110 protein-coding genes, 4 tRNA genes and 1 pseudogene (1 of these 115 running past the window's edge) are annotated in these 115,343 nt (G+C 42.1%); 72 read left to right on the plus strand and 43 right to left on the minus strand.

The features are described from left to right. Positions 1–76, plus strand: a tRNA-Gly gene (locus tag SJ312_RS17920). A 686-nt stretch (positions 77–762) separates the two neighbouring features. On the opposite strand, the gene queG is transcribed toward SJ312_RS17920, so the two are convergent. Next, on the minus strand, positions 763–1,944 hold the full coding sequence (queG, locus tag SJ312_RS17925) for a tRNA epoxyqueuosine(34) reductase QueG (RefSeq protein WP_136134035.1): 1,182 nt from the start codon (positions 1,942–1,944) through the stop codon (positions 763–765). A 288-nt stretch (positions 1,945–2,232) separates the two neighbouring features. On the opposite strand from queG, the gene tsaE reads away from it, so the two are divergent. The 16 genes from tsaE to rplI all read left to right on the plus strand — a co-directional run bounded on the left by tsaE (position 2,233) and on the right by rplI (position 18,311). Further along, positions 2,233–2,697, plus strand: a complete 465-nt coding sequence (gene tsaE / locus SJ312_RS17930; protein WP_004906013.1) for a tRNA (adenosine(37)-N6)-threonylcarbamoyltransferase complex ATPase subunit type 1 TsaE — start codon at positions 2,233–2,235, stop codon at positions 2,695–2,697. A 14-nt stretch (positions 2,698–2,711) separates the two neighbouring features. After that, positions 2,712–3,998, plus strand: coding sequence for an N-acetylmuramoyl-L-alanine amidase AmiB (gene amiB, locus SJ312_RS17935; protein ID WP_110591044.1), 1,287 nt, complete (start codon positions 2,712–2,714; stop codon positions 3,996–3,998). A gap of 9 nt (positions 3,999–4,007) precedes the next feature. Continuing rightward, positions 4,008–5,978, plus strand: coding sequence for a DNA mismatch repair endonuclease MutL (gene mutL / locus SJ312_RS17940; protein ID WP_319868160.1), 1,971 nt, complete (start codon positions 4,008–4,010; stop codon positions 5,976–5,978). Further along, positions 5,971–6,912, plus strand: coding sequence for a tRNA (adenosine(37)-N6)-dimethylallyltransferase MiaA (miaA, locus tag SJ312_RS17945; RefSeq protein WP_004906008.1), 942 nt, complete (start codon positions 5,971–5,973; stop codon positions 6,910–6,912). Before mutL ends, miaA begins: the two co-directional genes overlap by 8 nt. 107 nt (positions 6,913–7,019) lie before the next feature. Further along, on the plus strand, positions 7,020–7,313 hold the full coding sequence (hfq, locus tag SJ312_RS17950) for an RNA chaperone Hfq (protein ID WP_004906005.1): 294 nt from the start codon (positions 7,020–7,022) through the stop codon (positions 7,311–7,313). Between the two features lie 92 nt (positions 7,314–7,405). Continuing rightward, positions 7,406–8,686 (plus strand): ribosome rescue GTPase HflX, encoded by a 1,281-nt coding sequence (hflX, locus tag SJ312_RS17955; RefSeq protein WP_004906004.1) that lies wholly within the window; start codon positions 7,406–7,408, stop codon positions 8,684–8,686. Positions 8,687–8,819: 133 nt separating this feature from the next. Beyond that, positions 8,820–10,025, plus strand: a complete 1,206-nt coding sequence (gene hflK / locus SJ312_RS17960) for an FtsH protease activity modulator HflK (RefSeq protein WP_094961668.1) — start codon at positions 8,820–8,822, stop codon at positions 10,023–10,025. A gap of 2 nt (positions 10,026–10,027) precedes the next feature. Beyond that, on the plus strand, positions 10,028–11,029 hold the full coding sequence (gene hflC, locus SJ312_RS17965) for a protease modulator HflC (protein WP_004905999.1): 1,002 nt from the start codon (positions 10,028–10,030) through the stop codon (positions 11,027–11,029). A gap of 280 nt (positions 11,030–11,309) precedes the next feature. After that, entirely contained in the window at positions 11,310–12,611 is a 1,302-nt protein-coding gene (locus tag SJ312_RS17970) for an adenylosuccinate synthase (RefSeq protein WP_004905994.1), read from the plus strand. A gap of 331 nt (positions 12,612–12,942) precedes the next feature. After that, positions 12,943–13,365 (plus strand): nitric oxide-sensing transcriptional repressor NsrR, encoded by a 423-nt coding sequence (nsrR, locus tag SJ312_RS17975; RefSeq protein ID WP_004907407.1) that lies wholly within the window; start codon positions 12,943–12,945, stop codon positions 13,363–13,365. Positions 13,366–13,407: 42 nt separating this feature from the next. Next, on the plus strand, positions 13,408–15,876 hold the full coding sequence (gene rnr, locus SJ312_RS17980; protein WP_036958793.1) for a ribonuclease R: 2,469 nt from the start codon (positions 13,408–13,410) through the stop codon (positions 15,874–15,876). Between the two features lie 88 nt (positions 15,877–15,964). Continuing rightward, positions 15,965–16,714, plus strand: a complete 750-nt coding sequence (gene rlmB / locus SJ312_RS17985; protein ID WP_004905989.1) for a 23S rRNA (guanosine(2251)-2'-O)-methyltransferase RlmB — start codon at positions 15,965–15,967, stop codon at positions 16,712–16,714. A 155-nt stretch (positions 16,715–16,869) separates the two neighbouring features. Next, positions 16,870–17,265 carry a 30S ribosomal protein S6 gene (gene rpsF / locus SJ312_RS17990; RefSeq protein WP_004905988.1) on the plus strand — a complete coding sequence of 132 codons (396 nt, stop codon included), beginning with the start codon at positions 16,870–16,872 and terminating at the stop codon, positions 17,263–17,265. An 8-nt stretch (positions 17,266–17,273) separates the two neighbouring features. Continuing rightward, entirely contained in the window at positions 17,274–17,591 is a 318-nt protein-coding gene (priB, locus tag SJ312_RS17995; protein ID WP_036958791.1) for a primosomal replication protein N, read from the plus strand. Between the two features lie 4 nt (positions 17,592–17,595). Beyond that, positions 17,596–17,823 (plus strand): 30S ribosomal protein S18, encoded by a 228-nt coding sequence (rpsR, locus tag SJ312_RS18000; protein WP_000135199.1) that lies wholly within the window; start codon positions 17,596–17,598, stop codon positions 17,821–17,823. Between the two features lie 38 nt (positions 17,824–17,861). Next, entirely contained in the window at positions 17,862–18,311 is a 450-nt protein-coding gene (gene rplI / locus SJ312_RS18005) for a 50S ribosomal protein L9 (RefSeq protein ID WP_004905983.1), read from the plus strand. A 98-nt stretch (positions 18,312–18,409) separates the two neighbouring features. Here the strand turns inward: rplI and SJ312_RS18010 are convergent, their stop codons facing one another. Together SJ312_RS18010 and SJ312_RS18015 are read right to left on the minus strand one after the other, a co-directional pair. Then, positions 18,410–19,159, minus strand: coding sequence for a CDP-diacylglycerol diphosphatase (locus SJ312_RS18010; RefSeq protein ID WP_319868161.1), 750 nt, complete (start codon positions 19,157–19,159; stop codon positions 18,410–18,412). Positions 19,160–19,308: 149 nt separating this feature from the next. Then, entirely contained in the window at positions 19,309–19,908 is a 600-nt protein-coding gene (locus SJ312_RS18015) for a LysM-like peptidoglycan-binding domain-containing protein (protein ID WP_165879437.1), read from the minus strand. Between the two features lie 218 nt (positions 19,909–20,126). On the opposite strand from SJ312_RS18015, the gene SJ312_RS18020 reads away from it, so the two are divergent. Together SJ312_RS18020 and cysQ are read left to right on the plus strand one after the other, a co-directional pair. After that, a complete protein-coding gene (locus SJ312_RS18020) occupies positions 20,127–20,747 on the plus strand; it encodes a peptidylprolyl isomerase (RefSeq protein WP_004907421.1) in 621 nt (206 codons plus the stop codon). A 124-nt stretch (positions 20,748–20,871) separates the two neighbouring features. Then, on the plus strand, positions 20,872–21,612 hold the full coding sequence (cysQ, locus tag SJ312_RS18025; protein ID WP_004905978.1) for a 3'(2'),5'-bisphosphate nucleotidase CysQ: 741 nt from the start codon (positions 20,872–20,874) through the stop codon (positions 21,610–21,612). 44 nt (positions 21,613–21,656) lie between these two features. Here the strand turns inward: cysQ and mqo are convergent, their stop codons facing one another. From mqo to SJ312_RS18045, 4 genes are all read right to left on the minus strand, one after another. Beyond that, positions 21,657–23,150, minus strand: coding sequence for a malate dehydrogenase (quinone) (gene mqo, locus SJ312_RS18030; protein WP_004905977.1), 1,494 nt, complete (start codon positions 23,148–23,150; stop codon positions 21,657–21,659). Between the two features lie 8 nt (positions 23,151–23,158). Next, the gene (locus SJ312_RS18035) at positions 23,159–23,548 is read right to left on the minus strand and encodes a cupin domain-containing protein (RefSeq protein ID WP_036958789.1); all 390 of its coding nucleotides are present in this window, start codon (positions 23,546–23,548) and stop codon (positions 23,159–23,161) included. A gap of 313 nt (positions 23,549–23,861) precedes the next feature. Next, a complete protein-coding gene (gene nudK / locus SJ312_RS18040; RefSeq protein ID WP_319868162.1) occupies positions 23,862–24,452 on the minus strand; it encodes a GDP-mannose pyrophosphatase NudK in 591 nt (196 codons plus the stop codon). A 114-nt stretch (positions 24,453–24,566) separates the two neighbouring features. After that, entirely contained in the window at positions 24,567–24,971 is a 405-nt protein-coding gene (locus SJ312_RS18045; protein WP_036958838.1) for a YgiW/YdeI family stress tolerance OB fold protein, read from the minus strand. A 179-nt stretch (positions 24,972–25,150) separates the two neighbouring features. On the opposite strand from SJ312_RS18045, the gene qseB reads away from it, so the two are divergent. Together qseB and qseC are read left to right on the plus strand one after the other, a co-directional pair. Then, on the plus strand, positions 25,151–25,813 hold the full coding sequence (gene qseB / locus SJ312_RS18050) for a quorum sensing response regulator transcription factor QseB (protein WP_004905970.1): 663 nt from the start codon (positions 25,151–25,153) through the stop codon (positions 25,811–25,813). Next, positions 25,813–27,174, plus strand: a complete 1,362-nt coding sequence (gene qseC / locus SJ312_RS18055) for a quorum sensing histidine kinase QseC (RefSeq protein WP_110592550.1) — start codon at positions 25,813–25,815, stop codon at positions 27,172–27,174. The genes qseB and qseC overlap by 1 nt, the downstream gene beginning before the upstream one ends. Before the next feature lie 195 nt (positions 27,175–27,369). Here qseC and SJ312_RS18060 read toward each other — a convergent pair whose 3' ends face one another. Then, positions 27,370–27,930, minus strand: coding sequence for a YtfJ family protein (locus tag SJ312_RS18060; protein WP_110591050.1), 561 nt, complete (start codon positions 27,928–27,930; stop codon positions 27,370–27,372). Between the two features lie 290 nt (positions 27,931–28,220). Between SJ312_RS18060 and SJ312_RS18065 the strand changes: the two genes are divergently transcribed. Next, entirely contained in the window at positions 28,221–28,427 is a 207-nt protein-coding gene (locus tag SJ312_RS18065; protein ID WP_004905964.1) for a DUF1107 domain-containing protein, read from the plus strand. Between the two features lie 74 nt (positions 28,428–28,501). Here SJ312_RS18065 and SJ312_RS18070 read toward each other — a convergent pair whose 3' ends face one another. Further along, positions 28,502–29,869: a hemolysin family protein gene (locus SJ312_RS18070; protein ID WP_004905961.1), complete on the minus strand. Its 1,368-nt coding sequence runs from the start codon at positions 29,867–29,869 to the stop codon at positions 28,502–28,504. Between the two features lie 253 nt (positions 29,870–30,122). Continuing rightward, a complete protein-coding gene (msrA, locus tag SJ312_RS18075) occupies positions 30,123–30,764 on the minus strand; it encodes a peptide-methionine (S)-S-oxide reductase MsrA (protein WP_110591051.1) in 642 nt (213 codons plus the stop codon). Positions 30,765–30,897: 133 nt separating this feature from the next. Between msrA and tamA the strand changes: the two genes are divergently transcribed. From tamA to SJ312_RS18090, 3 genes are read left to right on the plus strand one after another with little or no spacing between them, the layout of a single operon-like run. After that, positions 30,898–32,640 (plus strand): autotransporter assembly complex protein TamA, encoded by a 1,743-nt coding sequence (gene tamA, locus SJ312_RS18080; RefSeq protein ID WP_094961660.1) that lies wholly within the window; start codon positions 30,898–30,900, stop codon positions 32,638–32,640. Continuing rightward, the gene (tamB, locus tag SJ312_RS18085) at positions 32,637–36,413 is read left to right on the plus strand and encodes an autotransporter assembly complex protein TamB (RefSeq protein WP_319868163.1); all 3,777 of its coding nucleotides are present in this window, start codon (positions 32,637–32,639) and stop codon (positions 36,411–36,413) included. Before tamA ends, tamB begins: the two co-directional genes overlap by 4 nt. A 3-nt stretch (positions 36,414–36,416) precedes the next feature. Continuing rightward, positions 36,417–36,764, plus strand: a complete 348-nt coding sequence (locus tag SJ312_RS18090) for a gamma-glutamylcyclotransferase (RefSeq protein ID WP_004905952.1) — start codon at positions 36,417–36,419, stop codon at positions 36,762–36,764. A gap of 144 nt (positions 36,765–36,908) precedes the next feature. On the opposite strand, the gene ppa is transcribed toward SJ312_RS18090, so the two are convergent. Together ppa and fbp are read right to left on the minus strand one after the other, a co-directional pair. After that, complete coding sequence (gene ppa, locus SJ312_RS18095; RefSeq protein ID WP_004905951.1) at positions 36,909–37,439, minus strand: inorganic diphosphatase; 531 nt, start codon at positions 37,437–37,439, stop codon at positions 36,909–36,911. A 205-nt stretch (positions 37,440–37,644) separates the two neighbouring features. After that, positions 37,645–38,652, minus strand: a complete 1,008-nt coding sequence (gene fbp, locus SJ312_RS18100; protein WP_004905947.1) for a class 1 fructose-bisphosphatase — start codon at positions 38,650–38,652, stop codon at positions 37,645–37,647. A gap of 163 nt (positions 38,653–38,815) precedes the next feature. On the opposite strand from fbp, the gene mpl reads away from it, so the two are divergent. Then, positions 38,816–40,198: a UDP-N-acetylmuramate:L-alanyl-gamma-D-glutamyl-meso-diaminopimelate ligase gene (mpl, locus tag SJ312_RS18105; RefSeq protein WP_110591052.1), complete on the plus strand. Its 1,383-nt coding sequence runs from the start codon at positions 38,816–38,818 to the stop codon at positions 40,196–40,198. A gap of 43 nt (positions 40,199–40,241) precedes the next feature. On the opposite strand, the gene SJ312_RS18110 is transcribed toward mpl, so the two are convergent. After that, on the minus strand, positions 40,242–40,658 hold the full coding sequence (locus SJ312_RS18110; protein ID WP_036958784.1) for a DUF6122 family protein: 417 nt from the start codon (positions 40,656–40,658) through the stop codon (positions 40,242–40,244). 85 nt (positions 40,659–40,743) lie between these two features. Further along, on the minus strand, positions 40,744–41,214 hold the full coding sequence (gene argR / locus SJ312_RS18115; RefSeq protein WP_004907450.1) for a transcriptional regulator ArgR: 471 nt from the start codon (positions 41,212–41,214) through the stop codon (positions 40,744–40,746). A gap of 493 nt (positions 41,215–41,707) precedes the next feature. Here argR and mdh point away from each other — a divergent pair, with 493 nt between their 5' ends. Beyond that, on the plus strand, positions 41,708–42,646 hold the full coding sequence (gene mdh / locus SJ312_RS18120; RefSeq protein WP_004905937.1) for a malate dehydrogenase: 939 nt from the start codon (positions 41,708–41,710) through the stop codon (positions 42,644–42,646). A 79-nt stretch (positions 42,647–42,725) separates the two neighbouring features. Here mdh and SJ312_RS18125 read toward each other — a convergent pair whose 3' ends face one another. Further along, the gene (locus SJ312_RS18125; RefSeq protein ID WP_004905935.1) at positions 42,726–43,700 is read right to left on the minus strand and encodes a LysR family transcriptional regulator; all 975 of its coding nucleotides are present in this window, start codon (positions 43,698–43,700) and stop codon (positions 42,726–42,728) included. Positions 43,701–43,959: 259 nt separating this feature from the next. On the opposite strand from SJ312_RS18125, the gene SJ312_RS18130 reads away from it, so the two are divergent. Then, positions 43,960–45,147, plus strand: a complete 1,188-nt coding sequence (locus SJ312_RS18130; RefSeq protein WP_319868180.1) for an amino acid permease — start codon at positions 43,960–43,962, stop codon at positions 45,145–45,147. 25 nt (positions 45,148–45,172) lie between these two features. Further along, on the plus strand, positions 45,173–46,345 hold the full coding sequence (gene metC / locus SJ312_RS18135) for a cystathionine beta-lyase (RefSeq protein WP_094961656.1): 1,173 nt from the start codon (positions 45,173–45,175) through the stop codon (positions 46,343–46,345). A 94-nt stretch (positions 46,346–46,439) separates the two neighbouring features. On the opposite strand, the gene SJ312_RS18140 is transcribed toward metC, so the two are convergent. Further along, positions 46,440–46,712 carry a helix-turn-helix domain-containing protein gene (locus tag SJ312_RS18140; protein WP_004905930.1) on the minus strand — a complete coding sequence of 91 codons (273 nt, stop codon included), beginning with the start codon at positions 46,710–46,712 and terminating at the stop codon, positions 46,440–46,442. A 516-nt stretch (positions 46,713–47,228) separates the two neighbouring features. Here SJ312_RS18140 and SJ312_RS18145 point away from each other — a divergent pair. Both SJ312_RS18145 and SJ312_RS18150 read left to right on the plus strand, forming a co-directional pair. Next, positions 47,229–47,576: a DNA-binding protein gene (locus SJ312_RS18145; protein ID WP_004905929.1), complete on the plus strand. Its 348-nt coding sequence runs from the start codon at positions 47,229–47,231 to the stop codon at positions 47,574–47,576. Positions 47,577–47,708: 132 nt separating this feature from the next. Continuing rightward, positions 47,709–48,071, plus strand: coding sequence for a DNA-binding protein (locus SJ312_RS18150; RefSeq protein WP_004905928.1), 363 nt, complete (start codon positions 47,709–47,711; stop codon positions 48,069–48,071). Positions 48,072–48,111: 40 nt separating this feature from the next. Here SJ312_RS18150 and ispB read toward each other — a convergent pair whose 3' ends face one another. Continuing rightward, positions 48,112–49,083 carry an octaprenyl diphosphate synthase gene (gene ispB / locus SJ312_RS18155; protein WP_004905927.1) on the minus strand — a complete coding sequence of 324 codons (972 nt, stop codon included), beginning with the start codon at positions 49,081–49,083 and terminating at the stop codon, positions 48,112–48,114. A 334-nt stretch (positions 49,084–49,417) separates the two neighbouring features. On the opposite strand from ispB, the gene rplU reads away from it, so the two are divergent. From rplU to cgtA, 3 genes are all read left to right on the plus strand, one after another. Then, positions 49,418–49,726: a 50S ribosomal protein L21 gene (gene rplU, locus SJ312_RS18160; RefSeq protein WP_004905925.1), complete on the plus strand. Its 309-nt coding sequence runs from the start codon at positions 49,418–49,420 to the stop codon at positions 49,724–49,726. A 19-nt stretch (positions 49,727–49,745) separates the two neighbouring features. Then, positions 49,746–50,003, plus strand: a complete 258-nt coding sequence (rpmA, locus tag SJ312_RS18165; protein ID WP_004905922.1) for a 50S ribosomal protein L27 — start codon at positions 49,746–49,748, stop codon at positions 50,001–50,003. Between the two features lie 165 nt (positions 50,004–50,168). After that, the gene (gene cgtA / locus SJ312_RS18170) at positions 50,169–51,344 is read left to right on the plus strand and encodes an Obg family GTPase CgtA (protein WP_319868164.1); all 1,176 of its coding nucleotides are present in this window, start codon (positions 50,169–50,171) and stop codon (positions 51,342–51,344) included. A 60-nt stretch (positions 51,345–51,404) separates the two neighbouring features. Here the strand turns inward: cgtA and dacB are convergent, their stop codons facing one another. After that, on the minus strand, positions 51,405–52,853 hold the full coding sequence (gene dacB, locus SJ312_RS18175; protein ID WP_094961653.1) for a serine-type D-Ala-D-Ala carboxypeptidase: 1,449 nt from the start codon (positions 52,851–52,853) through the stop codon (positions 51,405–51,407). A gap of 245 nt (positions 52,854–53,098) precedes the next feature. On the opposite strand from dacB, the gene greA reads away from it, so the two are divergent. Then, positions 53,099–53,575 (plus strand): transcription elongation factor GreA, encoded by a 477-nt coding sequence (gene greA, locus SJ312_RS18180; RefSeq protein WP_004905916.1) that lies wholly within the window; start codon positions 53,099–53,101, stop codon positions 53,573–53,575. Between the two features lie 118 nt (positions 53,576–53,693). On the opposite strand, the gene yhbY is transcribed toward greA, so the two are convergent. Further along, positions 53,694–53,987, minus strand: coding sequence for a ribosome assembly RNA-binding protein YhbY (yhbY, locus tag SJ312_RS18185; protein WP_004905914.1), 294 nt, complete (start codon positions 53,985–53,987; stop codon positions 53,694–53,696). Positions 53,988–54,122: 135 nt separating this feature from the next. Here yhbY and rlmE point away from each other — a divergent pair, with 135 nt between their 5' ends. The 16 genes from rlmE to SJ312_RS18265 all read left to right on the plus strand — a co-directional run bounded on the left by rlmE (position 54,123) and on the right by SJ312_RS18265 (position 72,410). Then, positions 54,123–54,752 (plus strand): 23S rRNA (uridine(2552)-2'-O)-methyltransferase RlmE, encoded by a 630-nt coding sequence (gene rlmE, locus SJ312_RS18190; protein WP_004905912.1) that lies wholly within the window; start codon positions 54,123–54,125, stop codon positions 54,750–54,752. 57 nt (positions 54,753–54,809) lie between these two features. Continuing rightward, a complete protein-coding gene (gene ftsH, locus SJ312_RS18195; protein ID WP_319868165.1) occupies positions 54,810–56,789 on the plus strand; it encodes an ATP-dependent zinc metalloprotease FtsH in 1,980 nt (659 codons plus the stop codon). A 66-nt stretch (positions 56,790–56,855) separates the two neighbouring features. Then, entirely contained in the window at positions 56,856–57,692 is an 837-nt protein-coding gene (folP, locus tag SJ312_RS18200) for a dihydropteroate synthase (protein ID WP_110591056.1), read from the plus strand. A gap of 4 nt (positions 57,693–57,696) precedes the next feature. Continuing rightward, positions 57,697–59,034, plus strand: coding sequence for a phosphoglucosamine mutase (gene glmM, locus SJ312_RS18205; protein ID WP_004905906.1), 1,338 nt, complete (start codon positions 57,697–57,699; stop codon positions 59,032–59,034). A 220-nt stretch (positions 59,035–59,254) separates the two neighbouring features. Next, the gene (gene secG / locus SJ312_RS18210; RefSeq protein WP_004905902.1) at positions 59,255–59,599 is read left to right on the plus strand and encodes a preprotein translocase subunit SecG; all 345 of its coding nucleotides are present in this window, start codon (positions 59,255–59,257) and stop codon (positions 59,597–59,599) included. Between the two features lie 115 nt (positions 59,600–59,714). Continuing rightward, a tRNA-Leu gene (locus tag SJ312_RS18215) sits at positions 59,715–59,804 on the plus strand. Positions 59,805–59,862: 58 nt separating this feature from the next. Continuing rightward, positions 59,863–59,939 (plus strand) — tRNA-Met (locus SJ312_RS18220). 252 nt (positions 59,940–60,191) lie between these two features. Next, positions 60,192–60,644: a ribosome maturation factor RimP gene (gene rimP / locus SJ312_RS18225; RefSeq protein ID WP_036958775.1), complete on the plus strand. Its 453-nt coding sequence runs from the start codon at positions 60,192–60,194 to the stop codon at positions 60,642–60,644. Between the two features lie 23 nt (positions 60,645–60,667). Then, positions 60,668–62,176, plus strand: a complete 1,509-nt coding sequence (gene nusA / locus SJ312_RS18230) for a transcription termination factor NusA (RefSeq protein ID WP_004905898.1) — start codon at positions 60,668–60,670, stop codon at positions 62,174–62,176. Between the two features lie 23 nt (positions 62,177–62,199). After that, complete coding sequence (gene infB / locus SJ312_RS18235; RefSeq protein WP_094961650.1) at positions 62,200–64,938, plus strand: translation initiation factor IF-2; 2,739 nt, start codon at positions 62,200–62,202, stop codon at positions 64,936–64,938. Positions 64,939–65,024: 86 nt separating this feature from the next. Beyond that, positions 65,025–65,435, plus strand: a complete 411-nt coding sequence (gene rbfA, locus SJ312_RS18240; RefSeq protein WP_004905894.1) for a 30S ribosome-binding factor RbfA — start codon at positions 65,025–65,027, stop codon at positions 65,433–65,435. Further along, on the plus strand, positions 65,435–66,388 hold the full coding sequence (gene truB / locus SJ312_RS18245) for a tRNA pseudouridine(55) synthase TruB (RefSeq protein ID WP_144139682.1): 954 nt from the start codon (positions 65,435–65,437) through the stop codon (positions 66,386–66,388). The genes rbfA and truB overlap by 1 nt, the downstream gene beginning before the upstream one ends. Positions 66,389–66,500: 112 nt before the next feature. Further along, positions 66,501–66,770 (plus strand): 30S ribosomal protein S15, encoded by a 270-nt coding sequence (gene rpsO / locus SJ312_RS18250; protein ID WP_004905890.1) that lies wholly within the window; start codon positions 66,501–66,503, stop codon positions 66,768–66,770. Between the two features lie 403 nt (positions 66,771–67,173). Further along, complete coding sequence (gene pnp, locus SJ312_RS18255) at positions 67,174–69,297, plus strand: polyribonucleotide nucleotidyltransferase (RefSeq protein WP_094961648.1); 2,124 nt, start codon at positions 67,174–67,176, stop codon at positions 69,295–69,297. A gap of 93 nt (positions 69,298–69,390) precedes the next feature. Then, positions 69,391–70,308 carry a lipoprotein NlpI gene (gene nlpI / locus SJ312_RS18260; protein ID WP_243154726.1) on the plus strand — a complete coding sequence of 306 codons (918 nt, stop codon included), beginning with the start codon at positions 69,391–69,393 and terminating at the stop codon, positions 70,306–70,308. Between the two features lie 170 nt (positions 70,309–70,478). Then, positions 70,479–72,410, plus strand: a complete 1,932-nt coding sequence (locus tag SJ312_RS18265) for a DEAD/DEAH family ATP-dependent RNA helicase (RefSeq protein WP_110591058.1) — start codon at positions 70,479–70,481, stop codon at positions 72,408–72,410. An 81-nt stretch (positions 72,411–72,491) separates the two neighbouring features. Here SJ312_RS18265 and SJ312_RS18270 read toward each other — a convergent pair whose 3' ends face one another. The 4 genes from SJ312_RS18270 to SJ312_RS18285 form a co-directional block, all read right to left on the minus strand. Further along, the gene (locus SJ312_RS18270; protein WP_319868166.1) at positions 72,492–72,836 is read right to left on the minus strand and encodes a type II toxin-antitoxin system RelE/ParE family toxin; all 345 of its coding nucleotides are present in this window, start codon (positions 72,834–72,836) and stop codon (positions 72,492–72,494) included. Between the two features lie 15 nt (positions 72,837–72,851). Next, entirely contained in the window at positions 72,852–73,121 is a 270-nt protein-coding gene (locus tag SJ312_RS18275) for a hypothetical protein (RefSeq protein WP_110591059.1), read from the minus strand. 153 nt (positions 73,122–73,274) lie between these two features. Continuing rightward, a complete protein-coding gene (gene btsR, locus SJ312_RS18280; protein WP_004905884.1) occupies positions 73,275–73,991 on the minus strand; it encodes a two-component system response regulator BtsR in 717 nt (238 codons plus the stop codon). A gap of 19 nt (positions 73,992–74,010) precedes the next feature. Continuing rightward, entirely contained in the window at positions 74,011–75,696 is a 1,686-nt protein-coding gene (locus SJ312_RS18285; protein WP_094961673.1) for a sensor histidine kinase, read from the minus strand. A gap of 409 nt (positions 75,697–76,105) precedes the next feature. On the opposite strand from SJ312_RS18285, the gene SJ312_RS18290 reads away from it, so the two are divergent. The 5 genes from SJ312_RS18290 (at position 76,106) to SJ312_RS18310 (ending at position 80,104) form a co-directional block, all read left to right on the plus strand. Beyond that, the gene (locus SJ312_RS18290) at positions 76,106–77,077 is read left to right on the plus strand and encodes an HlyD family secretion protein (RefSeq protein ID WP_004905881.1); all 972 of its coding nucleotides are present in this window, start codon (positions 76,106–76,108) and stop codon (positions 77,075–77,077) included. A gap of 11 nt (positions 77,078–77,088) precedes the next feature. Beyond that, positions 77,089–78,234, plus strand: coding sequence for an ABC transporter permease (locus SJ312_RS18295; protein WP_004905879.1), 1,146 nt, complete (start codon positions 77,089–77,091; stop codon positions 78,232–78,234). Further along, the gene (locus tag SJ312_RS18300) at positions 78,234–79,388 is read left to right on the plus strand and encodes an ABC transporter permease (RefSeq protein WP_140171821.1); all 1,155 of its coding nucleotides are present in this window, start codon (positions 78,234–78,236) and stop codon (positions 79,386–79,388) included. Before SJ312_RS18295 ends, SJ312_RS18300 begins: the two co-directional genes overlap by 1 nt. Positions 79,389–79,518: 130 nt before the next feature. After that, positions 79,519–79,806 (plus strand): type II toxin-antitoxin system RelB/DinJ family antitoxin, encoded by a 288-nt coding sequence (locus SJ312_RS18305; protein WP_004905876.1) that lies wholly within the window; start codon positions 79,519–79,521, stop codon positions 79,804–79,806. After that, entirely contained in the window at positions 79,787–80,104 is a 318-nt protein-coding gene (locus SJ312_RS18310) for a type II toxin-antitoxin system YafQ family toxin (RefSeq protein WP_004905874.1), read from the plus strand. Before SJ312_RS18305 ends, SJ312_RS18310 begins: the two co-directional genes overlap by 20 nt. 39 nt (positions 80,105–80,143) lie before the next feature. Here the strand turns inward: SJ312_RS18310 and SJ312_RS18315 are convergent, their stop codons facing one another. Together SJ312_RS18315 and ubiU are read right to left on the minus strand one after the other, a co-directional pair. Next, positions 80,144–81,019, minus strand: coding sequence for a U32 family peptidase (locus SJ312_RS18315; RefSeq protein ID WP_272674193.1), 876 nt, complete (start codon positions 81,017–81,019; stop codon positions 80,144–80,146). Positions 81,020–81,036: 17 nt separating this feature from the next. Next, positions 81,037–82,032 (minus strand): ubiquinone anaerobic biosynthesis protein UbiU, encoded by a 996-nt coding sequence (gene ubiU, locus SJ312_RS18320; protein ID WP_094961644.1) that lies wholly within the window; start codon positions 82,030–82,032, stop codon positions 81,037–81,039. A gap of 514 nt (positions 82,033–82,546) precedes the next feature. On the opposite strand from ubiU, the gene ubiT reads away from it, so the two are divergent. Both ubiT and SJ312_RS18330 read left to right on the plus strand, forming a co-directional pair. Then, complete coding sequence (gene ubiT / locus SJ312_RS18325; protein WP_004905868.1) at positions 82,547–83,071, plus strand: ubiquinone anaerobic biosynthesis accessory factor UbiT; 525 nt, start codon at positions 82,547–82,549, stop codon at positions 83,069–83,071. Then, positions 83,065–83,568 (plus strand): GNAT family N-acetyltransferase, encoded by a 504-nt coding sequence (locus SJ312_RS18330; protein ID WP_004905865.1) that lies wholly within the window; start codon positions 83,065–83,067, stop codon positions 83,566–83,568. The genes ubiT and SJ312_RS18330 overlap by 7 nt, the downstream gene beginning before the upstream one ends. Here the strand turns inward: SJ312_RS18330 and SJ312_RS18335 are convergent. Beyond that, positions 83,541–83,879, minus strand: a complete 339-nt coding sequence (locus SJ312_RS18335; RefSeq protein WP_004905864.1) for a GIY-YIG nuclease family protein — start codon at positions 83,877–83,879, stop codon at positions 83,541–83,543. The genes SJ312_RS18330 and SJ312_RS18335 overlap by 28 nt on opposite strands. A 270-nt stretch (positions 83,880–84,149) precedes the next feature. On the opposite strand from SJ312_RS18335, the gene bhsA reads away from it, so the two are divergent. Together bhsA and SJ312_RS18345 are read left to right on the plus strand one after the other, a co-directional pair. Next, entirely contained in the window at positions 84,150–84,401 is a 252-nt protein-coding gene (gene bhsA, locus SJ312_RS18340; protein ID WP_110591062.1) for a multiple stress resistance protein BhsA, read from the plus strand. A gap of 319 nt (positions 84,402–84,720) precedes the next feature. Beyond that, on the plus strand, positions 84,721–85,158 hold the full coding sequence (locus tag SJ312_RS18345) for a YhbP family protein (protein ID WP_241098175.1): 438 nt from the start codon (positions 84,721–84,723) through the stop codon (positions 85,156–85,158). On the opposite strand, the gene nrdG is transcribed toward SJ312_RS18345, so the two are convergent. The 5 genes from nrdG to pyrB form a co-directional block, all read right to left on the minus strand. Further along, positions 85,155–85,619: an anaerobic ribonucleoside-triphosphate reductase-activating protein gene (nrdG, locus tag SJ312_RS18350; RefSeq protein WP_319868167.1), complete on the minus strand. Its 465-nt coding sequence runs from the start codon at positions 85,617–85,619 to the stop codon at positions 85,155–85,157. The two genes, SJ312_RS18345 and nrdG, sit on opposite strands and share 4 nt — an antisense overlap. A 4-nt stretch (positions 85,620–85,623) precedes the next feature. Next, the gene (gene nrdD / locus SJ312_RS18355) at positions 85,624–87,762 is read right to left on the minus strand and encodes an anaerobic ribonucleoside-triphosphate reductase (protein ID WP_110591064.1); all 2,139 of its coding nucleotides are present in this window, start codon (positions 87,760–87,762) and stop codon (positions 85,624–85,626) included. Positions 87,763–88,163: 401 nt separating this feature from the next. Then, entirely contained in the window at positions 88,164–88,550 is a 387-nt protein-coding gene (ridA, locus tag SJ312_RS18360; RefSeq protein WP_004907508.1) for a 2-iminobutanoate/2-iminopropanoate deaminase, read from the minus strand. 162 nt (positions 88,551–88,712) lie between these two features. After that, complete coding sequence (pyrI, locus tag SJ312_RS18365; protein WP_004905852.1) at positions 88,713–89,177, minus strand: aspartate carbamoyltransferase regulatory subunit; 465 nt, start codon at positions 89,175–89,177, stop codon at positions 88,713–88,715. A gap of 12 nt (positions 89,178–89,189) precedes the next feature. Next, entirely contained in the window at positions 89,190–90,125 is a 936-nt protein-coding gene (pyrB, locus tag SJ312_RS18370) for an aspartate carbamoyltransferase (protein WP_004907510.1), read from the minus strand. A 443-nt stretch (positions 90,126–90,568) separates the two neighbouring features. On the opposite strand from pyrB, the gene SJ312_RS18375 reads away from it, so the two are divergent. Continuing rightward, positions 90,569–90,925, plus strand: coding sequence for a hypothetical protein (locus tag SJ312_RS18375; RefSeq protein ID WP_036958764.1), 357 nt, complete (start codon positions 90,569–90,571; stop codon positions 90,923–90,925). A 61-nt stretch (positions 90,926–90,986) separates the two neighbouring features. Here SJ312_RS18375 and phnV read toward each other — a convergent pair whose 3' ends face one another. The 5 genes from phnV to phnR all read right to left on the minus strand — a co-directional run bounded on the left by phnV (position 90,987) and on the right by phnR (position 95,625). Continuing rightward, entirely contained in the window at positions 90,987–91,784 is a 798-nt protein-coding gene (gene phnV / locus SJ312_RS18380) for a 2-aminoethylphosphonate ABC transport system, membrane component PhnV (protein ID WP_094961639.1), read from the minus strand. Between the two features lie 2 nt (positions 91,785–91,786). Next, the gene (phnU, locus tag SJ312_RS18385) at positions 91,787–92,647 is read right to left on the minus strand and encodes a 2-aminoethylphosphonate ABC transporter permease subunit (RefSeq protein ID WP_112308095.1); all 861 of its coding nucleotides are present in this window, start codon (positions 92,645–92,647) and stop codon (positions 91,787–91,789) included. Position 92,648: 1 nt separating this feature from the next. Beyond that, positions 92,649–93,758, minus strand: a complete 1,110-nt coding sequence (gene phnT, locus SJ312_RS18390) for a 2-aminoethylphosphonate ABC transport system ATP-binding subunit PhnT (protein WP_153673822.1) — start codon at positions 93,756–93,758, stop codon at positions 92,649–92,651. Positions 93,759–93,764: 6 nt separating this feature from the next. Continuing rightward, positions 93,765–94,778, minus strand: a complete 1,014-nt coding sequence (locus SJ312_RS18395; protein WP_110591066.1) for a 2-aminoethylphosphonate ABC transporter substrate-binding protein — start codon at positions 94,776–94,778, stop codon at positions 93,765–93,767. 127 nt (positions 94,779–94,905) lie between these two features. After that, on the minus strand, positions 94,906–95,625 hold the full coding sequence (phnR, locus tag SJ312_RS18400; RefSeq protein ID WP_004905839.1) for a phosphonate utilization transcriptional regulator PhnR: 720 nt from the start codon (positions 95,623–95,625) through the stop codon (positions 94,906–94,908). A gap of 139 nt (positions 95,626–95,764) precedes the next feature. On the opposite strand from phnR, the gene phnW reads away from it, so the two are divergent. From phnW to SJ312_RS18420, 4 genes are all read left to right on the plus strand, one after another. Further along, a complete protein-coding gene (phnW, locus tag SJ312_RS18405) occupies positions 95,765–96,868 on the plus strand; it encodes a 2-aminoethylphosphonate--pyruvate transaminase (protein ID WP_165879418.1) in 1,104 nt (367 codons plus the stop codon). A gap of 9 nt (positions 96,869–96,877) precedes the next feature. Continuing rightward, the gene (gene phnX / locus SJ312_RS18410) at positions 96,878–97,687 is read left to right on the plus strand and encodes a phosphonoacetaldehyde hydrolase (RefSeq protein ID WP_110591068.1); all 810 of its coding nucleotides are present in this window, start codon (positions 96,878–96,880) and stop codon (positions 97,685–97,687) included. 151 nt (positions 97,688–97,838) lie between these two features. After that, on the plus strand, positions 97,839–98,378 hold the full coding sequence (locus tag SJ312_RS18415) for a hypothetical protein (protein ID WP_110591069.1): 540 nt from the start codon (positions 97,839–97,841) through the stop codon (positions 98,376–98,378). Between the two features lie 94 nt (positions 98,379–98,472). Further along, positions 98,473–98,625 carry a hypothetical protein gene (locus SJ312_RS18420; RefSeq protein ID WP_153673787.1) on the plus strand — a complete coding sequence of 51 codons (153 nt, stop codon included), beginning with the start codon at positions 98,473–98,475 and terminating at the stop codon, positions 98,623–98,625. 118 nt (positions 98,626–98,743) lie between these two features. On the opposite strand, the gene argF is transcribed toward SJ312_RS18420, so the two are convergent. Next, entirely contained in the window at positions 98,744–99,769 is a 1,026-nt protein-coding gene (gene argF / locus SJ312_RS18425) for an ornithine carbamoyltransferase (RefSeq protein WP_094961633.1), read from the minus strand. A 169-nt stretch (positions 99,770–99,938) separates the two neighbouring features. On the opposite strand from argF, the gene rraB reads away from it, so the two are divergent. After that, positions 99,939–100,352, plus strand: a complete 414-nt coding sequence (rraB, locus tag SJ312_RS18430) for a ribonuclease E inhibitor RraB (RefSeq protein ID WP_004907524.1) — start codon at positions 99,939–99,941, stop codon at positions 100,350–100,352. Positions 100,353–100,420: 68 nt separating this feature from the next. Here the strand turns inward: rraB and SJ312_RS18435 are convergent, their stop codons facing one another. The 4 genes from SJ312_RS18435 to pepA form a co-directional block, all read right to left on the minus strand. Beyond that, positions 100,421–100,915 carry a GNAT family N-acetyltransferase gene (locus tag SJ312_RS18435; RefSeq protein ID WP_004264338.1) on the minus strand — a complete coding sequence of 165 codons (495 nt, stop codon included), beginning with the start codon at positions 100,913–100,915 and terminating at the stop codon, positions 100,421–100,423. 158 nt (positions 100,916–101,073) lie between these two features. After that, the gene (locus tag SJ312_RS18440) at positions 101,074–103,944 is read right to left on the minus strand and encodes a valine--tRNA ligase (RefSeq protein WP_172974385.1); all 2,871 of its coding nucleotides are present in this window, start codon (positions 103,942–103,944) and stop codon (positions 101,074–101,076) included. 37 nt (positions 103,945–103,981) lie between these two features. Continuing rightward, the gene (locus SJ312_RS18445; protein ID WP_036958827.1) at positions 103,982–104,431 is read right to left on the minus strand and encodes a DNA polymerase III subunit chi; all 450 of its coding nucleotides are present in this window, start codon (positions 104,429–104,431) and stop codon (positions 103,982–103,984) included. A 257-nt stretch (positions 104,432–104,688) separates the two neighbouring features. After that, positions 104,689–106,200 (minus strand): leucyl aminopeptidase, encoded by a 1,512-nt coding sequence (gene pepA, locus SJ312_RS18450; protein WP_319868168.1) that lies wholly within the window; start codon positions 106,198–106,200, stop codon positions 104,689–104,691. Between the two features lie 339 nt (positions 106,201–106,539). Between pepA and lptF the strand changes: the two genes are divergently transcribed. Together lptF and lptG are read left to right on the plus strand one after the other, a co-directional pair. Further along, entirely contained in the window at positions 106,540–107,637 is a 1,098-nt protein-coding gene (gene lptF, locus SJ312_RS18455) for an LPS export ABC transporter permease LptF (RefSeq protein WP_036958756.1), read from the plus strand. Beyond that, positions 107,637–108,713, plus strand: a complete 1,077-nt coding sequence (gene lptG / locus SJ312_RS18460; RefSeq protein ID WP_187710734.1) for an LPS export ABC transporter permease LptG — start codon at positions 107,637–107,639, stop codon at positions 108,711–108,713. Before lptF ends, lptG begins: the two co-directional genes overlap by 1 nt. A 52-nt stretch (positions 108,714–108,765) precedes the next feature. On the opposite strand, the gene SJ312_RS18465 is transcribed toward lptG, so the two are convergent. Continuing rightward, positions 108,766–109,209 carry a hypothetical protein gene (locus SJ312_RS18465; RefSeq protein WP_153673789.1) on the minus strand — a complete coding sequence of 148 codons (444 nt, stop codon included), beginning with the start codon at positions 109,207–109,209 and terminating at the stop codon, positions 108,766–108,768. 202 nt (positions 109,210–109,411) lie between these two features. Further along, the gene (ampH, locus tag SJ312_RS18470; protein WP_319868169.1) at positions 109,412–110,635 is read right to left on the minus strand and encodes a D-alanyl-D-alanine-carboxypeptidase/endopeptidase AmpH; all 1,224 of its coding nucleotides are present in this window, start codon (positions 110,633–110,635) and stop codon (positions 109,412–109,414) included. 414 nt (positions 110,636–111,049) lie between these two features. Here ampH and SJ312_RS18475 point away from each other — a divergent pair. The 4 genes and pseudogenes from SJ312_RS18475 to SJ312_RS18490 all read left to right on the plus strand — a co-directional run. Further along, a tRNA-Leu gene (locus SJ312_RS18475) sits at positions 111,050–111,134 on the plus strand. Positions 111,135–111,322: 188 nt separating this feature from the next. After that, positions 111,323–112,570, plus strand: a complete 1,248-nt coding sequence (locus SJ312_RS18480) for a tyrosine-type recombinase/integrase (RefSeq protein WP_319868170.1) — start codon at positions 111,323–111,325, stop codon at positions 112,568–112,570. A 77-nt stretch (positions 112,571–112,647) separates the two neighbouring features. Then, positions 112,648–112,920, plus strand: a pseudogene (locus tag SJ312_RS18485) (integrase); the annotation flags it as partial. Between the two features lie 244 nt (positions 112,921–113,164). Then, on the plus strand, positions 113,165–115,343 hold the 5' portion of the coding sequence (locus tag SJ312_RS18490) for a hypothetical protein (RefSeq protein WP_196533523.1). Its footprint extends 1,604 nt past the window's final position; the window shows 2,179 of its 3,783 coding nt (coding positions 1–2,179); its start codon is at positions 113,165–113,167; the stop codon falls past the right edge of the window.

Raw genomic sequence — 115,343 nt, forward strand, 5'->3', positions numbered from 1 at the left:
GCGGGAATAGCTCAGTTGGTAGAGCACGACCTTGCCAAGGTCGGGGTCGCGAGTTCGAGTCTCGTTTCCCGCTCCAATATTTTCTTAGTCTCTTAACTTTTCTTCTTAATTAATTCTTACACAATACCTATTTAACTTAAGTAGAATCACCTAGTGTGCATATGAATTGCGCTTGTTCACTGTTTTTATCCTTTTATACCTTGAACACTAGGATCTACATGGGTTTTGCGATCTTTTTTGGATCAGATCCAGATTTCCTCTTGCATTCGTTTTCAGGTCGCCATAGAATAGCCACCCCTTAGCAATAGGGTGTTTTGCTTCCATCTCTAAGATGATGATTAGAAGTTTAAATAATAAACAAAAATATGCTTTTTTATTTACTTCGAGTCACTTTTCATTTTAGTCTTGTTTTTTGGTAACTTTTGTATTGCTAGTAAACGTAAAATCAGTATTTTTCTTTTCAATGTGCCATTAGAAAGTTATCCACAGCCCGCTCAATCAATCTGGGTTTTTATCGCGATTTGAAATAACTTATTACACAGAGTTATCCACAGGCTAATTAACAAATTTCTGTTGTGCTATTTAATTCTAGTATTTAAATAGCATTGTTGTAACTTATTGATTTATTTGTTAAGTGATTTATTTTGTCAAAATGCGGCTAGCACATCTTGCAAATTCTTTACCTATTGTCAGGTAAGCATTTTTTACTTTATTCACATCAATTTGACAATTCTTCATTTCAGATATATAGCTGACTTTTTTCTATGCATCTCTCGGTAAACCTTTGTTAATCGCACGTACAAGGCGTTTTTGCTGTGAAGTTTGAATTGTGACTTGGTTTGCATTACGTCGATTAAGCTGTTGTTGTATAGACCATTGGAAGTGCTCATCTAGCATTTCGTTAATTCCCAACCTATTTTGTAAAGCCAGTACAATACTGTCTTGATAAGGTGCGTTACCTAACGCCACACTGATATTTCGCAACCACTTAATATAACCAATGCGGCGGATTGCAGAGCCTTCGGTCACCTTTAAAAAGGTTTTTTCATCCCATGAGAACAAGTCGAGCAACTCTGGTGTATGTAAGTCCTTTCTTGGACTGAAATCATCTTCATCAGTTAGCTGGGAAAAACGGTTCCACGGGCAAATAAGCTGGCAGTCATCACAACCGTAGATCCGATTTCCCATTAGAGGGCGAAATTCTTCAGGGATAGCACTATCTAGCTCAATGGTAAGATAAGAAATACAGCGCCTAGCATCTACGGTGTAAGGTTCGACAATTGCACCTGTTGGGCAAGTTGTCATACAAGCAACACAGCGGCCGCAATCTTCTTCGACAGGTTTATCAACAGAAACGGGTAAATTAATCAATAATTCACCGAGAAAAAACCAAGATCCTGCTTCACGATTTAAGACTAATGAATGTTTTCCTGTCCATCCTAAACCCGCTTTGACGGCGAGAGGGCGCTCTAAGATTGGCGCAGAGTCGACAAAAGGTCGAAAATTAAGATCGTCAATGGTGGTGCCATCGGCCAGTATCACTCCGTTAAATTCACGACAATAGTCTAAAATACGATCTGAAAGTTGTTTTAGACGTTTTTTTAATAGTTTGTGGTAGTCTCGCCCCAGGGCATAACGGCTGATATAACCTAATTCAGGGTTATTTAATGTACTAGCAAATGCGGCTTTGGCAGGCAAGTAATTCATACGCACGCTAATGACACGTAACGTGCCAGGGTGCAGTTCGTGTGGTCTGGCTCGCATCATCCCATGGCGATTCATCCATTCCATCTCACCATGAAATTGTTTATCTAGCCATGCTTGTAATTTGGGCTCTTCCGCTGAAAGGTCAGTATCGCAGATCCCGACTTGTTGGAAACCTGCTTCAACACCCCATTGTTTAATATTCTGAGCGAGAAGATCGAGATCGAGGTATCTTGGCATCAGATCCTATATTGAGAAAGATTAAAACGGCTGGCACTCTAACATGACCTGCGTTATTCATCAAAACGCATGAAAAAATGCCTTCAATATTGAGAACAATTATAGGATATTTCTGAACTCATCATTCAAGCAATGTTAATTAAGAAAAAAGCCCCATCTTAGGTTAAGATAAGCAGTAATATTGATGTTTGTTGATATCTCTTTATGCATTTTGATCAGCAAGATAAACTATGCATTTAAAGGATAAACAGGCGACACCGCCTATTAATGACATAATAAAAGAACAATATGAAAGAACGTACAATACAACTTGCCAATGAAGCGCAAACTGTCGCTTTAGGTAATGCTATCGCTAAGGCTTGCCATCAAGGCACAATTATTCACTTATATGGTGATCTCGGAGCAGGGAAAACCACCTTTAGCCGAGGTTTCTTACAAGCGCTGGGCCATCAAGGTCACGTAAAAAGCCCAACCTACACTTTGGTTGAACCTTATGAATTAGCAGATCGTCAAGTTTTTCACTTTGATCTCTATCGGTTAGCAGACCCTGAAGAACTTGAATTTATGGGGATTCGTGACTATTTTTCTGGAAATTCGATCTGTTTGGTCGAATGGCCGCAACAAGGTAAAGGTTTTTTACCTGAAGCGGATCTTGAGCTCCATCTGACCTATCAAGGCGAAGGGCGTCAGGCTCACTTTGTTGCTTTTTCTGCCAATGGGGAGTCGTTGTTAGAAGCATTACCCCTACTCTAAGGAAGCTATTGCTCATGTTGAATGCATCAATCCACAGAATAACAAAAAAGGGTTTTTTTACTGTTTTCATCTTGTTTATGGCATTAGCTATGTGGCTGTTTGAAGCAAAAGCACAAGCGGCAACATTATCAAATATTCAAGTTAATAACAGCCCATCACAAGCAGAAGTGGTGCTAAGTTTTATTGATGGTAAGCCCGACTACTCCTATTTCCCATTGCATTCACCTGAGCGCCTTGTTGTTGATATCAAACAACGAGGTGAGATTATTGGTTTACCACTTAAAGTTCCCGCAGGAGACCTTGTAAAACTGGTACGGGCGAGCCAACCTTCTGATAACCAACACAAACGCTTAGTTTTAGAGCTATCTCGCGCAGCGAAAACAAAAGCGGCACTTAAACAGGTTTCAGGTGAATATCAGTTGGTGTTAACGATATCGACTGGAAATGCATCCGGTTCTACCTCTTTTAATCAAACCAATAATACGGTTAAAGCAGCGGCAAATAATACTCAAGATAAACCATTGAAGATGAGTAACCCTGCACCTGTGGCTACACCAACACCAACCAAATATAAAAATATGCCAAAGGGTAGCAAGCAGGTCGTCATTGCTATTGATGCAGGGCACGGTGGAAAAGACCCTGGTGCGATAGGCAAGAATGGTTATAAAGAAAAAGATGTGACTCTCAGCGTCGCTCGTAAATTATACCAACGCCTTGAAGCCGACCCAATGTTTAAGCCCGCGATGACACGTGACGGTGACTATTTTATTTCTGTTAGTGGTCGTTCTGATGTGGCACGTAAGAAAGGGGCTAATATGTTGGTGTCAATTCACGCGGACTCGGCTCCGAATAGCAGTGCACGGGGCGCATCAGTATGGGTATTGTCTAATCGGCGTGCAAACAGTGAACTGGGTAGTTGGCTGGAACAACGTGAAAAACAATCGGAATTATTAGGTGGGGCGGGTGATGCACTGAGTGGCGCGGACCCTTACTTAAGCCAAGCCGTTTTAGATTTACAATTCGGTCATTCTCAGCGTGTGGGGTACGATGTTGCGGTTAAAGTGATCGAACAGCTACGAAAAGTAGGTAATATTCACAAAAGAACCCCTGAACATGCAAGCTTAGGTGTATTGCGTTCTCCTGATATCCCATCGATTTTAGTCGAAACTGGGTTTATTAGTAATGCAGCGGAAGAGCAGTTGCTAAAATCGAATGAATTCCAAGACAAAGTCGCAGAAGCTATCCATTTAGGGTTACGTCAATATTTCTTGGCGAATCCAATACAAGCAGCGCCACAATAAGGGGGAGGCATGGCTATACATATTCTATCCCCACAACTTGCCAACCAAATCGCAGCAGGTGAGGTGGTTGAAAGGCCTGCGTCAGTGGTTAAAGAGCTCGTTGAGAATAGTCTTGATGCAGGGGCAACGCGTATTGATATCGACATTGAGCGCGGCGGAGAAAAACTGATCCGTATTCGTGATAATGGTTGTGGTATCCGTAAAGATGAACTGATTTTGGCTTTAGCTCGCCATGCGACCAGTAAAATTGCCACATTAGATGATCTTGAAGCCATTATGAGTATGGGGTTTCGCGGTGAGGCACTAGCGAGTATCAGTTCTGTTTCACGTTTAACGTTGACATCAAAGCCTGCAGACCAGACAGAAGCATGGCAATCCTATGCCGAAGGTCGGGATATGGAGGTAATAGTTAAACCCGCAGCGCATCCCAATGGCACAACGGTTGAAGTATTAGATTTATTCTATAATACGCCAGCTCGTCGTAAATTTATGCGCACAGAAAAAACTGAATTCGGTCATATCGATGAAATTGTTCGCCGAATTGCGCTTTCTCGCCCTGATGTGGCTATCAACCTGACTCACAATGGGAAATTAGTAAAGCAATACCGAGCGGCTCATGATGAGGCACAGCAAGAGAGGCGTCTTGGGACGATTTGTGGAACGGGCTTTATGCAAGGCGCTTTGGCGTTATCTTGGGAACATAGCGATCTTGCTATCAAAGGGTGGGTCGTTTCTCCATCAATGACGTCGGGTAGTGAAACACAATATTGCTATGTCAATGGCCGTATGATGCGTGATCGCCTGATTAATCATGCTATTCGTCAAGCTTATGAAGGGCATTTAGACGAAAACCAGCAGCCAGCTTATGTCCTGTATTTGACCATTGACCCAAAACAAGTTGATGTTAACGTACACCCAGCAAAACATGAGGTTCGTTTTCACCAAGCTCGTCTGGTACATGATTTTATTTATCAAGCGGTACGAACAGTATTATTAGAAGCCGCATCTATTGATGAGCTTCCGGGTATCGAACCTGTAAATACAGAACTGGAAAATCGGCCTTCTGCGGGGGAAAATTATTTTTCTTCTCCTAGTGTGGCTCCTAAGCAACATAAGGCAGAAAACAAGACGATAGTCGAGAATACCCTTCTAGAGCCTAAAACACCTTATAAGCAGGCTAGCCACTTAAAGGATAATGCTAAAAATCACGCTTTTTCTTCGCCGAAATCAACGTCAGGTTTTTCAGAAAATGTACCAGCAAAAACGTTTGGCTCAACTTATGACAAAAAAGCAGGCGAACTGTATCAGAGCTTAATGTCCATTCCGGTTGCTCCTGAAGATAAAAAGCCGCTTTTTCCTGAACGTAACCCAATCAGTTCACCGCAAATATCCTCACAACCTGTAGCAAAAAATGCGGATAACTACCTTTTTGGCAAAGTATTGACAATTTACGCAAAAAACTTTGCATTAATTGAGTCTTCGTTGGGGCTAATCCTGTTATCCTTAACGGAAGCTAATTATTTATTGAAGTTGTCACAATTGTCACCGAGTGGTGGAGCCTTAAAGCCCCAACCATTGTTAATACCTCTAAAATTGTCACTTAAAAATGATGAAATAGAGGTTTTACAGCGGTACAAGGAACAATTGACAATATTTGGTATCGAAGCCACGATATTACATGGAAAAGTAACAATTCATACGGTATCGTTACCATTAAGAACACAAAATTTATCACAGCTTTTTTCTGAGCTACTCGATTTTTTATCGAGAAAAGAAAGTGTCACTGACGAAGAGATAGCACAATGGCTCGCTAAAGCAGTTTCACAGGTTAAAACAGAAGAAAGTTGGAGTTTAGCACAGGCTGTTCAGTTGCTGGCTGATGTTGAGCGGGTATGTCCGCAGTGGGTGAAAAACCCTCCACCAACATTATTACAATTAATTAATTTACAATCCGTGGTAGCTACACTAACAAATGAGTGATTTAGCAACTCAGAAAAAACCTGACGCAATATTCCTAATGGGTCCAACGGCCTCAGGTAAAACCGCTTTGGCGATAGAACTTCGCAAGCATTTGCCTGTGGAAATTATTAGTGTCGATTCGGCATTAATTTACCGAGGGATGGATATTGGCACAGCAAAACCAACAACAGAAGAACTCAGCCAAGCTCCCCATCGTCTGATTGATATCCTCGATCCGTCTCTACCATACAGTGCTGCCGATTTTCGCCGTGACGCATTAAATGCCATGGCTGAAATTACCTCACAAGGTAAAATTCCATTATTAGTTGGCGGCACAATGTTGTATTTTAAAGCCTTATTAGAAGGGCTTTCACCTCTTCCTTCAGCTGACCAAGCAGTTCGTACTGAAATTGAACACATTGCGAAAGAACAAGGGTGGGGGGAAATTCACCGTCGTCTTACTGAGGTTGACCCAGTTGCCGCGGCAAGGATTCACCCTAACGACCCACAAAGATTATCCCGTGCTTTAGAGGTATATCTCATTTCGGGACAAACTTTGACTGAAATGATACAAACAGCAGGGGAAGAATTACCTTATAATGTGTTTCAGTTTGCTATTGCGCCACAAGATCGTAAAATTTTACATGAGCGCATAGAACAACGTTTTCATCTGATGATAGATGCGGGTTTTGAAGAAGAAGTTCGCAAGTTACATCAACGAAATGATTTACATGTTGACCTCCCTTCAATTCGTTGTGTGGGGTATCGGCAAATGTGGTCATATTTAGATGGTGAAATTGGCCATGATGAAATGATTTATCGGGGGATTTGTGCAACTCGCCAATTGGCAAAACGTCAAATTACCTGGTTAAGAAGCTGGGAGAATGTTCATTGGCTAGATAGTGAACAACCTCAGCAAGCGCTTAGCACCGTTATGCAGGTTATGCGTGCATAGGACTGATGTTTGTGTACAATTAGAACGTTAAGCGCAATTTTTGAGTAGTTACTTTTTGGAATCTAAAAGATTCTCTTTTAAAAACAACAAAATAAGGAAAACATAGAATGGCTAAGGGGCAATCTTTGCAAGATCCGTTCCTGAACGCATTACGTCGTGAAAGGGTTCCGGTCTCTATTTATCTCGTTAATGGCATCAAATTGCAGGGGCAAATTGAGTCTTTTGACCAATTTGTCATTTTATTAAAAAACACAGTTAGCCAGATGGTTTATAAACACGCTATCTCGACTGTTGTCCCTGCTCGCCCTGTTTCTCATCATAGCGGTACTGCGGGTAGCACTGGTAATGGTAATTACCATTCAGGTAACCCTGCAGCGCAAGATGGCGAAGTAACTGAGTAAGTTTGTACGCTAAAAGACAAGGAAAGCATGGGTAGGGAGACTGTACCTGTGTTTTTCCTTTGCAATTATTGTTTAGCCTAAGAGGTTACACCTTGTTTGATAGGTATGAAGGCGGTGAACTAGCTGTATTAGTCCATGTCTTTTTTTCTCAAGAGAAAGACGTTGATAATCTGGCAGAATTTGAGTCACTTGTGACATCTGCTGGGGTAAAACCAGTACAAATAGTCACGGGCAGTCGTAAAGCTCCTCATCCAAAGTTTTTTGTTGGAGAAGGTAAAGCAGAAGAAATTGCCCAAGCTGTTGAGGAAAGTGGTGCAGATGTGGTGTTGTTTAATCATACTCTAAGCCCTGCTCAAGAACGTAATCTCGAAAGGATTTGCCAATGTAAGGTGGTTGACCGTACAGGGGTAATTTTAGATATTTTTGCTCAACGCGCACGTACACACGAAGGTAAGCTTCAAGTTGAATTGGCTCAATTAAGGCATTTATCGACTCGCTTAGTGAGGGGATGGACGCACTTAGAGCGACAAAAAGGCGGGATTGGTTTACGAGGCCCCGGTGAAACTCAACTTGAAACTGACCGCCGGCTATTAAGAGATAAAATTAAACAAATCTTATCTCGTCTTAGTCGGGTGGAAAAACAGCGTGAACAAGGGCGTCAAGCGAGAAGTAAGGCAGATATCCCGACTATTTCGCTTGTCGGTTATACCAATGCTGGTAAGTCTAGCTTGTTTAACCGCATGACGGCCGCTGATGTTTATGCTGCTGACCAGTTATTTGCAACACTTGACCCAACACTTCGTCGTATTGATGTAGAAGATGTTGGTGTTGTCGTTCTTGCAGATACTGTGGGTTTTATCCGCCATTTACCCCATGATTTGGTTGCAGCTTTTAAAGCAACCCTGCAAGAAACACGTGAAGCAACGTTATTGCTGCACGTTATCGATGCAGCTGACAATCGCTTGGATGAAAATATTCATGCAGTTGAAAGTGTGTTAGAAGAAATCGAAGCGGATGAAATACCAACACTTTTAGTGATGAACAAAGTTGATATGCTGGAGGATTTTGTCCCGCGTATTGACAGAGATGAGGATAACAAGCCGGTTCGTGTCTGGGTTTCAGCGCAAACGGGTGATGGTATCCCATTGTTGCTACAGGCATTGACGGAACGTCTTTCAGGTGAAATCGCACATGTTGAATTGCGTTTACCACCGAATGAAGGCCGTTTACGTAGCCGTTTCTATCAACTTCAGTCAATCGAACGTGAATGGCAGGAAGAAGACGGCTCAATTGGCCTTGAGGTGCGTATGCCAATGGTGGATTGGCGGCGTCTGTGCAAACAAGAGCAGCAATTACCTGACTATGTTATTTAATCGCTTTGGTTATTAATAATGCTTTGGCCGTTAATAATTTGGCCATTAATAATATAGTTAGGCAATGGAATTGATATTAAGAGCCCTATCGCTCTTAGCCCTGAAAATCAATCATAAAGAATGGAGCTAAAACATGGCGTGGAATCAGCCCGGTAATGACGGACAAGACCGCGATCCGTGGGGAAGCGGCAATAAAGGCGGCAACTCTGGCGGGAACAAAGGTGGTCGAAAACGTGGGGCTTATGATCTCGACGATCTCTTTCGTAAACTAGGCAGCAAGCTTGGTGGAAATAAAGGCGGCGGTGGTGATGGTGATAATAAACAACCATCACAAATCAGTGGCCGTTTAGGTATGTTAGCTCTTGCTGCTATCGTTGTTGTATGGGCAGGTTCAGGCTTCTACACCATCAAAGAAAGTGACCGTGGCGTAGTATTACGTTTTGGTGAATATAGTGGTATTGTTGGGCCTGGTTTGAACTGGAAACCAACCTTCATTGATAGGGTCATTCCTGTCAACGTAGAAACCGTACGTGAACAAGCGACAAATGGCATGATGTTAACGTCAGATGAAAACGTGATCCGCGTTGAAATGAACGTTCAATATCGTGTTACCGACCCTGCGCAATATTTATTTAGTGTCACAAACCCAGACAATAGTCTGCGTCAGGCGCTAGATAGTGCTGTGCGTGGTGTAATCGGTCAGTCTGCGATGGAGCAAGTACTGACTACGAATCGTGCTTTTATCCGTGATGTTACACAAAAAGAGCTCGAAGCAACAATTGCACCATACAAGATGGGTATCACACTGCTTGACGTTAACTTCCAAGCAGCGCGTCCACCTGAAGATGTTAAAGCGGCATTTGATGACGTAATCTCAGCAAGGGAAGAAGAACAAAAAACCATTCGTGAAGCGCACGCTTATCGAAATGAAGTTCTTCCTCTGGCAAAAGGTAACGCACAACGCCTAATTGAAGAAGCCGAAGCGTATAAAGCGAGTGTGGTCTTCAAAGCAGAGGGTGAGGTGGCAAGTTTTGCGAAAATGTTACCTGAATATCGTGCTGCGCCAGAAATCACCCGTGAGCGTTTGTATATCGACACAATGGAGCGTGTGTTAAGTAATACACGTAAAGTGATTGCGAATGATAAGAGCAACAGCATGTTAGTGCTGCCGCTGGATCAAATCATGCGCGGTACAAATTCAGATGCGGCTTCAACGTCAAAAGCTAATCCGTCAGCAAGAATGGCGACGCCAAGCAATAGTTCGTCATCATCTGCTGCAACACCAGCACAGCCAAACAATGCTGTTCGTGGTGATGCTGTTAGAGTAGGGAGACAATAATCATGCGTAAATCGCTAATTGTTATCGTTATTGCCATCTTGGCAGTTGCATACGCATCTATCTTTATTGTTCCTCAAACTGACCGCGGTATCGTATTGCGTTTTGGTAAAGTTCTACGTGACTCTGAAAACAAACCGATCATTTATGAGCCGGGTCTGCATTTCAAAGTTCCATTTATTGAAACTGTGAAAATGTTGGATGCACGTATTCAGACTCTTGAAATTCAAGCTGACCGCTATCTGACAAGTGAAAACAAAGACTTAATGGTGGACTCCTACCTGAAATGGCGCGTGACTGATTTCAGTCGTTACTATGTAGCGACTGGCGGTGGTAATCCATTCCAAGCGGAAACCCTGTTAAAACGTAAATTTAGTGACCGTTTACGTTCTGAGTTTGGTCGTTTAAGCGTTAAAGACATTATCACTGATTCACGTGGTCGTTTAACTGTTGATGTGCGTGATGCTTTGAACAAAGGTACTGCAATTGACGACTCAACAAAAGAAGCGGATGCAGCGATTGCGGATGCAGCAAAACGTGTTGAAGAGGAAACGAACCTGAAGCCACTGGTTGTGAATGCAAACAGTATGGCGGCGTTAGGTATCGAGGTTGTCGATGTACGTATTAAACGTATTGAGCTGCCAAACGAAGTTTCTGAAGCTATCTATGCGCGTATGCGTGCAGAACGTGAAGCAGTTGCACGTCAACATCGTTCACAAGGTCAAGAAGAAGCGACTAAGATCCGCGCTGTTGCAGATAAAACAGTAACAGAAACGTTGGCTGAAGCAGAACGTACCGCCCTAACTTACCGAGGTGAGGGTGATGCGATGGCAACGAAACTGTTTGCTGATGCATTCAACCAAGATCCCGAGTTCTATGCGTTTATTCGTAGCTTGCGTGCCTATGAGCAAAGCTTCAAGAGTGGTGAAGACGTGATGGTATTAAGCCCAGACACTGATTTCTTCCGCTTTATGAAGGCACCAACTAAGCTTCGCGCGACAGATTAATAACAAGCTAAGTTGCGTGCAACCTAGCAAAATAACTGTTAATCTATTAAAGAAAAGCCCGCTTCGGTGGGCTTTTTTTCGCCTGTCGTTTTAAGTATAGGATTTTTCAGGGAAAATTTGAGCTGCTCAACTGATGGCATTCATTTTGAGTTTACGGCAGAAATAAAAAATACCATTTTACTTGCTTTCCAGAAAAAAATTTTTGTATTGCCAAAATATCACTGGAACAGTTCATTTTTGATGGTAGAATTCATTTTTAAGCAACCGAGTGTATTTCAAAATGGGTAAGAACGTTGTCGTACTGGGCACCCAATGGGGTGACGAAGGGAAGGGCAAGATCGTTGACTTGCTGACAGAGCGTGCTAAATATGTAGTTCGCTATCAGGGCGGCCATAATGCTGGCCATACTCTTGTTGTAAACGGTGAAAAAACCGTTCTCCACTTAATTCCATCCGGTATTCTTCGTGAAAATGTCATCAGCATTATTGCTAATGGTGTTGTTTTAGCGCCAGACGCATTAATGAAAGAGATGAAAGAATTGGAAGACCGCGGTGTTCCTGTTCGGGAACGTTTACGTCTTTCTGAAGCATGCCCACTGATCCTGCCTTATCATATCGCATTAGATAATGCGCGTGAAAAAGCACGTGGTTCCAAAGCGATTGGGACAACAGGTCGTGGTATTGGTCCTGCTTATGAAGATAAAGTTGCACGTCGAGGTTTGCGCGTTGGTGATTTATTCGATAAAGCAACGTTTGCAGAAAAATTAAAAGAAATCGTTGAATACCACAACTTCCAACTTGTTCATTACTATAAAGAACCTGCTGTCGATTACCAAAAAACGTTAGATGATATTATGGCTGTGGCTGATATCTTAACTGGCATGGTAATTGATGTTTCTGATCTGCTCTATAAAGCAAATCAGAAGAATGAATTAGTGATGTTTGAAGGCGCACAAGGGACATTATTAGATATCGACCACGGTACGTATCCTTATGTAACCTCTTCAAATACGACAGCTGGTGGTGTGGCGACGGGTTCTGGTTTAGGTCCTCGCTATGTAAACTACGTATTAGGTATCATCAAAGCTTACTCAACACGTGTTGGTGCGGGCCCATTCCCTACTGAGCTGTTTGACGAAGTGGGTGAGTTCCTGCGTGAAAAAGGCCAAGAATTTGGTGCAACTACAGGCCGTAAACGCCGTACTGGTTGGTTAGATATCGTTGCGATTAATCGTGCGGTACAAATCAACTCACTGTCAGGCTTCTGTATGACTAAACTGGATGTTTTAGACGGTTTAGAAGAAGTCAAAATTTGCGTAGGCTACCGCCGTCCAGATGGTAAAGTGTTAGAAACAACACCTTTAGCTGCTGATGAGTGGGATGGTTTAGAGCCAGTTTATGAATCAATGCCAGGTTGGAAAGAAACAACTTTTGGTGTGAAACAAAGAGAATTACTGCCACAAGCAGCTCTGAATTACATTGAACGTGTTGAAGAACTAACGGGTATTCCAGTTGATATTATTTCAACGGGTCCAGATCGTTCAGAGACCATGATCCTGCGTGATCCATTTGATGTTGAGTAATAACACTGACTGCGCCTTAAACGGGCGCAGTTTTTTTACTGCTTTACCTCCTTCCAATATGTCGCTTCTTTGATAAAACAGTCAAAATTCCCCATAATGATTGAATTAAGTCACTTTTGTGTGCAAATTCTGTGCAATTAAATGCATATTTGACCTGTGTTATACGTTAAACTGTATTTAGCAACATATAATTTATTAGCATGCTATATTTTATTCAGAAAACTGAATGTGTTGGGTTAGAAATAGTAAATGTGAATTTTAAAAGAAGTCACATGTTTTTAGGCCACTGATTTGCGGCCAACAGCGTTATAGCTAAAATTTTGAGGTGATTGTGCAACTGACTAGTTTTACAGATTATGGGTTACGAGCTCTTATTTATCTGGCTTCTCTGGGTGAAGGGAAAATGACCAGTATTACTGAGGTCACCGAGGTCTACGGTGTATCTCGTAACCATATGGTAAAAATTATTAATCAACTCAGTCACTTAGGTTATATTAAAGCCACTCGTGGCAAAAATGGCGGGATTACACTAGGACAACCAGCAGAATCAATTCGTATAGGGGACGTTGTTAGAGCATTAGAACCCCTGACTCTTGTTAATTGTAGTGGCGAGTTTTGCCACATTACACCTGCGTGTCGTTTAAAAGGTGTGCTACACCAAGCAATACAGCAGTTTTTACAAGAACTTGATCAATACACGCTGGCGGACATGGTGAAAGATAACAGCCCGCTCTATCAACTACTGCTTGATTAGCATTTGCGGTAGTTATGAATTCTGATGACAACGGAGGTAACGATGTCACAAGATCCTTTTCAGGAAAGAGAAGCAGAAAAATACGAGTCCCCAATTCCAAGTCGAGAATATATTCTTGACCTTATCTCGAAGCGTACTGCACCAGCTAACCGCGAAGAAATCGCACAATTATTGAATTTATCGACAGAAGATGAATTAGAGGCATTACGTCGTCGGTTAAGAGCCATGGAACGTGATGGTCAACTGGTCTTCACTCGCCGTCAGTGTTATGCATTACCGGAGCGTTTAGACTTATTAAAAGGGAAAGTCATTGGTCACCGTGATGGTTACGGCTTCCTACGTGTTGATGGTAAAAAAGAAGATTACTATTTATCTCAAGATGAAATGAAACGCGCCATGCATGGCGACGTTATTTTGGCGCAACCTTATGGGCAAGATCGTAAAGGGCGTACAGAAGTTCGGGTTGTTCGTGTGTTAGAGCCGCGTAATAACCAAATTGTTGGTCGCTATTTTATTGAATCGGGTATGGGGTTTGTCGTACCGGATGATAGCCGTTTAAGCTTTGATATTTTGATACCGAAAGATCGTGTTCTTGGCGCTCGAATGGGTAATGTAGTGGTGGTTGAATTAGTCACTCGTCCACAACGTCGCTCGCAAGCGGTGGGGAATATCATTGAAGTATTAGGCGAAACAATGGGCACAGGTATGGCGGTGGAAATCGCTTTACGTACTCATGAAATCCCACATTCATGGCCACCACAAGTTGAAAAACAAGTCGCTGACCTAAGTGAACATGTCCCTGAGTCTGCGAAAAAAGGGCGCGTGGATTTACGCGACTTACCGTTAGTCACGATTGATGGTGAAGATGCTCGTGACTTTGATGATGCAGTGTACTGTGCACCGAAGAAAGGCGGTGGCTGGCGCTTATGGGTTGCGATTGCGGATGTAAGCTATTATGTCCGCCCACAAACGGCTCTGGATACAGAAGCGCGTAGCCGCGGTAATTCGGTATATTTCCCATCTCAAGTCGTTCCTATGCTACCGGAAGTCTTATCGAACGGTCTGTGCTCACTTAACCCAGGTGTTGACCGCCTGTGTATGGTGTGTGAAATGACGGTGTCGGCATCTGGTAAGCTTTCTTCATACAAGTTCTATGAAGCCGTTATGAGTTCTCATGCAAGGTTAACTTATACAAAAGTATGGAAAATCTTGGAAGGAGACGAAGAACTGCGCGAGCACTATAAAGCGCTAGTGCCACATATTGAGCATTTGCATCAATTATATAAAGCACTTGATGCTGCACGTATTGAGCGTGGTGCGATTTCTTTTGAATCTGAAGAAGCGAAATTTATTTTTAATGCGGAGCGACGTATTGAAAGTATTGAGCCAGTAGAGCGCAATGATGCACATAAATTGATTGAAGAGTGCATGATTTTGGCTAACATTGCGGCGGCTCGGTTCGTTGAGAAAAATGAAGAGCCTGCATTGTACCGTGTGCATGACCGCCCTAAAGAAGAAAGCGTGATGAATTTACGCTCTGTTTTTAGTGAATTAGGGTTGACTTTGCCGGGCGGAATGAAGCCTGAGCCGAAAGATTATGCGCAGGTAATGAATGAAGTGGCTGAACGCCCTGATCATGAATTACTACAAACCATGATTTTACGATCGATGAAACAAGCGATTTATGATCCTGAAAATCGCGGTCACTTTGGTCTAGGTTTGAAATCGTATGCTCACTTTACATCACCAATTCGTCGTTACCCAGATCTGACGTTACACCGCGGGATAAAATATCTGCTGGCTAAAGAACATGGTCATTCAGATAAACGCTGGACGGAAACGGGTGGCTGGCATTCAGACATGGATAGCATGTTACAGCTTGGCGAGCACTGCTCAATGACTGAGCGCCGTGCTGATGAAGCAACACGTGATGTGGCTGACTGGCTGAAATGTGATTTCATGCAGGACCAAGTAGGCCAAACCTTTACAGGTTTAATTACCAGTGTGACCGGTTTTGGCTTCTTTGTTCGCCTTAATGATTTATTTATTGATGGTTTAGTGCATATTTCAACGTTGGATAATGACTACTATCGTTATGATGCGGTCGGTCAGCGTTTAATTGGTGAATCATCAGGTACCACTTACCGTCTTGGCGATGAAGTGGAAATTCGTGTTGAAGCGGTGCATATGGATGAACGCACCATCGATTTCGCATTAATTTCAACCACTCGTAAAGCGAAAAACCCGGGCAAAACGGCGCGGGACAAAATGAAGCAAGAAGTTAAAAATGCTACACGCCCAGCTCGTCGAAAAGCGGATGCGAGTAAAGATAAAAACTTCGAGCCTGATTCTGCATTTCGTCGTTCCGATAAAAAAGGAAAAAAAGCTGAGGCTAAGCCAGAGGCGAAAGGGAAAGGAAAAGGCAAAAAGCCTTCCGATAAAACCAGAAAAATTACAGCAAAATTAAAAGCTAAACGCGTTGCAAAAAAATCCCAAAAACAAGAGGGATAATGGTATTGCTGTAGTTATTAACCATCGTTATTAACCAAAGTGGCGCTAACACGCCACTTTACTATTTATTAATATAAATAAGAAATTTATGAGCGAAATGATTTATGGCATTCACGCAGTGAAAGCCTTACTTGAGCGTTCACCGCAACGCATTAAAGAAGTCTATATTTTGAAAGGTCGTGAAGACCGCCGATTAATGCCGCTGGTGCATGAAATCGAAGCGTTAGGTGTTGTTGTTCAAGTGGCGAACCGTCAATGGATGGATAGCCAAACCGAAGGCGCCGTTCACCAAGGTATCATTGCGAAAGTATTACCGGGTAAACAGTATCAAGAAGGTGATCTGCCTGATTTATTGGAGAACACATCATCGCCATTTTTATTAGTATTAGATGGCGTAACAGACCCACATAACTTAGGCGCGTGTTTACGTAGCGCTGATGCCGCTGGCGTTCATGCTGTGATTGTTCCTAAAGATAAATCTGCTCAGCTTAATGCAACCGCGAAAAAAGTGGCCTGTGGCGCGGCAGAAAATGTTCCACTTATTCGTGTGACGAATCTGGCAAGGACATTGCGTTTGCTACAAGAATACAATGTATGGATTGTGGGAACGGCGGGTGAAGCTGACCATAATTTATACCAAAGCAAATTAACCGGCTCGATAGCCTTAGTTATGGGAGCTGAAGGCGAAGGCATGCGCCGTTTAACTCGTGAGCACTGTGATGAGTTAATTAGTATTCCAATGGCGGGCTCTGTGTCATCATTAAATGTGTCAGTGGCGACAGGGGTTTGTTTATTTGAAGCGGTGCGTCAGCGCTTACCTGTTTCTGTAGAAAAATAATATTTAATGTAAAACGGTATCCATCTCTTGAGTTTTATCTCAGGGATGGGTATAGTTACGCGTCAATTTTTTAGCCGCACTCAATAAGTTCCTTGCCTCCGCGGGCCGCGGTTAACCCAGACAGGAGGCTAATAATCCGTAAGGAGCAACTACTAATGCGTCATTACGAAATCGTTTTTATGGTCCATCCTGACCAAAGCGAACAGGTTCCGGGCATGATCGAGCGTTACAGTGCTGTTATCACTAACGCACAAGGTCAGATTCACCGTCTGGAAGACTGGGGCCGCCGTCAACTGGCTTACCCAATCAATAAACTGCACAAAGCACACTATGTTCTTCTGAACGTAGAAGCGCCGCAGGAAGCGATTGATGAGCTGGAAACTAACTTCCGCTTCAACGATGCCGTTATCCGCAGCATGGTTATGCGCTTAAAACACGCAGTAACAGAAGCTTCTCCAATGGTCAAAGCTAAAGACGAACGTCGTGGCCGTGACATGTCTGATGAATATCAGGATGAAGAAGTAGAAGAAACTGGGGATTCTGAAGAGTAATTGCGCAGGTGACCACTAATCGTTTGGTGTTAACAGGCACAGTCTGTAAAGCATTGATTCGAAAAGTGAGTCCGTCAGGCATTCCTCACTGCCAGTTTGTTTTAGAACATCGTTCACAGCAGCTGGAAGCAGGACTGTCAAGGCAAGCATGGTGCAGAATGCCCATTATCGCCAGCGGACAAACCTTACAAGCCCATACTCACAGTATAACGGTCGGCAGTTGGATTACAGTAAGCGGTTTCATTAGTACCCATCAAGGGCGCAATGGAATTAGCAAGATTGTCCTCCATGCCGAGCAGATTGATTTGATAGATTCTGGAGACTAGCCATATGGCACGTTATTTCCGTCGTCGCAAGTTCTGCCGTTTCACAGCGGAAGGCGTTCAAGAGATCGACTATAAAGATATCGCAACGCTGAAAAACTATATCACTGAAAGTGGTAAAATTGTACCAAGCCGTATCACCGGTACTCGTGCAAAATATCAACGCCAGCTCGCTCGTGCTATCAAGCGCGCTCGCTACCTGTCTCTGTTACCATACACTGATCGTCATCAGTAATTGGTACAGTCCATTAACGACTAATAGAGGATAAGGTAATGCAAGTTATTCTGCTTGATAAAGTAGCTAACCTAGGTAGCCTGGGTGATCAGGTTAACGTTAAATCGGGCTATGCTCGTAACTTCTTAGTTCCACAGGGCAAAGCTGTTCCTGCGACTAAGAAAAACATCGAATTCTTCGAAGCTCGCCGCGCTGAACTGGAAGCTAAATTAGCTGACGTTCTGGCAGCAGCACAGGCTCGTGCAGCAGCTGTTACTGCTCTGGGTTCTGTAACTTTAGCTTCTAAAGCTGGTGACGAAGGTAAACTGTTCGGTTCAATCGGTACTCGTGATATCGCTGACGCAATTACTGCGGCTGGCGTTCAAATCGCGAAAAGCGAAGTTCGCCTGCCAAACGGCGTTCTGCGTACTACTGGTGACCACGAAGTTCACTTCCAGTTACACAGCGATGTTTTCGCAGAGCTGAACGTTATCATCGTTGCTGAGTAATCAATAATGATGATATGCATCACTGGGTTATCCATGATGCGAATAAAAAACACCGGCTAAGTCCGGTGTTTTTTATTTTCTAGACAATATTTTTGTATTTATTGATTAGCTAAGCATTGGTAGTCGAGTAATTCACCCGCAGAACCTAAGTTCAAATCCCAAAAATTCAATCGGTTGGCAAGTAATACCTTAGAACCATCTTTAAGCTGTACCATTGCTAGCCCAAAATTACCCATTTTATCGTGATGCTTGATGACATATTCGTTTAGTTGATGAAACGAATTTTCTACATGGGGTGAGCCTTCTGGAAATTTTTTGGCTAAGTAATGATGACCCGCTAGTTCAGAAGATAAAGAAGCCCAATGTGTTGTTATTGTCGATGAAAGTTGATTAAGCGTTTCATTTATCTCAGGTTTTAAGCAGGCAATATGAATATGGAGTTGGTCTTGTGAGCGGCCATATTGGGAGTTTACCGCAATGGCCAATAAATGTTCAGGAATTGGGTGGGGTGTTTGTTGTGACAAACTGCCCCTTTCTTGCCAAGCGATAGCAAAATAGTCGGGTAAGTTTTGTTCCAATAATTGGCTAGATTCTATCCCCGTGATCTTTTCAGTCGGGATAATTAAGTTGTGTAAAGGCCCTTTTTTATCTTTGAATAATACATAGTGTTTTTCCTGTTCTACTTTCAAGCAGGGCAGCGTTGTTGGAAGTAATGGAATACATTGAGTATTAACGATGTTCCACAGCGCATTTGAATTGATCTTGAACCATGAAATATAGCTAACAATCACGATAAGTAATAAAAAAACCACACCTAAAAATATGTTAATCCATTTGCGCTTTAGCATGATAGTTTTTATCGCTTAACATGTTAGTGAGAGACTATTTATTATATATCGCTAAATTTATATATTGTTAAGTCAAGGAGGGGGTAAATAGTGCAAATTCAGACTAAGTATTAGGGTAGCGGGATGCTACCCTAAAGTCGGTATTTAAACTAAGGTGTACGGTAATAGCTTCCGTCACTTAACCGCGCGAAACTATAAGTTTTCCCATCAGAGCCAGTAGTTTCTAATAATTGAACTTCACCTTTTGCATTCGCTTTCAGACGAATTTTTTGCCCTTGGCGTAAATTACTTAGTGGCTTCTCAGCCCCTTCAACGCGAGCCATAATAAAAGCATCATTGGCTTGTAAGTTATTATCACGAAAGAGTTGTGCGAGCGTCTTCCCTTTTTGTACTCGGTAGTTTTGCCATTCATTAGCAGAAGGGCGAGTTGTTTTGGTCTCAGGCGTTTTTTCTGGTGAAGTTACCGTTGCAGGCTCATTAGGTTCAGGCTCAATAGGTTCTGGGATAATTTCAGGCTCAGTAGGTAAAAGAGGGGAATTATCTTCAGGTGCCGGCACGGGCTCTGGTATCGGCGGTGTAATAGTCGGCTCAGGCATTACCTCAGGGGTTGTTGGGGGTGGGATAACAATAGGCTGGTTTTGAACAATATCGCTGGGGGATTTGTCGCTTGTAGGCCAAAAAAAAGCGACCACGACAATTAAAGCGAGCAGTGCAATACCATAGCGATGAAATTTTGAAAGTTTAAACATCACTCCTCCTTGATGAGGCAATGAGTAAATTAGACCGTATTAATACGCATACTAGCACCCTTTTTAGGCTTTTTTAGCGTTGGGCTGAATTTTTCAGAGAACACTGAATAAATTTGTCGGGAATCAATCAGTTTTATTCTTTAGATTCATTGTTTGGGTTTACCCATAAGGATGGGGCTGCTATTCTTGGATTTTCTCAAAATCATATGGGTATTTTCATGGCAAACCAAAATTTCGATTCGGTAGAAGCTCAAGCGAGTTATGGCATAGGTTTACAAGTTGGGCAGCAATTATTAGAGTCAGGGCTAGAAGGTTTAGTGCCAAATGCAATTCTAGCAGGCCTCGTTGACGCTTTAGAAGGCAATATGCCATCGGTACCTGTTGAAACTCTGCACAAAGCATTGCGTGAAGTGCATGAGCGTGCCGACGCTGTTCGTGTATCCCGCCAGGCAGCATTAGCGGAAGAAGGCCAAAAATTCCTAGATGAAAACCAAAAACGTGATGGTGTTTCAACGACTGAGTCTGGCTTACAATTTTCAGTGATTAACCAAGGTGATGGTGCTATCCCATCTCGCTCAGACCGCGTACGTGTTCACTATACAGGGCGTTTAATTGATGGCTCTGTGTTTGATAGCTCAGTACAGCGTGGGCAGCCAGCAGAGTTTCCTGTAAGCGGCGTTATTCCAGGTTGGATTGAAGCATTGACCCTGATGCCAGTCGGCTCTAAATGGGAATTATATATCCCCCACCAATTAGCTTACGGTGAGCGTGGTGCAGGTGCATCAATCCCGCCATTCAGTACATTAGTATTTGAAGTTGAATTACTTGAAATTTTATAATTTCTGTTAGTTCAGTTCACAGTTAAAAAGCTTCATTGTCTTTGGACTTTGGGGCTTTTTTTATGGCGTTAATTTCACACAATTGCTACTCTTGCAGTAAAGGGTCATCAGAGAGGTGAATAATATGCTACAGCAAATTTGCGAATTAGCTCAAGAAGCGGGTTATGCGATTATGGAAACTTATAATGCGCAAGAACCTTTACAGGTTGAACACAAAAGTGATAATTCGCCTGTTACAGAGGCTGATATTGCCGCCCACAATGTGATTACCGCGGGCCTTGCTCGTATTGCTCCTGATATCCCCCAACTGTCTGAAGAAGATCCTCCTGAATGGCCAGTCAGGCAGAATTGGCAACGCTATTGGTTGATTGACCCATTGGATGGAACGAAAGAATTTATTAATCGTAATGGGGATTTTACGGTTAACATTGCCCTTATTGAGAACGGTGTACCAACGATGGGGGTAGTTTATGCCCCAGCGAAAGGGCTGCTGTACTACGCTGAAGGTAATCAGGCATGGAAGGAGGAGGGTGGCCATAAGCAACTTATTCATGTGAATGATGCCAAGCCACCAGTCATTGTTATCAGCCGTTCCCATCAAGACAATGAATTAATGGATTATTTAAAACAAATGGGTGAACACACGACAGTAGAAATTGGTTCTTCACTCAAATTTTGTTTGGTTGCGGAAGGAAAAGCACAGCTTTACCCACGTTTTGGGCCTACAAATATTTGGGACACTGCAGCTGGACATGCGGTTGCCATTGGTGCAGGGGCAAAAGTCGTTGATTGGCATGGAAAAACGCTCGATTATACACCTCGAGAGTCTTTTTTAAATCCAGGTTTTCGGGTGATTTTATTCTAAACACCAATAAAGGTTGGGAAGTAATTTCCCAACCTAATTAATAACTAATTATCTAGTTGCAGCACTTTGGCAGTGGCTGTACGAATATCTAAACAGGCTTTTGCATCCGTTTTTAAGTCAATCCCATAGGTTGGAATGATGTCTTTTAAACGTGTTTCCCATCCATCAGCTTTGAGTTGCTCATCAAAACACGTTTTTAATACGTTTAGCGCAATAAATGCCGCTGTGGAGGCCCCCGGAGATGCTCCCATCAATACAGTAAATGATTTATCCGCACTAGTAATCAGTTCTGTACCAAACTCTAAAACCCCTTTTTTATCATGGTCAGGCTTAATAATTTGTACTCGTTGCCCTGCAACCACCTCTTTCCAATCCTCATGCTGTGCTTCTGGGTAGAATTGTTGCAGCATAGCAAATTGGTGAGCAGAAGTTTGCAGGACTTGGCCCACTAAGTATTCTGCGAGTGACCAGTTATCTTTCGCAACCGCAAGCATTGGTTCAATGTTATTCAATTTAACCGATTCAAACAGGTCTAAATAAGAGCCGTGCTTAAGGAATTTACTCGAAAAACCGGCATAAGGCCCGAATAATAGAGAACGTTTACCACCGATAATACGCGTGTCTAAGTGTGGAACAGACATTGGTGGTGAGCCTTTGTCTGCTTTACCATAGACTTTTGCATGGTGGCGAGAGGCAATTTCTTCGTTATCACAACGCAGCCAGATACCACTGACGGGGAATCCACCATACCCTTTTCCTTCAGGGATCCCTGATTTCTGTAGTAATTCGATTGCTCTACCGCCTGCACCAACAAACACAAACTTCGCGGAAGTCATTGTTTTCTCGTGCGTGAGTAGGTTTTTAACTTCAATATTCCATCTGCCATCGGCGGTTTTTTTAACATCGATGACTTCATGTTTATAGTGAATTGAAAAACCGGGCTGTTCGCTTAATTGTGCGATTAATAAATGCGTTAGCGCACCGTAATCGACATCAGCACCGGTATTAACACGGGTAACCGCAATCGCTTCTTTAGGGTCTCGACCTTCCATGATCAGAGGTGCCCACTCGTTGATCTGCTTTGGATCATCACTGTATTCCATGTTGTGGTAACAGTGGTGAGCAGACATCTGTTGGTAGCGTTGTTTCAAGAATTTTACATTGTCTTCACCCCAAACAAAGCTCATGTGTGGGCATGGGTGAATAAAGTCACGTGGGTCTTTAATTTTGCCTTTGGTGACCAGATAAGACCAAAGCTGACGAGAGAGATCGAATTCGGTATTGACTTCAAGGGCTTTACTGATGTCCACCGTACCATCTGGATTTGGTGGTGTATAGTTCATCTCACAGTTAGCGGCATGCCCTGTTCCCGCATTGTTCCACGGGTGGGAACTTTCTTGGGCACAGTCGTTTAGCCTTTCAAAAACGGCGATCGTCAGTGAAGGTTCAAGTTCTTTGAGAAATGTACCAAGCGTTGCACTCATGATCCCTGCACCTATGAGAGCAATATCGACATTCTCAGCAATGGGTTTGCTCATGATGCCCCCTATTTTTTTGTTGGAGTGAAGCAAAGATCGGTGCCTTCTTGATAGACAACATAAGCACGACGCCAAGGTTCATCACCAATAAGCCGCCATTTATGGCCTGTTCCTGTATTATCTTGCGCAAGTAAAATATCACCTGGGTTGATGATAAATTTAGAACCATCTTTGGTTTCGAATTCTAAAGTACCTGAAAGTGTAATGACATAGCGAGGAACTGGGTCTTGATGCCAATCAAAAGAGCCGCCAGAAACTGTTTCACGAAAGGTAAGCTCGTTGACTGCAATGGTAGGGGTTTGGTTATCGCCTCCTGCTATATTATTGAGCTCAAGAGTGCCCTCTTCAAATAGAGAATTTCCATCTTCTCCTGTCCACATACGAACGCAGCGTATCATTTTATTTAGCTCCTTAATCACCGACTGTAATGTATAACAATTATTTGATATTCATTGGATGCAAAAATAAGACTCTTAAAATGATGATATATAAAATTAATATTATTTGAATTTAAAGTTTTTTAGCGAGTAGGTCAAAGCTAAATATGTTTTATCTTGGCTTTATGATTTTATTTTTTAATTAAACAACAAAATAATAAAAGTTGATTGTCTTTTTATGATTTGTTTTATTTTTATCGTTCGTTTAATGACTGATAAAAAATAGGAGAGCTCACGATGACTTATTTTATCATTATGAGCTATAAGTATAGGATCAGCTTTTTAGAATAGAGTTTAGGGCGAGATATTGGATTAGCATAATGGTTTTACCATCAACTATTTCTCTCGTTCTTATCGCATCAACGGCTTTAGAGAAGGGCCACTCTAAAACTTCAATATCTTCCCCTTCTTCTTCAAGCCCACCACCTGCGTTACGACGATTATTATCGCTATATTCAGCAATGTAAAAGTGGAGTTTTTCGGTGACTGAACCAGGGCTCATAAAGGCTTCAAAAACTTTTTGAATTTTATCGACTTTAAAACCCGTTTCTTCTTCTGCTTCAGCAATAATACGAGCTTCTGGTGAGGCGTTTTCTAGTAAACCAGCGGCGGCTTCGATCAGAAAATCAGAATAGCCATTAACATAAACAGGCAGACGAAATTGACGAATTAAAATAATGCTATTTTTTATTTTGTTATATAACAAAATAACGGCACCATTGCCTCTATCATAGACTTCGCGCTCTTGTTGTTGCCAACTACCATCTCCACGTTGTAACTCATAAGTATATTTTTTTAAAATATACCAATTATCTGAAAGCAGTTTCTCACGAATATTCCGTATGTTAGGGAGTTTTACAGTCATTAAGCAGCCTTAGTAAACAAAAATGATTTTGTTAATTTAGAACTGTTAATTTCTGTATGAAATAGGATTTAGATGGGACCTGCTTTAGAGCAGATCCCATTGTAAACTTGCGGGTTATTTAATTATTTGGATTTGTTTAACTTCGACTTCTCTTGAATTCCAGTCTTTATCAATTTTACCGCGAATTTCAACTTTATCTTTTGGTGTTACATTTATGCCGTTCCAACGCTTTTCGCTGATTTCTAAATTAATAGTGCCAGTACCATCGGTGAATTCATAATGTTTATGGTCAAGTTGTTTGACGATATTCCCACGTAAAATAACCCAGCTGTCATCTGACATATCAAGTGCTTTTGCGACAGTCATTTCCCCACTATTTGGGCCGATGAAACCACCGGTTGGAGAGGTTTGGGCTGTTGTATTTGTGGCAGCGCCAGGGCCGTCAAACCCGCCATTTGCAGCGAAAACAGGTGCACTTGCGAGTGCAGCAACTAAAGCAATTACAGGTAATTTTTTCATCATCGGTATCTCCAAATTGGATGTAAACTTGTTTGTATGGAGGGTATTAAACCAAGTAAATCTTAACAGGATCTTAAGAAACTTAACTAACGAATTATATTTTTAATTTTGCCAATAATAGCTAGTCATATTATAGCTGATAGGATAAATATAATAATATTCTAATATGGGGGTAGATTATGCGAATTCTACTAATTGAAGATGACCGGTTAATTGGTGATGGCTTAAAAGTGGGCTTAACCCAATTAGGATTTACCATTGATTGGTTTATGGATGGTAAACAGGGGCAACTCGCTTTATTTGATGCACCTTATGACGCTGTTGTACTCGATCTTTCGTTACCAAATATTGATGGAATGGATATTTTGAAGCATTGGCGTAAGGAGGGGCGTGATGAGCCAGTCTTGATTTTGACGGCACGGGATGCTTTGGATCAGCGTGTTCAAGGACTTCAACAAGGGGCTGATGATTATCTTTGTAAACCATTCGCTTTAATGGAAGTCATGGCGCGTTTGCAAGCGTTGATCCGCCGCCGAAGTGGGCAATTATCTTCTAAACTTACGCATGGTGATGTCGAAATGGATCCAGTTGCAATGACGGTGACACAGCAAGGTGAACCTGTACAACTAAAAGGGAAAGAGTTTGCTTTACTTTCTTTATTTATGCATAACCCAAATAAAGTTTTTTCTCGCCCTTTAATTGAAGAGAAATTATATAACTGGGATGAAGAGGTCTCTAGTAACTCGGTTGAGGTACATATCCATCATTTAAGGCGTAAATTAGGCAATAAGTTTATTCGAACCATTCATGGTGTTGGTTATCGATTAGGTGATGATAAATGATGAAGACATTTAGCCTTAGGCTGAAACTCACTTTAATGCTGCTCTTGTTAGCTTTACTGACATGGGGGATCGCCAGTTCGTTAGCGTGGTACCAAAGCTATAAAACGATTAATGAGCTGTTTGATACCCAGCAAATGGCGTTTGCTAAACGGTTATCTGTTTTACCATCAGGCTTTGAATTGAGCCAGCCTTCACTGACTAAAACCAAAAAACTATTGCGAAAGAACCGTGGCCATCAAGATGACGATGCACTGGCATTTGCTATTTTTACACCAGGCGGCGAAATGGTATTAAACGACGGTGATAACGGTAGAGACATCGTCTATCAATTTAAGCGAGAAGGGTTTAGCGATGGGATGATCCAAGGAAGTGACGACCCTTGGCGTTTTGTGTGGCTAAAATCTCAAGATGGTCGATATATCATTGCAGTAGGGCAAGAGTGGGAATACCGACAAGAAATGGCAACCGATATTATGGTTGCACAATTTATGCCTTGGTTGATTGCTTTGCCAATCATGTTATTACTATTTTTATGGCTGTTGACACGAGCTTTACGCCCATTGAAGGACGTAGCAACCCAGTTGTATCACCGAAAACCTGATGAACTAACCCCAGTACAAGTGACGCGAATTCCCAGTGAAGTAAGACCTATTATTGACTCTATGAATGTACTGTTTGGCCGTATTAATGAAATGTTTGCTCGTGAACGACAATTTACCTCGGATGCGGCTCATGAACTACGTAGCCCACTTGCAGCATTAAGGGTGCAGGCAGAAGTGGTACAAATTGCAGGGAATAATGCAGATATCCGTAATCATGCAGTGGCTAATTTATCGGAAGGTATTGATAGGGCGACAAGGCTCGTTGACCAACTACTGATGTTGTCTCGGTTAGAGTCATCCACGCAACTTGATGATATTACAGTTGTATCTTGGCCTGAGTTAATTGAAGCGGCGATAAAAGATGTAGAGCCGGAAGCTAAAGAGCAGCAAACAACGATAATAAATACTTTAGTTGCTAGCCCCCCTGATTTTCAAGGTCAGCCATTACTACTCAATGCGTTGCTGAGAAATTTGCTCAATAATGCAATCCGTTATGGAAAAATAGAGGGGCGAGTGGAGATTATTTTGTATGCTGATCACCTTGAAGTTCAAGATGATGGTAATGGCGTGACACCTGAAGTTTTACGGCGATTAGGTGAGCGCTTCTATCGTCCGCCGGGACAAGAAAAAACTGGGAGTGGCTTAGGGCTCTCTATTGTTAAACGGATTGCGCAATTGCATCATTTACAAGTTATTTTTACTCATGGCGTTAATGGGGGCTTTTGTGCCAAAGTGTATTGGAATGAAACTAAAACGTGATAATAAGCACATTAATTATGATTGTTTATTAAAATAATAATCATAATTATGCATATTTAATGTAAGGGCATTTTAGCATAACTCACTATTTTTAACTCAAGTGAGATAGGGCTAACTACCTGTCGCGTGTGAGAAATTGTAGTGTGCGAAATTGCGCACACTACATACTAACTTAGTAACAGCAAAAGGTAGACGTTATTGGTTTAGTGATGAGACTAACAAACTAATGACTTTTTGAACTTCTTGGGTATTTAATTCACCATCTTTGAAAAACAACACTTTCCCTTGATTATCCAATACGATAATTGCTGAACTTTCTGGTTTCAAGCCCCATGCGTTCTTCACCGTACCTTCGCTATCAACAATAAATTGTGAATATGGAAACTCTTTTTTGCTATCTTCAACGCTGTTTTTCACAAATACACCCGTACCGAAAATTGCATCATCGGTATTAATGATTGTTGTTGTTTGATAGCTATCGTGAGGGAACTTGGCTTGCTTGATAGCCTCAACTAAGGGGGCATTGAGTTCTTTTGCTGAAGAACGGCCAGCAATGTGTTGGATAGTACGCACCTTTCCAACGAGCTGTTGGCTTTTCCACGGTTGATAATCCAATTTCCCGTCATTATTCATGACAAGCTCACCCTTGTCAGTGACAGAAACAGCAGGAACAGATTGGTTTAATTGAATATTTGCTGCAGAAGCTACTGCAGATACCCCAAGCAAGCATATTAAAAGTAAATAATTTTTTATCATAAAAGCCCCTTGATTGATTATTTTGCCATGTGAGCCTAGTGGTTTGTCTGCTGACTACTATTTATAGCATAGCTCATCGGATGAGTTACAAGAGATAATTTAACATTTTTTTAAAATTTAGAACAAAAGCAAAGTTTATGGGGTTTTAACAGTTAATTTACAGTGTCATGTTATGTCAGTAAATTGAATAAAACTGCAATTTTAGAACCAAAATAAAAATTTCTGGTCTATGATTATTGTACGGTATGAGTTATTGAATATCGTAAGAACAAAGGGGAGGCAAAGTTCTAATGAAAATTTTTAACCGTTATAACCCATCTAAGATTGCTCTTTACGTCAAAACGCTATTCCGTGGCAGGCTCTATATTAAGGATTTTGGGGCATTTGAGTTTAACTATGGGAAAATTCTACCACCTAAAATCAGTGATAAGCGCCATTACAATGTGATGAGTGAGGTCAATAAACAGGTTTCATTATTGCAGGCAGAACTGGGGTAGGTTAATCAGCAGTTTTTGGTTAACAACGCGCCACATAGGTGGCGCATTGAAAGAAACGGCTTCGCTATCAAGCATTAATGTCCTGTATCTTTTGTTTGTTGTTTTGCGCCAGCCGTTTCAATAGTATTTTTTCCGGGTTGTACAACGACAGGTGATGGCGCTGTAGTCAGGCGAGTTACGAGTAATTGGTCAATTTTGTAATTATCAATATCGACGACTTCAAATTTATAGCCCGCATATTTCACATAATCTGTCCGTTTCGGCATTCTTCTTAACCGGTACATCATAAACCCTGCGATGGTTTCATAGTTGCTAAAGTCAGGGAAATCATCAATATCTAAAATGCGCATCACATCTTCAATTGGCGTTCCGCCTTCAACTAACCAAGAATTCTCATCACGTACTACGATTTGCTCTTCTTGCCCTGGACCAATTAAGTCCCCCATTAGAGTGATCATTACATCATTGATGGTAATGATACCCATGACTAATGCATATTCGTTGAGAATCACAGCAAAATCGACGGCGTTTGTTTTAAATGCCTCTAAGGTATCTGATAATGAGAGGGTGTCAGGGATCATGAGCGTATTTCTAATGTGAACACCATCTTTTAAACTTAAGCTCTGCCCATTGAGTACACGGTTAAGTAATTCTTTCGAATCAACATAACCAATAACATGGTCAATACCCCCTGCACATACTAGAAACTTAGAATGTGGCTGGGTTGAAATTTTATGTTTGATGCTTTCTTCTGACTCGTCTTTGTCAAAATAAATGATACTTTCACGCGGAGTCATCGCTGATGGTACAGTACGTGATTCCAGCTCAAACACGTTCTCAATTAATTCGTGTTCTTGTTTACGTAACACACCCGCTACAGCACCTGCTTCAACGACCGCAAAAATATCATCAGAAGTGATATCTTCGTTGCGTGATGTAGGTAATTTGAATAATTTAAAAAACAGGTTCGCAAGGCCATTAAAAAACCAGACGAATGGGCTCAGTACCACTAAACAGAAGCGCATCGGATTCACAATACGAATCGCAATGGCTTCAGGTTTTACCATACCGATGCGTTTAGGCGTTAAATCAGCCACTAAAATAAACAAGCTTGTCACAATGGTGAATGACAGGATTGATGAAACTTGTTGAGCCCAGCTTGGGGATAAAAATTGAATAAAGATATCGTACAAAGCTGGAGAAAAAGCAGATTCCCCCACAATACCGGCAAGGATAGCAACGGCATTTAAACCAATTTGAACGACGGTAAAAAACATTCCCGGCATTTCTTGTAATTTAAGCACGCGAGCCGCATTAATGTTGCCTTCGTCGGCCATAAGTTTAAGTTTAATGCGGCGGGAAGCTGCCAGAGAAATTTCTGACAAAGAAAAGAATGCGCTAATTGCACATAATAATAGAACAATTAATAAACTGTTGAGCATAAGTTATCCAGCCAATCAAAGGAAGAATCCATAAAATTCAAAAATCTCTGAAGGCATAGTCTCGTGTATTTAAATATATTGAGTATGCAAATATATGTTGCGCAATATGCGCAAATTGTTGATATGTTGCATTAGTATAGCACTGAGGTGATTTATCTGCCTAGATATTCATCATCATTCAAGCTGCTTTAAGTCATATTGAAAAGCAACTTGAATGGTTGGGAAGATGAACTCACTGTATTATGTTATTGATTTATTTGTTTAACGAAGGTGGTAAACAGATACCAATCCCTCCTAATCCGCAATATCCATTCGGGTTTTTGTATAAGTACTGCTGGTGGTAATCTTCGGCAAAATAGAAAGTGTCTAAGGGCGCTATTTCGGTCGTGATTGCACGAGAGTCATGCTGCGCTATCATTGCATTTTGGTAAGCTTGCAGTGTTTCCATCGCTTGCTGGTCTTGCTCATCTGACACAGTATAAATTGCGGAACGATATTGGCTTCCCATGTCATTTCCTTGGCGCATGCCTTGTGCAGGGTCATGGTTTTCCCAAAATAATGTCAATAGTTGAGAGTAACTGATAACTTGCGGATCAAAAACGACACGAACCGCTTCTGCGTGGCCAGTTCGCCCAGAGCAAACTTCCTCGTAGGTCGGGTTAGGGGTCACTCCACCACAATACCCAGCAGAAGTTGAATAAACCCCAGCTTGCTGCCAAAATAATCGTTCAACTCCCCAAAAACAACCCATGGCAAAATAAGCAATTTCCATATTCTTAGGAATAATCTCAATCGAATGATGGTTAAGCGCATGATATGGTGAGTAAGTCATAGCAGTTGCTCTGCCGGGCAGAGGTTGTGCAATACTTGCAGAGTGAAATTTATTAAAAGGCATAATGATTCCTATATGTATTGACCACACAAATAATCTAAAAATAGGGATAAAAACTTGTGTATATGGCGAATTTTACTCAAAATAAATTGATATGAAGTATTTAGTCAATCGAACAATCACCTTAGGAGTAGGCGTGTCGAAATACCCTCTAATTTGTTTTCTCTGCCTAACTGCGGCAGTGCCAGTGGTACACGCAGCTAATCTTCGTCTTAATATTGAAGGCCTTGAAGGACAACTTAATCAAAACGTTCGAGTACAACTGTCTAATATATCGCAAGATGAAGTTGTGCCAAATGGTCGTTTTCGAGCCCGTGTTGAGAAAGCAATTAAAGAAGGTTTAAAGCCTTTAGGTTACTACCAACCCACGGTTGAATTTAGCTATGAAGAAAAAACCCCGCCTGCTCGTTCCGTTTTAACCGCCAAGGTCACTCCTGGAGAACCTATTTTATTGAAGGGAGTGACTGTTGAATTGCAAGGTGGAGCAAAAACGGATCCCGACTATGAAAAGATGCTCAAACAATATACGCCAAAGCTTGATACAGTTCAAAATGATGGCGAATACGAAGAATTTAAAGGACGTTTTAGTAGTTTAGCTGTTCGCAAAGGTTATTTTGATGCGATGATGGAGAAAAGCCAACTGGGTATTTCTCTTGATCACCATGCGGCTTATTGGGATTTTGATTTTAACAGTGGTGAACGTTATCGGTTTGGTGCAATTTCTTATTCAGGTTCACAAATCCGAGAAGATTACCTGAATAACCTAGCCCCTTTTAAAAAAGGGGAATACTACACATCAGAGCAACTTGCTGAGTTTAACCGTCGGTTAGCTGAAACAGGTTGGTTCTCTTCTGCAATTGTGACACCGCGTATTGTGAGTGCGCGCAAAGCAAATTCTTATGAGTTACCGATGGAAGCGGTAATGACCCCTAGAGCGAAAAACTTTATTGAGCTTGGGGGAGGCTATGCCACCGATGTCGGACCTCGCGTTAAAGCCACATGGAATAAGCCTTGGATTAACTCTCGTGGGCAGAGTTTAACGTCAAATATTAGTTTATCCCAACCAGAACAATTAATTGATGCGAGTTATAAAATTCCATTAAAAGCGAACCCGCTTGAGCAATATTATGCGGTTCAAGGGGGCTTTAAACGGACAGATTTGAATGATACACAAGCGAATACAACAACCTTGAATGTGTCTCGTAACTGGGATTATTCATCCGGTTGGCAATATGGCGTAAACATGCGTTGGATGCTGAGTAACTTTACCCAAGCTAACGTGACGAATACGACGATGTTGCTGTATCCCGGGGCCTATGTAAGCCGCATTCGCCAACGCGGCGGTGTGATGCCAACATGGGGAGATAGTCAACGCTATTCTATTGATTATTCGAATAAAATTTGGGGTTCAGATATCGACTTCGCTGTACTACAAGCCAAAAATGTATGGATCAGAACGCCATGGGAAGGTCATCGCTTTGTCGTTCGTGGAAATATCGGTTGGATTGAAACCAATGACTTCGACAAAGTTCCACCGGACTTGCGTTTCTTTGCGGGTGGTGACGGCAGCGTGCGTGGATATGGTTATCAAAAGATCTCGCCAGAAGATAGTAAAGGTAAGCTGACAGGGGCATCAAAATTGGCGGTAGGCTCTGTGGAATACCAATATAACTTTACAGGAAATTGGTGGGGAGCGACCTTTATTGATAGTGGTGAAGCCGTTGATAACTTTAAAGATAATGATTTTAAAACGGGTGCGGGAGTCGGTATCCGCTGGGTCTCACCGGTTGGTCCAATAAAATTAGACTTAGCAAAACCTATCGGTGATCCAGATAACAACAAAATACAGTTTTATATCGGCTTGGGGACTGAGTTATGAGGTGGTTGAAGTGGCTAAAATGGACCAGTCTTTCCATTTTATTAATTCTCGTTCTGGTTGTTGCCGCACTCAGTTGGGTGATTGGAACGCAATCAGGTCTTCACTTTGCATTAAATACAGCGACACGTTTTGTTCCTGAATTAACCATTGATAAAATTGACGGTGATATTAGTAACTTAACGCTAAGTGGCGTTAAATATCAAATGCCGGGAGTTGATGTTAATGCGGGGAAATTAAATTTAGCGGTACGTCTAGGTTGTTTAACAAGCCGTGAGCTATGTGTCGACAACTTAGGCACGGAAAATGTTACTGTTACTGTCGATACCACCCAATTTCCCCCTGCTGAAGAAACGCCACCATCTGAACCTTTGACTGAACTCAAGGCGCCTTTGACTATTCGTTTGAATCAATTGGCTTTGGTTTCAACGCACGTCAATGTGGATGGTATGGATATTGATTTAGCTAAATTTACCACAGGGGTCACGTGGGAAGGGAAAGCGATCACTATTATTCCAACTGATATCATTGATTTGGCGATTAATTTACCTGACACCAAATCAGATGCCGTCGCTGAAGAAAAACAGCCAGAGCCAACGCCGATTAATGAACAAAAATCATTAGCAGATGAATTAAAAGCGCTATTTTCTAAACCGTTACTTGCTGAATTACCAGAAGTTATTTTACCTGTTGATTTGAATGTCGACGGTATTAATGCTTCGAATTTTCAATTAACGGGTGCGACTGATCTCAAAATTAACCAATTGCACCTGAGTCTTTCAAATGAAGGGCAACAAGTTCTCGTTAAACAGTTAAAAGTCGATGCACCGCAGGGGAATATTGCGTTATCTGGCACGGCGACCTTGCAAGATAAATGGCCAGTCTCATTGTCAGTCGTGGGGGAAAGCCGTTTAGACGATTTAGATGGGCAAAAGGTAGATCTCTCCTTAAAAGGCGGTTTGATTGATGAGCTAAAATTGGCATTGAATTTACATGGGCCAATTAATGCAAAACTAGATGCAGAAACGGATTTGTCACAAGCAGACCTGCCTATTTTGCTTACATTAGAAAGTGATAAGTTAACGTGGCCGTTAGTGGGGAATGCGCAATATCAACTCGATGGGACACGTCTGCGCCTAAATGGCCGGCCATCGGCTTATGATATGTCTGTACGCTCAGCGATCACTGGGCAGGATCTCCCTCCTTCTACCTTGCTATTAGATGCGAAAGGTAATGAAGAGCAAATTAATTTAACTCGCTTACGTTTAGCCGCTTTGCAAGGTAATGCGGATATTACTGGCGTTGCGGACTGGAGCAAGGCGATTAGTTGGAATGCAGTATTGACTCTTTCGGGTATTAATACGGCAAAACAGTACCCTGAATGGCCTGCTAAAGTGGATGGCAAAATTGCCACACGCGGAAGTTTATACGGTGGCAGCTGGCAGTTGGATATTCCTGAAATTATCTTAGACGGTAATGTTAAAAATAATCTTTTAAAAGCACGGGGTAAAGCCAAAGGTAACGCAGCAGGCCAATGGGATATTCCGAACTTTAATTTGGCATTAGGTAAAAACAATGTTGATGTAAAAGGTTCTCTTGCCGATAAATGGAATCTTGATGCCAAAATTAATGCCCCTGCACTCAATGGTTTGCTACCGGGCTTAGGTGGTGTGATTGCGGGTGATGTGAAATTACGTGGTAATTTACAAACACCAGAAGCCCTTGTTGACCTTACGGCACGTGGTGTGAAGTGGCAGGATGACCTTGCTATCGAAAATGTTGTTATCAAAGGAAATGTGGCAACAGGCGAACAAATTAAAGGGGATTTATCCGTTGTTCTGCGTCAGCTAAAACAAGGCGATCTTGTCGTCAATAACCTGACTTTAGATGCGAAAGGCAGTGAAAAACAGCACACTTTAAAATTAAATATGAAGGGTGAGCCGGTTTCTGGGCAATTAGCATTAGCGGGGAGTTTTGACCGGCAGACTGAAGTGTGGAAAGGGAATTTAACCAATACCTTATTTGATACGGTGGTGGGTGAATGGCGCTTAAACCAAGCAATGTCACTCGATTATGCCAACCAAACACAAGAAGTGACCATTGGCAGACATTGTTGGGTTAACCCGAATGCCCGTTTGTGTGTACCAAAACCGATTAAAGCGGGTAAAAGTGGTAGCGCGGATATCGTGCTAGAACGTTTTGATCTCGCAATGCTTAAACCATTTATGCCACAAGATACTCGAGTCAGTGGCGTATTTACGGGTAAAGCCAATGCCATTTGGAAAGCGGATGGCAGCATGCCACAAGTGAAGCTGGACTTGCGAGGAAATGATGTCAAAGCGGTTCAGTTCGTGGATGGAACCCGTTTGCCTATTGCTTTTGATACCTTAACGTTAAGTGCTGGGTTGAAAAATGGTAAGGCTGACCTTAGTTGGTTATTTGGGTTGGCTAATAACGGACAGATGCGCGGTAACATCCAAGTGTCTGATATTGAGAAACGTCGCTTGTTGTCGGGTAATGTTGAAATTAATTCGGTGACATTAGATTTAATCAAGCCGTTACTGGGCCAGAAGGAAGTGGCGAATGGCCGTTTAAGTGGAAATCTACGCTTAGGCGGGTCAGCGAATAACCCGTTATTAAATGGTAATTTAGCGCTTTCGAGTTTAGAAGTGAGATCTGCAATGATCCCGTTTGATATCAAAAGTGGTCATTTAGGTGTTAATTTCAACGGCACGAGCTCAGTCATGAATGGTCAGATAAACACGCCAGAGGGCTATCTGAACATTGATGGTGACGCAGATTGGCGCAATATTGATGCATGGCGTGCAAAAATCATGGCGCGAGGTAATAACCTCCGTGTTTCTTTACCGCCGATGATCCAAATTGATGTTCAACCGGATATTGTATTTGATGCATCACCTTCGGTACTCACGTTAAATGGTACGGTCAATATTCCATGGGCTCGAATTACTGTTCAAGAGCTCCCTGAGTCGGCGGTAAGCGCATCTTCAGATGTGGTGATGTTAGATAGCAACTTACAGCCAATTGAACAAAAAGCGCCATCCATTCCTATTCAGACCAATTTGGATATTAAAATTGGTAACGATGTTCGATTGGATGCGTTTGGCTTAAAAGCGCGCCTGACGGGTTTATTGAAAGTGGTTCAAAATATCCATGGCTTGCACATCAATGGTCAGGTGGATATTCCAGCTGGTCGTTTCCGTGCTTATGGGCAAGATTTGATTGTACGTAAGGGGCAAATTCAGTTCTCAGGCCCTGCGGACCAACCATTCTTAAACTTAGAAGCTATACGTAACCCAGACAACACGGCAGATGGCGTGATTGCAGGGGTGAAGGTCACTGGGCTTGCAGATAAACCGAAAGTAGAAATATTCTCTGAACCGGCGAAAACACAACAAGAAGCGCTGTCTTACTTATTAAGAGGAGAGGGCTTAGACAGTGGGGACGCAAATGGTTCACAAATGACATCTATGTTAATAGGCTTAGGTGTAGCACAAAGTGGGCAACTCGTGGGCAAAATTGGTGAGACATTTGGGGTCTCTGATTTAGCCGTCGATACCCAAGGTGTGGGGGATGGTTCTCAAGTCGTTGTAAGTGGTAAGATCACTAATGATTTACAAGTGAAGTATGGAGTTGGTATCTTTGACTCATTGGCGACGTTAACTTTACGTTATCGATTGATGCCAAAACTGTATTTAGAAGCTGTGTCTGGTGTTAATCAGGCATTGGATCTCCTTTACCAATTTGAGTTTTAGATTATGCGTGTAATTGTTTATGGCAGCTTAAGACAAAAGCAAGGAAATCATCACTGGATGACTTATGCCCAACTACTTGGTGAGCATAAGCTAGAAGGCTATGAACTGTATGATCTTGGATATTATCCAGCGGTTGTCAAAGGGGATGGGGCGATAGAGTGCGAAGTTTATCGAATCAACCCGTCCATTTTGACAGAGTTAGATGAGCTAAAGAAAAATTCTCAAGACTATGTGAGGGAGCTCATCCCAACGCCGTATGGCAATGCTTGGATTTATCTATATAAACATTCCGTTGATGGTCTACGCCAAATAAAAAGTGGCGACTGGTTGAAACGTGATGAAGAAAAGTAGCTATCCAATATTATATTGAATGCTATAGTTATATAGGACGCCAGCTATGATAGCTGGCGTTTTTTATAGATTAATTAACTGATTATAACCCATAAAAAAAGCCCTGGTATTAACCAGAGCTTTCATAATCTCCCTATAGGGGGATTATTTTTTTGCAGCGCGTTCGAAAGATTCGATGATCTCTGCTTTTGCAGATGCCGCGTCTTCCCAACCATCAACTTTAACCCACTTACCTTTTTCTAAATCTTTGTAATGTTCAAAGAAGTGAGTAATTTGAGCACGCAGTAATTCTGGCAGGTCGTTCACATCTTTAATGTGATCGTATTCTTTGCTTAATTTAGTGTGCGGAACAGCCACTAATTTTGCATCTTCACCAGACTCGTCAGTCATTTTCAGTACGCCAACAGGACGGCAACGGATGACTGAGCCTGGTTGTAATGGGTATGGAGTTGGAACTAATACATCAACTGGGTCACCATCTAAAGACAGGGTATTGTTGATGTAACCATAGTTGCATGGATAGAACATCGCTGTTGACATGAAACGGTCTACAAACAGCGCACCAGACTCTTTATCAACTTCATATTTGATAGGATCTGCGTTCGCTGGGATTTCGATGATAACATAGATATCTTCTGGCAGATCTTTACCTGCCGGTACATTGTTCAGGCCCATTTAAATGTATCCTTTGTGTGAATAATGAATTTACTCATTTTAATTTGTCACTGGCATCGCATTTATTGCCGCCTTTAGGCAAATTAAATAATAGAGTAGATAGCGTGAGGGACATTATAGCCGTAAAAGGGGACAAAACTCACTAGTTGGTGAAAAAAAGGGATAAAAAAGGCGGGAAGCCCCGCCTTATAATTAATGAATTAGATTATTCCGTGTCAGGGAATTCACGCATAAATGATTCTGCTTTTTCTACCATCGACTCAGTTCCGACAAAGAACGGCGCACGTTGGTGTAATTCGCTAGGTATGATATCTAAAATGCGGTTTGCTCCATCACTGGCTTTACCACCGGCTTGTTCTGCTAAAAATGCAATTGGGTTACATTCGTACAGAAGGCGCAGTTTCCCATTTGGATGGCTTGCCGTACTTGGGTAAATATAAATTCCCCCTTTGAGCAAGTTACGATGGAAGTCTGCAACCAAAGAACCGATATAACGCGTGGTATACGGGCGATTTGTTGCTTTATCTTCTTCTTGGCAATATTTAATGTACTTTTTAACACCCATCGGGAACTTAATATAGTTACCTTCATTGATGGAGTACATTTTTCCTTCTGATGGGAACATCACTTTTTCATGAGACAAGCAGAACACGCCCAATGATGGGTCGTAAGTAAACGCATGTACACCAACACCAGTGGTGTAAACCAACATCGTTGATGAACCGTAAACCACGTAGCCCGCAGCCACTTGGCGGTTACCAGGTTGCAGGAAATCCGCTTCTGTAACCGGTTGGCCAATTGGCGTGATACGATGGTAGATTGAGAAAATTGTTCCAACGGAAACGTTTACATCGATGTTTGAAGAACCATCAAGTGGGTCCATTAAAACAACATATTTTGCGTTTTCTGCGCGGTCTCCTTCGAAAATGACAATTTCATCTTCTTCTTCAGAGGCGATACCGGCGACTTCTCCGCGTGCTTTTAAAGCCGCTTTCAGTTTTTCGTTTGCATACAGGTCAAGCTTCATCTGAACTTCACCTTGAATATTCGAAACACCGTTAGTGCCAAGAATATCGACAAGTCCAGCTTTATTAATATCACGATGGATAATTTTAGCGCCCAGTTTGATAGCTGATAATAAAGAAGTCAGCTCACCTGTTGCATGAGGAAAATCTTGTTGCTTTTCGACGATGAATTCGCCTAATGTTTTCATGACGAAGGTCCTGAATAAAATTGACAGAGGTTTTGCGGGGCATTTACCCTCGCGCGGGAAGAGTTTAACTAAATAAAAAAAAGATTAATAGGTTAATGCATTTATAAACCTGTTTTTGATGGGTAGAATAGTGACCAACCTCATGCTAATTGGATGAAAAAGAATGCACATACATATTTTAGGTATATGCGGTACCTTTATGGGAAGCTTAGCAATATTGGCTCGTTCTTTAGGACATAAAGTGACGGGTTCGGATGCCAATGTGTATCCACCGATGAGCACATTGCTTGAAAATCAAGGGATTGAGCTTATTCAGGGGTATGATCCGGCTCAGCTTGACCCAATACCGGATATGGTGGTGATTGGTAATGCAATGACGCGTGGAAACCCTTGTGTTGAAGCCGTATTAGAAAGAGGTTTGCCGTATACTTCTGGCCCACAGTGGCTCCATGACTATGTGTTACCGGAACGTTGGGTACTGGCTGTGGCGGGGACCCATGGTAAAACGACCACCGCGGGGATGCTTGCGTGGATCTTAGAAGACTGCGGTTACAAGCCAGGTTTTCTAATTGGTGGTGTCCCAGGTAACTTTGATGTCTCCGCTAAGATTGGTGAAAGCCCGTTTTTTGTCATCGAAGCTGATGAATATGACTGTGCATTCTTCGATAAACGTTCTAAATTTGTTCATTACAGCCCGAAAACCTTGGTATTGAACAACCTTGAATTCGACCATGCGGATATCTTTGAAAACCTCGAAGCGATTCAAAAACAGTTCCATCATCTTGTACGTATTGTGCCCGCCAGTGGCAAAATTTTCACACCGGACAACGACAATCATTTAAAACAAGTGATTGGAATGGGCTGTTGGAGTGAACAAGAGCTGGTGGGTGGGGAGCATGGCGGATGGCAAGCTGAGAAGCTCAGCCACGATGGCAGCCATTTTGCGGTGTATTACCAACAAGAAAAAGTTGGAGAAGTCACTTGGTCACAAGTGGGTAACCATAATATCCAAAATGCATTGATGGCGATTGCAGCGGCTCACCATGTGGGCGTTCCAGTAAAAGAAGCTTGTCTCGCCTTGAATAGCTTTATCAATGCACGTCGTCGTCTTGAGCTACGAGGCGTTGAAAATGGTGTCAGTGTTTACGATGACTTCGCACATCATCCAACCGCTATTTTGGCGACGTTAGAAGCACTTCGCAGCAAAGTTGGCGGAACTTCACGTATTCTTGCGGTGCTCGAACCTCGCTCGAATACGATGAAAATGGGTATCAATAAAAATGATATTGCGCCTGCGCTTGGCCGTGCAGATGAAGTGTTTCTTTTCCAACCCGCCAATATCCCTTGGATGGTGACAGACATCGCTGAAAAATGCGTCCAACCCGCGCGTTGGAGTGCAGATATTGAGGCATTCACCAATATGATTATTGAAACCGCACAACCGGGCGATCATATTTTGGTGATGAGCAACGGTGGCTTTAGTGGCATTCATGGCAAATTGCTCGCAGGTTTGAAAGCGAAAGCAGAAACAGAGCGAGATGATTAAATTCTCTTAGCTAGCTATTTGATAACCCCAGTGATTCTTATGATTACTGGGGTTTTTTTATGTTTGGCATACCCAATGGGCACTGTTCTGTGACGAGACTTAATGTTATTGGACTATTCATTTCTTTTTTTAAACTTCCCATATAACAATCTACTGAATCAGTAAAAAGGTGGAATAAACAACCAACAGCAATGGCTTTAAGCTTCCATGATGGCATGAATAATAATACGACATAGACAACTGCAGCCCAAAAGGAATGGAGTGGGTGGAAACCAATGCCACAGCGCTCTGGGTCGAAAATCGGATCAGCTAGCAGATGATCTAAGTCGATAGCCATCGTGGCAATCATAATCAGGGCCGCTAGTTTCCAATTTTTTCGCCAAAATAGGTAACCAAAGGCAATTGGCATTAGGAAGTGAAAGCCGTAGTGTATGAAGTTACGGAAAATATCAAATAGCAAAATGATGTCTCAAAATAGAATAGAAACAGACAAAAACAATAAGAGGGAAATCAATTTCCCTCTTAAGCTAATGTATATCAATAGATTAAAGCTCTTGTTCAAATAACGCTAGAATCGCTTCATACAGTTCTTTTGTGGTGAAATTATTTGCCGGTGTTGAGAAGATAGTATCATCACCAGCAATACTACCTAAAATCCCTTCTGCTTTGCCTAATGAATCTAACAAACGTGCAATAAGCTGTGCAGCTCCAGGGCTAGTTCTGATCACGACAACAGAAGGGTTATAGTCTATATCCAAAACCAAGTTTTTGAGTGGACTGGTAGCGGTAGGGACACCAGGCTCTGTAGGCAGGCAATATACCATTTCCATTTTTGCATTACGGGTGCGAACTGCACCAAATTTGGTAAGCATTCTGGAAATTTTTGATTGGTTAATATTTTCGAAGCCTTCTTCTTGCAAAGCTGTGACGATCTCAGCTTGCGAGCTAAATTTTTCTTCTTTAAGTAGGGCTTTAAAAGCCTTAACCAAGTCTTCTTGTTTAGACGGAGTGCGCATAATTAACCCATTCTTTTGCATTGAACCAAGTTGTATTATCCGTAAAAGTGCATTTTTATGCAACAAAATTGCGTTATGATGATTTTATAACCAGTGAATAACTTAAAGTTAGATAAGCTTGTTTCGAGCTGATAGTCAGAAGTATTTATTTATCGTAAATTGTGGGAATGAAAAATTAGCATAATAGAACAATGAATTTTTCAGATGTCTGCTGTAAATTTATTGTTAATAAAAATATTTTTGATTGAATAATATACACTAAAAACAACTTATTGTGCGAAATGCAATACCCTGAAAAACTATTTGTTAAAAAAGTGCCCGTTATCTCATTAACAGATAAGGAATTTGTTTAGAATACTGGCAATTAATAAACAAGTTCTCTTGCGTTAAACTCTCTCTCTATCTGTTAACAAATTGTTTTTTATACGTAATGTGTTAAGTGTATAACAAATAAAGTGATATCTTTTTAAAGTACAAATTAAGGAGTTTCAGAATGAAAGTTGCAGTCCTAGGTGCAGCAGGTGGTATCGGTCAGGCTCTCGCCCTTCTTCTCAAAAACCAGCTCCCAGCAGGTTCAGAACTCTCCCTCTACGACATCGCACCAGTTACTCCAGGTGTTGCTGCTGACCTAAGCCATATCCCAACTGATGTTAAAGTGACAGGCTTTGCCGGCGAAGATGCAAAACCAGCATTGAAAGGTGCTGACATTGTTCTTATTTCTGCGGGTGTTGCACGTAAACCAGGTATGGATCGTTCTGACTTATTTAACATCAATGCGGGTATCGTCCGTAATCTGATCCAACAAATTGCTGAAACCTGCCCTAAAGCATTGATTGGTATTATCACTAACCCAGTGAATACCACCGTTGCTATCGCTGCGGAAGTCCTGAAAAAAGCAGGAGTATACGATAAAAACCGTTTATTCGGTGTGACGACGTTAGATATCATTCGTTCTAATACGTTTGTTGCTGAGCTGAAAGGCAAAAATGTTAATGACCTTGAAGTGCCTGTGATTGGCGGCCACTCAGGTGTGACTATTCTGCCATTGTTATCTCAAATTGAAGGTGTTAGTTTCACTGATGAGGAAGTTGCCGCGTTAACCAAACGTATTCAAAACGCAGGTACAGAAGTCGTTGAAGCGAAAGCCGGTGGCGGGTCTGCAACTTTATCTATGGGCCAAGCAGCCGCACGTTTAGGTTTATCTTTAATTCGTGGTCTCCAAGGCGAAAGCAATGTAGTTGAATGTGTTTACACTGAAGGTGATGGTGAACACGCTCGCTTCTTCGCACAACCAGTTGTTTTAGGCAAAAACGGTATCGAAAAGCACTTACCAATCGGTAAATTAAGCGCATTTGAAGAGAAAGCACTGAAAGACATGCTAGATGTATTAAAAGCAGATATCGAATTAGGTGAAAAATTCATTAATGGCTAATGCCAATTAATTTTTCCTAATAGTGAATGTGAAGGGTTGAGTTTCGTTTAGAACTCAACCTTTTTTATTGGGTAAGTCATCATGAAGCATGCTGTCGCATCCAATGGTCCCAATGCGGATCTGATGGTATTTTCTCTACTAAAAAATCAATAAATGTCCTGATTTTAGGTGAGTGTGTATGGGCTGGGTGGTATAAAGCATATAGGGCAAATGGGGTGGATTTAGGGTCATAATCCAATAAGACAGGGAGCAACTCTCCGTTTTCAATATAATTGCCTAGCATATAAGTAGGTAAACAAACGATACCTTGATGGCAGCGTGCTGCCTCTAATAACCCTAAACTACTATTTACCTCAATCATATTATTAATTTCTAGAGGATATGCGCTACCGTCTTTATCCGTCATGCGCCAGGTGTCAGGAATATTTGGATTAATTAAACAATTGTGTGATGCAATATCGGCAGGGGATTGAGGAATACCATATCGTTCGAAATAAGTACGGCTTCCACAGTATACCCAATTAATATTACAAATTTTCCGTAATGCAAAGTTTTCAGGTGGGTGGCTGGTAATTCGTAATGCAATATCGAAATCAACTTCATTTAAATTAATAAGTTCGTCATTAAGGTCAACAGACAAACTCACTTTAGGATTGGTTTCTCGGTATTCACTGTATATTTGCATTAAATGACAAACTCCAAATGCAATAGAACAGGTAATTTTTAATTGACCTTGAGCATGTTGATAGAAGCTGGCGGTATTGACCAGTGAGTCATCGAGATCGGCCAATAAGTTTTGCGATCGTTGCAATAAATAGCGCCCTGCGTCTGTTAAAATAAAATTTCGCGTTGTGCGCTTTAGGAGTACAACCCCCAATTGATCTTCGAGTTGTTGAAGGCCTCGACTAACTGATGATGGTGTTACATTCAGCTTCTTTGCAGCCAGGCTGAAGCTATTACACTCGACGATTTTGATGAATAACTCTAAATGCCGAAAAATCGCGTAGCTGTCAATTTTTGCTTTAAACGCAAAAGTGTTTTTATTTATTAGCATTGTCATGCCCTATTAAACCCGTTTATTCCAGCATACTATAATTGTGAATTTATCGCAGTTTACTCATGCCACTCCAGTTTTAAAAAAAATGTAGCTTCTACACAATATTGTTGTTCCTAACTTTTTTAATAATTAAATCTATAACGTTGAGGAATAGACTATGTCTAATAGTATTCAGGCAAGTGCAGATAATCCGATTAATACAAAAAAGATCCCCTTTACAAAATATGATGTTGGTTGGGTTATTTTATGCATTGGTATGGCAATTGGTTCAGGGATTGTTTTTATGCCTGTGCAAATTGGTATCAAAGGTATTTGGGTCTTTATTGCTGCAACAATACTTTCTTATCCAGCAATTTATTGGCTACAAAATTTATATCTCAGAACATTATCTGAATCTGAAGAATGTAATGACTACGCCAGTGTTATTACACAATATTTAGGTAAAAACTGGGGGATAGCATTAGGGATTGCCTATTTTTTGATGTTATTGCATGGAATGTTCTCTTACTCGCTGGCGGTCACCTTCGATAGTGCTTCTTACATTAAAACGTTTGGATTGACGGAAGGGCTATTATCTGATTCTGTTTGGTATGGGTTGATTATTATTTCAGTATTAGTCGCAATTGCTGCACAAGGGGAGCGGTTACTGTTTAAAGTCTCTGGTCCAATGGTTATTGTAAAATTCGGTATTATCGTACTGCTTGGTATAGTGATGGTTCCATATTGGAATTTTGCCAATATCACAGCATTTCCTGATTTTCTCCCATTTATGAGAGATGTTTTTTTAACACTACCATTTACCTTATTTTCTATATTGTTTGTGCAAATATTGAGCCCCATGAACATTGCGTATCGTAAAATAGAAAGTAATAAGCGTATCGCGACATACCGAGCAATACGCGCTAACCGTGTTGCGTATATTATTCTCGCCGTTGCAGTCTTGTTTTTTGCTTTTTCTTTTACTTTCTCAATTAGCCATGAGCAAGCCGTATCGGCCTTTGAACAAAATATTTCAGCATTAGCGATTGCTGCTCAAGTGATACCTGGGTCAATAGTGAAAGTGATGACCGCATTACTCAATATTTTTGCAATCTTGACGGCATTCTTAGGAATTTATTTAGGCTTCCAAGAAGCAATCAAAGGCATTGTTGTCAATCTATTGAGTCGATTTATTCCTGAAGAACGCATTAACCAAACAGTGCTACATTATGGGGTATGCTTAGGCGTTATCATTGCACTGTGGTTTTGGGTTTCAACACGGTTTTCTATTCTGTTTTTCATGCAACTTGGCGGCCCATTATTTGGTATCGTTTCTTGCTTAATTCCTTGCTATCTGGTTTACAAAGTTCCGGCATTACACAAATTTAAAGGCCCAACAGTGTGGTTCATCATTTTCTTTGGTGTGCTGTTATGCCTATCTCCATTCTTTAAATTTTTCGAATAAATAATGATGTTGTTGAGAGGATCTCATGAAGAAAAAAGCGGTATCTGAATTTCATGTTGATACACAAGTCACCCAGCTAGGGAGAGACCCTGCTAAGCAAGCTGGTTTTGTAAATGCTCCCGTTTATCGTGGTTCGACGGTCGTATTTCCAACTGTTGATGCCTTAATCAATGATAGGGCGGAATTTAATTATGGTACAGCGGGCACGCCAACAATTAAGCAATTGGAGCAAGCTTGGTCCGCTCTTGCTGGAGCCGAAGGGACGGTGCTTTCACCATCTGGTTTAGGCGCGATTGTGTTGGCATTGCTGACAACATTGAAAACAGGTGATCATTTATTAATGCCTGATAGTGTTTATCGGCCAACACGTAAGTTTTGTCATGGTCTGTTGGATAAAATGGGGATCATCACAACCTATTATGACCCGATGATTGGTGCTGACATTGAAAAACTGGTAACGCCAAATACCAGCACAATTTTTTTAGAATCTCCAGGTTCTCAAAGTTTTGAAATTCAAGATGTGCCTGCAATTGTTGAGGTTGCAAAACGCCATGACATTGCGACGATTATTGATAATACATGGGCGACACCTTTATTTTTTAAAGCTCATGAACTGGGTTGTGATATCTCGCTGGAAGCAGGCACCAAATATTTAGGCGGCCATTCTGATTTGCTAATGGGAATTGTCTCGGCGAATCAAGCGTGGTGGCCGAAACTACGTGAAACTTATGATTACATGGCCATGTTGCCGGGAGCAGAGGACTGTTTTCTTGCATTGCGGGGTTTGCGAACCTTACCTATTCGCTTAAAAGAAGCTCAAGAAAGAGCTTTAAATATTGCACATTGGCTGCAAGAACGAACCGAAGTGATTCGTATTTTACATCCTGCATTTGCTGATTGCCCAGGCCATGAAATTTGGAAGCGGGATTTTACTGGTTCATCGGGGCTGTTTTCCATTGTACTTGACCCTAAATATACCCAAACAGATATTGCAAAAATGCTGGATGGTTTATCAATTTTTGGTATGGGGTATTCATGGGGCGGTTTTGAAAGCTTAATTATTCCATTTAATTGTGCTGAATATCGAACTGTGACTAATTGGAACCCTGGTGGACCGACATTACGACTGCAGATTGGCTTAGAAAATTTAGATGACTTAAAACAAGATCTCGCTGACGGTTTTTCTCGGATGAAATAAACAAGACCGTTCTTTATTGGAGAGCCATCTAAGGATAATGCCGTGAATAAATTGATTTATTATTCACGGCGTTATAATTATATCAATTCAATTTTTAATCTTCTGCTGGTGTTTTTACTCTGACTTTTCTTTCTAATAAATCCCCTGTAATTGGGTCATAATAACGACTTGGCCAAATTTCAGCGGGGTGGATCGCTAAGAAATTGGCAATAATCCATTCCCCTTTAGGCCAAGGGCGTGATAGTGCATTTGCTAACGTTGAAGAGCTTAGTCCTGCCTCGCGCGAAATTGCGGCAAGAGTTGTCCCACGCTTACGTAAAGCTGCAATGATATCTGCAGGGTGCCAGTCCGACTTCCGTAAAATCATTTTTTAGTCCTTTTTTCACTTAGAATCATGTAGAGTTAGTGGTACGAGTAACCGAAAATTATGATACATTCAGTACATCCGTTTAGTTATTGGAAATAAAATAACAGAAATTTCCCAAAATAATTTCTGATTTTTTCTTAAAAATTCATTTTATGAAACTATCGTGGTTTTTATGAAATTAAATAGAAAGTCAGAATGAATAACTGTGAATTAGGATAAAACTTTGATGTTAAAACTAACTCTTTCTAGTTAGGGATAGAAATGGCATATTTAATGCTACTTTTTACTCGTACTCGTAATATATCTAGATTAGTTAATAAAATTAGTTAAATTATTAGTGAGTAAATTATTTAATTGTCTGTTATTAAAAGAAATTAGAATGCTAATAACAAATATAATTTGTATATTATTATTTATAGGCATAAATAAAACGAATGAGTTAATGAGGTTTTGAGAAAATATAGATTGTTTTCAACAACTGAGAATTAAATTGTCATCATGACTAGGAGGGTCAGCATGTACAAGGAATGGCTAACGGCAAAAGAGCTGCTTGGGTTACAAGGGCTTCCCATGACAACTCAAGGTATTAATGCAATGGCAAGGCGTGAAAACTGGGTAAGCCGTAAAAGGCGAGGTATTCAAGGCAAAGCGTTGGAGTACCATATTAGTTCTTTACCTATCGATATTTTTGAGGGGCAGTTTGCTAACGAAACTTCATCTCCTTATCAAGTAAAACGAAATGATAATGCCTTTATTTGGCAGGAAGCTTATAACCAGCTTTCTAATGATGAACGAGACACTATCCTGACATTTATTATGCGTGAAGGCACATTAGCACTAATTGATTTAATTAATAATAAATAATTTACAATTACTTAAGGTGTAAATAATTAATATATAAAAATAATATTATATTGAATTTAAAAAATTTTTTAACAGATGACATTTTAGTAAAGCTGCAACAGCAGGTTTCATAATATAAGTGTGAAGTGAAAAATGAAAAAATTGTGGTTCACTGCCAAAGAATTAGCTGGGTTAGAAGGACTCCCGACATCACCCCAGGGAATTAACCTAATGGCAAGACGAGAAGGCTGGAAAAACCGCCGTAAAAGAGGGGTGCAAGGTAAGGCTGTTGAGTATTATTATGAAAGCTTACCGGGGGAAATCCAAGGGCAACTTAGCCTGCATGAGCCTTCGGTAACTTACCAAAGTCAAAGAACAGATGCATTACAGATCTGGTCAGAAGCGTATTATCAATTGACAGAGTCTGAGCGCAATAAAATAGTGAAATATATCCTGCGTTATGGTTTGTCGTCACTGCTTGCGCAAATCGATGAAGAAGACAAAGGGGAAAAATAGCGTTTCCCCTTTTCTTGACCTGTTTTGCCTTTTCTAGTGACTAAGAATGGCGTTGGATTGCGATATAAGCTAAGCCGATCAATGCATCTTTATAAATTGAATCTTCAATTATGTTTAAGGCATCAATCGCTTTTTGTGCTTCTTCTTGGGCTCTTGCATAAGTATATTCAAGGGAACCACAGCGTTTCATAGTTGCAAGAACAGTATCTAACAGATGACGCCCATTACCTTGTTCAATCGCTTGGCGGATCAATGCTGACTCTTCTTCATTACCATTTTGCATCGCGTGAAGTAGGGGAAGTGTAGGCTTACCTTCATCTAAATCATCCCCCGTATTTTTCCCCAGCTGAGCATTGTCTGCATCATAATCGAGTAGATCGTCAATTAACTGAAAAGCTGTCCCAATATAACGGCCATAATCTTGTAGTGCTTTTTCTTGCTCTGGTGTCGCATTGGCTAAAATCGCAGATGCATGGGCTGCTGCTTCAAAAAGGCGTGCGGTTTTACTGTAGATCACTTGCATATAGTTTTCTTCAGTAATGTTAGGATCGTTGCAGTTCATCAATTGCAAAACCTCCCCTTCAGCGATCACATTCGTCGCTTCAGACATCAGTTTTAGCACCCGCATTGAATCGAGATCCGTCATCATCTGGAATGATCGAGTGTAAATAAAATCACCAACTAAGACACTCGCGGCATTACCAAAAACAGCATTTGCAGTTTGCTTTCCGCGACGCATATCGGACTCATCAACGACGTCATCATGCAGCAAAGTTGCTGTATGAATGAACTCGATCAATGCAGCAACTTGGGTATGTTTATGACCCGAGTAACCTAAGGATCGACCAGCAAGCACTGCGATCATAGGCCGGATCCTTTTACCGCCACCACTGACGATGTAATAACCAAGCTGGTTAATTAGCGCAACATCTGAATTCAATTGACTGAGGATGGCTTCGTTTACCGCTGACATATCCTCAGTTGTCAGTTCAATAATAGATTCTAAATTCATCTTAATTTATTCATATTATTAGTTTTTGGTTCATTCCCGAAATAAAAAGTTGGGAGACCGATAGAACAGTTATCTTTCTAGCATAACATTATTAATTATAAGATTATCAGGTGTGATGCAAAAAATGTTTAAATAAGTAACAATTGAGTGAATAGGGACAAAATCAACGTTCAAAAACGGTTATTGAGAAAAAAGTCGTATTTTTTGTCATCTAACCGCATTATTGGCTTGTGTTCTGCTGCTTTTTTGCGTAGAATTCGCGCCCTATTGTGAATATTTTATAGCGTGCTCTGGAATTGAAATATTTAGCGAGTACGCGGAAAGCGGAGTTAATATGTACGCGGTTTTCCAAAGTGGTGGTAAACAACACCGAGTTAGCGAAGGTCAAACTGTCCGCCTAGAAAAGCTGGACATCGCAACAGGTGAAACTGTTGAATTTGATCAAGTTCTGATGGTTGCTAATGGCGATGAGATCCAAATCGGCGCTCCTGTCGTTGAAGGCGTTAAAGTGAAAGCGGAAGTGGTTGCACACGGTCGTGGCGAAAAAGTTAAAATCGTCAAATTCCGTCGTCGTAAACATAGCCGTAAACAACAGGGTCATCGTCAGTGGTTCACTGATGTTAAGATCACTGTCATCGCTTAAGATTTAGGAGAGCAGATTAATGGCACACAAAAAGGCTGGTGGTTCGACTCGTAACGGTCGTGACTCAGAAGCAAAACGTTTAGGTGTTAAACGTTTTGGTGGTGAAGCTGTATTAGCAGGTAGCATCATCGTTCGTCAACGTGGTACTAAGTTCCACGCAGGTAACAACGTAGGTTGTGGCCGTGACCACACTCTGTTCGCATTAGCGGACGGTAAAGTTAAATTTGAAGTTAAAGGTCCAAACAATCGTAAATTTATCAGCATCGAAGCTGAATAAGTTTTCTGACCTTTAATTCAGAATTAAAGCCCTGCAAAAACCTTTTGCGGGGCTTTTTATATTCAGATATTTGATCTTTAATGAACTACACACGTATTAAAGATGCACCATCTCTGAGTAGAACAGCCATCCAGCGTTATGCGGCTCAGAAGCGGAGAGAGAATTATGAAATTTGTAGATGAAGCCAAAATATTGGTCGTGGCAGGAGATGGTGGCAATGGTTGTGTCAGCTTCCGCCGTGAAAAATACATCCCTAAAGGGGGACCGGACGGTGGTGACGGTGGCGATGGTGGGGACGTTTACTTACAAGCAGACGAAAACCTCAACACGCTAATCGACTATCGTTTTGAAAAATCCTTTCGTGCAGAGCGCGGCCAGAATGGCCAAAGCCGTGAATGTACAGGTAAACGGGGTCAAGATATCACAGTTAAAGTGCCTGTAGGAACGCGTGTACGCGATTTAGGGACCAATGAAGTACTTTGTGATATGACTCTTCATGATCAACGTCATATGGTCGCTAAAGGCGGCTTCCATGGGCTTGGAAATACCCGTTTTAAATCTTCAGTGAATCGTGCTCCACGTCAACGTACCATGGGGACAAAAGGGGAAACTCGCGAAATACTGTTAGAACTAATGCTGTTAGCAGATGTTGGTATGCTTGGTATGCCGAATGCAGGTAAATCTACCTTTATTCGTTCAGTGTCAGCAGCAAAACCAAAAGTTGCTGATTATCCATTTACCACTTTAGTCCCAAGCTTGGGTGTCGTGCGTATGGATAACGAACAAAGCTTTGTGGTTGCGGATATTCCAGGGTTGATCGAAGGCGCAGCGGAAGGTGCAGGCCTTGGGATCCAATTCCTGAAACACTTAGAACGTTGTCGTGTCTTACTTCACTTGATTGATATTTGCCCTATTGATGAGTCTGATCCTGTCGAAAATGCGAAGATCATCATCAGTGAGTTAGAAAAATACAGTGAAAAGCTGGCAGCAAAACCACGTTGGTTAGTCTTCAATAAGATTGATATCTTAGGTGAAGAGGAATCAGCACAGCGCGCAGCAGAAATTGCCAAAGCGATGGGCTGGGAAGATAAATTCTATATGATTTCAGCAGTTAACCACGAAGGTGTGAAAGCACTGTGTTGGGATATCATGGAATTTATGAATACTCAACCGCGTGATATGGCAACGACTGAAGATACACAGCAACCTGAAAAAGTTGAATTCATGTGGGATGATTATCACAAAGAACAACTTTCTGGTACTGAAGATTTTGATGATGACTGGGATGACGATTGGGATGAAGATGACGACGAAGGTGTCGAAATTATTTATCAAAAATAGTTTATCTTAGAAATGTAAAAAGGCGCGAAAGCGCCTTTTTACTGTCTAAATCGCGTATGATCAGTTTTTCTGATACAGATCTTTATACAAACGGCTTTCAAATCGCACTAATGGTACTCGACGAGTACGTTGCTGGCTCTGTGGTACCGCATAAGCAGAGATAAATTGCACAAAAGCCACACGTTGACCACTGGCGGTTGTGATAAAACCAGCGAGATTATAAACCCCTTGTAATGCTCCCGTTTTGGCGGAAACTTTTCCATTAACACCCGCCTCATCAAAACCACCACGGTAACGCAAAGTGCCATCATGGCCGGCAAGTGGAAGCATAGAAATAAAATCGAGTTGTTGATCATTTTTAGCGATAAACTGCAAGATCTCCATCATGGTTGCTGGGGTGATTAAATTATGGCGAGATAATCCCGATCCATCTACCATCACGGTATTGCCAAGGTCGATCCCCGCTTTTTGCTTCAGTACTTGTCTTACCGCATCGGATCCTGAACGCCAAGTTCCCGGAACACCATAATATTCACGCCCAATGGTACGAAAAACGGTATCCGCTATCATATTATCGGATTTTTTGAGCATCACTTTTAACAAGTCATGTAGCGGCTTAGATTCGGTTTTGACTAATACTTGTGATTGAGCCGCAGGAAATGTGCGTTTTTTCACATGGCCAGTTAGCTCAATACCCGCGGTGGTTAACTCATTTTTGACAATTGCTCCGGAGTAACTCGCTCCATTTTGTACCGCAAAGGCAAGTGGCAAGGGCTCGCTGCGTTGAGTTAAACAACCTGTTAGGGTGTAGCGGTTCAGTTCACCAGGAACGACATCAAGTTCGCAATAGCGCGCTTCAGGGGAACCTTTAGCTAATGTTTTGACTTCGCTGAACATATTGACAGGGTAAAAACTAGCCGCCTTAATGAATGCAAAATCTCCTGCTTTTTCAGCAGGGTAAAGAGAAACTGAAAAACAGTTACGGTCAATGATAGCCGCAGCGGGTGGCGCACTAAAGCATTGGGTCATATCATTCCAAACCCATCCCGGTGCTTTGTCATGGCTAGTAAAAGCAGAAATATCAACGACGAGATCGCCGTCAACTTTATGGATCCCAAGCTGCTTTAATGCATTAGCCATATTGCGAATTTGTTGGCGGGTTAATGTCGGGTCACCACTGAAGCGGATCACTAAATCACCCGTCAGTGTGTTGTTGCTAAGTTTTGCATCAGTTTCAAAATTGGTGACAAAACGGTAATCTGGCCCCAGTTGCAATAGGGCAGCAAGAGCGGTCACAACCTTTTGTGTACTTGCAGGTAATGCCATTTGCTGTGCATTATAATCAATTAATGGGGTGCTACTTCCCACTTTTTGCGCGACCAGAGCAAGGTTAGTGCCATCAGGTAAATATTGTTTGTATTCATCAATAGGAATCGCAAAAACTTGCGTACTAGCTAAGGTAATTCCTAAAGAGATTATCCATTTTCTGGTTAAAGTTAATAATGACATATATTTCACGCATTAGGGTGGACATATAATACATACTAAAGTGTAATGCCCAAGAAAGTAAACGGTGACCCGTTATTAAGTCTCAGTTAAAATAGCGTACATTATGATAAGATAAATGAGTACATAAGTCTGATTGCGTTTTTTTACTAGAACACCCCCGGTTTTACGCAGGTGTTCGGTGTACTGTTGTTACAAAATCAGGAAGATACTTGTTTTTAGATAGGATTGAACCGAGGTATTTATTAATGAAACAGATCCCGATGACGGTACTTGGTGCGGATAAGCTAAGAGAAGAGCTAGAATTCCTTAAATCTGTCCGTCGCCCAGAAATTATTGCATCTATTGCAGAAGCGCGTGAGCACGGTGACTTAAAAGAAAATGCAGAATATCATGCAGCACGTGAGCAACAAGGTTTCTGTGAGGGCCGTATTCAAGAAATCGAAGGGAAACTTTCTCACGCTCAAGTGATTGATGTAACTAAAATGGTCAATAACGGTCGTGTTATCTTTGGCGCGACTGTGACAGTATTGAATGTTGATACTGACGAAGAGCTAACGTATCGTATTGTTGGTGATGATGAAGCAGATATTAAGATCAATCTGATTTCTGTGAACTCACCGATAGCACGCGGTTTAGTGGGTAAAGAAGTTGATGATGCGGTCTCGATTAAAACCCCAGGTGGTGATGTCGAGTTCGAAATTCTTAAAGTTGAGTATATCTGATTCCTATTTCCCTGAATTGGTTATATTATTTCCCTGATTTAAAGAAAAAGGCCGCAGGCGGCCTTTTTCATCATATAAAACATGCTTTCAATGGCATTTTTATATAAATGATGGGGGATTATTTAGGTAAAATGATTTTGCGGTCTGCCGAAGGACGGTAGATAACAAGAATTTTACCAATAATTTGTACATTTACTGCACCAGTTTCGCGAACAATCGCATCAGCGATCAAATTTTTAGTATCACGGTCTTCGCCTGCGATCTTGACTTTGATAAGCTCATGATGTGCTAATGAGAGTTCAATCTCAGCCAAAACACCTTCGGTTAAACCATTGTTGCCGATCATAACAACAGGGTTTAAATGGTGAGCGAGACTTTTTAGGTGCTGAATTTGTTTTTTATTAAGATTCATTGATTTTTTGCTTGGTTAGTATTGAAAATGGCTTATTCTACCGCCATCTGATATCTATCACCATCAATTATATCTTTTTGATGGTAAAGAAGCAGCAAGTTAGGTGAAGTTCTTTTAGTATAGTTGGAAAGCACAATGGCCAATAAAAAACGTTCGGCAAGCTCAAGTCGCTGGTTGCAAGAGCATTTTAGTGATAAATATGTTCAGCAAGCACAAAAAAAAGGGCTACGCTCACGTGCATGGTTTAAGCTGGAAGAAATCCAGCAAGGTGATAAAATTTTTAAACCAGGTATGACCGTTGTTGATTTAGGAGCAGCCCCTGGTGGTTGGTCGCAATACGTTGTTAGCCAAATAGGTCATAATGGGCGGGTTATTGCTTGTGACTTATTGCCGATGGACCCAATCGTTGGCGTTGATTTCCTGCAAGGGGATTTTCGCGATGAAGCCGTTCTCGCCGCTTTGTTAGAACGCGTTGGCGACAAAAAAGTACAGGTGGTCATGTCTGACATGGCTCCAAATATGAGTGGGACACCAGCGGTTGATATTCCTCGCTCTATGTATCTAGTTGAATTAGCTTTGGATATGTGCCGTGCTGTATTGGCGCCTGGGGGGAGTTTCATTGTTAAAGTGTTTCAGGGAGAAGGCTTTGACGATTACCTTAGGGATATCCGCTCCCTGTTTACGAAAGTAAAAGTTCGTAAACCCGAATCTTCGCGCGCACGGTCACGTGAAGTATACATTGTAGCGACAGGGCTAAAACTGTAGTACCCTGAGCGTTATTTGTTAACACAGTTGTAATATGAGGTTAATCCCTTGAGTGACATGGCGAAAAACCTGATTCTCTGGTTAGTCATCGCAGTTGTTCTGATGTCCTTGTTCCAGAGTTTTGGCCCAAGCGATTCGAATAGTCGCAGAGTTGATTATTCTACGTTTATCAATGAGTTAGCCCAGGATCAGGTACGTGAAGTTCGTATCACAGGTCGTGAATTGAACGTCAGAAAGGCTGATAATAGCCGCTATACAACTTATCTTCCTATGCAGGATGAGAAGCTGTTAGACACTTTGCTAAATAAGCATGTGACGGTTGTTGGTGAACCACCAGAAGAACCTAGCTTACTGACATCTATTTTTATTTCCTGGTTCCCAATGCTTCTGTTGATTGGTGTCTGGATTTTCTTCATGCGCCAGATGCAAGGCGGTGGCGGCAAGGGGGCAATGTCATTTGGCAAAAGTAAAGCCCGCATGCTGACAGAAGATCAGATCAAAACAACATTTGCAGACGTTGCTGGGTGTGATGAAGCCAAAGAAGAAGTGGGCGAAATCGTAGAGTTTCTACGTGAACCTGCTCGTTTCCAAAAACTTGGCGGTAAAATTCCAAAAGGCGTCCTGATGGTAGGGCCTCCAGGAACAGGTAAAACATTACTGGCAAAAGCTATCGCTGGTGAGGCAAAAGTTCCATTCTTCACCATTTCCGGTTCTGACTTTGTGGAAATGTTTGTGGGGGTGGGTGCTTCTCGTGTTCGTGACATGTTCGAACAAGCGAAAAAAGCAGCGCCTTGTATCATCTTTATCGATGAGATCGATGCGGTAGGTCGTCAACGTGGTGCGGGTCTTGGTGGTGGTCACGATGAGCGTGAACAAACACTGAACCAAATGCTAGTTGAGATGGACGGTTTCGAAGGTAATGAGGGGATCATTGTTATCGCAGCAACTAACCGTGCTGACGTACTTGACCCTGCTTTATTACGTCCAGGTCGTTTTGACCGTCAGGTAGTCGTTGGCTTACCAGACGTTCGTGGCCGTGAACAAATTCTGAAAGTACATATGCGTCGTGTTCCTATTGACCCAAATGTAGATACTTTCATTCTTGCACGTGCAACACCTGGGTTTTCAGGTGCTGAACTCGCAAACTTAGTGAACGAAGCCGCATTGTTTGCTGCTCGCGCGAATAAGCGTGTTGTTTCTATGGTTGAGTTTGAAAAAGCGCGTGACAAGATTTGGATGGGTGCAGAGCGTCGTTCTCTGATGATGACTGAAGAGCAAAAAGAATCAACGGCTTACCATGAAGGTGGTCATATGATTATCGGTCATTTAATGCCAGAACATGACCCTGTCCATAAAGTCACGATCGTTCCGCGTGGGCAAGCGTTAGGTGTTGCTTTCTTCTTACCAGAAGGTGATGAAGTCAGTCGTAGCCGCTTGAAGCTCGAAGGTATGATTGCAACGGCATATGCAGGTCGTATTGCAGAAGAACTGATTTATGGTCGCGATAAAGTCACAACGGGTGCTTCTTCCGATATTCAGTTTGCGACGAATACGGCGCGTAACATGGTGACTCAGTGGGGCTTCTCTGACCGCTTAGGCCCAATGCAGTATTCGAAAGAAGAAGGCCCAGCGTTCTTAGGTCGCTCTTCAGGTAATGGTTCAGGAATTTCTGATGAGACAGCACGTATTGTCGATGAAGAAATTAAAAAAATTCTGGACCACTGTTATCAACTGGCATACAAAACATTGGAAGACAATATTGATATTCTGCATGCGACTAAAGATGCATTATTAAAATATGAAACCATTGATATGCCACAGATTGATGACCTGATGAACCGCCGTCCAGTGCGTGAGCCAGCAGGTTGGGATGAAGACAAAAAAGTGAGTAATGTCACTGGTTCGTTCGGTACAGGTGCGCCAAAAGCGGAACCTACAGCGGAAAAACCACAGTCTGAAGAACCAGATAACACAAATAGTAGTAATAATGCTGATGAATCAAACCCATCAGATAATAACGACAGCAAACCACAATAAGCGGTCGTGAAATAAAATATTAAGACCCCAGTTCGCTGGGGTTTTTTTCGTTAAGGAAAAATAACAATGCAAATCAAAGCGAGAGGCAGTGTCCTTGACTTATCCACACCTAAGGTGATGGGGATTTTGAATGTCACTCCTGATTCCTTTTCAGATGGTGGCACTCATAATCGTTATCATGATGCGCTTGAACATGTGGCAAAAATGGTGGAACACGGTGCGACTATCATTGATATTGGTGGTGAATCTACCCGTCCAGGGGCTGCCGAAGTTTCTGTGAATGAGGAACTTGATAGGGTTATTCCTGTTGTTGAAGCAATAGCCCAGCGTTTTGATGTATGGATTTCAGTCGATACCTCTAAAGCCCAAGTTATGGCGGAAGCAGCAAACGCAGGTATGCATATCATCAATGATATTCGTTCTCTCCATGAGCCAGATGCATTAGACGTCGCCGCGAAAACAGGTTTACCCGTTTGCATTATGCATATGCAAGGCCAGCCAAGAACGATGCAAGAAGCGCCAAATTATGAAAATGTGGTGCGTGAGGTAAAAGACTATCTTGATGCTGAAATCACCCGGTGTGTGAGCGCAGGGATAGAGAGGCGACAAATTATCCTTGATCCAGGCTTTGGTTTTGGTAAGAACTTGTCGCATAATTACCAGTTATTGGCAAACTTAGAACAATTTCATAATTTCGGACTACCGCTATTGGCAGGGATGTCACGTAAATCTATGATTGGACAATTATTGAATGTTCCACCACAAGAACGCCTCGCAGGCAGCCTAACTTGTGCAGTGATTGCTGCGATGCAAGGGGCACACATCATTCGAGTTCATGATGTCAAAGAAACCGTGCAAGCGATGCAAGTGGTACAGATGACTCTGTCAGAAAAGGAAAAATAAGCGTATGAGCGACCGTAAATATTTTGGTACTGATGGTATTCGTGGCAAAGTGGGTGATAGCCCAATTACCCCTGATTTTGTTTTAAAATTAGGCTGGGCGGCAGGGAAAGTCCTCGCTCGTCATGGTTCACGTAAAATTATTATTGGTAAAGATACGCGTATTTCTGGCTATATGTTGGAATCTTCATTAGAAGCGGGCTTAGCAGCGGCGGGTTTATCCGCATCTTTCACAGGTCCAATGCCAACCCCAGCGGTTGCTTATTTAACACGTACTTTCCGCGCAGAAGCGGGAATTGTTATTTCAGCGTCTCATAACCCATATTATGATAATGGGATTAAATTCTTCTCAATTGATGGGACTAAGCTGCCTGATGAAGTCGAAGAAGCCATTGAAGCTGAAATGGAAAAGCCGATCACCTGCGTTGAGTCAGCTGAATTAGGTCGTGCAAACCGTATTGTAGATGCTGCCGGCCGTTATATTGAATTTTGTAAAGGTACGTTCCCGAACGAACAAAGCCTTGCAAGTTTAAAAATTGTCATTGATTGTGCTAATGGGGCTACTTACCACATCGCACCAAATGTGTTCCGTGAGTTAGGGGCAGAAGTCATCACTATCGGTTGCGATCCTAACGGAATCAATATCAACGAAGAGTGTGGCGCTACAGACGTTCGCCAGTTACAACAAAAAGTTTTGGAAGAAAAAGCACATGTCGGTTTAGCATTTGATGGTGATGGTGACCGCATTATTATGGTCGATCACCTCGGTGAAAAAGTTGATGGTGACCAAATTCTCTTCATTATTGCTCGTGAAGCGCTACGCCAAGGCCAGTTAAAAGGTGGGGTAGTGGGAACATTAATGAGTAATATGGGGTTAGAAATCGCCCTAAAACAGCTAGGAATTCCTTTTGAGCGTGCAAAAGTGGGCGACCGCTATGTTCTCGAAAAATTACAGGAAAAAGGTTGGCGCATGGGGGCTGAAAACTCAGGCCACGTGATTTTATTAGATAAAACGACCACTGGTGATGGGATTGTTGCAGGCTTGCAGGTATTAAGCGCTATGGTACGTAACCATATGAGCCTACATGACTTATGCAGTGGTATGAAATTATTACCACAAGTGCTAGTTAACGTACGTTTCAAAGGCCAACACGACCCATTACAAAGTGATGCAGTTGTTGCAGCGAACGAAGAAGTTGAAAAACAATTGGCAGGAAAAGGCCGCGTATTACTGAGAAAATCAGGAACAGAGCCATTAATCCGAGTTATGGTTGAAGGTGAAAACGAAGCTGATGTGACTGCAATGGCAAACCATATTGCTGATGCAGTAAAAGCAGCTGGCTAAGTTGTTATTGGTGAAGCTGAGCGATATTTTGATGATTTGTTGTTTTTTTCTGCAAATAATCAAATGGAATTAAAATAGACTTGCTTGTCGGCTCAGCTTTGGTTAGTATTCGCACCTGCTCAATCCCGTAAGAGTGTTTCTTTACGGCCGAAATGAGCAGGTGTGCAGTGATAAAGGTCATAGCATTAGGCTATGCACCGCAACTGAATAGGTAACTCAAATGTATGTAGCTCTTTTGATTATTTTCTTGCTAGCGGCTATCGGGCTTATTGGTCTGATTATGTTACAGCAAGGTAAAGGTGCTGACATGGGAGCTTCATTCGGTGCGGGCGCTTCTGCAACACTGTTTGGTTCATCGGGCTCAGGTAACTTCATGACCCGTATGACTGGAATCTTGGCTGCTGTGTTTTTCATCATCAGTTTAATACTTGGCAACATGACTGCCAACAAGTACGGAACTGGTAGTGGTAGTAAGTGGGAAAACATTAGTGAACCTACAAAAGTCGAGCAACCAACAGACGTTCCGGCAGCACCAGCTACACCAACGAGCGATATCCCTCGTTAAGTGTGAAAGATTCCGAATGAAGGCAACTAATGCCATCATTAAGTAGTAAGCTCAGCGATGAGTAAGAAGTTAAAATTTGAGGTTATTGATTAAATATTGATAACCTCGCCTCAGTGCCGAGGTGGTGAAATTGGTATACACGCTACCTTGAGGTGGTAGTGCCTACAAAACGGGCGTACGGGTTCAAGTCCCGTCCTCGGCACCATTATTTAAGATGCTTGTGATTTACAGGTTATCTGTGTAGAATATGACACGCTTTCGAACGCGGGATGGAGCAGCTTGGTAGCTCGTCGGGCTCATAACCCGAAGGTCGTCGGTTCAAATCCGGCTCCCGCAACCATTTCTTATTCAACATACCTTGTCAGTATCGTGGTCTATAGTAGTTATCCGGTGTAGTAATCAAGTGCAGTTATCTAACAGCTCTCAAAATTTCTCATCGATTTCTCTAGATTTTACAGGTATAATAAGAATATGGTGAACCCGTGCACTACAGGGTCCAGTTGCATAAAGCCCCGAATTTCGGGGTTTTTTGTTATTTGACAATCGAATTAACTGGGCTTTTATAGCCCTTTTTTTATGTCTGGGGGTGGGCTTGTCCACATTAGAACAGAAATTAACAGAGATGATCTCAGCACCTGTGGAGGCGCTAGGCTTTGAATTTGTAGGCTTAGAGTTTGTCCGTGGCCGTACATCAACACTGCGTGTCTTCATTGATAGTGAAGAAGGCATCACTGTTGATGATTGTGCTGATGTCAGCCATCAGGTCAGTGCAGTATTGGACGTTGAAGATCCAATCTCTGTCATTTATAACCTGGAAATATCGTCACCAGGGCTTGAACGTCCATTATTCACCATTGCGCATTATGAGCGTTTTATGGGGGAAGAGGTGGCATTGACTTTGCGTATAGCAATGCAGAACCGCCGTAAGTGGCAAGGAATTATTAAGGCCATAGACGGTGAAATGATTACGGTTACTGTAGATGGTAAGGATGAGGTGTTCGCCCTCGGCAACATCCAGAAAGCTAACTTGGTACCCCACTTTTAATAAAGTTCAATGAGGCAACTAGGATGAATAAAGAAATTCTGGCTGTTGTAGAAGCGGTTTCTAACGAAAAATCCCTCCCTCGTGAAAAAATCTTCGAGGCTCTGGAAACTGCATTAGCGACGGCGACTAAAAAGAAATACGAGCAAGAAATTGATGTTCGTGTGGAAATTGACCGTAAATCAGGTGATTTCGACACGTTCCGTCGTTGGTTAATTGTGGAAGAAGTCACAATGCCAACGCGTGAAATTACGTTGGAAGCGGCTCAGTATGAAGACCCAGCGCTCCAGCTTGGAGAGTACGTCGAAGATCAAATTGAATCTGTTGTATTCGACCGTATTACTACCCAAACAGCTAAACAAGTTATCGTACAGAAAGTGCGCGAAGCAGAACGTGCGATGGTTGTTGACCAATTCCGTGAGCAACAAGGTGAAATTATCACTGCTCAGGTGAAAAAAGTTAATCGTGAAAATATCACGTTAGATTTAGGCAATAACGCGGAAGCCGTTATTCTGCGTGAAGATATGTTGCCACGTGAAAACTTCCGTCCAGGTGACCGTATCCGCGGAGTCCTGTATGATGTTCGTCCTGAAGCACGCGGCGCGCAACTTTTTGTTACGCGTTCTCGCCCTGAAATGCTGATTGAATTATTCCGCATTGAAGTGCCAGAAATCGGCGAAGAAATTATTGAAATTAAAGCCGCTGCTCGTGACCCAGGCTCTCGTGCAAAAATCGCAGTTAAAACTAATGACAAGCGTATCGACCCAGTTGGTGCTTGTGTTGGTATGCGTGGTGCACGTGTTCAAGCCGTTTCTAGTGAATTAGGCGGCGAAAGAATTGATATTGTGTTATGGGATGATAACCCAGCTCAATTCGTTATTAATGCAATGGCTCCGGCTGATGTTGCATCTATCGTAGTCGATGAAGACAAATGTACGATGGATGTTGCCGTAGAAAGTAGTAATTTGGCACAAGCCATTGGACGTAACGGTCAAAACGTTCGTCTGGCAGCTCAGTTACTGAAAAAACACCGTGGTGATGACAAATGGGAATTAAATGTCATGACCGCAGAAGAGCTTAATGCAAAACATCAGGCAGAAGCACATGCTTCTATTGATACATTCACCAAGCATCTTGATATTGATGAAGAGTTTGCCACTGCACTTGTTGAAGAAGGCTTCTCGACGTTAGAAGAACTGGCTTACGTGCCTATTAATGAACTTCTGGAAATTGATGGTCTTGACGAAGAGACTGTTGAAGTTCTACGTGAAAGAGCGAAAGCGGCCCTCACCACAATAGAATTGGCTCAAAAAGAGAGCCTAGGTGATAATCAGCCAGCAGAAGATTTATTGAATCTTGAAGGTATGGATCGTACTCTTGCCTATAATTTGGCTACTCGTGGAATCTGTACACTGGAAGATCTTGCTGAGCAGGGCATCGACGACCTGATTGATATTGAAGGTCTGGATGATGAGAAAGCAGGTACGCTCATCATGGCCGCACGTAATATTTGCTGGTTCGGTAACGATGCGTAAACACTGTAGCAGGAAGGAACGGCATGACAGAAACTGTAAAAACATTGGCAACGGAAATTCAAACCACAGTTGATCGCCTGGTACAGCAATTTGCTGAAGCAGGGATCAAAAAAGGTGAGAATGACTCTGTTAGCCAGTCAGAAAAAGAAGCTTTACTGAGCCATTTAAACCGTGAACAAGGCGGGGTAGCGGGTCAGCCAAGCAAATTGACACTACAGCGCAAAACTCGTAGTACGCTGAGTGTCCCCGTCACCGGTGGCAAAAGCAAATCGGTAAATGTCGAAGTCCGCAAAAAACGCACTTATGTGAACCGTGATGCTGAAGAAGCAAAAGCGGAAGAGCAGGCGCAGCGTGAAGCGGAAGAGCAGGCACAGCGCGAAGCTGAAGAACTGGCACAACGTCAAGCAGAAGCAAAACGATTAGCAGAAGAAACAGCTAAACGTGAAGCGGAAGAAAAGGCAAAACGTGAAGCCGAAGAGAAAGCAAAACGTGAAGCAGCAGATAAAGCTACGCGCGAAGCAGCGGAAAGAGAAAAAGTGAAACCAAGCGAAAATCAACAAAAACCAGGCAAAGCTGTAGAAAGTAATGCCGACAAACAACGCCGTGAAGCTGAAGCTGCGGAGCTAAAACGTAAAGCTGAAGAAGAAACTCAGCGCAAAGTTGAAGCAGAAGCACGTCGCGTAGCTGAAGAAGCACGCAAAATGGCAGAAGAAAACGGTGAAAAGTGGACTGCTGAAACGAAGACTGAAGAAGACAGCGATTATCACACAACAACTTCAACGCACGCTCGTGCAGCTGAAGATGAAAGTGATGAGAAAGAAGAAGGCCGTCGTTCACGTAATCGTACTGCAAAAGCACCTCGCCAGAAGAAAGGTAATAAACTTTCTGAAAAAGCAGATCGCGAAGAAGAACGTGCCGCAGGCCGTTCGGGTCGCAGCAAAGGTAAGCAACGTAAAGGTAGTTCTTTACAACAAAGCTTTACTAAACCAGCAGTTGCGGTTAACCGTGATGTTGTGATTGGTGAAACAATCACTGTTGGTGAACTTGCTAATAAAATGGCAGTAAAAGGTTCTCAAGTCATCAAAACGATGATGAAGATGGGCGCAATGGCGACTATCAACCAAGTGATTGACCAAGAAACTGCACAGTTAGTTGCAGAAGAAATGGGTCACAAAGTTATTCTGCGTCGTGAAAACGAATTAGAAGAAGCGGTAATGAATGACCGTGATACAGGTTCTGCACTTCAAGAGCCACGTGCGCCAGTTGTGACCATTATGGGTCACGTTGACCATGGTAAAACCTCTCTACTTGACTACATTCGCTCAACGAAAGTGGCATCAGGTGAAGCGGGTGGTATTACTCAGCACATTGGTGCTTACCACGTACAAACTGATAAGGGTATGATTACCTTCTTAGATACCCCAGGTCACGCCGCGTTTACTTCAATGCGTGCTCGTGGTGCTCAGGCAACGGATATCGTTGTTCTGGTTGTTGCTGCAGACGATGGTGTTATGCCACAAACAATTGAAGCTATTCAGCATGCGAAAGCAGCGGGTGTACCAATTGTTGTTGCAGTAAACAAAATTGATAAACCAGAAGCTGATCCAGACCGCGTTAGAAATGAGCTGTCTCAGTACGGTGTTATTTCTGAAGACTGGGGTGGTGATACTCAGTTCATCAGTGTTTCTGCTAAGAAAGGTACCGGTATTGACGAGTTGCTCGATGCTATCTTGCTGCAAGCTGAAGTTTTAGAACTGAAAGCGGTATATGCAGGCATGGCAAGCGGTGTCGTTGTTGAGTCGTACTTAGACAAAGGTCGTGGCCCAGTTGCAACAATCTTAGTTCAAGAAGGTACACTGAACAAAGGCGATATCGTCCTGTGTGGTTTCGAATATGGCCGTATTCGTGCAATGCGTAACGAATTAGGTAAAGAAGTTCAGTCTGCAGGCCCTTCAATGCCTGTTGAGATCTTAGGCTTATCTAACGTACCTTCAGCGGGTGATGAAGCTACCGTTGTACGTGACGAGAAAAAAGCACGTGAAGTTGCCTTGTATCGTCAAGGTAAATTCCGTGATGTTAAATTAGCTCGCCAGCAGAAATCTAAACTGGAAAACATGTTTGCTAACATGGAAGAAGGTAAAGTGTCTGAGCTGAACATCGTTCTGAAAACCGACGTACAAGGTACTTGTGAAGCAATTACCGACTCTCTAATGAAGCTGTCGACTGATGAAGTTAAAATTAAAATCATCGGTTCTGGTGTAGGTGGTATCACTGAAACTGACGCAACATTAGCTGCGGCATCGAATGCTATCATCTTAGGCTTCAACGTACGTGCAGATGCTTCTGCTCGTCGCGTGATTGAAAGTGAAAGTGTTGACTTACGCTACTACTCTGTTATCTATAGCTTAATTGATGAAATTAAACAAGCTATGAGCGGTATGTTAGCGCCTGAGTACAAACAGCAAATTATTGGACTTGCAGAAGTTCGCGATGTATTTAAATCACCGAAATTCGGCGCGGTTGCTGGTTGTATGGTCACTGAAGGCACCATCAAACGTAATAACCCAATCCGCGTATTACGTGATAACGTGGTTATTTATGAAGGTGAGCTAGAGTCACTACGTCGCTTTAAAGATGACGTCAATGAAGTTCGTAACGGTATGGAATGTGGTATCGGCGTTAAGAACTACAACGATGTTCGTGTAGGCGATATGATTGAAGTTTTCGAAATTATTGAAGTTAAACGTTCTATTGACGGTTAATTTTGTGAGTACCCACGAAATGTCGTGGTGAGAAAACAGTATGAATGAGGGGGCGCTTGCCCCCTTTATTGTCAGGAGATATAACGATGGCAAAAGAATTCAGTCGTGCACAACGCGTTGCGCAAGAGATGCAAAAAGAAATTGCGATCATCTTACAACGTGAGATCAAAGACCCACGTATTGGTATGGCTACCGTTTCAGGTGTCGAGTTATCTCGCGATCTCGCATACGGTAAAGTCTTTGTGACCTTCTTCAATATCGCTAACGATAAAAGCGAAGAAGAAATGGTTGCAGATGGCATTAAAGCATTAAATGAAGCATCAGGCTTTATACGTTCATTAATTGGAAAAGCAATGCGTTTGCGTATTATTCCTGAGTTAACATTTGAATATGACAACTCTCTTGTTGACGGTATGCGGATGTCTAATTTAGTGTCAAATGTGATCCGCGATGATGAAAAACGTCGTGCGGATGTTAGTGATAAAGAGGAAAAATAATGGGGCGTCGTCGTAGCGGCCGTAATATTGACGGCGTAGTGCTGCTGGATAAACCCACGGACATTTCTTCAAATGATGCGCTGCAAAAAGTGCGGCGCTTTTTTAATGCCAATAAAGCCGGGCACACGGGGGCACTTGACCCTCTCGCAACAGGTATGTTGCCTGTTTGTCTCGGCGAAGCGACGAAATTTTCCCAGTTTTTACTCGATTCAGATAAACGTTATCGCGTGATTGCACGTCTTGGGCAACGTACTGATACGTCAGATTCACATGGCGAAATTATTAGTGAGCGTAACGTAGAGTTTACACAGCAGCAACTAGATGATGCTTTAGAATTTTTCCGTGGTGATACATTACAAGTTCCTTCAATGTATTCAGCGTTGAAACACCAAGGTCGTCCGTTGTATGAATATGCGCGTAAAGGGATTACAGTTGAGCGTGAAGCTCGCCCAATTACAGTGTATGAATTGCAGTTTATTCGTTTAGAAAATAATGAATTAGAACTGGAGATACACTGTTCTAAAGGAACCTATATTCGTACAATTATCGATGATTTAGGTGAGATGTTAGGCTGTGGTGCGCATGTGATTTACCTGCGTCGAGTGCAAGTGGCTAATTACCCTTATGAGCGAATGGTAACATTAGAACAATTAGCTGATTTACGGGCAAAAGTAGATGCGGGTGAAGGTTCTTTTGAGTCATTGCTCGACTCTCTATTGTTGCCAATGGATACGGCAGTCGTTCATTTTCCAGCTGTAAATATTACAGAAGAAACAGCGGCTTATTTTAAGCAGGGTCAACCTGTGCGAGCAGCAGTCCAAGGCCTTGAAGAAGGTTGTATGGTTCGAGTCACTTGTGGCGCTGAGCAGCGGTTTATCGGTATTGCTCTGGTGAGTGAAGATGGCCGTATAGCACCGAAGCGTTTGGTTGTAGAAAATGAACAGTCCGTGTAGTGGCGCTTATTGCTTTGCTGCCTTAAGCAGCGTAGAATAGCGGCGCTTAATCTTGAGATGCTAAATTAGAGATTGGCTCTCATCACTTACATTAATCATTTTGGAGTTTATTATGTCTCTAAGTAATGAAGCGAAAGCTAAAATCGTTGCTGAGTTCGGCCGCGGTGAAAATGACACTGGTTCAAGCGAAGTTCAAATCGCTCTGCTGACAGCACAAATCAACCACCTGCAAAGTCACTTTGCAGAGCACAAAAAAGATCACCACAGCCGTCGTGGTCTGCTGCGTATGGTTGCTCAGCGTCGTCGCTTACAAGCTTACTTGAAAGGTAAAGATATCGCGCGTTACACTGCTCTTATCGAGCGTTTAGGTCTGCGCCGCTAATCTTACTCTAGATAATTTGAGTTGCAGCTAGGCGACAAATGAGTGAGTTACTAGGTACATACATGAGTATGTGGCTAGTACGAGTGAATGTAGTCAACAACGTTGCAACTTGAAGTATGACGAGTAGAGTCAGTTTCAGAGAAAAGGGGCCAGAGGCCCCTTTTCTTCTAAAAGTTATTTTGAAAGTTGAAGTAATACTCGAATTATACTTAACTTAAATGCTAAGCTATAAATCGTAGTGAGTTGTTTTTATTAATGCCTCTTCGCTACATCCGATTCGCGCGGCTAATGAGAGAATTGATCACTAGAACATCAGTATTCTCATTAGTCGCGAGGCTGTAGTAGGAAGAGTAAACCAATGCTCCCTGAGAATCTCAGGTAGCCTTACAAAAAGGGTAATATAGTGTTAAATCCTATTGTTCGTAAATTCCAATACGGTCAACATACTGTTTCGATTGAAACCGGTATGATCGCACGCCAAGCATCTGCTGCTGTTATGGTTAACATGGATGACACTGCAGTATTCGTGACTGCAGTTGCACAGAAAAAAGTGAAAGAAGGTCAAGATTTCTTCCCTTTAACTGTTAACTATCAAGAACGTACATATGCAGCGGGCCGCATCCCTGGAAGTTTCTTCCGTCGTGAAGGTCGTCCTGGTGAAGGCGAAACGTTAATCGCACGTCTGATCGACCGTCCTCTACGCCCTCTGTTCCCAGAAGGTTTTTATAACGAAATTCAAATCATTGCGACCGTTGTATCTGTTAACCCACAAGTTAACCCAGATATCGTTGCGATGATTGGTGCATCAGCGGTATTAGCGCTGTCAGGTGTTCCATTCAATGGCCCAATCGGTGCTGCACGTGTTGGTTTTATCAATGACCAATATGTTCTGAATCCTACAGCAGACGAACTGAAAAACAGCCGTTTGGATTTAGTGGTTGCAGGTACTGATAACGCGGTATTAATGGTTGAATCTGAAGCTGATTTGTTGAGCGAAGAGCAAATGTTAGGTGCAGTGGTATTTGGTCACGATCAACAACAAGTTGTTATTCAGAATATCAATGAATTAGTGAAAGAAGCTGGTAAAGAGAAATGGGATTGGCAGCCAGAGCCAGTTAACCAAGCTCTTCATGACCGTGTTGCACAATTAGCTGAAAGCCGTATGGGCGATGCTTACCGCATCACTGAGAAACAAGAGCGTTACGCGCAGGTTGACTTAATCAAAGAAGAAGTCACTGCAGTATTAGTTGCTGAAGACGAAAACGTTGATGTTTCTGAAGTTGCAGATATTTTAGCAAGCTTAGAAAAACAAGTTGTTCGTAGCCGTGTTATCCGTGGTGAGCCACGTATCGATGGCCGCGAAAAAGATATGGTTCGTGCACTGGACGTTCGTACGGGGGTTCTGCCACGTACTCACGGTTCTGCGTTGTTTACTCGTGGTGAAACTCAAGCACTGGTAACTGCAACTTTAGGTACAGAGCGTGATGCACAGGTTATCGACCAATTAATGGGCGAATATACTGACCGTTTCTTATTCCATTACAACTTCCCTCCATACTCTGTCGGTGAAACTGGCATGGTGGGTTCACCAAAACGTCGTGAAATCGGTCACGGCCGTTTAGCGAAACGCGGTGTGTTAGCTGTGATGCCTGACCACGCAGATTTCCCATACACTGTACGTGTTGTGTCTGAAATCACTGAATCCAATGGTTCATCATCAATGGCATCAGTTTGCGGTGCGTCATTAGCACTGATGGATGCTGGTGTGCCAATTAAAGCCGCTGTTGCAGGTATTGCAATGGGTCTGGTAAAAGAAGGCGAAGATTTCGTTGTTCTGTCTGATATCTTAGGTGACGAAGATCACTTAGGTGATATGGACTTTAAAGTGGCTGGTAGCCGTGAGGGTATCAGTGCACTGCAAATGGACATCAAAATTGAAGGGATCACGCGTGAAATCATGCAAGTTGCCTTAAACCAAGCAAAAGGTGCGCGTTTGCACATTCTTGGTACGATGGAACAAGCAATCAATGGTCCACGTGAAGAAATCTCTGAATTTGCTCCACGTATTTACACTATCCGCATCAATCCAGACAAAATCAAAGATGTCATCGGTAAAGGTGGTTCTGTGATCCGTGCGTTAACGGAAGAAACAGGCACGACTATCGAGATCGAAGATGACGGTACTGTGAAAATTGCAGCAACTGATGGTATTAAAGCGAAAGAAGCAATTCGTCGTATTGAAGATATCACAGCAGAAGTTGAAGTTGGCCGCATTTATCCAGGTAAAGTAACCCGTATTGTCGACTTTGGTGCATTTGTTGCGATTGGCGGCGGTAAAGAAGGTCTGGTTCATATTTCTCAAATCGCGGACAAACGTGTTGAGAAAGTGACTGATTACCTACAAATGGGTCAAGAAGTTCCTGTTAAGGTATTGGAAATCGACCGTCAGGGCCGTATCCGTCTTAGCATGAAAGAAGCGGTAGCAACTGAAGAAGCAAGTGCACAACCGCAGGACTCAGCAGAGTAAGCTGACTTAACAGCGCTCTATTAAGTTAGGGCGCTATCAGCCTAAATTTGCTGAAACCATCATTTGTAAAGCGTGGTAATGTAAGGGCGGAGTATGTTGAACAGTATCTGTCTTCGGGTGAGAGATTATCGCACGTTACCGCGTGTGCTCTTGACGCTTATCTTTTTTGTTATTATTGGATGTAGTAGCAAAGATTGGCGAAAGAACGAGGTATTTGCCGTTCCACTTCAACCTTCATTGCAACAAGAAGTGATACTGGCTCGTATGGAACAAATCCTTGCGAGTCGGTCTTTAACCGATGATGAATACGCACAGCTTTTATATGAGCGCGGTGTGTTGTATGATAGTCTCGGTTTAAGGGCGCTGGCACGTAATGATTTTTCAACTGCGTTAGCCATTCGTCCTGATATTCCTGAGGTTTTTAATTTTTTAGGGATATATTTTACGCAGGCAGGCAATTATGATGCTGCCTATGAAGCGTTTGATTCTGTTTTAGAGCTTGATCCAACTTACAATTTCGCGCGAATGAATCGTGGCATCGCATTATATTACGGTGAACGGTACAAACTAGCGCAGGATGATCTGCTGGCGTATTATCAGATAGATCCAAATGATCCTTTTCGTACTCTGTGGCTTTACCTCGTAGAGAAAGACATAGACCCGCGTATGGCGCAAGATAATCTTGCTGCCCGCTACAACCAAGCGGAGAAAGGGCAATGGGGCTGGAATATCGTAGAATTCTATCTTGGCAATATCAATGAAAATACATTGATGGAGCGTTTGAAAGAAACATCTACGGATAACACTTCGCTCGCTGAGCATCTCAGTGAAACTAACTTCTATTTAGGTAAGCATTACCTAAGTCTGGGGGATAAGGATAGCGCAGTTGCGTTATTCAAACTGACGGTAGCTAACAACGCTCACAGCTTTGTTGAACACCGCTATGCATTGTTGGAATTGGCGCTGTTAGGCCAAGAACAAGACGACCTTTTAGAATCGGGCCAGCAATAGCTGACGAACATTTCATGATAAATTTTTAAGTCATCATCCCTCGGGGTGACGGCCTATTTGTTCGTTTAATAAACACAATTTGAGCCAGTTCACATTTTAAATGAAAATGACCGAAATGATTTTCGCATGGTTATGTAAACTGGCTGCCATTATGTATGAGGCACCTTTACATGACTACTGAGACCGATATTTCTTTTGCTGAGTTAGGTTTATCAGCATCTATTTTGACAGCACTAAATGACCTGGGATATGAAAAACCATCACCAATCCAACAGCAATGTATTCCATTGTTAATGGATGGCAACGATGTATTAGGTATGGCACAAACAGGTAGCGGTAAAACTGCTGCATTTAGTTTGCCATTACTGCATAACATCGACCCAGATTTAAAAGCTCCGCAAATTTTAGTACTTGCTCCAACTCGTGAGTTGGCTGTTCAGGTAGCGGAAGCAATGAGTGATTTCTCTAAACATATGAACCGCGTTAACGTTGTTGCCCTGTATGGTGGTCAACGTTATGACGTACAATTACGTGCACTGCGCCAAGGACCACAAATTGTTGTGGGTACACCAGGCCGCCTTCTTGATCACTTAAAACGTGGCACGTTAGATCTTTCTAAATTAAAAGGCTTAGTCTTAGACGAAGCTGATGAAATGCTGCGTATGGGCTTCATTGAAGATGTTGAAAACATCATGAGCCAAATTCCAGCTGAGCACCAAACTGCGCTGTTCTCTGCAACAATGCCTGAGCCAATTCGTCGTATTACACGTCGTTTTATGAAAGACCCGAAAGAAATTCGTATTCAGGCTAGCATTACAACCCGTCCAGACATTGCTCAGAGTTATTGGACAGTGTACGGTATGCGTAAAAATGAAGCGTTAGTGCGTTTCTTAGAAGCAGAAGACTTTGATGCAGCAATTATTTTCGTGCGTACCAAAAATGCAACATTAGAAGTGGCTGAAGCGTTAGAACGCAATGGCTACAACAGTGCTGCACTAAATGGTGACATGAACCAAGCACTGCGTGAGCAAACTTTAGAGCGCTTAAAAGATGGTCGTTTAGATATCTTGATCGCAACTGACGTTGCAGCGCGTGGTTTGGACGTTGAGCGTATTAGTTTAGTTGTTAACTATGACATCCCAATGGATGCCGAGTCTTACGTTCACCGTATTGGCCGTACAGGCCGTGCGGGTCGTGCGGGCCGTGCGTTACTGTTTGTTGAGAACCGTGAACGCCGTCTGCTACGTAACGTTGAACGTACGATGAAACTGACTATTCCTGAAGTTGAATTACCAGATGCAGATCTGCTGAGCCAACGTCGTCAGGCGAAATTTGCTGAGAAAATTCAACAGCAATTAGAAAGCAGCGATTTAGACCAATATCGTTCACTGTTAGCAAAAATGTCTCCATCAGAAGATGTAGATATGGAAACTTTAGCCGCAGCATTACTGAAAATGGCACAAGGTGAACGTGCTCTGATCCTGCCACCAGATGCGCCACGTCGTCCACGTCGTGAATTTAATGATCGCGATGATCGCCGTGGTGATCGCCGCAACAGCAACGGCAATGGTTTTGACCGTGCAGAACGTGGTGAGCGTGGCGGACGTCGTGAGCGTCGTGATGTCGGTGATATGGAAATGTACCGTATTGAAGTTGGCCGTGATGATGGTGTGGAAGTTCGTCACATTGTTGGTGCGATTGCTAACGAAGCGGATATCAGCAGCCGTTATATCGGTAATATCAAATTGTACGGAACGCACTCGACAATTGAATTACCAAAAGGTATGCCAACTGACGTGTTAACGCATTTAAGTCGCGCACGCATTTTGAATAAGCCAACTCAAATGCAGCTGATCGGTGATGCACAACCGTTCGAACGTCGCGGTGGTGGTGAGCGTCGTGGTGGTGGTCGTCGTGATGGCGGCAGCGAAGGTGGCTTCGGTGCAGGTCGTCGTAATGACCGTGGCGGTGAGCGCGGTGGCGAACGTCGTGGCGGTGGTGAACGCCGTGGTGGTGGTAACCGTGATCGTGGTAACTCTGCTCCACGTCAAGATGGTACTAATGCAGCACCTCGTCGTCGTAGCAGCAGCCATAACGCGTAATTGCTAGGTTTTAGGGAAGTTATTCCCTAATAAAATGAAAACCCGCACTTCTTGGAAATGCGGGTTTTTTGCTAGCCATTTTTACCTAAGTATATAGTAGCGATAAAGCGTTTTGTCTAAATCTTGCGCTGTACTGATAAAAAGTAGGATAACAACGTTATTTGTTTGCATATCAAATTCATATAAACAACGATATTGGCTAGTTATATCGATTCGCTCCCGAATTAGTAGACCATTATCGGCTAACATTTGATTTGGGCGATAACGCTTTGGATCTTCTGATATTGCTCTAACGGATGATAAAAGTAGCTCATCAACAAACGCGGCTGCTTGAACACTGCTCATAAAATTGATTTTAAAGGATTCAACATCCTGTAGTGACCATAATGCAGTTTCTGCGAGGGTGACCGTATAGGGTTGTTCCATCACAATTTCCTTTCATTATTTTCTTGCTGCACGTAATTTTTCTAGCGCTTCTTCTGGTGATAAGATTCTCTTATTTTTAACATCATCTTTTGCTGCCATCACCAATTTTAGCAGCGCATTTGCTTGGCGCTCTCTTTCCCTTTCTTTTAGCTCTATTTCACGTTCTTCACTTGTTTGGATAAACAGCTCAGATTGCCCATTTTTTGTTACAAAAACGCCGCCCTTAAAGAGCTCAGGGTTACCAAGGCCTTCACGTGCTGCTTTTTGCGACATTGTATTAGACATATTTTGTTCCTATAAATAGTGAACACACAACCCAGAATAACGTATTGTGTATTTTTTGAACTTATATTTCTGATTATAGAAAAAATCAGTTAGATGTACAAATTTATTATTAATTTATACACCAAGTTTGTGCGTAGGAAGTTGAAGCGCGACTCAAACTAACCCCAATGCCTCTTTTAGTGGCTTGAGATAACGGCGGCTGACAGGTATATGTTCACCGGAACTGAGTACCAACTCGGCTTGTCCACCGTCGCCAAACAGAATTTCATTTAACTGAGTCATGTTAACCAAATATTGGCGATGGCAGCGCACTAAAGGTGTACGAGTTTCTAATGTGCGTAATGTGAGCTCAGTAAAGCCTTCTTGCCCTTGTGTGCTCATTACATACACGCCACTCATACGTGAGGTGGCATATAGCACTTCATCAAGCTTCATCAAATAGATGCGGCTATGGCCAGTACAAGGGATAAATTTGAGCGGCTCATTGTTGCTGAGCAGTTCAAGGTTCTGTTTTTGCTTACCTTGACGTAGGCGGTTTAAGGTTTTTTTTAATCGCTCTGTTTCAAGGGGCTTTAACAAGTAATCAAATGCATGCTCTTCAAAAGCTTGGATGGCAAATTCATTAAAAGCGGTAAGAAAGACGATATAGGGGCGGTCTTCTGGATCTAACATACGTACCATTTCAAGGCCAGTTAGGCGCGGCATTTGAATATCAAGAAAAACCACATCAGGCTTTTTTTTGTGAATGACCCCAATCGCTTCAATCGCATTTGCGCATTCACCGATAATTTCAATATCATCGTGTTCTTCAAGTAGGCAACGCACATTTTCCCGTGCAAGAGGTTCGTCATCAACAATCAATACATTCATAGAGGTAATTTAATCATTGTTATGTTGTAGCCAAATAAGGCAGGCGAATTTTCATTCGAGTGAATTTTTCTGGCTCATGTTCTACGCTGATACCATATTGTTCACCATATTTTAAACGTAAGCGTTTATCGACTAGCCCCATTCCTAAGCCATCGGACTTTTTAGTGGGCTTGTATAGCCCCGCGTTATCTTCTATTTCGATGTAGACATGTTCACTGCCGATATAACTACGTATTGTAATATATCCTGTTTCTAATAACTGTGAGGTGCCGTGTTTAATTGCATTTTCAACCAGTGGCTGCAGGGTAAATGCTGGAAGTTCAACCTGTTTGACTTCATCTGGGATCTCAATATGAATTTGTAAGCTTTCTTGAAAGCGGGCTTTTTCTATCTGCAAATAGGCGTTGATATGTTCAATTTCTTCACCAAGCGTGGCATTTTGTTCAGGCCGTTTTAAATTATTGCGAAAAAATGTCGAAATATACTGCACAAGCTGGCCTGCTTGCTGGCTATCTTTGCGGATCACGGCTTGCAGCGTATTGAGTACATTAAACAAAAAGTGTGGATTCACTTGCGCATGAAGTAGCTTAACTTCGGATTGTAACAGTGATTGCTTATTGCGTTCATATTGGCCCGCGAGAATTTGCGCGGAAAATAAGCTGGCGATGCCTTCACCAAGGGTACGATTTATGGAGCTAAATAGGCTATTTTTCGCTTCATACAGTTTAATTGTACCAATGACTTTTTCGTTTTCCCCGCGTAATGGGATCACTAATGCAGAACCGAGCTTGCAGGTAGGGCTTAATGAACATTTATACGGGGTTTCATTGCCATCGGCATATACAACTTCATTATTCTCAATAGCTTGCCTTGACTGACTCGACGAAATCGGTGTTCCCGGGCGATGGTGATCAGCGCCAATACCAATAAATGCGAGTATTTTTTCACGATCAGTGATGGCGACGGCGCCAATTTCTAGTTCTTGATAAATAATCTTGGCAACTTTCATACTGTTATCAGCATTAAAGCCTTTACGCAGAATTCCTTCAGTGGTTAAGGCGATTTTTAGCGCCTGAGCAGAGAATGCAGTTGTGTATTTTTCAACAATGGCGCGGCGGTCGAGTAAAATACGAATAAACATGGCTGCGCCAATCGTATTTGCGATGACCATAGGTGCAGCGATATTTTTAACAAGTTCGAGGGCTTCATCGAAAGGTTTTGCCAACAATAAAATAATTAGCATTTGTATGATTTCAGCAATAAAAGTGACACAGCTGGCAATCATAGGATTAAAAATTTTATTAATTTCGCCGCGTTTCATAAAGTAACGATGAACTAACCCGCCAATCAACCCTTCAACAATCGTTGAAACCATACAGGCAAATGCGCTCATGCCACCCAATGAATAACGATGTAACCCACCAGTAAAACCAACGGCAAAGCCGACAGCGGGACCGCCTAATAGACCCCCAAGCACGGCACCAATGGCGCGAGTATTGGCTATAGAATCATTGATATGCAAACCAAAATAAGTACCGATAATGCAAAATACTGAGAAAATCAGGTAGCACATCACCTTGTGAGGTAAGCGAATAGTGACTTTAAGTAATGGGGTAACCAGCGGGGTACGACTGAGGACCCATGCGATCACTAAGTAGACGCACATTTGCTGGAGGAGGAGTAATATTAAGTCAAATTCGTACATGCTCGTCATATTTCACATTCTGGGGGTGTTGACTACGTTCAGCTCCTTGGGTCACATACTTGTGTATGCTCCCCAAGCTATCTTCTCTTGTCGCCTACCCACAATGTGAACTATTTAGAGCATGATACGTTGTGGGATTTTTATTTTGTGGCGGAATTATTTATTCTTGCTATCTATTATTAGTCTTTATTCGGCTTGAAATTATATCGTAAGTCACTGGTTAAGTAATCGACATTTGAGAAAAGTACACTCATCAATATTTGACATAAGGCTGAAATCGCTTCAATATTAGTCAATGACCTACCTTTTCGTGATCTTGCGCACGAATTTATTAACGCTGTATTTAACTTTCTTGTCATACTCTAGGGATGGTAGTTTCCCCCGTTATTATTTAAGGTTCACATAAATAATGAAAAAAAGAACAATAGCACTGATTTTGCTGATGCTTATCTTAATAGCAGCAGCGGCACTTTTTCATTCCCATAACCAATATTTATTGTTACAGGGGGAAGTAGATGCACCTGAAGTTATCGTAACCTCGAAAGCAAAAGGGCGGGTGATTGAGCGCCATATTGAGCGTGGTGATGATGTAAAACAAGGGCAACTTCTCTTAACATTAGAAAGCCCTGAGCTACAGGCGCAGTATGCAGCATCAAAAGCGGCAAGAGACCAAGCAAAGGCGCAGCTAGAACTCTCTATTAATGGTACTCGCGAAGAAACTATTCGTGATCTTCAAGCCACCTTGGCACAAGCCAACTCTCAATATCAAAATGCCTCTCGTGAATATGCTCGTTTAAGTAATTTAAAAAACAAAGGGTATGTTTCAGCGAATGAGTTAGATAACGCACGTAAGGCCAAAGAAGTGGCATTTTCGCAAGTTCAAGGGGCAAAAGCACGGTTGGAAGAAGGCTTACATGGTGACCGTATTGAATTACGTCAGCAATATGAGGCGGCGCTTGACCAAGCAGAACAAAAATTAGCTGAATTGCAAGTTCAGGTGGATGATTTGCAAGTTAAAGCCCCGGTTGATGGGGAAGTAGGGCCTATCCCCGCTGAAATTGGCGAACTATTTAATGCAGGAAGCCCTTTGGTTTCATTAATACGCCTACCGCAAGCTTATTTTGTCTATAACTTGCGTGAAGATATTTTAGTTGATGTGAAAAAAGGCGATAAAGTACAGCTGGATATCCCAGCGTTGGGTAATAAGGTGGTTGAAGCTGAAATTCGTTATATTGCACCAAAAGGTGACTATGCTACTAAGCGAGCAACACGTGCAACGGGTGACTTCGATTTAAAAACATTTGAAATTCGCTTATATCCTGTAGAGCCGATCGAAGGGTTAAGGCCTGGCATGAGTGTGTTATGGCACTGGGATAAGTAAAAGGTGTTGCCATGAAATTTAAGTTCGCTTGGCACGGTTTTGAGCACGCCTTTAGCCGTGAAACCCAAATGGCTATTCGTAGCCCTGTTTTTCATTGGTTAAGTTGGCTGTTTCCATTAATGCTGTTTACGTTAGTTAGCGCTAACTTTTCAGAGGGGACATTAATGGATTTACCCGTTTCTGTGGTGGATGACAACCATAGCCCCGTGTCTCGGCAAATTATTCGTGACCTTAACGCAGGCCCGCACGCTGATGTAAAAACGATTGATGATAATTTGAGTACGTCATTAAAAAGACTCGGTAGTTCAAAAGATTACGCGTTATTGTATATTCCTCATAACTTTGAAGAAGATGTTTTACGGGGGCGTCAGCCTGAACTGCGGATGTATTATAATGCGCTCTTTTATGCATCAGGCAGTTATGCGATTCAAGATTTTAGTGGGCTAGTGGCAGAGCTGAATGCGAAGTATCGCCAAGAAATGGCTAAGTCTATGGGAAAGGCATTGCCGCCATTAGCTCAAGTCACACTTTCTTATGACAGTTTGTTCAACCCGAGCGGTAGTTATATTTATTATCAACAATTTGCTGCAACTATTCATATGCTACAGCTATTTGTTGTTACCGCAACAATCTACACCATGTCACGAGGTTCTACCTTACAAAGTGTTAAACCGTTTGTCATGGCGTTACTTGGGAAGTTAGCTCCTTACACCTTATTTTTCAGTATATTGCTCGCCGTAGAGATTGCGGCGCTAGTCACTATTTTTGATGCTAAAGTGGTAGGGAACCCGTTATATATGATTGTATTAGGGTTTTTCTATGTGATAGCAGCGCAAAGTATCGGTTTATTGCTGTTTAGTTTTACCTCAAGTGCCATCATGGCGTATAGCTTGATAGGGATGCTAGTGAGTATCGCCTTAGCCTTTTCGGGTATGGCTGTGCCTGAGCTATCAATGATATTGCCTGCACAGATTATTTCTAATATTGAACCACTTACACATACATTGAATGCTATGTTTGATATTTTCTTGCGGGAGATTTCTTTTACTCGCATCGTTCAAGTGTGTCTATTTTTATTGATTTACCCATTCGTGATTGGCTTTTTAATCCGTAAGCGACTAGTAAAACGGTTAGAAAACCAAGGAGGGGTTGTCTAATGGCTATCTATTTTGCAACCTTTCGTAAAGTGCTGCTGGGGATGTTGGAAAAACCGATGTGGCTGTTATTATTGGTTTCTCTATGCGTTATGAGCTTAGTTTATGCCAAGCCTGTTCTTTGGGACTTACCTGTTGCAGTTATTGATATGGACCACAGCACAGCAAGCCGTGAGTTAATCCGTGATCTTGATGTGACGCCGAAGGTGCAATTGCAGAGTTATGATAACCTTGCTCAAGCTCGTCAGGATATGATTGCGAGAAAGTTATTTGCGATAATTATCATTCCAACAGATTTTCAACAACACTTATTGAGTGGTAAAAATATCACTGTGCCAGTGTATGGTGATGGCACCAACCGGCTAGCAAGTGGGCAAATTCAGCAAGAGTTATCAAAAGCCTACCAAACACTGCTCAATGCCTATAACACCCAGTTACTCACTAAAGCAGGCTATAGCCAAGAACAAGCGAAAGTGATTATTACCCCTATTCGCAGTGAAACTGAGCCACTGTATAACCCAGGGATCAGCTTCGCAGCAATCGTTTTTCCTGGCTTGTTAGTGATGTTATTACAGCACTCCCTGTTGATTGCCTGTGTGCGAGTCAGTATCGCGGTTCGTTCTACGCCGAAAGGAAAACCGCCATTAGCCGTTTATTTAGGGGCGCTATCTGCTTTAATTCCGATTTGGTTATTTTTATCTACCGTATTTTTTGCCCTTTGGCCGTGGGTATTGGGTTACCGGCAAGAAGCGCCATTGTATGTGATTTGGATGTTCACGTTCCCATTCCTCTTGGCTGTTCTGGGGCTTGGCAAGTTAGTGACGGAATGTTTGCGCAGTGTCGAAATGATTTATTTAACTTTGGCATTTATTACGACCCCTGTGTTTTATATGTCAGGTACGATTTGGCCACTGCAAGCGATGCCTGATTGGGTTCGTATGATTGCATCAGCACTACCATCAACATGGGCCACAAACGCTATGGCAGGTCTTAACCAAATGGGACTACCGTTTAGCGATGTCCTGATGGATATCGTGATGATGCTGATTTTAGGGGTTATTTATACGGTCATTGGGGTATTTATTGGTATGCTCCGAGATGGCGAACTGCGTCATATTAGCCATATGTTTAACCGCTGGCGCAGGCATCGGCATTAATATTTAATCGTGTTTATGGTCTATTAGAAAAGGCGGCCTAAAGAAATAATGACTAATTAATCGACAAATGCTAAACTCAACCACAATGTAGTCACAATGTAGCTACGTTTGATATGTGTAGGGGGATGATATGTCAACACTATTGAAAACAACAGATGTTCGTAGTCGAATTGATGAACAATTAAAAGCGGAAGCCACGAGTGTATTACAAGATTGTGGTTTGACTATTAGCGCAGCTATTCGTTTGTTTTTAGAACAAGTAGTTCAAGAGCAAAGAGTTCCCTTTGAAATCAAACGTAAGCAACCTTCGCTGAAAACTACACTAGCGTTGAAAGAAGCTAAAGCTATTGAGCAGCACTACGATTCAATTAACGAAATGATGGTGGAGTTAAGCAAAGTTGACTCAGAAGCCAAGTAATAAGCGAGCTAAGCAACCAAGGCAGGTTGCTTATACACCAACGTTTAAGAAGTCATGGGAACGATATAACCGAGCGGGCCGTAGGGATATGAATGCGGCTGTTCTCGTTATGGAAATACTGTTTTCTCAAAAAATAATACCAAAAGAATATCTTGACCATGAATTAGAAGGTCATGAATGGCAAGGAGCTAGGGAGCTTCATATTGGTGGTGATTTCTTACTGGTTTATCGCTTGTCAGATAAAGGTAATTTAATCACTTTCGTTGATATTGGTTCGCACAGTGAATTATTTGGTTAAGGTAATGAGCTATAGTTCGAGCTCATTACCTATTGTATATCAAGGCACTAGCAACAACCCTGCAATTTGCCGCCAATAGCCATTGCAGTTTTGATTTACGATATTTAGCGGAATATCCCCACTTTCATTGGCTTTAAACTGTTTTATTATCTCAAGGGATTCTATACTTTCAGGGGAAATGCGTACAATATCTACAAGGTCATGCATTGAATGCAGGTCATTACCGAGGTTATAGCAAGCGCCGCTGAGCGTTTGAATGCCATTTAATGTAAACACCTGTTGGTGTTCTTGGGAAAGCACCTTGCGCCCTTGTGGGTAGTTTATGCAACAAGTTTCACACTCGTCTTTTTGCTTATTTTCAGAGCGCGCAGTAAAACAACGTGCGGAATAGGCAAGTGGTAAGTGACCGTAGCTCATCACTTCAACATCAAATTTGCCACGAATACCGATATCATCACATTGGTGAAGTAAATTGACTAGCCAATCACGAGAAAGCTCTACAGGCATACACCAGCGCACCATGCCTTGGCGTAAGAGAATATTTAAGGTTTGTGCGTTATAGCAATTCAAACCGTGGCCCGCGACAAAAGGAAGTCCTCTCTCGGCTAACATGTTGACCACACCAAAATCATGGGCTTCAACGAGAAACTCGCCATTATCAACTAATTTGCTGATCTCTTTAAGTTCTGAAGGTGCTTGAAGGAGAGCAAGGGTGCTCAGCACAATCTGTTTACCACTTTTCGCGAGTTGTTGTGCGAGTTCTATCCAATCATTGGGCTTCATTTCTCGACGTTTACTGCACACTGTCTCACCGAGATAGATAATATCGGCGTCACTTTGTATGGCGTGTTGATAAAAATCTTCCAGCGTTTGCTTTGGCCAGTAATAAAGAATAGATCCTAACGAGTACTGCATGATATTTACCTTTTAAATTACTGCCATTTACGATGATAGGCACCCAATGTAGTTTGGCTTCCTTCAGAAAGCCCACCTAATGCTTTTAGCCATTTAGGGTCGGTGACAAAGTTATTCGGGTTGGATTTGTAGCGGTCGATGGCTTGGCGCCAAATACGGGTCACTTCAGTCACATAAGCTGGGCTGCGCTGGCGGCCTTCAATTTTGACAGAGGCAATATTCGCTGCCATTAATTCAGGTAATAATTCAATAGTATTGAGGCTGGTGGGCTCTTCAAGGACATGATATTTCTGTTCATCGACAAGATAACGTCCTTTACATAGTGTTGGATAACCGGCATTTTCATCTTTTTGGTAACGGTCTATCAGCACATTATTAAGGCGCGATTCCATTCCTTCTTCAGTTTGTTGCCAACGAACAAAACGGGCTGGAGAGCATGCGCCTACGGTATTTGGTGACTCACCCGTGAGATAAGAAGACAGATAGCAGCGGCCTTCAGCCATGATACATAAACTACCAAAAGCAAATACTTCAAGCGGTACAGGGCTATTTTTGGCTAATTGTTTCACTTGGTGAATAGATAGCACGCGCGGCAGGACGACACGATGGACTTGAAAATTACGTTCATAGAAGCGTATGGCTTCAGTATTGGTCGCAGAGGCTTGAACAGAAACATGCCTTTCAATATGCGGGTATTTATTTGCCGCGTACTCTAACATTGCGATATCGGCTAAGATCAAGGCATCGGCACCGAGATCTGCAGCAAGATCGACAGAGTTTTGCCAACGTTCGTAACCGTTAGGGTGCGCAAATGTATTAATCGCAATATGTAATTTTCGTTTACGGTTATGGATATAGCGCTCAGCTTCGTGCAGTTTTTTTTCAGTAAAATTGAGTCCTGCGAAATGGCGCGCATTGGTATCATTTTTTAATCCAATATAAACGGCATCAGCACCGTTATCGACAGCCGCTTTTAACGCGGGCAAATTCCCTGCGGGGCAGAGTAATTCCATTGTCCTATCCCTGTATAAAATTTAATAGCTGCCATTCTAGTCAACAGAACTGTTATAGATTTTGATTTAGAGCAGAGAAATTGTTAATGGATATCAGTATTCGTTAATTAAGGTTGTTAGGGAAATAAGGGGACTGGTGGGTAATAAAGAAACTGTATCAAATAGTAGAGAATAAGTTTATTAAATAGGGAAAATAAATCATTTTTGACTAAATTTTGAACGTTAATTGGATAGTATCGGTAATTAGAGATAGTTTTTTATCAATGGGAAGTGAGAAATAAATATTGGCGGGATGGGCAAAAATTGATATAGGATCAAACCAATAATGTCATTTTTTGGCAAGATAACTTATCGTGAGTCAAATGTTAGGTTAATGACTTCAATAAATGGGGTTATTAGCGTTGAAAATTTAATCATCTAAATATGCAATATGTTACCCTAAATAATTCGAGCTGCTACTGCGGTTAAGTAGTTACACGAAAACGGGCAGACAATTACTACGGGAGTCAGTACTGTGTTAGGTAAAATTCGTTCTCAACTCATCACAAAAGGCCCTTCATTTTTGAAACTGCCTTTAAAAGTGACCCCATTCGCATTACAGCGTCAGGTTCTCGAGCAGTTGCTAAGTTGGCAATTTCGCGAATCAGTAAAAGAAGGGGAACTTGATTTTCTCGAAGACAAATGGCTAAAAGTTGAAGTCCGTGACTTAGCGTTAGTCTGGTTTATCAGTTTGCAAGATGGTCAATTGTCTGTAAAACAGCATGCAGAGGCTGATGTTAGTGTGAGTGGTAATGCGAATGATCTAGTACTGATCGCCGCGCGCAAAGAAGACCCCGATACGCTCTTTTTCCAACGTAGATTGGTGATTGAAGGGGATACTGAGCTCGGACTTTATGTGAAGAATTTAATGGATGCTTTCGAACTCGAAAACATGCCAGCACCGCTGCGTTTTGCTCTATTACAATTAGCCGATGTGATTAAAACCGTGCATGAAGCTGAGGACGCAGAGCATAAATCGCCTGCGTTAACTTCATGCTAATTCGAGTTGAAATCCCTGTCGATGCAATGGGTATTGATAAATTATTGCGTGAAACATTTCCAACTGAAGCGGAAGCTAACCTTGTTCAACATTTGCGTGAGGATGGTTTGTTAACTCTCGGGGTTGTGGCAACAAATGATGATGGTGAAGTGATTGGCTATGTTGGCTTCACACCCGTTGATGTTAACGACGAAGACGTACAATGGGTAGGTCTTGCGCCATTAGCGGTAAGTAAAGCGCATCAAGGCCAAGGGATCGCAGAAAAACTGGTCTACGAAGGGTTAGATAGCCTTAATGAGTTTGGTTATGGTGCTGTCGTTGTACTGGGAGATGAACGCTACTATTCGCGTTTTGGTTTTGAACCGGCTTCAAGCCACGGCGTAAGCTGCCAATGGCCTGAACAACAGGCTCATTTTTTGGTTTGTGGCTTAGAAAATGGCGAAATCGGGGAACACCAAGGTTTGGTGACTTACTCTTCACACTTCAATAATTTATAGTTAGCTAAGTAGTCAGTTAAATCATCAGGCTGGTCAATGACCAGCCTTTCTTTTATCTTTTTATTCAGTTGCTTAACTTGATATTCTATTTTTGACGCGGCTGAGCGAGAACCAATAAAACAAGAAAATACCAGTTCTAGTGGCATTTTTCCTTTCAATGCTTTTGCCCCTGTTCCTGCCTTATGTTGCTCAAAACGACGTTGTACATCGGTGGTGATACCACAATACAAGGCATTATTTTTCTCTCTTACTAAGTAAAGATACCAATCACTTTGTTTTGATTGTTTTTTTTCTAGGGTTGTTTTTATCATTCTGTGCTGATTTATAAGAAGAAAATATTAGGTTAACAACGAATATATTCGTTAAGTAAGATATTTATAACATATTAAAATTTAAATAAAAAATGATATAAAACTGTCACAAAGTTGTAACCTCAACCTAAGTTAGCATTCAAATTATTTGAATAACTATAGCAAAATTAGCTAATTTTCTTTTCAAAATAAAGCGCATAATATGATCCATATCACAGAGGGACAGTAAAAATCCCAACTAAAAATCAATTTTACAAGAAGGTATATACAATGAAAAAATCAACATTATTAGCTGCTGCTTTAACTTTAGGTGCTGTTTCATTTGGTTCAATGGCGGCTGAAGAAGTTCAACATACTAATCAGCCTGCAGCTGGTTATGTCTCAGTAACGGGTGCTGTGAGTGTAAATGACCTGACCGCACAATTAGCCAAAAAAGCTGATGAAGCTGGCGCAACTTCATTCCGTGTGATTTCTGCTGGCGGTGAGAATAGCATGAATGGTACTGCAGCTATTTATAAGTAACTCTATTCGTCATATTTACTCGTCATACTTCGAGCCGTAGCGTTGTTGGCCGCGTTCATTCGCACTAGTCACATACTTATGTATGCTCCTAGCACCTCGTTCACTTGCCGCCTAGCTACAACTCGAATTATTTAGAGTAAAGACTTGGGTTAGATGGTCTAAAAACCCAAGTTAATTAGAGTGATAAAACTAATTAGAACCATTTTTTAATTAGTTAGGCTATAGTAATAGCGAATTTTATGCCTACGTTCAGAACAGTTTAAGCAAGCTTAGGGGTAACCCGAAAGCTTGTTCTGAACGGGTCTATATGGAAACCGCTATGACGTCTGAACAAACTTTAAAACACATCCAACGCTATATTGCTCGCCAACACGTTTTTTCCCTTTTTGCTCATCACAACAATGATATCTGGCCTGCCAGTTGTTACTATGCATTTGATGCGAAAACGATGTGTCTGATTTTAATGACAGACCCGAATTCCAAGCATGGGCAATTGATGGTGGCTAACCCGCAAGTGGCTGGCACAATATCGGCGCAAACTAAAGCCGTGAATACAATACAAGGCATTCAATTTACAGGTGAAATTAAAATATTAGAAAGTGAGGAAGCACAACTCGCTCGCGGTTTCTACTGCCGCCGCTTCCCTGTGGCAATAGCAGCGAAACTGCCAGTTTGGCAGCTTCACTTACAGAATGTCAAAATGGTGGATAATAAATTAGGTTTTGGCACCAAGCTATATTGGGAATGCCAAATTTAACGAAGCCTATGGATCACCTGATTTGAGCTACCGCGCCAAATTAAGCGCGGGTCATGTAAATCCTGCTCAAATTTACCGTCAATCACGGTATTGACAAAACTCACCACTTTTTGCTGTTCAAGCGTTAAATCACCCAATGTGTATCCTGTCCATAACCAGATGTCTTTATCTGGGCAAACTGCTTTAACGCGTTTTACCAACTTGAGCACCGCAGGTAAATTGGCTGGGTGTAGTGGGTCTCCGCCGGACAGGGATAATCCCTGTCGATGAATACGCGTGTCTTGCAAGTCTTGGATAATTTGGTCTTCCATTTCTTGGGTGAATGGCACACCTGAATCCACTCGCCATGTACTTTGGTTGTAGCAACCACGGCATTGATGAACACAACCTGCCACAAACAGTGTACAGCGGGTTCCGGGGCCATTGACCACATCAACAGGATAATATTGGTGATAATTCATGGCATTAACCTATTTGGCCGTTACCTAAATGCTTAATACGGCGTTTGACTTCCTCTTGTTTTCCTGCATTAAATGGCCTTGCATCTGGGCTGCCTAAATAGCCACAGACACGGCGGATAACTGAAACTCGGTTAGTATCATGATTACCACAAGCCGGGCAGGTAAAACCTTTGCTGGTGCAGGAAAATTCACCGGAGAAACCGCATTCATAACACTCATCAATGGGTGTGTTAGTTCCATAATAAGGCACATGTTGATAGCTGTAATCCCACACGTCTTCTAAGGCTCTAACATTATGTTGTAAGTTTGGATATTCGCCATAACAGATAAAACCGCCATTCGCGAGTGCAGGGTAAGGCGCTTCAAAATCAATTTTATCGTAAGGATTCACTTGTTTTTCAACATCTAAGTGGAAGCTGTTTGTGTAGTAGCCTTTGTCGGTAACACCTTGTATCACACCAAATTCAGCGGTATCGAGACGGCAAAAACGGTCACACAAATTTTCACTTGGTGTGCTGTATAAACTGAAACCATAGCCTGTTTGGGCTTTCCACTCATCAGTGGCTTGACGTAAGTGGCTGACAATCTCGACAGCTTTTTCGCGCAATTTTTCATTATCATAGACATGAGTTTGTGTGCCAAAAAGTGCATTGATGGTTTCATGCAACCCAATGTAACCTAAAGAAATAGATGCACGACCATTTTTGAATATCTCAGCGACGTTATCATCCGCTTTTAAGCGAACTCCACAAGCGCCTTCCATATATAAAATTGGCGCAACACGTGCTTTTACGGTTTCTAAACGGGCAATGCGAGTCATTAAGGCTTTTTTGGCAATGGCTAAACGTTCATCCAGTAATGCCCAAAACGCATCTTCGCTGCCCTGTGCTTCGATAGCAATACGAGGCAAATTGAGGCTGATAACGCCTAAATTGTTGCGCCCATCGTGAATTTGTTGCCCATTTTCTTCATAGATACCCAAGAAACTGCGGCAGCCCATCGGCGTTTTAAATGATCCAGTAACATCAACGACACGGTCATAGTTAAGAATATCGGGGTACATGCGCTTACTGGCACACTCTAAAGCGAGTTGTTTTATGTCGTAATTAGGGTCACCCAATTTATGGTTTAGGCCATCTTTAATTGCGAATACGAGCTTAGGGAAAACCGCCGTTTTACGATTTTTGCCAAGGCCCGCAATGCGGTTTTTCAGAATAGATTGCTGAATTAATCGTGCTTCTTTAGAGGTTCCGAGACCAAAACCAAAGGTGACAAACGGGGTTTGGCCATTTGCGGTGTGAAGCGTATTGACTTCATACTCTAAGGATTGAAAGGCGTCGTAACACTCTTTATCGGTGCGGCTGTGTGCATAACTTTCTGCGTCTGCTATTCCCCATTCTTTGGCGACTTTTAGGTGCTTTTCGTAGCTGATAGCGACATATGGCGCTAAAATTTCGTCAATACGGTTAATGGTTGTGCCCCCATAAATATGGCTCGCAACCTGTGCAATAATTTGTGCTGTAACAGCTGTTGCGGTTGAAATAGACTTTGGTGGCTCTATTTCTGCATTTCCCATTTTAAACCCGTTAGTTAACATGCCTTCAAGGTCAATTAACATACAGTTAAACATCGGGAAGAACGGTGCATAGTCGAGATCATGATAGTGAATTTCACCACGTTCGTGTGCGATAACGACATCTCTCGGCAAAATATGTTGTTTTGCATAGTGTTTAGCGACAATACCGGCGAGTAAATCGCGCTGTGTCGGGATCACTTTACTGTCTTTATTGGCGTTTTCATTAAGTAAAGAGACGTTACTTTGTTCGATTAGCCCACGAATGTCATGTGTCAATTGGCTGCGTTTTTCGCGTTCGCTGTCTCTATCGTGGCGATATTCAATATAAGCACGGGCTAAGTCTTTATAAGGCCCTGCCATCAATTGGTTTTCGACAGCATCTTGAATTTCAGCGATATCTACTCGGTCACGGCTGCAAAGTTGCTCTGTGACAACAGAAGCAACCTGAAGACAATAATCGTCATCCTTAACATTCACAGCAGCCGCTGCACGTTTAACGGCTTCCTGAATTCGTGGAAGGTCAAAACCGACCTGACAACCATCTCTTTTTATAACAACCGTTCCCACGGGCATTCTCCTTGTTAAGTTATCCACAATACGACTTCAGCTATTCGCCATGTTTATCACGGGGACTAATCTGTGGATAAAATGTGAATAAATACTATATGTTGTGTCATTATGTGTAATTAAAGCACAATATGTGGGATTTTGCTTTTATTTAGATCGCCAATATTTGATTTAAAACAAAGAAAAAAATAATTTGTATGAAGATCAAAAGCGCAGAGGAAATAAATCTTTTCAGTTGCCAGTATTCATTTCAGTGAGCTAAATAAAAAAAGAGATGTGATTTTCTTTATTCGCAAAGCATGAAAATGACTACTGTGGCGGGGAGTTTATTCTGTATCGGAGGTAGGCAGTAATGAAAGACACCCCACCCAAAGCATGGGGTGTTTGGCTCGAATTAATCGTTATTTACGTACTGCGATTGCTTCGATTTCAATTTTCACGTCTTTTGGCAGACGAGCAACTTCAACGCAAGAGCGCGCTGGGAATGGTGCATTATGTTGTTTGAAAAATTCTTCGTAGGTTGCATTCACTGTCGCAAAGTCATTTAAATCTTTTACAAATACCGTTGTTTTCACGATATTAGCCGCACTTAAGCCAGCTTTTTCTAAAATTGCTTTTACGTTAGCCAGTGATTGGCGAGTTTGTGCTGCGATATCTTCAGGCACTTCACCCGTTTTAGGGTCAACAGGGATTTGCCCTGATGTGATAACCATACTACCCAAATCTACGCCTTGAACGTAAGGACCGATCGCTGCTGGTGCGTTTTCTGTATTGATTTCGTATGACATAACTACTCCGTTTCATCACGTAAAGAAAAAATACTCGTCATATGGCAAGCCACAGCGGTGTTTGTGGCTTAGTGTGACTTTGAGTATAACTTTATGGGGTGTTAGGCGCCATTATAAACATGGATTGCACCTACACAACACCGCAGTCTACGCAAAAACAACCTATTGGTTATTGATCACAGCGTCTCTATCGAACTCTTTTTCGCAGAATTTGCACGTCAGTGCGACTTCTTTGCCGATTTTTTTCACACGGAAACTGCTTGATACAGGTTCATTATGGCTAATACAGTTGCTGTTTGGGCAAATTAACACATTGTCGATATACTGAGGCAGTGTGAGTTCAAGCTTTTCTACCACCTGGTAATCTTCAATACGGTTAACGGTGGCTTCAGGGGCATACATGGCTAATTGGTTAGCTTGCTCTGGGGTTAAAAAGGTATTTTCGATTTTGATAATGTCTTTTTTACCTAGATTGCTTGATGGCAAATTTAAACCAATTGTGATGCGTTCATCTGTTTTTGTTAGTTTAAATAACTTTAGTAATTTGAAACCAATTTGAGCAGGAATGTGGTCAATAACGGTACCGTGGCTGATTGCTTCAACTTGTAATTTATGATCTTGTGTCATGGTATGTCCTCCTCAGATAGCTAATTCTTTATTTAAAACTAGAGATAACAATGCCTGCCTTGCATAAATCCCATTTCCTGCTTGTTGGAAATAGTAAGCATAAGGTGTGCTATCCACATCAACTGCGATTTCATCAACCCGTGGTAGTGGGTGTAAGACTTTTAAATTCGGTTTTGCACAATGCAGGTCAGCCGCACTTAAAATAAATTGTGCTTTCACATTCGCGTATTCAGAGGGGTCGAGGCGCTCTTTTTGTACACGGGTCATATACAGAATGTCGAGTTCTGGCATCACTTCATCAATATTATTATGCAGGCTGTAGGTTGCGCCTTTTTCTTCTAAAATGTGCAGAATATGGTTTGGCATTGAAAGCGCTTCAGGGGCAATAAAGTAGAAGTGATTGCCTTCAAATTTAGACAGTGCTTGGGTTAAGGAATGCACGGTTCTGCCATATTTTAGGTCACCGACCATGGCAATTTGTAGGTTCTCTAAACGGCCTTGCGTTTCTTGGATAGTAAACAAGTCGAGTAATGTTTGTGTGGGATGTTGGTTTGAACCATCGCCTGCATTAATGACAGGAATGTGGCCTGCAAACTGGCTAGCGAGGCGAGCGGCACCTTCTTGCGGATGGCGCATGACAATAGCATCGACATATTGGCTGATAACAGAAATGGTATCGGCTAATGTCTCCCCTTTTTTACCGAGGGATGTGTTGGTGCTATCAGAGAAACCAACAACGGAAGCGCCTAAACGATGGATAGCCGTTTCAAATGACAAGCGTGTGCGTGTAGAGGCCTCAAAGAAACAACTTGCGATGACTTTATGTTTTAGAAACTCAGGTTGCGGCTGTTTTTTTAATGAAGCCGCAACATTAAGCACTAATTCAAGGTCTGAACGGTCTAAATCATTAATCGAGATGATATCGCGGTGGTATAAAGGATTCGGCATTGTTGTTCTCCTGTGTCAGCAAGACATGTTAGGTCTATAGGCCAAAAAAAAGCCCCTCAATTGAGGGGCTTTTCTATAAATAAGAAGGGGAAAAACAGGCTGTCCAGACCGCCAGAAGGCAGTGCAGTGGAGGTATTCTCTGTAAAAAATAGAGCAGCAGCGTTCATGGTTTCTCCCGGCAAATTGTGGCGCATTATACGCATCTCATTCCATGACGCAAGCGTTTGCATAAAGAAAAATATATTTTTTTTATTTTTGCGTTTTGGTGAATATTTGAACTAACTGAAAAATGGGAGAAATAGTATCTCTCAATAGGGAATGTGCTGAGCATTGGTGTTTTTTAAACCAAAATTAAATCACATGATTGAATATACAGTACATTTATTTACACACATTTTATGTACGAGTAAGATATTTTTTCTTTTTAATTAAATATGATCATTATGAAATCACGACTTTTTATTCTATTGGCATTCCTTCTTTCTGGCTGTTCATCTGTTTGGGTACCTGTTTCCGGTGGCTCAAAATTCACTCAAGCTGAGGCGAATGCAGTTTGTAAACCTGAAGCCCTTCATTTGTACCCAATCAAAAATGAAGTTGCGCAGCGCTCTGTTATGTCTTATGTCGAAAAAAAATGCAAAAAAGATGATGATTGTGGAAAAGACAAAACTTATAAAGAACAAACACCAGTTATGGAAAGCTATGTGATTGATGTCAATGAAGATACCCGTAATAATTATTACTTGGAATGTATGGTATCCAAAGGCTGGACAAAAAAAGATAAGTATATGTGGGAATAGTATACAGGCCGCTAAATAGCCCAGTAGGTAGAGGTTACTTGGCTATTTAGCGTGATAACTTTTATTTTTGCCCAAGCCTTTTTGCTACTTTCTCTAATTTCATCATTAGTAATAATGTAATCGAAACTAATACAATCGTTAGTGCCGAACCATCAGCAATATTGCCTCTATCGGTTAAACTGAAAATGGAAACAGGTAATGTCGCCCAGCCCGGGGGATATAACATCATCGTGGCGCCAAGTTCCCCTAAAGACAGCGATAGGCTTAATGCTAATGCTGAAATCATCCATGGCATCAATAGTGGTAGGGTGACATGGCATAAACGATACCAAGGGGAAGCGCCTAAGCTAAAAGCAACATTTTCAATATCGGGAGAAATACGGGTTAACCCAGTGGAAACATTGCTAAACGTAAAAGCAGAAATCAACACAAAATGAGCACTAAATACAATCCAAAAAGTGCCGTTCATCTGTAAATAGCCTTGGCTGAATGCTACAAGGATCCCAAGCCCAATAGAAACAGAAGGAATAGCGCTGGGGAGATAAAATGCAATACTCAGCCACTTTTGTATTTTCCCACTGTGTCTTCTTAGTGCTAACGCAGCCCAAAGCCCACAAAACAGCGCAAATAGACTGGCACTAAAACCAACCACTAGGCTGGATAAAATGGCATCCCAAGCTGGCCCACTAAACGCATTCACAAAATGTTCAAAAGTAAAGCCTGAAGGCAAAATGCCATTCCATTGGCGGCTGAAACTCGACATTAAAATCATCACTAAAGGCAGTAAAAACAATAAACCGAATAAGCTGATGGCAATGATAGTGGCAGTGGCTCGCCCTTTTTTAGACCAAATCAACATAATTAATTCCTTACCCCAAGGCGAGTGGTCGCCATTCTGTATAGGAAAAATAACCCGAGTGAAAGCAAGATGTTAATTAAGGCAATCATGCATGCCACCGCATAATCTGACTCTAATATTGCCTTGCTGTATACCATCATCGGCAAGGTATTGACGCCTTTCGCCCCGATAAACAGTACGATGCCAAATTCATTGGTGGTTAACAGCAGGCACAGGCTACCCCCTGCTAATAAGGCGGGTAGCGCCGCAGGGAAAATAACTTGCGCGATAACCCGTGCAGGGTGTGCGCCTAAAATACTTGCCGCTTCTAACTGGCTCTTGTCGATTTGCCGCAGTGCCGCCATAAGGGGACGCATGACCAAAGGGGTAAAAACGGTAATTTCTGCCAAAATCACCCCATGGATAGAATAAAGAAACTCAACGGGGGGGAATTCTAAATCAAACAATGCCATCAAGGTGCCATTGAGTAGCCCTGCAGAACCATAAATGAAGGTAAAAGCGAGGGTAATCAAAAAGGTCGGTAGAGCAATAAAAGTATCAATCACTTGCGTGATAAAACGGCTTCCCGGAAAAGGAATAAACACTAAGATCAGTGACAATACACTACCTATCACAAGGCAACCTAAGGTGGCCAAAATGGCGATGTAGAGTGTATTCCATAACCCATTAATAAAGCGTTTTGACTCAATAAGTTGCCAAAATGCATCCAACCCCCATCTACCCGCCTCATTTTGTAGTGCTTGTTGGGCTATCAACAATAAGGGATAAAAAAACAACGTAACTAACACCAGTAATGGCGGCAATATCCAATAAATGGGCTTTATCGTTATTGATGAACCTTTTGGCACGCTAATATGTGACATGTTATTCCTCAATTAAAACGGTATCCGCAGGTGAAAACCATAAAGTGAGTTTGTCGCCTATTTTAGGCGGTGAGGCCAAATGGGTGATGGCAACACTCACGGTTTCACCAGCAACATCACAAATTAAATGCGTTAAATCCCCCTGCCAGCGAATAGACGTCAATGTGGCCTGTAATTGATTGGTGGCATTGGAATTTGGTACTAGCGTGATGTGCTGTGGGCGGATACACACCCATTTGTGAGTGCCTGCTCGCATGCCTAATGTATGAGCCTCCAACAATGTTCCACCACAACTGACATTCACTTTTCCAGGGCTTGTTGAAAAACCAAGCGCAGTAGCGGCTAGAATATTGGCTCGGCCTAAAAACTCAGCAGCAAAACGGTTGGGTGGGCGGTGATATAAGGCATTTTTCTCACCATGTGCGACTAAGTAGCCATCTTTCATAATGCCAATTTTATCACCAAGTGCGAGAGCTTCAGTTTGGTCATGAGTCACATAAAGAATAGTTAAATCGGGCAGTTCACGGTGTAAACGGGCAATTTCTTCAACCATATTATGACGAATTTGCGCATCTAGCGCGGAAAGCGGTTCGTCGAGTAACAGAACACGAGGCCTTACGGCTATCGCTCTAGCAATCGCAACTCGCTGTTGCTGCCCCCCTGAAAGTTGGTGAGGGTAGCGGGTTGCGTAATCCGTCATTCCGACGATTTTAAGGGCTTCAACGACTCGCTCGTTAATGAGTGCTTTAGGTTGTTTCTGAGCTCGTAAGCCAAATGCGACATTCTCTTCCACTTTCATATGGGGAAATAGCGCATAATTTTGTACAACCATACCGAGTCCGCGTTGGTATGGGGGAAGGTGGGTGATATCCATATCACCTAATAAGATGCGCCCGCTATCAGGTTGAGCAAACCCCGCAATGGCTCGTAATACCGTGGTTTTTCCTGAACCAGACGGGCCAATCAACACCAATATTTCCCCAGAGTCGATGGTTAAATCTAAAGGTTTTAGCACGACATTATTATGATATGAGACACGTAAAGACTCTAATGTGATCCCTGAGTGCTCGGTTTGCTGCATTGCAGTAGTGGCTTTTCGTTTCATCAACATCACAAGTTACTCACCATCAGTGACTTTTTGCCAACGGGAAATATCATCGGATAGGGAAACTTCAACTTCATCCCAATTAGGCTGCCAAGTTTTCACACCTTCTAACATTTGGACAGCGCTCTGGTATTGCTTATCAGATGGTGTGATATCTGAACGAACAGGCATACCCCATGAAAGCTCACTAACACGGCTTTGTGATGGTTTATCCAGCAGGAAATTAATGAGTTTTTTACCGTTTTCGGTTTCAGGGCCGTTGTTAACTAAGCCGACAACATAAGGTAAAACCAGTGTACTACGTTCCCCATTGGCATCTTTTGGCCAGAAAATTTGGACATTAGGGTTACGTACCATTTGGGATAAATTCATTTGTAAGTCGCCATTAGCGACATAGAGCTCCCCTTTATTCACGAGGGCGGTAAGCTTACCTGTCGAGGCGGATGGGCCAACGTTATTAGCCTGCAACTTACCGAGATAATCAAACCCTGCGTCTTTGCCATTAAAACTGTGGAAAACTTGTAACATCACTGCAGTACCATCCCCAGCTTGTCCCGGTGTTGAATATTGCAGTTTATTTTTAAAGCGAGAATCGAGTAGGGAGTCCCAATTTTCAGGAGGAGACTTAAGCAGCTTAGCATTATAGATAAAGGTCAGGTAATTATTGACCAACGGCGTGTAAAAGTGATTTGAATTAGGAATACTTGCTGCATTTTCTGGCGTAAATTCAGCTAATAACTGGTTTTTTGCAGCACGTTGGATAAAAGGCGGAACGGTAATAAGCACATCGGCTTGTGGATTGGTGCGTTCTTTAGCGAGCCTTTCAACTATCGCCCCTGAACCACTTTCGACATATTGTACTTTAATGCCTGTTTGTTTGGTAAATGCCTCGAACTGATTTTTATACCAACTGTTGTTGCCATCGTGCAGGCCATCAGCGGAGTAAACAGTCACAACATCAGCGGCAAAAACAGAGGTAGAGCAAAGGGTTGCCATTAATAGACCAGCTAAGTAGGTGCTTTTCATGGTTATCTCCTGTTAAGGTAAAATGTATTCTGGTATATACCAGATGTTTTTTACGCTAACGGGTTTATATGACAGAAAGATGAAATGCAGCTAAATAGCTAAAATTATTTTCTATAATTAGAAATAATCACAAAGTATCGACTTCGATGCGCAAGCTATCGTGGCGCCAGTATTCAACATCATAATCTAAAATTCGCCCATGTTGGTCATAGTTTAAGCGTTGCAACAATAAGGCTGGACGGCCAACCGTAACCCCCAGTGCTTGTGCTGCTTGGGCAGGCATTGCCGTTGGGTAGAAAGACAAATGCATACTGGTATAGATTAAATTGAAATGAGCTTCGTACACTTCCGTTAAACTGCCGTTGAGGTCGTGGCGTAGCAGTTCAGGAACGCGAGCAGGTAAACAATGGTTCTCACAGTAACAAACGGGCCTGTCATCAGCAAAACGTAGGCGGGTGAGTAAATAAATTTGTTCAAATGATTGAAGTTTTAACGGCTCCATAGCTTCGAGAGGAACGGTAATAACTTTTCCATCCAGTAAAACTGTCTTCGGTTGGCGACCTTGTTCGAGGCAAAGTTTATGGAAATTAGTATTTTGGGTTGGGTCTAACCAAAGGCGCTCAGGTGTGACAAACCAACCACGACGTTCAGACCGGTAAATTGCCCCACTGGATTCTAGCTGTGCCAAACTTTCGCGAATAGTGACACGAGTGGTATTGAAAATGGCACAAAGTTCGCGTTCCGAGGGGAGTTTATCACCACATTTTAGCGAGCCATTTTGAATCTTTTCCTGTAATTGGGCTTTGATAAGCAGATATTGCGGGGCTTCATCCGCTGATAATTTCATGGTTATTTCCTGTCATTGTTTCAGTCATATTATACATAGTTATATGAATTTTTTGTTTCACGAGCACTTTTCCTTTGACCTTTTGAGCAGCCTACGACCATTATAATGGAAATCTGGTATAGACCAATAGGTAAATTGAATGACAAACAATAATTATTTGCTATTAACACCGGGGCCGCTTACGACGTCTAAAACGGTGAAAGAAGCCATGCTGTTTGATAGCTGTACATGGGATGATGATTATAATTTAGGCGTTGTACAAAATATTCGTCAACAATTAGTGGCACTGGCAACGGCCAAAGCAGGGTATTCTTCGGTCCTGCTTCAAGGAAGTGGAAGCTATGCGGTTGAAGCGGTTTTAGGTAGTGCAATCGGTGATAAAGAGAAAGTTTTGATTATCAGTAATGGCGCTTACGGTGCTCGAATGGCTGAAATGGCTCAGCGATTGGGTGTGGCTCATTGTGTTTATGATTGCGGTGAAGTGTCGTTGCCAGATGTGCAACAGATTGAACAGTTATTGCGACAAGATAGCCAAATCACTCATATTGCGATGGTGCACTGTGAAACTACGACAGGGATTTTAAACCCGATAGAAAAAGTCGCGAAATTAGCGAAGCAGTATCAAAAACGCTATATCGTGGATGCAATGAGCAGTTTTGGTGGGGTCCCTATGGATGTTGCTGAGCTTAACATTGATTTTTTAATTAGTTCTGCGAATAAATGTATTCAAGGGGTTCCGGGGTTTGCTTTTGTTATCGCCCGTACCGAGGCGCTTGAACGTTGTAAGGGGCGCTCTCGTTCATTATCGCTAGATTTATACGCACAGTGGCGCTGTATGGAAGATTTCCAAGGTAAATGGCGATTTACTTCTCCAACTCATACTGTATTAGCATTTGCCCAAGCACTCAAGGAGTTAGCTAAAGAAGGTGGCGTAGCCGCTCGCTTTCAACGTTATCAAGGGAATCAATACAAGTTGGTGTCCGGTATGCGTAAATTAGGTTTTACCACGTTGTTAGAAGATAGCCTTCATTCGCCAATTATCACCGCATTTTACTCACCAAATTCATCTGATTACCAATTTAAGCAATTTTATCAGAGTTTAAAATCTCAGGGTTTTGTTATTTATCCGGGCAAGGTCTCGCAAAGTGATTGTTTCCGTATTGGAAATATTGGTGAAGTTTATGAAAAAGACATTGATGCATTGTTGGTAGCAATAAAAAAAGCCATTTACTGGGAAAAATAAGGAAAAGAAATGGACCGTATTGAAGCCGTTATTCTTGACTGGGCGGGTACTACTGTAGATTTTGGCTCTTTTGCCCCTACTCAGATTTTCATCGAAGCATTTAAATCTGTGTTTGATATAAATATTACATTGGCTCAAGCGCGCATTCCTATGGGACTAGGAAAATGGCAACATATTGAAGCACTGGGTAAATTGCCTGAAGTAGACGCTTTATGGAACGCAAAGTTTGGCCGCTCAATGAGTAGTGAGGATATCGATAAAATCTACGCGGCCTTTATGCCATTGCAAATTGCTAAAGTTGTCGATTTTGCTGCGCCAATCACCGGAGTTGGCGACACAATCGCTACATTACGCAACCAAAATATTAAAATTGGCTCTTGTTCAGGTTACCCTCGTGCCGTGATGGAAAAGTTAGTTCCAGCAGCAAAGGCATTGGGCTACCAACCCGACTACTGGATAGCAAGTGATGATCTACTTGCTGGTGGGCGTCCGGGACCTTGGATGGCATTACAGAACGTCATTGAGCTAGGTGTTGGTTCCGTATCCGCTTGTATCAAAGTGGATGATGCCGTTCCCGGAATTGAAGAAGGGCGCAATGCGGGAATGTGGAGCGTTGGGTTAGCGGTTTCGGGTAATGAATTTGGTAAAACATGGGATGAATATCAAGGGATGCCAATTGATGAAGTTAACGCGTTGAAACAACAAGCCACAGAGAAACTATATGCTGCTGGCGCTCATTATGTGATTGATACTTTAGCTGATTTGCCATCAGTTATTGAAATAATTAATAGCCGATTGGCTAATGGTGAAAGATCCTAATTAGTATATATTATTTCTTTATTAATCACTTTTTTCTATCTGAATGGCCTACTTTTATTTGATATAAATTTTCAGCAAAGTAGGCCAAAATATTTTTGCAGGTGAGGTATGAGGAGCAGAGTATAACGGATAACAATATAGGGAGTCGCATGTGTCTTCGGAGTCTAATCTACATAAAACAGTCGATTTTTTACAGGAGTTTGTTGATGAAGCTCTCTTAGATTTACAAGTAAGTACGCTATCAGAAGATGACTTTGAGTCCTTAGTGAGAGATAAACGGTCTGTGTTAAATTGGCTTAGCAAATTTGGACATTTTCTCAGTGAAGACAGCTTTCATATGGGGTTCAGATTAGAGAAAGGTTCTGAAATTGATGGTGCAGTACTTGGTGTTTACGCGACTAAGCGTGGTGACTTACATATTTTTTTGATTGAGTCTTTTGTGCGAGACCTCCCTGAGCACCCTCTAAATGGGCGTTTAACTACTTTAGTTATTATTGCGGTAACTTTTTTCCTTACTCAATATCCAGATAGTAAAGCCGTTTATATTATTGAACCTGATGAAGGCTTGATCTCACATTATCAAAAGTTTGGTTTCAAATTATTAAGGGATGAAAATGTTATGTTTGCAACCAGTGACGCTTTGCAATTAATTCAGCTATCGTTACTTACGGAATTACTGTCGAATCAATAGTGCTATTAAAATAGTCTATTTTTCACCATGCTGTAAAATTATTGTGGAATTTGATACAATACAGCTTGTGAACATTAATGATACGGGGTGATTTATGGGGAATAATAAGGTTGAAAGATTATCGCCTCAAGAAATGCGCGATATTATGTTAGCGAATGCTAAAGTACTAATGTCTGACCGGTTTAGAACAACAGCCCCTGAAGTTACTGGTCAAAAAAAGAAAGTGATATCAACACTTCAAAAATAAAGATTTTTACAATGTAATTTTGTTGTAGCACCTGATCTATCCCTGATAGCCACTTCTAACTCGTCAAACTTTTCTGTAGACATCCTTTGCTTAAATTGATGTCTACAGAGCAGCATAATTAAAATATATTAGCAGGCAATTCTGGCGCTAATGTCGCCACCATCACCGCTTTGATAGTATGTAAACGGTTTTCTGCTTGGTCAAAGACAATGCTATAAGGCGATTCAAAGACTTCTTCCGTGACTTCTAAGCCACCAAACATATTGAATTCTTTAGCTAATTGCGCGCCCAATGTGGTGTCTTCATTATGAAAGGCAGGCAAACAATGTAGGAACTTCACATTTGGGTTGCCAGTGAGCTTAATCACATTCATATTCACTTGGTATGGTTTTAATAAATTAATGCGCTGTGCCCATACTTCTTTGGCTTCTCCCATCGATACCCACACATCGGTATAGATAAAATCAGCATCTTTAACGCCTTCGGCGACATCTTCCGTGAGCGTGATTTTCGCACCCGTTTTTTGAGCTAGTGCTTGGCAAGTGTTCACTAAGTCTTCCTCCGGCCAGCAACTTTTTGGCGCAACAAGGCGTAAATCTAAACCTGTGAGAGCAGCGGCTTCTAACATCGAGTTGCCCATGTTGTTACGCGCATCGCCTAAATAGGCAAATTTAATTTCTGAGAATGGCGTATTTGGTCGGTGCTCTTGAATGGTCAGCAGATCGGCTAATAACTGTGTGGGATGGAATTCGTTAGTTAATCCATTCCATACAGGCACTCCCGAATGCGCGGCTAAGAGTTCTACCGTGTTTTGGGCGAATCCACGGTACTGGATACCGTCATACATCCGACCCAACACTCTAGCGGTGTCTTTCATGGTTTCTTTATGGCCGATTTGGCTACCAGAAGGCCCTAAATAAGTGACTCTAGCACCTTGGTCAAATGCTCCAACTTCAAATGCACAGCGTGTCCGTGTTGAGTCTTTCTCAAAAATAAGGGCAAAGTTTTTCCCTGAAAGGAGGGGCTGCTCTGTGCCCGCTTTTTTTTCTGATTTTAACCAAGAAGAGAGTTTTAAAAGTGAATGAATTTCGCTAGAAGTAAAATCAAGTAACCTTAAAAAAGGTTTATTATATAGGGGATTCATAATTGGTAGCCTTTTTGATTTGAATTAATATTCAATTTATATTCATAAAAATTCAAAATCAACCCCCAATGTAAAAGAAATTATCTTTAAATATATGGTTTCACTGTCAACCGTGTGGGAGAATGGCGCAAAGAAAGATGAGCGACAAAGAAACAAAAGGGGTGTGGATATGGTAGATAAAGCTGAACTCGATGCGCAGTACGAAGAAACTCGCTTGATCATCGAGGAATTACTGGAAGATGGTAGCGATCCTGATGCATTGTATGCGATTGAGCATCACTTCTCTGCGGACAACTTTGCTCTGTTAGAGAAAGCAGCCGTTGAAGCTTTTAAACTAGGCTATGAAGTCACGGATGCAGAAGAGCTCGAAATTGAAACGGGTGAAACCCTGATGTGTTGCGATGTAATCAGTGAAAGTGCTTTAAATGCAGAGCTGATTGACGCACAGGTTGAGCAATTAATGAAGTTGGCTGAAAAAATGGGCATCAACTATGATGGTTGGGGCACGTATTTTGAAGACCCAGATGCAGAGTATGACGACGAAGATGGTGATGATATAGACCCTGAAGATCGCGTGCATTAATTATTAATCGCATCATATAATTACTTAAAAGGATAGCTAAAAACTATCCTTTTTTGTTTAGCGTAGAATTATAATGCCTTTAACATACGAATTTCACAGTCACTGTGGCCAGTATTACCCAGTGGCTCATCAATAAATTCAAACCCTAATTTTTCATATAACTTAATAGCTGCTTGAAGTTCTTTGGTCGTTTCTAAATAGCAACGGGTGTAGCCTTGCGCTTTAGCAAACTCTAGTGACATCAGTACGATTTGCTTTGCTAGGCCTTTGCCGCGTAACACGGAAGATAAATACATTTTCTGTAATTCTGCCGTATCGTTATCGCCTCCCGCGACTTGTGAAACACCGCCACCGCCAACAATTTCGCCATCCATTTCCACCACCCAGTAAGCACTGCGCGGTTTGCTATAAACCTCAAATAAGGTATCTAAAATAGGGTCAGCAACGGCAAAGCCTTTGTCTGCGGTTAAGCCATGCTCAGCAGAAACTTCGCGGATCACTGCGGCAATACCTGCGTTATCTTGTTGTTCGATAGGACGAATTTTGTAGTTTTGTGTTGTCATGTGAAACTCTTGATTATTATTGTGTACAACTCAGTGTAGAGAGAACCAGAAGGGAACTTCAATCTGAGAACTGCGAACGCAGTCATTTGATGATACTCGAATAAAAAGCCCTTATCAACGAATCGATAAGGGCTTAAAAATGATTAGCTAATTAATAATTATAAAGAGGCGATGGTCACTTTTTGTGCTTCAATTTTAGCTTTTGCTTCAATATTGGCAGTTAAGCGTTCACGCTCTTTTTCAACAACGGCAGCAGGCGCGCGGCTCACAAAACCTTCGTTAGCTAATTTGCTTTCAATGGTTTCGATTTCTTTCACCACTTTTTCCAGCTCTTTATCTAAACGAGCCAGTTCTGCGTCTTTATCGACTAAGCCAGCCATTGGGATCAGCAGCTCTGCACCGCCAACGAGTTTAGTGACGGAAACCGGTGCTTCTTCACCATCAGCCAGTACGCGGATGCTTTCTAAACGTGCCATTGATTTGATAAAGCTTTGGTTTTCTTCAACGCGACGTTTTGCATCAGCAGAAGCGCCACGCAGCATCACATCCAGTGGCTTACCTGGGGAGATGTTCATTTCTGCACGAATATTACGTACAGCAATAATGGCTTCTTTGATCCACTCAAGGTCGCTCAGCGCAAGTTCATCCACTTTAGCCGCATCGAACTCAGGGAACGCTTGCAACATAATGGTATCGGCATCAATACCTTTAACCACTTTGACGCGCTGCCAGATGGTTTCAGTGATAAATGGAATGATTGGGTGAGCAAGGCGCAGTAAGCCTTCTAATACCTCAATTAAGGTGAAGCGAGCCGCACGTACTTGTGCTTCGTTACCTTTATGAACAGCAGGTTTAGACAGCTCTAAGTACCAGTCACAGAATTCATTCCATGTGAAATCATACAAAATACCCGCTGCGATATCGTAACGGTGAGTATCTAACGCTTCACGGTAAGCTTTCACTGTTTGATTGAATTGCGCCATGATCCAGCGGTCAGCTAGTGAGAAGCTCATTTCGCCGCCGTTTTGACCACAATCTTGGCCTTCAGTATTCATCAGAACGAAACGGCTCGCATTCCATAATTTATTACAGAAGTTGCGATAGCCGGACAGGCGTTTCATATCCCAGTTGATATCACGGCCTGTTGAAGCCAGTGCTGCTAAAGTAAAGCGCAGGGCGTCAGTACCGTGTGCTTCGATCCCTTCTGGATATTCTTTACGAGTACGTTTAGCAATTTTTTCAGCCAATTGTGGCTGCATCATGTTGCCAGTACGTTTTTCAAGTAAATCTTCCAAAGAGATACCGTCAATCATATCTAATGGGTCGATAACGTTCCCTTTGGATTTCGACATTTTTTGGCCTTCTTCATCACGGATCAGGCCTGTCATATAAACGGTTTTGAATGGCACTTGTGGCTCGCCGTTTTCATCTTTGATGAAATGCATGGTCATCATGATCATACGGGCAATCCAGAAGAAAATAATATCGAAGCCACTGACTAATACATCTGTTGGATGGAATGTTTTCAGTGCGTCGGTATTTTCAGGCCAGCCGAGAGTAGAGAATGTCCACAGACCGGAAGAGAACCACGTATCCAGTACGTCGTCGTCTTGGCGCAGAGCAATATCCGCACCTAAATTATTTTCACGACGAACTTCGTCTTCATCGCGACCCACGTAGACATTGCCTTTTTCGTCATACCATGCAGGAATGCGGTGGCCCCACCACAGTTGGCGAGAAATACACCAGTCTTGAATATCACGCATCCAAGAGAAATACATGTTTTCGTACTGACGAGGAACGAACTGAATACGGCCATCTTCAACGGCTTTAATGGCATCACGAGCCAAAGGCTCGGTACGCACGTACCATTGGTCGGTTAGCATAGGCTCAATAACCACACCACCACGGTCACCGTAAGGCACCGTCAGGTCATGAGGTTTCACTTCAACCAGCAGGCCAAGTTGTTCGAATTCTGCGACGATAGCTTTACGCGCTGCAAAACGTTCCATTCCACGGTAAGCTTCTGGGATTTCGCAGCTATAAGCGGTAGATGGGTTACCGTTGGTATCGAAAATTTCCGCTTCGTTACGAACATTGCCGTCTAAGTCCATCATGTTAATCATTGTTAACTGATGGCGTTTACCGACTTCATAGTCATTAAAGTCATGAGCTGGAGTGATTTTCACACAGCCAGTACCTTTTTCCATGTCAGCGTGTTCATCACCAACAATTGGAATACGGCGGTTAACGATTGGCAGAATAATTTCTTTGCCAATTAAATCTTTATAACGTGGATCTTCAGGGTTAACGGCGACACCGGTATCCCCTAACATGGTCTCAGGACGGGTAGTCGCGACCACTAAATAGTCTTTGCCTTCAGCCGTTTTTGCGCCATCAGCCAATGGATAACGCAGGTGCCACATAGACCCTTTGATTTCACGGTTTTCAACTTCTAAGTCAGAAATTGCCGTGTGCAGTTTTGGGTCCCAGTTAACTAAGCGCTTACCACGATAAATCAAGTTTTCTTTATAAAGGCGAACGAACGCTTCTTTAACGGCTTTAGATAAGCCTTCATCCATAGTAAAACGCTCGCGATCCCAATCAACAGAATCGCCTAAACGGCGCATTTGCTGTGAAATTGTACCGCCGGATTCCGCTTTCCACTCCCAGATTTTGTCAATGAACGCATCGCGGCCGTAGTCGTGACGGTTTTTACCTTCTTCTGCTGCAATTTTACGCTCAACAACCATCTGAGTTGCGATACCTGCATGGTCAGTTCCCGTTTGCCATAAGGTATTTTTACCTTGCATACGTTGATAGCGGATCATCGTATCCATGATGGTTTGTTGGAAGGCGTGCCCCATGTGCAGGCTACCAGTGACATTCGGTGGTGGAATGACAACACAGAAGCTGTCTTGGGTGGTATCCCCATTAGGTTTAAAATAACCGCTTTTCTCCCAGTGAGCATATAGAGATTGCTCAATTTCTGCGGGGTTATACGTTTTATCGAGCGAAGGCTCATTCATTGGGCTATCTGGTTTCTTTTCCATTATCTTTTTGTATTCAGTAAGTTGGCGGCGCCGCCATAGTCAAATTGAAGCCGACGCTACGGTAAGTTTTATACCGCTCACGCGCCAACTGTTTTAAAGTTTCATCAATAGGTACGAAGTCTACCACTTCATGGAAAGCCGTGGCAAAATCTGCGAACTGATTTTGTAAATTAATCAGGACATCGCGTGGGGTATTTCCCCGTTTAGCAGGCCAACAAATTTCAATCGGTGCACCATAACGCGGCCCTTCACCCGCCAAATTATGCGGGACAAACTGGTGTGGATCGCGTTGCCACAAGGCCTCATCAATCTTTTCAGCTTGTTGCTGTGTTTCGCAAGCAACTAAAACACGCTTTCCACTGCGCCACATTTGTGCGGCAAGCTCACAAGCTAGCCATTCATGGGCTTCAAGTTCAGGATGTGGTGATGCCTGTTTTAGTTGGTAAAATGTACCTTTTTTCATATACCCGTCATACTTCAATTTGTAGGGGTGTTGGCTACGCACTTTCGCCTTAGTCACATACTTTTGTATGGGATGTGGGCTACGCGTTTTTGGTGACCAAGCGCAGAATTATGTCTATGTTGAATTATAACCTTTTTTATAGCTGCCTCAAAATGGCTTTCTTGGTGTATCAAAAAACCAAAAATAATATCCCGAGTCGCATAAATGCTCATCGGGATATTTTTACAAGTGATGTACAGCTAAAGCGCTAAATCGGGTTATTCATCACCATTAAGGCCTGCACGGTTCAACAAGAACTGCGCTAGCATGGAGACAGGGCGACCAGTAGCGCCTTTTGCTGCACCTGAACGCCAAGCAGTCCCTGCGATATCAAGGTGTGCCCAGTTATATTTCGTCGCAAAGCGAGACAAGAAACAACCCGCGGTGATAGCACCAGCAGGACGGCCACCCGTATTGGCTAAATCAGCAAAATTAGGCGTGATTTGGTCAAAATACTCATCAGCCAGTGGTAGACGCCATGCACGGTCACCCGCTTGCTCTGATGCGTTTAATAACTCATGAGCCAATGGGTTGTGGTTTGACATCAACCCAGTGTAGTGACTGCCTAATGCAATGACACAAGCCCCTGTTAAGGTAGCGATATCAATAACTAGCTCAGGTTCAAAACGCTCAACATAGGTGAGTGCATCACACAGAACTAAACGGCCTTCGGCATCCGTATTGAGGACTTCAACGGTTTGCCCAGACATGGTAGTAAGAATATCACCCGGACGATAAGCACGCCCACCAGGCATGTTTTCACAGCCTGCTAATACCCCAATGACATTAATTGGCAACTGCAATTCAGTGATAAAGCGCATTACACCGTAAACAGAAGCCGCGCCGCACATATCGTATTTCATTTCATCCATGCCTTCGGATGGTTTGATTGAAATACCGCCAGAGTCAAAGGTTAACCCTTTACCTACGAGTACGATAGGTTTGCAGTCGGGATCTTGATTGCCTTTATATTCCATGATGGACATCAGCGATTCATTTTGTGAACCTTGACCCACCGCGAGATAGGCGTTCATTCCTAACTCTTTCATTTGCTCTTCACCAATGACTCGAGTGGTGAGTTTGCTGTCTGAAATATCTGCTAATTGACGTGCTTGAGACGCTAAATAACCTGCGTTACAGATATTTGGTGGCATATTACTTAAATCTTTTGCTGCTTTAACACCTGAAGCAATCGCTAAACCATGGGAAATAGCACGTTCACCACTGGTCAATTCACGGCGAGTTGGCACGTTGAAAACCAGTTTACGCAGTGGACGACGATGTTCTGTTTTATTACTTTTCAGTTGATCAAACACATACAGTGATTCTTTGGCTGTTTCGACGGCTTGGCGCACTTTCCAGTAATTATTGCGGCCTTTAACGTGTAATTCAGTTAAGAAGCAGACGGCTTCCATTGAGCCAGTTTCATTCAACGTGCTGATTGTTTTCTGAATAATTTGTTTAAATTGGCGCTCATCTAATTCGCGTTCTTTACCGCAACCGATAAGTAGAATGCGTTCAGACAGAACGTTGGGTACATGATGGAGTAGCAGGGATTGCCCTACTTTACCCTCAAGTTCGCCGCGGCGCAGCAGGGCGCTGATATATCCGTCACTGATTTTGTCCAGCTGTTCAGCAATTGGGGACAGACGGCGTGGTTCAAAGACTCCGACAACAATACAAGCGCTGCGTTGTTTTTCCGGGCTACCACTTTTTACACTAAACTCCATGCGTTCTCCTGAATCTTAAAGACAAAGGCCGATGCTCCCGCTAAAATTAGCGTTTCGCATGATCTACCTCATAGAGAATGAACTCTTTATGTTAAACTAACCATCTATACGCGAAATAGCTCACGTTGTATGCTGTTAATTGCGATACACCATGAAGTATGGCGGGTATATCTGGTTTCTCGAATATTAAGCATGTTCTGATATTTCAACCAGTATAGAGAATGCTTTTATATCATTGTAGCCATACAATAAACTAGAGTATATGTTAGTAAATGGCAGACATCGAACGAACTTAGCCATTTTCTTCCCAAAAGACAAGTTTTCACAGGCGTAATAAGCGTGATCATTATTAGATATTTGGTACGGGAAACCCTGAAAAGTCAGTTAGCCATACTTTTTGTATTGATGCTAATCTTTTTTAGCCAGAAGTCGATAGATATTCTTGGCGCTGCGGTTCAGGGCAACATTCCCTCAAACTTAGTACTTCCTTTACTGGGGTTAGGTGTGCCTGAAATGGCGCAGCTTATCTTACCTTTGAGCCTATTCCTTGGGCTTTTGATGACCTACAGTAAACTTTACACTGAAAGTGAAATCACGGTAATGCATGCCTGCGGTTTAGGTAAAAGTGTTTTAGTAAAAGCCGCGTTAGTCCTAGCGGTCATTACCGCAATGGTTGCGGTGGCTAATATCACGTGGATGTTACCATGGTCATCGCAATATCAAGAACAAGTATTGGCTGATGCGAAAGCGAACCCTGGGCTAGCTGCGATGGTGGAAGGGCAATTTAAAACCACTAAAGATGGCAATTATGTTCTGTACATTGGTGATGTAAAAGGTAGTAATTTTAAGAACGTATTTCTTGCACAGCTACGCGCTGCAAATGAACAACGGCCTTCAGTTGTGGTGGCTGATAGCGGTTATATGAAAGAAGACCCCGATGGCCGACAAGTCGTTGTTTTAAACGAAGGTACTCGCTATGAAGGAACCGCGTTACTGCGAGATTTTCGAATAACTGACTTTGTTAATTACCAAGCTATTGTTGACCACCAAACCGCAGAAACGCGTAGTGACCGAGTCGAGCAAAAAAATATGCTACAACTGTGGTCTGAAAATACTCCTGAAGTGAACGCGGAGTTCCATTGGCGTTTAACGATTGTATTCTCCGTTGTCGTTATGGCCTTGATGGTCGTGCCATTAAGTGAGGTTAATCCACGTCAAGGACGGGTATTAAGTATGCTTCCAGCGATGCTGCTATACCTCATTTTCTTTTTATTACAAAGTACATTGCGTAATAGTGCCGATAAGGGTGACCTTGACCCAAGGTATACTATGTGGGCGGTGAATGTGGGGTATTTGATATTAGCGATAGTCCTAAATGCGTGGAATACCGTCCCAATGCGACGTATGCGTCTTAAATTGAGTAAAGGGGTTGCCTGATGTTTGGTGTTTTAGATAGGTATATCGGTCGGACCATTTTAAATTCGATTTTAGTGACGCTATTTCTGCTCGTTTCACTGGCAGGGATCATTAAATTTGTCGAGCAGCTTCGCAAAGTGGGTGATGGCGACTATACGGCATTGAGCGCAGGTGTATTCACTTTATTAACTGTCCCAAAAGATATTGATATCTTCTTTCCAATGGCAGCCTTGTTGGGAGCACTCATGGGGTTAGGGGCACTGGCTTCACGTAGTGAGCTAGTCGTCATGCAAGCTTCCGGTTTTACCCGCTTACAAATCGCATTATCGGTGATGAAAACAGCAGTTCCATTGGTCATTGTCGCAATGTTTATTGGTGAGTGGATCGCACCTGCGGGAGAACAGTGGGCAAGAAATTATCGCGCAGAAAAAATCGTGGGTAACTCATTAGTTGTGACAGATGAAGGTATGTGGGCAAAAGATGCCAATGATTTTATTCACATTCAGCGGATTAATAATGCGACATCGATTCAAGATGTGTCGATTTATCGTTTTGATGACCAACGTAAATTGAAGTCTGTGATGTTTGCTGCGAATGGTGAGTACGACTCGACAAATCAGCTTTGGGTGTTATCTCAAGTGGATGAGTCGATTCTAAGTAGCGAGAAAAAAATCACAGGTTCACAGCGATTGACGGTGGATTGGAAGACCAATTTGACGCCAGAGAAGCTTGGAATAGTTTCACTGAATGCTGATTCGCTATCAATCCGCGGCCTGTATCAGTATGTCTCGTATTTAAAAGAAAGTGGCCAAATTGCTGCTGTTTACGAGCTCAGTATGTGGAAAAAAATATTAGCGCCATTATCTGCAGCCGTCATGATGTTAATGGCAGTTTCATTTATTTTTGGCCCGTTACGTACCGTTCCTATGGGCGTTCGTGTTATTTCAGGTATTGTGGGGGGATTCCTCTTTTACGTACTTAACCAAGGGTTTGGTAACTGGAGTCTCGTATATTCGGTACCGCCTATTATTGCTGCGGTTTTACCGAGTTTACTGTTTTTGATTGTTAGTATCGTATTATTAGTCAAACGAAAATAGAGAAATAAGAGATAAAAAACGGTAGTGTATTGAAAAAACTACCGTTTTTTTATTATCCAAATAACGCATAACCTAATGCACTGATACAGGCTACTATCCTTGTTTGTGGTTGAAATAATTTCTTTCTGGAAAATGTGATATTGTCTTGGTTATCAATGGCTAAAATATTTTGGCGACTTCGGTTTGCTAATTGCTGAGCAAGCGAGAAAATCCCACCTTTCATACTATTTTGTTGATTAAATTTAAAAGCCGTTTGGCACTTTTCTCGATATATTCGTCTTTCTTCTTGTCGAGAAGCTTTGATAGCTTGTAATTCTGAACCATCGAAGTATTTGTAGGGATATTGGATAGTAACAGACCTACTCTTTACATACTCTGGCTTTCTAGTGCTATGACTTTTAATGCTATTTAAAATTTCTACCAATTCAAATTGGCTGATTTTAGGGGATTTTGTAGCCTGATAGTTTGGCGTTATCGAGTCATTTTTTGTGTTCATTTTAGCCCTGCATGTGTTAATTAAAGGCTAAAAGATTATCGGGAATATGAATGAATTGATTTTAAAAATGGGTAGTAAAATTATCAAAAACAGCCTGAATATCTCAGGCTGTTGTCGCAATTAATGTAATAACGCGGGTAAATCCACGTTTTAAGGTTGGGGTGTAACTCGCCATTGCTTGTAACGCTTCGGCGGTACTCCTTCAATGTTTCCCATACGCATGGTTAGCAGACAGTGAAGCGACCAGTTCGTTAACTCCAATTGTTAATTTACTGAATTTACTGTTATCTTTGCGGGTCATCACCACAAATACCCCAATATTTTGCTGTGGGATCATCGCCATATAGGTATTAAACCCACCGCCACCGCCGGTTTTTTGATAAATTCCCGGAGTGCCGTTTTTAGGCTTCACATACACCCACCCAAGGCCGAGTCCATCAGCATGGCCTGCAACATCCATCCCTTTAATTTCCAAAAGCTTTTCGCGTGGAAAATAGATACCTTGCTCACGGGCTGCGGTGACTTTTCTTAAGCTACTATCTGTCGATAAAAATTGCTGCATCCATTTTTGCATATCTGCAGGGGTAGAATACACGCCACCACTTCCTGCTGCCGCGAGTGTGTTATGGCAAGGGCTTGGTTTTGTTCCTTCCATTAACCGTGCGCACTGCGCATTGTTAGGGGTATAAGTGGTATTCGTCATTTTGGCGGGAGATGTCACATAGTGGTTAAATAATTGGGGATAAGAGACTCCCGAAGCTTTAACCATCGCATCAGCCAATAAGTCATATGCTAAGTTGGAATAAGAAGCTTCTGTGCCTGGTGTCGCATCTAACTTACCTGTTTTTAGCCATGCCCAGCGGTTATCTTGAGTTGGCCAAATAAAAACAGGGCGACCCCATTTTCCACCGGGTTGTTCACGAGGTAAGCCACTGGTATGGCTCGCTAAATGATATAAGCGAATAGGCTGCCCGCTGGCATTATCAGGCACATTAACGCCGTGGTAGGCATACTGCTGTAACGGATCAGTAATTAACAGCTTCTTATCCTGTTCGAGCTTAATTAATATTTCGCTTGTCATTAATTTGGTAATTGATGCAATGCGAATTAATGAATTTGGACCGGGTTTTTTACCATTGCCAGGTGCGGTTTCACCATAATAGCGTGATAACGCCTGATTATTATCGATAACAATGATTGCCATGCCCCGTGCATTGCTTTCATTAAAAATGCGGTTAGCATACAAATCGACAATCTTAGCGACGCGCTCGTAAGTCCTTCTATCTCCTTCAAAAACCTGCCAATCTGAGGATTCAATATCATTACTTTGCAGAAACTTTGGTGCTTTTTCTGTCTTACTTGAGCACGCCATTAACACCAAAGACAATGCAGATACAGACAGAATTTTTAGAAATGATTTCTTCATGTTGGAAGCCAGCCGATATGATTGTTTGCAAATGACCTTTCAGCCAATATTATTTTTTCTTCGCGAAAATCTTCATTACGACACCAATTAAGATGCCAATAAAGATACCTGTTGCTATCCACCCAACAAAACCCATGATTAAACCTTAAATATTGACATTAGATTGCAGATAAACTAACAAAAATAATGACCTGCCGCCAGTCACAGAGCCTTGCGATAAGAAAAATAATTTGGGAGAAGTTAACATACTCATTAATAGATATATAAACAAAAGAAGCTTTCCCAGTGATTTAATCAGATCTAAGGAATATGCTTTTTTTTTAATCGAACAAACTGTAACTTCACGAATAAGTGTTGCCAGTAGACACAAGGCAAGTATAATGGCAGCGTTTTCCAAGAAACACATCACTTCGTGCCGGAGTGGCGGAATTGGTAGACGCAGTTGATTCAAAATCAACCGCCTTCGGGTGTGCCGGTTCGAGTCCGGCCTTCGGCACCATAAGAACATCAAGAGACGTCAACCGACGTCTTTTTTTGTACCTGAAATCCCAGTTTTACAAGGCTTTTCCCCACTTTTCAGTCTTCCCAAGTATACTAAGGTCAACCCACATCAAGTACCTACTGTTGGTATATGTGTTGGTATCTCTCGATTCGATAATAGTTTGTACCAACAGAAGGAGATAAATCATGGCTCTTACTGATGCTAAAGTCAGGGCTGCCAAGCCTTTGGATAAATCGTATAAATTGACTGATGGTGATGGTATGCACTTGATGGTACATACCAACGGCTCAAAATATTGGCGTTTACAGTATCGCTTTGGCGGTAAGCAAAAAATGTTAGCTCTGGGTATCTATCCTGAAATCTCACTCGCAGAAGCCAGAGAGAAAAGAGATGCTGCCAGAAAGTTAATTGCTAATGGATTTGATCCCAGCGAAAAACGCAAAGAAGTGAAAGAAGAGCAACAAAAGGAATTTAATACCTTTGAGAAGGTTGCTCGTGATTGGCATGCAACAAATAAGAAGTGGTCAGAAGGGCATAGCCATCGAGTCCTCAAAAGCCTTGAGGACAATATCTTTGCTGCTATTGGTAAACGCAATATAGCCGAATTGAAAACTCGCGATCTACTCGAACCGATTAAAGCCGTAGAGATGTCTGGACGTCTTGAGGTTGCTGCACGTTTACAACAACGTGTGACAGCTATTATGCGTTATGCCGTACAGAGCGGTTTAATTGACTATAACCCTGCACAAGATATGGCTGGCGCAGTTGCGACAGGTAAACGGGTTCATAGAGCCGCATTAGAGCTTAAACGCCTTCCAGAGTTCTTACAACGAATTGATGATTATAAGGGGAGACCTTTAACTAAACTTGCAGTCAAACTTACCTTGTTAGTCTTCATTCGTTCCAGTGAACTGCGTTTCGCCCGTTGGGATGAAATCGATTTTGAGAATGCCATGTGGACGATCCCTGCTGAACGTGAAGCGATAGAAGGGGTTAAACACTCACATCGTGGATCAAAAATGCGTACTACTCATTTAGTCCCATTAAGCCGACAAGCTATTGAGATTTTAAAACAGATCTATCAATTCAGCGGCAACCACGAACTGATCTTTATCGGCGACCATAATCCAAGAAAACCCATGAGTGAAAATACGGTAAACAACGCATTACGAGTGATGGGTTATGACACTAAGACGGAAGTATGTGGGCATGGCTTTAGAACAATGGCGTGTAGCTCGTTGATTGAGTCAGGCCTATGGTCGAAGGATGCGGTAGAACGACAAATGAGCCACCAAGAACGTAATTCAGTAAGGGCCGCTTATATTCATAAAGCGGAACATATTGAGGAACGGCGATTGATGGTGCAATGGTGGGCAGATTATCTGGATGCGAATAGGGTGAGGGAGATTTCGCCCTTTAGTTTTGCGAAATAAAGCAATGAGATAGTGTGAGGCATGCAGATACAGTTTTACATACCTTGCTAAATGCTCATCAAAAGCTGGACAGTAAAGAAAGTGTAAATCAGGTTATTTAATTGCTTGAGTATGAGGGAGAGTTAACAGGACATGGTTTCCTCCACGAGATGGGGACTATTTTGCATGAGAAAGGTTTTAACTTAGCATGGGTTGAAACTCTGCTCACACATATCGATAAGAACGCGAACCGTGGCATGTATAACCATGTTCAGTATGTAGATGGGCACAGAGAAATGATGCAGCGGTATGCGGATTACATGGATGAGTTGGAGAGGGATCTGGATAATGTGGTTAGTGTGAATTTTTAGTGATAAATAGCCATCTTTATGGATTGACGTAAGGATGGTTATGGTTAGAAATGAATGAGTGGGCAGAAAAATAGTACTTATGCTGAGTTTTTAGGAGTTGAATACCTAGAATTGTGAAGGTGCTCTAATGAATATTCAGATTAAAAATGTAATCATAAAAACAATAAAAGATGAATAAGGCTATGGTAAGTGTAATGACACCTAATTAATTAGTGTTAATTATGCTTACGCCAAAGGATATGAAATGGGTAAAAAATCGCGAGAAAAGCGAGAGAGAAAATTAAAAAAGCAGGACGGTAATAATGCTTTGTTATTACATGAGATATCAGAGTTTCGTGAAATAATGACAAATACAATGGAAGCGGATAAAAATTTTGATAAGAGCTTGGAAGCAGTACAGAATCTAATAAGTCAATATAAAAGTCTTGATGTCGCGGTTGCTTTAAGTATCTCTGAATTGTGGTTAAATAATACTGGTAGCCCAATAAAGCATATTTTTGCTTGGTGTGTTCTTTTAGGTCTTCCGAATGAATTTAAGGAAGGAATATCCATCAATGATTATGCAGATTTTAAAGTATTTATTGAAAAATTGTATGCAGTATGGCCTGAATTTCCTATGCTGGAGGACTTTTCACCTGAAGCGGATTGGGGGAATATTAAAGTTCGTCTTTCCCAAGATTTTGTCCCAATGTTCTATGGTAGCTGCATTGAGAGGGTTCCCGACTTCATAGAAGCGTTTCGTATTACTTATGCACATATTCCAGAAGCACAAGCTCACATGGATCTTGCCATTGCTTTGCAAGCGAAGATCATCGAATCGATTCCTGAGTTGATGCATTCAGTCAATACTGAGGCCGTATGTGCTCATGTTGAACTAGCACCTGAAGACTACTGGTTAAATTGTAAGTCAATGCTTCAGCAACTTGGCAATGAGCTAGCGGACAGTCGAAAGAAAGCGGGGGATAAGCTCGATACTCGTGTTGGTGCTTTTAAGGCTCCACTGAAATCGGATGCGTTTGGAAATGCAGTGATGGAAGGTGTGGCTTTGCCTTTTCTTGCTGTCGAAATAGATGGTATATGGATACCGATGTCAGTACGTAGTGCTCCTGGTCTAATTATTGATCATTGGGCTAATAAAAATCTGACTGGGGTTAGTCCTTCTATATATAGAAAACTTGCAAAGTTTGTCGCGGAGCGATTCCAAAGGGTCCTTATAGGGCCTCTGACTTTATATGCTGATGGTACCGCCTGTGAAGGCCTACCTATCAGTTGTATTATCCCTGGTGACTCTGGTTTATACCTCATTTGTGTGTGTGATCATGTTTCAAACGGTCGCCTGTCAAATGCAGCTGAAAAATTATACGCCAATGTTAATAGTGGATCGCAGATTTTCTTTCGTTTTGAAGATGGGCGCTTTCTTTCTCTATCTAGAGATGGTGTAGAACCTCGCATCGACGAGCTTCATATCATTATCGTTGTTACATTAGCAGGTACCGCATTTAATTCCATCGACCTTCCCTCCAAACCAACCCGTTTATTGCCATTGGTCGATTTCATCACTATTTTCGATAGCCTCAATGATCTTGAAGAATTAGAACGTTATTGGAAATTTGTAGATACTCAAAAGGAAATGCTCGGCCCATTTCTAGGTGGAGCTACAGATCTGTTTGCATCATTCCAAGACATGCATGGTGTGCTTATTGAAGGAGCTATTTCTCCTACTTTTATTGGGTTAGATCCTCATTGGGGTACATCTTGGCGTTTTAGGGTTCTGTCAGAGTTTTGGTCATATGCGCCGAAAGTATTTCCAGACAGCTCTAGCGGATGGGAGTTAAGTCCTTCAACGGAAGGAGTTATTCGACTTAAGTCACGTCATCATAAAGCAATAGCATATTCAACATTGGTTGGTACTTGTACAGTTCAAACGATAATTGATATTTCCAAGGAAATAAGTCTTGAAAATGCTCGTTTGATAGAGCTTTTTACCCAAATTCTATCTGATTGTAGCTATCGCTGTAGTGAGATGATGTCTGATGTATTACTATTTAGGCAACCGCATGTCTTATTTACCTGTTTTTCAGATCCATCCAGTTTGATTGAATCTGAAGAGGCTCCTTCTTCTTTAGACGAATTTATGCATGTGGTGACTTCAGTCCATGTAGATCCCCATAACTCCAGTGTATTTCACGTTCAAGTTGATGCCCGTGCAGTGCTTGCCGGGCTAAATCTTGCCAAAGACGGATCTTTCGAAGTTCGTTGCTTATTAGAAACACTCGAAAAATGTCATGATGTATGTAGTTTTAATATGCCCAATGGCTTTCCACAACGACTTGCTGACAGAGCATCACAAGCTGCCCGTTATCATTTGAAAGTGATGACTAGATATATTGATGTCCCTGATTATGTAGACCCAATAATTCCTT

It is taken from the genome of Providencia sp. CIM-Carb-044 (genome assembly GCF_033901115.1).
GTDB classification, from domain to species: Bacteria; Pseudomonadota; Gammaproteobacteria; order Enterobacterales; family Enterobacteriaceae; genus Providencia; species Providencia hangzhouensis.

Coding starts and splice junctions, on each gene's coding strand:
- rpsO (WP_004905890.1), top strand. CDS start 66,501: ATGTCTCTAAGTAATGAAGCGAAAGCTAAAATCGTTGCTGAGTTCGGC.
- qseC (WP_110592550.1), top strand. CDS start 25,813: ATGAAGACATTTAGCCTTAGGCTGAAACTCACTTTAATGCTGCTCTTG.
- bhsA (WP_110591062.1), top strand. CDS start 84,150: ATGAAAAAATCAACATTATTAGCTGCTGCTTTAACTTTAGGTGCTGTT.
- ubiU (WP_094961644.1), bottom strand. CDS start 82,032: ATGGAATTACTCTGCCCCGCAGGGAATTTGCCCGCGTTAAAAGCGGCT.
- rplI (WP_004905983.1), top strand. CDS start 17,862: ATGCAAGTTATTCTGCTTGATAAAGTAGCTAACCTAGGTAGCCTGGGT.
- SJ312_RS18420 (WP_153673787.1), top strand. CDS start 98,473: ATGGGGAATAATAAGGTTGAAAGATTATCGCCTCAAGAAATGCGCGAT.
- mutL (WP_319868160.1), top strand. CDS start 4,008: ATGGCTATACATATTCTATCCCCACAACTTGCCAACCAAATCGCAGCA.
- SJ312_RS18015 (WP_165879437.1), bottom strand. CDS start 19,908: ATGTTTAAACTTTCAAAATTTCATCGCTATGGTATTGCACTGCTCGCT.
- SJ312_RS18305 (WP_004905876.1), top strand. CDS start 79,519: ATGTCAACACTATTGAAAACAACAGATGTTCGTAGTCGAATTGATGAA.
- SJ312_RS18140 (WP_004905930.1), bottom strand. CDS start 46,712: ATGATTTTACGGAAGTCGGACTGGCACCCTGCAGATATCATTGCAGCT.
- SJ312_RS18035 (WP_036958789.1), bottom strand. CDS start 23,548: ATGATACGCTGCGTTCGTATGTGGACAGGAGAAGATGGAAATTCTCTA.
- rpsR (WP_000135199.1), top strand. CDS start 17,596: ATGGCACGTTATTTCCGTCGTCGCAAGTTCTGCCGTTTCACAGCGGAA.
- phnT (WP_153673822.1), bottom strand. CDS start 93,758: ATGTTGATGAAACGAAAAGCCACTACTGCAATGCAGCAAACCGAGCAC.
- argF (WP_094961633.1), bottom strand. CDS start 99,769: ATGAATCCCCTATATAATAAACCTTTTTTAAGGTTACTTGATTTTACT.
- SJ312_RS18440 (WP_172974385.1), bottom strand. CDS start 103,944: ATGAATGAGCCTTCGCTCGATAAAACGTATAACCCCGCAGAAATTGAG.
- miaA (WP_004906008.1), top strand. CDS start 5,971: ATGAGTGATTTAGCAACTCAGAAAAAACCTGACGCAATATTCCTAATG.
- greA (WP_004905916.1), top strand. CDS start 53,099: ATGAAACAGATCCCGATGACGGTACTTGGTGCGGATAAGCTAAGAGAA.
- btsR (WP_004905884.1), bottom strand. CDS start 73,991: ATGAATGTATTGATTGTTGATGACGAACCTCTTGCACGGGAAAATGTG.
- fbp (WP_004905947.1), bottom strand. CDS start 38,652: ATGAAAACATTAGGCGAATTCATCGTCGAAAAGCAACAAGATTTTCCT.
- mqo (WP_004905977.1), bottom strand. CDS start 23,150: ATGAGCAAACCCATTGCTGAGAATGTCGATATTGCTCTCATAGGTGCA.
- nusA (WP_004905898.1), top strand. CDS start 60,668: ATGAATAAAGAAATTCTGGCTGTTGTAGAAGCGGTTTCTAACGAAAAA.
- rlmE (WP_004905912.1), top strand. CDS start 54,123: ATGGCCAATAAAAAACGTTCGGCAAGCTCAAGTCGCTGGTTGCAAGAG.
- rpsF (WP_004905988.1), top strand. CDS start 16,870: ATGCGTCATTACGAAATCGTTTTTATGGTCCATCCTGACCAAAGCGAA.
- SJ312_RS18020 (WP_004907421.1), top strand. CDS start 20,127: ATGGCAAACCAAAATTTCGATTCGGTAGAAGCTCAAGCGAGTTATGGC.
- rbfA (WP_004905894.1), top strand. CDS start 65,025: ATGGCAAAAGAATTCAGTCGTGCACAACGCGTTGCGCAAGAGATGCAA.
- glmM (WP_004905906.1), top strand. CDS start 57,697: ATGAGCGACCGTAAATATTTTGGTACTGATGGTATTCGTGGCAAAGTG.
- SJ312_RS18435 (WP_004264338.1), bottom strand. CDS start 100,915: ATGACAACACAAAACTACAAAATTCGTCCTATCGAACAACAAGATAAC.
- pepA (WP_319868168.1), bottom strand. CDS start 106,200: ATGGAGTTTAGTGTAAAAAGTGGTAGCCCGGAAAAACAACGCAGCGCT.
- pyrB (WP_004907510.1), bottom strand. CDS start 90,125: ATGCCGAATCCTTTATACCACCGCGATATCATCTCGATTAATGATTTA.
- SJ312_RS18290 (WP_004905881.1), top strand. CDS start 76,106: ATGAAAAAAAGAACAATAGCACTGATTTTGCTGATGCTTATCTTAATA.
- hflC (WP_004905999.1), top strand. CDS start 10,028: ATGCGTAAATCGCTAATTGTTATCGTTATTGCCATCTTGGCAGTTGCA.
- SJ312_RS18375 (WP_036958764.1), top strand. CDS start 90,569: ATGAAATCACGACTTTTTATTCTATTGGCATTCCTTCTTTCTGGCTGT.
- ppa (WP_004905951.1), bottom strand. CDS start 37,439: ATGGGCCTGAACAATGTACCGGCAGGTAAAGATCTGCCAGAAGATATC.
- ampH (WP_319868169.1), bottom strand. CDS start 110,635: ATGAAGAAATCATTTCTAAAAATTCTGTCTGTATCTGCATTGTCTTTG.
- SJ312_RS18150 (WP_004905928.1), top strand. CDS start 47,709: ATGAAAAAATTGTGGTTCACTGCCAAAGAATTAGCTGGGTTAGAAGGA.
- infB (WP_094961650.1), top strand. CDS start 62,200: ATGACAGAAACTGTAAAAACATTGGCAACGGAAATTCAAACCACAGTT.
- SJ312_RS18315 (WP_272674193.1), bottom strand. CDS start 81,019: ATGCAGTACTCGTTAGGATCTATTCTTTATTACTGGCCAAAGCAAACG.
- rplU (WP_004905925.1), top strand. CDS start 49,418: ATGTACGCGGTTTTCCAAAGTGGTGGTAAACAACACCGAGTTAGCGAA.
- SJ312_RS18060 (WP_110591050.1), bottom strand. CDS start 27,930: ATGATAAAAAATTATTTACTTTTAATATGCTTGCTTGGGGTATCTGCA.
- rpmA (WP_004905922.1), top strand. CDS start 49,746: ATGGCACACAAAAAGGCTGGTGGTTCGACTCGTAACGGTCGTGACTCA.
- qseB (WP_004905970.1), top strand. CDS start 25,151: ATGCGAATTCTACTAATTGAAGATGACCGGTTAATTGGTGATGGCTTA.
- SJ312_RS18070 (WP_004905961.1), bottom strand. CDS start 29,869: ATGCTCAACAGTTTATTAATTGTTCTATTATTATGTGCAATTAGCGCA.
- SJ312_RS18265 (WP_110591058.1), top strand. CDS start 70,479: ATGACTACTGAGACCGATATTTCTTTTGCTGAGTTAGGTTTATCAGCA.
- ispB (WP_004905927.1), bottom strand. CDS start 49,083: ATGAATTTAGAATCTATTATTGAACTGACAACTGAGGATATGTCAGCG.
- ftsH (WP_319868165.1), top strand. CDS start 54,810: ATGGCGAAAAACCTGATTCTCTGGTTAGTCATCGCAGTTGTTCTGATG.
- secG (WP_004905902.1), top strand. CDS start 59,255: ATGTATGTAGCTCTTTTGATTATTTTCTTGCTAGCGGCTATCGGGCTT.
- nrdG (WP_319868167.1), bottom strand. CDS start 85,619: ATGAATTATCACCAATATTATCCTGTTGATGTGGTCAATGGCCCCGGA.
- phnV (WP_094961639.1), bottom strand. CDS start 91,784: ATGTTGATTTGGTCTAAAAAAGGGCGAGCCACTGCCACTATCATTGCC.
- SJ312_RS18345 (WP_241098175.1), top strand. CDS start 84,721: ATGACGTCTGAACAAACTTTAAAACACATCCAACGCTATATTGCTCGC.
- amiB (WP_110591044.1), top strand. CDS start 2,712: ATGTTGAATGCATCAATCCACAGAATAACAAAAAAGGGTTTTTTTACT.
- pyrI (WP_004905852.1), bottom strand. CDS start 89,177: ATGACACAAGATCATAAATTACAAGTTGAAGCAATCAGCCACGGTACC.
- rlmB (WP_004905989.1), top strand. CDS start 15,965: ATGAGCGAAATGATTTATGGCATTCACGCAGTGAAAGCCTTACTTGAG.
- phnR (WP_004905839.1), bottom strand. CDS start 95,625: ATGAAATTATCAGCGGATGAAGCCCCGCAATATCTGCTTATCAAAGCC.
- metC (WP_094961656.1), top strand. CDS start 45,173: ATGAAGAAAAAAGCGGTATCTGAATTTCATGTTGATACACAAGTCACC.
- argR (WP_004907450.1), bottom strand. CDS start 41,214: ATGCGCACTCCGTCTAAACAAGAAGACTTGGTTAAGGCTTTTAAAGCC.
- SJ312_RS18330 (WP_004905865.1), top strand. CDS start 83,065: ATGCTAATTCGAGTTGAAATCCCTGTCGATGCAATGGGTATTGATAAA.
- SJ312_RS18270 (WP_319868166.1), bottom strand. CDS start 72,836: ATGGAACAACCCTATACGGTCACCCTCGCAGAAACTGCATTATGGTCA.
- dacB (WP_094961653.1), bottom strand. CDS start 52,853: ATGTCATTATTAACTTTAACCAGAAAATGGATAATCTCTTTAGGAATT.
- SJ312_RS18300 (WP_140171821.1), top strand. CDS start 78,234: ATGGCTATCTATTTTGCAACCTTTCGTAAAGTGCTGCTGGGGATGTTG.
- ridA (WP_004907508.1), bottom strand. CDS start 88,550: ATGTCATACGAAATCAATACAGAAAACGCACCAGCAGCGATCGGTCCT.
- SJ312_RS18130 (WP_319868180.1), top strand. CDS start 43,960: ATGGCAATTGGTTCAGGGATTGTTTTTATGCCTGTGCAAATTGGTATC.
- phnU (WP_112308095.1), bottom strand. CDS start 92,647: ATGTCACATATTAGCGTGCCAAAAGGTTCATCAATAACGATAAAGCCC.
- phnX (WP_110591068.1), top strand. CDS start 96,878: ATGGACCGTATTGAAGCCGTTATTCTTGACTGGGCGGGTACTACTGTA.
- yhbY (WP_004905914.1), bottom strand. CDS start 53,987: ATGAATCTTAATAAAAAACAAATTCAGCACCTAAAAAGTCTCGCTCAC.
- truB (WP_144139682.1), top strand. CDS start 65,435: ATGGGGCGTCGTCGTAGCGGCCGTAATATTGACGGCGTAGTGCTGCTG.
- SJ312_RS18480 (WP_319868170.1), top strand. CDS start 111,323: ATGGCTCTTACTGATGCTAAAGTCAGGGCTGCCAAGCCTTTGGATAAA.
- SJ312_RS18125 (WP_004905935.1), bottom strand. CDS start 43,700: ATGCTAATAAATAAAAACACTTTTGCGTTTAAAGCAAAAATTGACAGC.
- folP (WP_110591056.1), top strand. CDS start 56,856: ATGCAAATCAAAGCGAGAGGCAGTGTCCTTGACTTATCCACACCTAAG.
- SJ312_RS18010 (WP_319868161.1), bottom strand. CDS start 19,159: ATGCTAAAGCGCAAATGGATTAACATATTTTTAGGTGTGGTTTTTTTA.
- queG (WP_136134035.1), bottom strand. CDS start 1,944: ATGCCAAGATACCTCGATCTCGATCTTCTCGCTCAGAATATTAAACAA.
- lptG (WP_187710734.1), top strand. CDS start 107,637: ATGTTTGGTGTTTTAGATAGGTATATCGGTCGGACCATTTTAAATTCG.
- nudK (WP_319868162.1), bottom strand. CDS start 24,452: ATGACTGTAAAACTCCCTAACATACGGAATATTCGTGAGAAACTGCTT.
- tamB (WP_319868163.1), top strand. CDS start 32,637: ATGAGGTGGTTGAAGTGGCTAAAATGGACCAGTCTTTCCATTTTATTA.
- mdh (WP_004905937.1), top strand. CDS start 41,708: ATGAAAGTTGCAGTCCTAGGTGCAGCAGGTGGTATCGGTCAGGCTCTC.
- SJ312_RS18335 (WP_004905864.1), bottom strand. CDS start 83,879: ATGATAAAAACAACCCTAGAAAAAAAACAATCAAAACAAAGTGATTGG.
- rnr (WP_036958793.1), top strand. CDS start 13,408: ATGTCACAAGATCCTTTTCAGGAAAGAGAAGCAGAAAAATACGAGTCC.
- SJ312_RS18045 (WP_036958838.1), bottom strand. CDS start 24,971: ATGAAAAAATTACCTGTAATTGCTTTAGTTGCTGCACTCGCAAGTGCA.
- SJ312_RS18145 (WP_004905929.1), top strand. CDS start 47,229: ATGTACAAGGAATGGCTAACGGCAAAAGAGCTGCTTGGGTTACAAGGG.
- mpl (WP_110591052.1), top strand. CDS start 38,816: ATGCACATACATATTTTAGGTATATGCGGTACCTTTATGGGAAGCTTA.
- phnW (WP_165879418.1), top strand. CDS start 95,765: ATGACAAACAATAATTATTTGCTATTAACACCGGGGCCGCTTACGACG.
- cgtA (WP_319868164.1), top strand. CDS start 50,169: ATGAAATTTGTAGATGAAGCCAAAATATTGGTCGTGGCAGGAGATGGT.
- SJ312_RS18065 (WP_004905964.1), top strand. CDS start 28,221: ATGAAAATTTTTAACCGTTATAACCCATCTAAGATTGCTCTTTACGTC.
- hflK (WP_094961668.1), top strand. CDS start 8,820: ATGGCGTGGAATCAGCCCGGTAATGACGGACAAGACCGCGATCCGTGG.
- SJ312_RS17970 (WP_004905994.1), top strand. CDS start 11,310: ATGGGTAAGAACGTTGTCGTACTGGGCACCCAATGGGGTGACGAAGGG.
- hfq (WP_004906005.1), top strand. CDS start 7,020: ATGGCTAAGGGGCAATCTTTGCAAGATCCGTTCCTGAACGCATTACGT.
- SJ312_RS18285 (WP_094961673.1), bottom strand. CDS start 75,696: ATGTACGAATTTGACTTAATATTACTCCTCCTCCAGCAAATGTGCGTC.
- SJ312_RS18395 (WP_110591066.1), bottom strand. CDS start 94,778: ATGAAAAGCACCTACTTAGCTGGTCTATTAATGGCAACCCTTTGCTCT.
- cysQ (WP_004905978.1), top strand. CDS start 20,872: ATGCTACAGCAAATTTGCGAATTAGCTCAAGAAGCGGGTTATGCGATT.
- SJ312_RS18090 (WP_004905952.1), top strand. CDS start 36,417: ATGCGTGTAATTGTTTATGGCAGCTTAAGACAAAAGCAAGGAAATCAT.
- nlpI (WP_243154726.1), top strand. CDS start 69,391: ATGTTGAACAGTATCTGTCTTCGGGTGAGAGATTATCGCACGTTACCG.
- rraB (WP_004907524.1), top strand. CDS start 99,939: ATGGTAGATAAAGCTGAACTCGATGCGCAGTACGAAGAAACTCGCTTG.
- SJ312_RS18465 (WP_153673789.1), bottom strand. CDS start 109,209: ATGAACACAAAAAATGACTCGATAACGCCAAACTATCAGGCTACAAAA.
- SJ312_RS18275 (WP_110591059.1), bottom strand. CDS start 73,121: ATGTCTAATACAATGTCGCAAAAAGCAGCACGTGAAGGCCTTGGTAAC.
- SJ312_RS18445 (WP_036958827.1), bottom strand. CDS start 104,431: ATGAAAAAAGGTACATTTTACCAACTAAAACAGGCATCACCACATCCT.
- msrA (WP_110591051.1), bottom strand. CDS start 30,764: ATGCCTTTTAATAAATTTCACTCTGCAAGTATTGCACAACCTCTGCCC.
- SJ312_RS18295 (WP_004905879.1), top strand. CDS start 77,089: ATGAAATTTAAGTTCGCTTGGCACGGTTTTGAGCACGCCTTTAGCCGT.
- tsaE (WP_004906013.1), top strand. CDS start 2,233: ATGAAAGAACGTACAATACAACTTGCCAATGAAGCGCAAACTGTCGCT.